The organism is Trichocoleus sp. Lan, assembly GCF_039961855.1.
GTDB lineage: Bacteria > Cyanobacteriota > Cyanobacteriia > Cyanobacteriales > FACHB-T130 > FACHB-T130.
Window position 1 is genome coordinate 1 of sequence record NZ_JAMPKA010000009.1, and the last position, 115,343, is coordinate 115,343.

The 115,343-nt window shown below is 46.4% G+C and carries 94 protein-coding genes, 6 tRNA genes, 1 other RNA gene, 2 pseudogenes and 1 riboswitch (1 of these 104 running past the window's edge); of the genes and pseudogenes, 63 read left to right on the forward strand and 40 right to left on the reverse strand.

The annotated features are described in order from the left end of the window. Positions 1-159: 159 nt before the first annotated feature. The 4 genes from NDA03_RS09805 to btpA all read right to left on the reverse strand — a co-directional run bounded on the left by NDA03_RS09805 (position 160) and on the right by btpA (position 4,967). Positions 160-333: a hypothetical protein gene (locus tag NDA03_RS09805; protein WP_348237931.1), complete on the reverse strand. Its 174-nt coding sequence runs from the start codon at positions 331-333 to the stop codon at positions 160-162. Between the two features lie 166 nt (positions 334-499). Further along, a complete protein-coding gene (locus tag NDA03_RS09810; RefSeq protein ID WP_348237932.1) occupies positions 500-2,656 on the reverse strand; it encodes a CHASE2 domain-containing protein in 2,157 nt (718 codons plus the stop codon). 359 nt (positions 2,657-3,015) lie between these two features. Next, a complete protein-coding gene (locus tag NDA03_RS09815; protein ID WP_190986729.1) occupies positions 3,016-3,960 on the reverse strand; it encodes a vitamin K epoxide reductase family protein in 945 nt (314 codons plus the stop codon). A 164-nt stretch (positions 3,961-4,124) separates the two neighbouring features. After that, positions 4,125-4,967 carry a photosystem I biogenesis protein BtpA gene (gene btpA, locus NDA03_RS09820; protein WP_190415113.1) on the reverse strand — a complete coding sequence of 281 codons (843 nt, stop codon included), beginning with the start codon at positions 4,965-4,967 and terminating at the stop codon, positions 4,125-4,127. 339 nt (positions 4,968-5,306) lie between these two features. Between btpA and rimO the strand changes: the two genes are divergently transcribed. The 3 genes from rimO to thrC all read left to right on the forward strand — a co-directional run bounded on the left by rimO (position 5,307) and on the right by thrC (position 9,494). After that, positions 5,307-6,632 carry a 30S ribosomal protein S12 methylthiotransferase RimO gene (gene rimO, locus NDA03_RS09825; RefSeq protein WP_190428665.1) on the forward strand — a complete coding sequence of 442 codons (1,326 nt, stop codon included), beginning with the start codon at positions 5,307-5,309 and terminating at the stop codon, positions 6,630-6,632. Between the two features lie 128 nt (positions 6,633-6,760). After that, positions 6,761-8,194, forward strand: a complete 1,434-nt coding sequence (locus NDA03_RS09830; protein ID WP_190428666.1) for a DEAD/DEAH box helicase — start codon at positions 6,761-6,763, stop codon at positions 8,192-8,194. 187 nt (positions 8,195-8,381) lie between these two features. Continuing rightward, positions 8,382-9,494 carry a threonine synthase gene (gene thrC / locus NDA03_RS09835; RefSeq protein ID WP_348237995.1) on the forward strand — a complete coding sequence of 371 codons (1,113 nt, stop codon included), beginning with the start codon at positions 8,382-8,384 and terminating at the stop codon, positions 9,492-9,494. Positions 9,495-9,587: 93 nt separating this feature from the next. On the opposite strand, the gene NDA03_RS09840 is transcribed toward thrC, so the two are convergent. Further along, positions 9,588-10,166 carry a hypothetical protein gene (locus tag NDA03_RS09840; RefSeq protein WP_348237933.1) on the reverse strand — a complete coding sequence of 193 codons (579 nt, stop codon included), beginning with the start codon at positions 10,164-10,166 and terminating at the stop codon, positions 9,588-9,590. 151 nt (positions 10,167-10,317) lie between these two features. On the opposite strand from NDA03_RS09840, the gene NDA03_RS09845 reads away from it, so the two are divergent. Continuing rightward, complete coding sequence (locus NDA03_RS09845; RefSeq protein WP_190415110.1) at positions 10,318-11,271, forward strand: YihY/virulence factor BrkB family protein; 954 nt, start codon at positions 10,318-10,320, stop codon at positions 11,269-11,271. 8 nt (positions 11,272-11,279) lie between these two features. Here NDA03_RS09845 and NDA03_RS09850 read toward each other — a convergent pair whose 3' ends face one another. The 4 genes from NDA03_RS09850 to NDA03_RS09865 all read right to left on the reverse strand — a co-directional run bounded on the left by NDA03_RS09850 (position 11,280) and on the right by NDA03_RS09865 (position 16,998). Next, positions 11,280-12,065 (reverse strand): hypothetical protein, encoded by a 786-nt coding sequence (locus tag NDA03_RS09850; RefSeq protein ID WP_348237934.1) that lies wholly within the window; start codon positions 12,063-12,065, stop codon positions 11,280-11,282. A gap of 428 nt (positions 12,066-12,493) precedes the next feature. Next, positions 12,494-12,885, reverse strand: a transfer-messenger RNA (tmRNA) gene (gene ssrA / locus NDA03_RS09855). Positions 12,886-13,068: 183 nt separating this feature from the next. Next, positions 13,069-14,787, reverse strand: a complete 1,719-nt coding sequence (locus tag NDA03_RS09860; RefSeq protein ID WP_348237935.1) for a protein kinase — start codon at positions 14,785-14,787, stop codon at positions 13,069-13,071. A gap of 63 nt (positions 14,788-14,850) precedes the next feature. Then, complete coding sequence (locus NDA03_RS09865) at positions 14,851-16,998, reverse strand: BamA/TamA family outer membrane protein (protein ID WP_348237936.1); 2,148 nt, start codon at positions 16,996-16,998, stop codon at positions 14,851-14,853. Between the two features lie 224 nt (positions 16,999-17,222). Between NDA03_RS09865 and NDA03_RS09870 the strand changes: the two genes are divergently transcribed. Then, on the forward strand, positions 17,223-18,548 hold the full coding sequence (locus NDA03_RS09870; protein ID WP_348237937.1) for a lipid-A-disaccharide synthase-related protein: 1,326 nt from the start codon (positions 17,223-17,225) through the stop codon (positions 18,546-18,548). A gap of 251 nt (positions 18,549-18,799) precedes the next feature. After that, positions 18,800-19,222, forward strand: coding sequence for a response regulator (locus NDA03_RS09875; protein ID WP_190430681.1), 423 nt, complete (start codon positions 18,800-18,802; stop codon positions 19,220-19,222). 90 nt (positions 19,223-19,312) lie between these two features. Here the strand turns inward: NDA03_RS09875 and NDA03_RS09880 are convergent, their stop codons facing one another. The 3 genes from NDA03_RS09880 to NDA03_RS09890 form a co-directional block, all read right to left on the reverse strand. Continuing rightward, the gene (locus NDA03_RS09880; RefSeq protein WP_190529401.1) at positions 19,313-20,038 is read right to left on the reverse strand and encodes a 2-phosphosulfolactate phosphatase family protein; all 726 of its coding nucleotides are present in this window, start codon (positions 20,036-20,038) and stop codon (positions 19,313-19,315) included. Between the two features lie 79 nt (positions 20,039-20,117). Continuing rightward, positions 20,118-20,612: a thioesterase family protein gene (locus tag NDA03_RS09885; protein WP_190667907.1), complete on the reverse strand. Its 495-nt coding sequence runs from the start codon at positions 20,610-20,612 to the stop codon at positions 20,118-20,120. A 98-nt stretch (positions 20,613-20,710) separates the two neighbouring features. Beyond that, entirely contained in the window at positions 20,711-20,845 is a 135-nt protein-coding gene (locus NDA03_RS09890; protein ID WP_277879693.1) for a hypothetical protein, read from the reverse strand. 83 nt (positions 20,846-20,928) lie between these two features. Between NDA03_RS09890 and NDA03_RS09895 the strand changes: the two genes are divergently transcribed. The 6 genes from NDA03_RS09895 to NDA03_RS09920 all read left to right on the forward strand — a co-directional run bounded on the left by NDA03_RS09895 (position 20,929) and on the right by NDA03_RS09920 (position 35,114). Beyond that, on the forward strand, positions 20,929-26,121 hold the full coding sequence (locus NDA03_RS09895; protein WP_348237938.1) for a tetratricopeptide repeat protein: 5,193 nt from the start codon (positions 20,929-20,931) through the stop codon (positions 26,119-26,121). Positions 26,122-26,309: 188 nt separating this feature from the next. Next, entirely contained in the window at positions 26,310-27,467 is a 1,158-nt protein-coding gene (locus NDA03_RS09900) for a DUF928 domain-containing protein (protein ID WP_348237939.1), read from the forward strand. A 108-nt stretch (positions 27,468-27,575) separates the two neighbouring features. Beyond that, complete coding sequence (locus NDA03_RS09905; protein WP_348237940.1) at positions 27,576-31,112, forward strand: tetratricopeptide repeat protein; 3,537 nt, start codon at positions 27,576-27,578, stop codon at positions 31,110-31,112. A gap of 53 nt (positions 31,113-31,165) precedes the next feature. Beyond that, complete coding sequence (locus NDA03_RS09910; protein ID WP_348237941.1) at positions 31,166-33,319, forward strand: caspase family protein; 2,154 nt, start codon at positions 31,166-31,168, stop codon at positions 33,317-33,319. 566 nt (positions 33,320-33,885) lie between these two features. Next, entirely contained in the window at positions 33,886-34,623 is a 738-nt protein-coding gene (locus tag NDA03_RS09915; protein ID WP_348237942.1) for a hypothetical protein, read from the forward strand. Continuing rightward, entirely contained in the window at positions 34,602-35,114 is a 513-nt protein-coding gene (locus NDA03_RS09920) for an RNA-binding protein (protein ID WP_190415098.1), read from the forward strand. Before NDA03_RS09915 ends, NDA03_RS09920 begins: the two co-directional genes overlap by 22 nt. A gap of 50 nt (positions 35,115-35,164) precedes the next feature. On the opposite strand, the gene NDA03_RS09925 is transcribed toward NDA03_RS09920, so the two are convergent. From NDA03_RS09925 to NDA03_RS09935, 3 genes are all read right to left on the reverse strand, one after another. Then, entirely contained in the window at positions 35,165-35,557 is a 393-nt protein-coding gene (locus NDA03_RS09925) for a hypothetical protein (RefSeq protein WP_348237943.1), read from the reverse strand. 59 nt (positions 35,558-35,616) lie between these two features. Next, a complete protein-coding gene (locus NDA03_RS09930; protein ID WP_348237944.1) occupies positions 35,617-36,723 on the reverse strand; it encodes an EAL domain-containing protein in 1,107 nt (368 codons plus the stop codon). Between the two features lie 826 nt (positions 36,724-37,549). After that, positions 37,550-39,490: a tetratricopeptide repeat protein gene (locus NDA03_RS09935; RefSeq protein ID WP_348237945.1), complete on the reverse strand. Its 1,941-nt coding sequence runs from the start codon at positions 39,488-39,490 to the stop codon at positions 37,550-37,552. Positions 39,491-39,761: 271 nt separating this feature from the next. Between NDA03_RS09935 and rpiA the strand changes: the two genes are divergently transcribed. Next, entirely contained in the window at positions 39,762-40,472 is a 711-nt protein-coding gene (rpiA, locus tag NDA03_RS09940) for a ribose-5-phosphate isomerase RpiA (protein ID WP_190415094.1), read from the forward strand. Positions 40,473-40,630: 158 nt separating this feature from the next. Here rpiA and NDA03_RS09945 read toward each other — a convergent pair whose 3' ends face one another. Beyond that, positions 40,631-41,161 carry a DUF3421 domain-containing protein gene (locus NDA03_RS09945; RefSeq protein WP_348237946.1) on the reverse strand — a complete coding sequence of 177 codons (531 nt, stop codon included), beginning with the start codon at positions 41,159-41,161 and terminating at the stop codon, positions 40,631-40,633. 72 nt (positions 41,162-41,233) lie between these two features. Between NDA03_RS09945 and NDA03_RS09950 the strand changes: the two genes are divergently transcribed. Together NDA03_RS09950 and mnmH are read left to right on the forward strand one after the other, a co-directional pair. After that, positions 41,234-42,415 (forward strand): aldo/keto reductase, encoded by a 1,182-nt coding sequence (locus NDA03_RS09950; RefSeq protein ID WP_348237947.1) that lies wholly within the window; start codon positions 41,234-41,236, stop codon positions 42,413-42,415. Positions 42,416-42,521: 106 nt separating this feature from the next. Continuing rightward, a complete protein-coding gene (mnmH, locus tag NDA03_RS09955) occupies positions 42,522-43,700 on the forward strand; it encodes a tRNA 2-selenouridine(34) synthase MnmH (protein ID WP_190672573.1) in 1,179 nt (392 codons plus the stop codon). Positions 43,701-43,899: 199 nt separating this feature from the next. On the opposite strand, the gene NDA03_RS09960 is transcribed toward mnmH, so the two are convergent. Continuing rightward, positions 43,900-44,997, reverse strand: coding sequence for a tetratricopeptide repeat protein (locus NDA03_RS09960; protein ID WP_348237948.1), 1,098 nt, complete (start codon positions 44,995-44,997; stop codon positions 43,900-43,902). Between the two features lie 146 nt (positions 44,998-45,143). Here NDA03_RS09960 and NDA03_RS09965 point away from each other — a divergent pair. Together NDA03_RS09965 and NDA03_RS09970 are read left to right on the forward strand one after the other, a co-directional pair. Continuing rightward, a pseudogene (locus NDA03_RS09965) lies at positions 45,144-45,394 on the forward strand (hypothetical protein). 181 nt (positions 45,395-45,575) lie between these two features. Further along, positions 45,576-46,196: a hypothetical protein gene (locus NDA03_RS09970; RefSeq protein WP_190415090.1), complete on the forward strand. Its 621-nt coding sequence runs from the start codon at positions 45,576-45,578 to the stop codon at positions 46,194-46,196. Positions 46,197-46,300: 104 nt separating this feature from the next. Here the strand turns inward: NDA03_RS09970 and NDA03_RS09975 are convergent, their stop codons facing one another. Next, the gene (locus NDA03_RS09975; protein WP_190415089.1) at positions 46,301-46,759 is read right to left on the reverse strand and encodes a YbhB/YbcL family Raf kinase inhibitor-like protein; all 459 of its coding nucleotides are present in this window, start codon (positions 46,757-46,759) and stop codon (positions 46,301-46,303) included. 395 nt (positions 46,760-47,154) lie between these two features. On the opposite strand from NDA03_RS09975, the gene NDA03_RS09980 reads away from it, so the two are divergent. Then, the gene (locus NDA03_RS09980; RefSeq protein WP_348237949.1) at positions 47,155-48,552 is read left to right on the forward strand and encodes a carotenoid oxygenase family protein; all 1,398 of its coding nucleotides are present in this window, start codon (positions 47,155-47,157) and stop codon (positions 48,550-48,552) included. A 237-nt stretch (positions 48,553-48,789) separates the two neighbouring features. Here NDA03_RS09980 and NDA03_RS09985 read toward each other — a convergent pair whose 3' ends face one another. From NDA03_RS09985 to metH, 3 genes are all read right to left on the reverse strand, one after another. After that, a complete protein-coding gene (locus NDA03_RS09985) occupies positions 48,790-54,603 on the reverse strand; it encodes an AAA family ATPase (RefSeq protein WP_348237996.1) in 5,814 nt (1,937 codons plus the stop codon). Between the two features lie 369 nt (positions 54,604-54,972). Continuing rightward, on the reverse strand, positions 54,973-57,087 hold the full coding sequence (locus NDA03_RS09990; RefSeq protein ID WP_348237950.1) for a carotenoid oxygenase family protein: 2,115 nt from the start codon (positions 57,085-57,087) through the stop codon (positions 54,973-54,975). 668 nt (positions 57,088-57,755) lie between these two features. Beyond that, on the reverse strand, positions 57,756-61,316 hold the full coding sequence (gene metH, locus NDA03_RS09995; protein ID WP_348237951.1) for a methionine synthase: 3,561 nt from the start codon (positions 61,314-61,316) through the stop codon (positions 57,756-57,758). Between the two features lie 715 nt (positions 61,317-62,031). Here metH and nblR point away from each other — a divergent pair. The 6 genes from nblR (at position 62,032) to thiC (ending at position 67,685) form a co-directional block, all read left to right on the forward strand. After that, positions 62,032-62,727, forward strand: a complete 696-nt coding sequence (nblR, locus tag NDA03_RS10000) for a response regulator transcription factor NblR (protein WP_190411932.1) — start codon at positions 62,032-62,034, stop codon at positions 62,725-62,727. A 141-nt stretch (positions 62,728-62,868) separates the two neighbouring features. Continuing rightward, positions 62,869-63,405 (forward strand): DUF192 domain-containing protein, encoded by a 537-nt coding sequence (locus tag NDA03_RS10005; RefSeq protein WP_190531620.1) that lies wholly within the window; start codon positions 62,869-62,871, stop codon positions 63,403-63,405. 634 nt (positions 63,406-64,039) lie between these two features. Then, complete coding sequence (locus NDA03_RS10010) at positions 64,040-64,231, forward strand: DUF2949 domain-containing protein (RefSeq protein ID WP_190411931.1); 192 nt, start codon at positions 64,040-64,042, stop codon at positions 64,229-64,231. Between the two features lie 670 nt (positions 64,232-64,901). Further along, positions 64,902-65,600, forward strand: coding sequence for a hypothetical protein (locus tag NDA03_RS10015; RefSeq protein ID WP_348237952.1), 699 nt, complete (start codon positions 64,902-64,904; stop codon positions 65,598-65,600). Between the two features lie 2 nt (positions 65,601-65,602). Next, the gene (locus NDA03_RS10020; RefSeq protein WP_348237953.1) at positions 65,603-66,076 is read left to right on the forward strand and encodes a DUF2726 domain-containing protein; all 474 of its coding nucleotides are present in this window, start codon (positions 65,603-65,605) and stop codon (positions 66,074-66,076) included. Between the two features lie 132 nt (positions 66,077-66,208). Continuing rightward, positions 66,209-66,305: riboswitch (TPP riboswitch) on the forward strand. 6 nt (positions 66,306-66,311) lie between these two features. Continuing rightward, positions 66,312-67,685 carry a phosphomethylpyrimidine synthase gene (thiC, locus tag NDA03_RS10025; RefSeq protein ID WP_190682926.1) on the forward strand — a complete coding sequence of 458 codons (1,374 nt, stop codon included), beginning with the start codon at positions 66,312-66,314 and terminating at the stop codon, positions 67,683-67,685. Positions 67,686-67,779: 94 nt separating this feature from the next. Here thiC and pyrE read toward each other — a convergent pair whose 3' ends face one another. Then, positions 67,780-68,397, reverse strand: coding sequence for an orotate phosphoribosyltransferase (pyrE, locus tag NDA03_RS10030; RefSeq protein WP_190411928.1), 618 nt, complete (start codon positions 68,395-68,397; stop codon positions 67,780-67,782). Between the two features lie 121 nt (positions 68,398-68,518). Here pyrE and NDA03_RS10035 point away from each other — a divergent pair, with 121 nt between their 5' ends. Then, positions 68,519-68,941, forward strand: coding sequence for a hypothetical protein (locus NDA03_RS10035; RefSeq protein WP_190667913.1), 423 nt, complete (start codon positions 68,519-68,521; stop codon positions 68,939-68,941). Positions 68,942-69,301: 360 nt separating this feature from the next. On the opposite strand, the gene NDA03_RS10040 is transcribed toward NDA03_RS10035, so the two are convergent. After that, positions 69,302-69,374, reverse strand: a tRNA-Met gene (locus tag NDA03_RS10040). 249 nt (positions 69,375-69,623) lie between these two features. Between NDA03_RS10040 and NDA03_RS10045 the strand changes: the two genes are divergently transcribed. Continuing rightward, entirely contained in the window at positions 69,624-70,316 is a 693-nt protein-coding gene (locus tag NDA03_RS10045) for a hypothetical protein (RefSeq protein WP_348237954.1), read from the forward strand. 147 nt (positions 70,317-70,463) lie between these two features. Then, a complete protein-coding gene (locus NDA03_RS10050) occupies positions 70,464-71,996 on the forward strand; it encodes a hemolysin family protein (RefSeq protein ID WP_348237955.1) in 1,533 nt (510 codons plus the stop codon). A gap of 52 nt (positions 71,997-72,048) precedes the next feature. On the opposite strand, the gene queC is transcribed toward NDA03_RS10050, so the two are convergent. Beyond that, the gene (gene queC / locus NDA03_RS10055; protein WP_190689960.1) at positions 72,049-72,735 is read right to left on the reverse strand and encodes a 7-cyano-7-deazaguanine synthase QueC; all 687 of its coding nucleotides are present in this window, start codon (positions 72,733-72,735) and stop codon (positions 72,049-72,051) included. Between the two features lie 363 nt (positions 72,736-73,098). On the opposite strand from queC, the gene NDA03_RS10060 reads away from it, so the two are divergent. Continuing rightward, on the forward strand, positions 73,099-74,172 hold the full coding sequence (locus NDA03_RS10060; protein WP_190411946.1) for a Gfo/Idh/MocA family oxidoreductase: 1,074 nt from the start codon (positions 73,099-73,101) through the stop codon (positions 74,170-74,172). A 147-nt stretch (positions 74,173-74,319) separates the two neighbouring features. Here the strand turns inward: NDA03_RS10060 and NDA03_RS10065 are convergent, their stop codons facing one another. After that, entirely contained in the window at positions 74,320-75,273 is a 954-nt protein-coding gene (locus NDA03_RS10065; protein WP_348237956.1) for an SGNH/GDSL hydrolase family protein, read from the reverse strand. Between the two features lie 216 nt (positions 75,274-75,489). Between NDA03_RS10065 and NDA03_RS10070 the strand changes: the two genes are divergently transcribed. The 5 genes from NDA03_RS10070 to NDA03_RS10090 all read left to right on the forward strand — a co-directional run bounded on the left by NDA03_RS10070 (position 75,490) and on the right by NDA03_RS10090 (position 79,408). Further along, positions 75,490-75,627 carry a hypothetical protein gene (locus NDA03_RS10070; RefSeq protein ID WP_190411922.1) on the forward strand — a complete coding sequence of 46 codons (138 nt, stop codon included), beginning with the start codon at positions 75,490-75,492 and terminating at the stop codon, positions 75,625-75,627. A 336-nt stretch (positions 75,628-75,963) separates the two neighbouring features. Beyond that, on the forward strand, positions 75,964-77,814 hold the full coding sequence (locus tag NDA03_RS10075; protein ID WP_348237957.1) for an ABC transporter ATP-binding protein: 1,851 nt from the start codon (positions 75,964-75,966) through the stop codon (positions 77,812-77,814). A gap of 78 nt (positions 77,815-77,892) precedes the next feature. Next, positions 77,893-79,002, forward strand: coding sequence for a hemolysin family protein (locus NDA03_RS10080; protein WP_348237958.1), 1,110 nt, complete (start codon positions 77,893-77,895; stop codon positions 79,000-79,002). A gap of 161 nt (positions 79,003-79,163) precedes the next feature. Then, positions 79,164-79,248 (forward strand) — tRNA-Tyr (locus NDA03_RS10085). Between the two features lie 88 nt (positions 79,249-79,336). Next, positions 79,337-79,408, forward strand: a tRNA-Thr gene (locus NDA03_RS10090). Between the two features lie 794 nt (positions 79,409-80,202). Here the strand turns inward: NDA03_RS10090 and NDA03_RS10095 are convergent. Then, positions 80,203-80,276, reverse strand: a tRNA-Arg gene (locus tag NDA03_RS10095). A gap of 321 nt (positions 80,277-80,597) precedes the next feature. On the opposite strand from NDA03_RS10095, the gene NDA03_RS10100 reads away from it, so the two are divergent. From NDA03_RS10100 to cutA, 6 genes are all read left to right on the forward strand, one after another. Next, positions 80,598-81,257 carry an Npun_F0813 family protein gene (locus NDA03_RS10100; RefSeq protein ID WP_190987201.1) on the forward strand — a complete coding sequence of 220 codons (660 nt, stop codon included), beginning with the start codon at positions 80,598-80,600 and terminating at the stop codon, positions 81,255-81,257. 139 nt (positions 81,258-81,396) lie between these two features. Then, complete coding sequence (locus NDA03_RS10105; protein ID WP_190411918.1) at positions 81,397-82,461, forward strand: hypothetical protein; 1,065 nt, start codon at positions 81,397-81,399, stop codon at positions 82,459-82,461. Between the two features lie 8 nt (positions 82,462-82,469). After that, a complete protein-coding gene (locus NDA03_RS10110; protein ID WP_348237959.1) occupies positions 82,470-83,483 on the forward strand; it encodes a transposase in 1,014 nt (337 codons plus the stop codon). Positions 83,484-83,492: 9 nt separating this feature from the next. After that, positions 83,493-84,548 carry a molybdopterin-dependent oxidoreductase gene (locus tag NDA03_RS10115; protein WP_348237960.1) on the forward strand — a complete coding sequence of 352 codons (1,056 nt, stop codon included), beginning with the start codon at positions 83,493-83,495 and terminating at the stop codon, positions 84,546-84,548. Between the two features lie 535 nt (positions 84,549-85,083). After that, complete coding sequence (locus NDA03_RS10120) at positions 85,084-85,989, forward strand: pentapeptide repeat-containing protein (protein ID WP_190411915.1); 906 nt, start codon at positions 85,084-85,086, stop codon at positions 85,987-85,989. Between the two features lie 64 nt (positions 85,990-86,053). Further along, positions 86,054-86,395: a divalent-cation tolerance protein CutA gene (gene cutA / locus NDA03_RS10125; protein ID WP_348237997.1), complete on the forward strand. Its 342-nt coding sequence runs from the start codon at positions 86,054-86,056 to the stop codon at positions 86,393-86,395. Here the strand turns inward: cutA and NDA03_RS10130 are convergent. Together NDA03_RS10130 and NDA03_RS10135 are read right to left on the reverse strand one after the other, a co-directional pair. Continuing rightward, positions 86,386-86,559 (reverse strand): annotated as a pseudogene (locus NDA03_RS10130) (ADP-ribosylglycohydrolase family protein); the annotation flags it as partial. The gene cutA and the pseudogene NDA03_RS10130 overlap by 10 nt on opposite strands. 617 nt (positions 86,560-87,176) lie before the next feature. Then, positions 87,177-87,881: a PD-(D/E)XK nuclease family protein gene (locus NDA03_RS10135; protein ID WP_348237961.1), complete on the reverse strand. Its 705-nt coding sequence runs from the start codon at positions 87,879-87,881 to the stop codon at positions 87,177-87,179. A gap of 843 nt (positions 87,882-88,724) precedes the next feature. On the opposite strand from NDA03_RS10135, the gene NDA03_RS10140 reads away from it, so the two are divergent. After that, on the forward strand, positions 88,725-88,970 hold the full coding sequence (locus NDA03_RS10140; RefSeq protein ID WP_348237962.1) for a hypothetical protein: 246 nt from the start codon (positions 88,725-88,727) through the stop codon (positions 88,968-88,970). Between the two features lie 271 nt (positions 88,971-89,241). On the opposite strand, the gene NDA03_RS10145 is transcribed toward NDA03_RS10140, so the two are convergent. After that, a tRNA-Thr gene (locus tag NDA03_RS10145) sits at positions 89,242-89,313 on the reverse strand. A 155-nt stretch (positions 89,314-89,468) separates the two neighbouring features. Here NDA03_RS10145 and NDA03_RS10150 point away from each other — a divergent pair. Both NDA03_RS10150 and NDA03_RS10155 read left to right on the forward strand, forming a co-directional pair. After that, the gene (locus NDA03_RS10150) at positions 89,469-89,765 is read left to right on the forward strand and encodes a DUF3493 domain-containing protein (RefSeq protein WP_190430332.1); all 297 of its coding nucleotides are present in this window, start codon (positions 89,469-89,471) and stop codon (positions 89,763-89,765) included. A 222-nt stretch (positions 89,766-89,987) separates the two neighbouring features. After that, complete coding sequence (locus tag NDA03_RS10155; protein WP_339380224.1) at positions 89,988-90,761, forward strand: FHA domain-containing protein; 774 nt, start codon at positions 89,988-89,990, stop codon at positions 90,759-90,761. 124 nt (positions 90,762-90,885) lie between these two features. Here NDA03_RS10155 and recA read toward each other — a convergent pair whose 3' ends face one another. After that, a complete protein-coding gene (gene recA, locus NDA03_RS10160) occupies positions 90,886-91,965 on the reverse strand; it encodes a recombinase RecA (protein ID WP_190411910.1) in 1,080 nt (359 codons plus the stop codon). A gap of 712 nt (positions 91,966-92,677) precedes the next feature. Here recA and xseA point away from each other — a divergent pair. Both xseA and xseB read left to right on the forward strand, forming a co-directional pair. After that, positions 92,678-93,919, forward strand: coding sequence for an exodeoxyribonuclease VII large subunit (gene xseA / locus NDA03_RS10165; protein ID WP_348237963.1), 1,242 nt, complete (start codon positions 92,678-92,680; stop codon positions 93,917-93,919). A gap of 27 nt (positions 93,920-93,946) precedes the next feature. Continuing rightward, positions 93,947-94,216 (forward strand): exodeoxyribonuclease VII small subunit, encoded by a 270-nt coding sequence (gene xseB, locus NDA03_RS10170; RefSeq protein WP_190986922.1) that lies wholly within the window; start codon positions 93,947-93,949, stop codon positions 94,214-94,216. Between the two features lie 9 nt (positions 94,217-94,225). Here the strand turns inward: xseB and NDA03_RS10175 are convergent, their stop codons facing one another. The 10 genes from NDA03_RS10175 to NDA03_RS10220 form a co-directional block, all read right to left on the reverse strand. Further along, on the reverse strand, positions 94,226-95,482 hold the full coding sequence (locus tag NDA03_RS10175; protein WP_348237964.1) for a DNA double-strand break repair nuclease NurA: 1,257 nt from the start codon (positions 95,480-95,482) through the stop codon (positions 94,226-94,228). A 127-nt stretch (positions 95,483-95,609) separates the two neighbouring features. Continuing rightward, a complete protein-coding gene (locus tag NDA03_RS10180) occupies positions 95,610-96,407 on the reverse strand; it encodes an HAD family hydrolase (RefSeq protein WP_348237965.1) in 798 nt (265 codons plus the stop codon). Between the two features lie 124 nt (positions 96,408-96,531). Next, positions 96,532-96,603: transfer RNA gene (locus tag NDA03_RS10185), tRNA-Gln, on the reverse strand. A gap of 379 nt (positions 96,604-96,982) precedes the next feature. Then, entirely contained in the window at positions 96,983-98,794 is a 1,812-nt protein-coding gene (locus NDA03_RS10190; protein ID WP_348237998.1) for a R3H domain-containing nucleic acid-binding protein, read from the reverse strand. 177 nt (positions 98,795-98,971) lie between these two features. Further along, positions 98,972-100,204 (reverse strand): LdpA C-terminal domain-containing domain, encoded by a 1,233-nt coding sequence (locus NDA03_RS10195; protein ID WP_348237966.1) that lies wholly within the window; start codon positions 100,202-100,204, stop codon positions 98,972-98,974. A 111-nt stretch (positions 100,205-100,315) separates the two neighbouring features. Next, positions 100,316-100,924, reverse strand: a complete 609-nt coding sequence (locus NDA03_RS10200) for a VWA domain-containing protein (protein ID WP_190428644.1) — start codon at positions 100,922-100,924, stop codon at positions 100,316-100,318. Between the two features lie 135 nt (positions 100,925-101,059). Beyond that, positions 101,060-101,665, reverse strand: coding sequence for a VWA domain-containing protein (locus tag NDA03_RS10205; RefSeq protein WP_190411903.1), 606 nt, complete (start codon positions 101,663-101,665; stop codon positions 101,060-101,062). Between the two features lie 162 nt (positions 101,666-101,827). Beyond that, positions 101,828-102,292: a hypothetical protein gene (locus NDA03_RS10210; RefSeq protein ID WP_348237967.1), complete on the reverse strand. Its 465-nt coding sequence runs from the start codon at positions 102,290-102,292 to the stop codon at positions 101,828-101,830. A gap of 76 nt (positions 102,293-102,368) precedes the next feature. After that, positions 102,369-102,974: a VWA domain-containing protein gene (locus NDA03_RS10215; protein ID WP_348237968.1), complete on the reverse strand. Its 606-nt coding sequence runs from the start codon at positions 102,972-102,974 to the stop codon at positions 102,369-102,371. 178 nt (positions 102,975-103,152) lie between these two features. Further along, complete coding sequence (locus NDA03_RS10220; protein WP_190411900.1) at positions 103,153-103,608, reverse strand: NAD(P)H-quinone oxidoreductase subunit N; 456 nt, start codon at positions 103,606-103,608, stop codon at positions 103,153-103,155. Positions 103,609-104,823: 1,215 nt separating this feature from the next. Here NDA03_RS10220 and rplC point away from each other — a divergent pair. The 19 genes from rplC to secY all read left to right on the forward strand — a co-directional run. After that, positions 104,824-105,462, forward strand: a complete 639-nt coding sequence (gene rplC, locus NDA03_RS10225; RefSeq protein ID WP_190411899.1) for a 50S ribosomal protein L3 — start codon at positions 104,824-104,826, stop codon at positions 105,460-105,462. Between the two features lie 100 nt (positions 105,463-105,562). Beyond that, complete coding sequence (gene rplD / locus NDA03_RS10230) at positions 105,563-106,201, forward strand: 50S ribosomal protein L4 (RefSeq protein WP_190411898.1); 639 nt, start codon at positions 105,563-105,565, stop codon at positions 106,199-106,201. After that, the gene (locus NDA03_RS10235) at positions 106,188-106,490 is read left to right on the forward strand and encodes a 50S ribosomal protein L23 (RefSeq protein WP_190411897.1); all 303 of its coding nucleotides are present in this window, start codon (positions 106,188-106,190) and stop codon (positions 106,488-106,490) included. The genes rplD and NDA03_RS10235 overlap by 14 nt, the downstream gene beginning before the upstream one ends. A 116-nt stretch (positions 106,491-106,606) precedes the next feature. Beyond that, positions 106,607-107,470: a 50S ribosomal protein L2 gene (gene rplB, locus NDA03_RS10240; protein ID WP_190411896.1), complete on the forward strand. Its 864-nt coding sequence runs from the start codon at positions 106,607-106,609 to the stop codon at positions 107,468-107,470. A 91-nt stretch (positions 107,471-107,561) separates the two neighbouring features. Further along, a complete protein-coding gene (rpsS, locus tag NDA03_RS10245) occupies positions 107,562-107,837 on the forward strand; it encodes a 30S ribosomal protein S19 (protein ID WP_190411895.1) in 276 nt (91 codons plus the stop codon). Positions 107,838-107,903: 66 nt separating this feature from the next. Next, positions 107,904-108,266, forward strand: a complete 363-nt coding sequence (gene rplV, locus NDA03_RS10250) for a 50S ribosomal protein L22 (RefSeq protein WP_190411894.1) — start codon at positions 107,904-107,906, stop codon at positions 108,264-108,266. An 86-nt stretch (positions 108,267-108,352) separates the two neighbouring features. Beyond that, complete coding sequence (gene rpsC / locus NDA03_RS10255) at positions 108,353-109,081, forward strand: 30S ribosomal protein S3 (protein ID WP_190411893.1); 729 nt, start codon at positions 108,353-108,355, stop codon at positions 109,079-109,081. Between the two features lie 104 nt (positions 109,082-109,185). Then, entirely contained in the window at positions 109,186-109,608 is a 423-nt protein-coding gene (rplP, locus tag NDA03_RS10260; RefSeq protein ID WP_190411892.1) for a 50S ribosomal protein L16, read from the forward strand. Positions 109,609-109,611: 3 nt separating this feature from the next. Beyond that, complete coding sequence (gene rpmC, locus NDA03_RS10265; RefSeq protein WP_190411891.1) at positions 109,612-109,854, forward strand: 50S ribosomal protein L29; 243 nt, start codon at positions 109,612-109,614, stop codon at positions 109,852-109,854. 6 nt (positions 109,855-109,860) lie between these two features. Beyond that, on the forward strand, positions 109,861-110,109 hold the full coding sequence (gene rpsQ / locus NDA03_RS10270) for a 30S ribosomal protein S17 (RefSeq protein ID WP_190411890.1): 249 nt from the start codon (positions 109,861-109,863) through the stop codon (positions 110,107-110,109). Between the two features lie 224 nt (positions 110,110-110,333). Next, the gene (rplN, locus tag NDA03_RS10275; protein WP_190411889.1) at positions 110,334-110,702 is read left to right on the forward strand and encodes a 50S ribosomal protein L14; all 369 of its coding nucleotides are present in this window, start codon (positions 110,334-110,336) and stop codon (positions 110,700-110,702) included. Next, positions 110,702-111,070, forward strand: a complete 369-nt coding sequence (gene rplX, locus NDA03_RS10280; RefSeq protein ID WP_242028859.1) for a 50S ribosomal protein L24 — start codon at positions 110,702-110,704, stop codon at positions 111,068-111,070. The genes rplN and rplX overlap by 1 nt, the downstream gene beginning before the upstream one ends. Positions 111,071-111,150: 80 nt before the next feature. Continuing rightward, entirely contained in the window at positions 111,151-111,696 is a 546-nt protein-coding gene (rplE, locus tag NDA03_RS10285) for a 50S ribosomal protein L5 (RefSeq protein WP_190411887.1), read from the forward strand. 24 nt (positions 111,697-111,720) lie between these two features. Then, on the forward strand, positions 111,721-112,122 hold the full coding sequence (gene rpsH / locus NDA03_RS10290; RefSeq protein WP_190411886.1) for a 30S ribosomal protein S8: 402 nt from the start codon (positions 111,721-111,723) through the stop codon (positions 112,120-112,122). A 154-nt stretch (positions 112,123-112,276) separates the two neighbouring features. Then, a complete protein-coding gene (gene rplF, locus NDA03_RS10295; RefSeq protein ID WP_190411885.1) occupies positions 112,277-112,816 on the forward strand; it encodes a 50S ribosomal protein L6 in 540 nt (179 codons plus the stop codon). Positions 112,817-112,818: 2 nt separating this feature from the next. Next, positions 112,819-113,181, forward strand: coding sequence for a 50S ribosomal protein L18 (gene rplR, locus NDA03_RS10300; RefSeq protein WP_190411884.1), 363 nt, complete (start codon positions 112,819-112,821; stop codon positions 113,179-113,181). A 132-nt stretch (positions 113,182-113,313) separates the two neighbouring features. Then, positions 113,314-113,838: a 30S ribosomal protein S5 gene (rpsE, locus tag NDA03_RS10305; RefSeq protein ID WP_190411883.1), complete on the forward strand. Its 525-nt coding sequence runs from the start codon at positions 113,314-113,316 to the stop codon at positions 113,836-113,838. 140 nt (positions 113,839-113,978) lie between these two features. After that, positions 113,979-114,443 carry a 50S ribosomal protein L15 gene (rplO, locus tag NDA03_RS10310; RefSeq protein ID WP_190529467.1) on the forward strand — a complete coding sequence of 155 codons (465 nt, stop codon included), beginning with the start codon at positions 113,979-113,981 and terminating at the stop codon, positions 114,441-114,443. 48 nt (positions 114,444-114,491) lie between these two features. Continuing rightward, positions 114,492-115,343 carry the 5' portion of a preprotein translocase subunit SecY gene (gene secY, locus NDA03_RS10315; protein WP_190411881.1) on the forward strand. 489 nt of this gene lie beyond the right edge of the window, so only the first 852 of its 1,341 coding nucleotides appear in the window; it begins with the start codon at positions 114,492-114,494; its stop codon lies beyond the right edge, outside the window.

Sequence of the window (115,343 nt, forward strand, 5' to 3'; positions counted from 1 at the left end):
CGTTCTTCGTTGCTGAGCGTGACTGTATATTTTTCTGGCATCGGAAGTTTTGGGTTTTAGCCAGTTTCCCCGATCCCTGTTTATCTGTCAAAACTATCGTGGTTAACTACTAGAGGCGATCGCTTCTGTTTCTCATATCAGCTGGGGAAGAACAGAGGCTTACATTTCTATCGTTACAACTAATTCTTTGCGTGCATTCACCCGACTGGGCGATTCTAAATATTCTCCAGTCAAAATCAAAACGGGCTGCGAACGTCCCTTCCATGAAGGCAAAAGCACTCCTGAACAGGATAGACCATAGACTGAACAGGGTTGCCCGGTTGTAGAGGTCATCTACAGTTTCTGAAGCAATATTTTTAGAAAGACTACAAGTAATTTTAAATTTCTTTATTGATTAATGAATTCGTTATTCTTTAATAGCAACTGTTTAATAACTAATGAGCAAGCGAATTTTTATTAATTAACAACAAGTAAACTGCAACTCCTCAAGAAAATAGGATCAGAAGAATTGAAATCGATTGCGACCCTGTTCTTTAGCACGGTACATAGCAGAGTCTGCATTTTTAATTAAGGTATCTACAGTGTTCCCATTAAAAGGATAGATGCTAATACCAATACTGACAGTTACGAAGATAGTTTGTCCGTTGAGAATGAAAGGCTGAGATAGGGTTGATAAAGTCTTTTCTGCAACTCTGGCAGCATCTTGAACTCTACTAATTGCAGGTAAAATTACTGTAAATTCGTCACCACCCAAACGCGAGACGGTATCACTGCCGCGCAAGCAACCCGTGAGTCGTTGAGCGACCATCCGTAACAGCAGGTCGCCCATGTCATGTCCGAGGGTGTCATTAACCTGCTTAAAGCCATCCAGATCAAGAAACAAAAGAGCAAACAACTGGTTATTACTACTACCCCATTCTAGAGCTTGAACCATGCGTTCATAGAATTGTTTACGGTTAGGTAGACCAGTCAGTGGATCGTGATAAGCTAGATGACGCATTTGGTCTTCTGAAAGCTTTAATTCGGCGTTAGAACGGATTAACTCCTCTGCCGTTCGTTTCAACTCTTCTTCTATCCGCTTGCGTTCAGTGATATCTCGGATGACACCAACTAAAAAAATATTACCGGCAGCATCTTTATGGAGCGATCGCTTGGTAGCGATTAGGTGAGTTGTACCAAAGATATCCGTAAATTCTTCTTCATTTTCTTGCTCCTCACCACCTTGTAACACTTGCTCATTGTTCTGCCAAAAAACTTCAGCCTCATGTTTAGGAAAAAACTCATAAGCAGACTTTTTAAGTAAAGTTTCTAGGGGATAACCAATAAATTTGCAATATGCCTGATTTAAAATAATCCAACGATGTTCTTTGTCTTTGACAAAAATTGGATCGGGGATGGTATTAATCACCTTCTGCAAAAACTCTTTAGAGCGTTTTAACTCCTCCTCCAAATAAGCCAGATGACTCACGATCGCGATCGCAGACCCTACAAGCCCCAGGAGTGGAGGAACCAGTGGTATCCACCAACCGAAGAGAAAGGCGAGGTAGGAAATACCGAGCAATCCAGCCCCAGCCGCTAAAATACTGAGCCCAGACTTTCTAGGGAGACGCAATCGCCAACTGATATAGGCACCTATCCACGACCAAACCAAAATCCACAAGGCTTCTACGAGATCGGGCCAGACGTTGATTAAGGAACGTCCGTCCAGAGCAGCGCTCAGGAGCGCACTGGTAAAATTGGCTTGGAGTTCGACACCTGAAATCCTTTGTGCGCCTTGGTTGAGACGGCTACTGTAAGGGGTGTAGAAAAAATCCTGGAGGCTGGGTGCGGTTGAACCAATCAAAACAATGCGATCGCGTAGAAGGCTGGGTTGTACCCGATTTGCCAGAACATCTACCATTGAAACAATCTGAAAGCTATTGGGTTGCTTAAAGTTGGCTAATACTTGATAACCCTGGGCATCAGCCGTCACATAAGCCCCATCATTTGATTTAAAAACTGGGAAAACACCCCTCCCTAGCTGTAGGTAATCGGGGTTCACTCGCGACGGACTAGGAGTAATTCCCTTTTCCTTCAAATAAATCAATGCCAACTGAAGCGCAAAACTTGTATGTAGTTTGTTATCTACGTGTGCATATAAAAAGCTACGGCGCACCTTACCATCAGCATCAACGACCACATTATTAAAACCAACTTGCTGGAGACGGTTTAGTTCTGGGGATGGTGGAACACCCAAGCTTTTTTCAGTCTTCAATAGTTCAATTCCGATCAAGTTAGGGATCGTTTGAACAGCTTTGATGAATTCTGCATGACCGGGTGGTACTGGGAGATCGCGATAAATATCCAGACCAATCGCTCGTGGCTCAAAGGCATTTAGTTTTTGTACTAAAGTTGCCATAACTGCATCAGGAATGGGCCATTGTCCCACCTGCTTTAAGTCTTTTTCATTAATTTCGACAATGACCACGCGCTCGTCTATTCGTTCTGAAGGACGCAAACGAAACAGCTGGTCTAAGGCTGCCAATTCCCAGGATTGAAACAGTCCAGCCATCCGCAGGATAATGATGCAGCTTGCAACAGCCGACGAAGCGATCGGCACTCGGCGCTCTTGTTGAAGCAACAGCTTCAATCTTGTCCATATACTTTTTTTTAGCATCGACCTGGTTGCAGGGTTATGCAAACAATTTTGTTGTATACACCATCGTGATACAACTTTCCTCAGTATGTGTAGATGGCTCGGTGAAAACTTTGAGTCTGGTCAATGAGAGACTTTTTAAAAATCAGAGTTGCTGATTATCCTTTCTTCAATACTAGGACAGCAGCGTTGTTGCTGTTTTGGCTATCCGTAAAGTGCTAAATAATGGGATGATGAAACGATGCCTCACCATGCCAAAGATTGTGCCGTAGAAGTATTCGGTTTTGATTTTAGCAACTGCTGAAAAGGCCAAATACTTCTACGGCAAATATCTTTTTTTCCGTTTAGGGTGACATCGCTATTTTCTAGGGCACCCAAATTTAAAGCCCTGGCAAGGAGTTCTGAAAGTTGCGAGGACCTGTATAACCCGATAAATCAGCCAGTTTCTCTAAAGATTTCACACCTGGCTCGACCAATTTACCGTTGACTTCCCAGCTGGGGTAGCTTTGAATCCCTGCTTTTTGGCAGATTTCTGCCTGCTGCTGTGGTGATTTGGGATCGGCACACTCAATATAATTGATTTGACTGAATGCCTCTTTCCCAAACAATTGCTTTTGATCGTGGCAGTGAGAACACCAGAAAGCGCCATACATCTTTGCTCCTGCCGCTTCAAGATGTTTCGCTAAAGCAACTTCTGCGGAGCTAGAGGCGGTGGTAATGGGAAAGGTTTGCGATCCGGTGGTAGCGGAGCCACCCCCTGAAGCAAGTGGTGATTTCACAGTGGCATAGACGCCCAGAGTGCTAACTAGGGCTACCATTGCCACGACGATCCCGGTAAAAAAGAGTTGTCCCCAGTCCTCCCAAGCGCGACCGATCAAGGTCAGCACTAACAAGCTAAGGGAGAAGAAAGCGGAGGCAAGACAGTAAAGGCAAACGGCTTTGATTTCAAATGCCAGTAGATACATCAAGTAGCCGCTGAAAACCGTCATAGCGGTGCCACCGGCAAATAGTAGCAACCAAGTCCAGTTTTCCAGTTGAGAATGGAGGTCTTTTTTTTCAACTGGGTTGGCTACCATCGGAGCGAGGGCGAAAGCGACCATGCTGACATAAGCCAGCAAGCCAAACAAAGTTAAGGGAACACCAAAGACGGTGGCGTAGGGGCTGGAGAGGACTTGATCGCAACCGCTGGTGGGACAGGCAGCAGAGCCTCCTGTTAGCTTGACTACGGTTAGATAGCCCGTCACTAAGGCACCTAAAATAGCGATCGCCGCAATCAGCAGACGCGACCAGCGATGAATCCAGGGAGTAGAACGTCGGCGGCTCATGTCAGAACTGAGGTAGGAGGGCTGAGAAATGAGAATCGAAAACTGAAGAGCAAAATTATCGCAGGCTAGAGAACTCAGTAAAAAGTTTTGAGATGTTAGTTTTTTGAAGTTAATTTTAGAAAACCAACAACTAAAAACTAACAACTAACAACTGCAACTAACAACTAATAAGTGACCGAAGAAACTGGCTTGGGTTCCGCTTTGGTCGCAAAGCTGCGTCGGGTTGCTTCCACAAATTGGCTGACCCGGATCGGGTCAATGGGCTGCTCGATCCGCCCGTGGCGCTTGAGAGAGCTGGAAACAATCACGCCATCTGCGGCTTGCATCAGCGTAGAAATATTTTCCCAGTTGGCACCACTGCCGATAAATACGGGCGTCCCGTTGGCAGCGGCGGTTGCTAGTTCCAAGTCTTCTAGACTCGGAGGGCTACCCGTCGCCCAGCCACTTAAAATGACGCCATCTGCTAAACCCCGCTCAATCGTCTCTTGCACTGCTGTGGTTAGATTTGGGGAACCTAAAGGGCGACCGTGCTTGACTAAGACATCTGCCAAAATTTTTACATTACTGCCCAATTCCCGACGGTAACGGAGCAATTGATGCGCCTCTCCCTCAATCAGCCCTTGGTCAGTTGCCATGACGCCGGTAAGGACGTTGACGCGGATAAACTGAGCGTGGACGCAGGATGCAATTGCGATCGCGCTATGGGCATCATTGCGTAATACATTAATGCCTACAGGTAACGTCACCAAGTTCATGAGCCGCTGGATAATCAGTGTCATTGCACTAACGACCGCTGGATCTACCTGGTTTTTACTAAAAGGGGCGTCAAAGAAATTTTCCACAATAATGCCGTTCACGCCTCCAGCAGATAGCGCGGTCGCTTCCTGCTCAGCTCGATCGATAACCGCTTTCAGGCTACCTCCCCAGCGGGGAGATGTCGGCAGCGGCAGAAGATGAACCACGCCAATGATGGGATTCGGTGTCTTGAAGATTTGATTTAAGTCCACTTGTCTACCTGAAAACACCGGCGAATTCTTGCTACACCTGTCGGTTATTCTCCTCCAAGCAGCAAAAATGGCAGTGAAATGAATCGCATCTTGGATGATGCCATTCTAGAATTTTATCTAGAATGGAGACAGGGGTAGATACCACTATCCAGTTCCCTACTCTGGTTGGTGGGTGGAAGATAGATTCTTCAACGACTCAACTCCTATCTTCATACCCAAACCCGATCCTCCCAGTTTGACACTCACGTCCCACTGGGTTGTACACTGCTGTGCCAAGAATAGGGTATAATATTTTGGCTTCAGCTTCTAACAGAATTTCTTTAGCCGTATTTAAACCGCATGGGCAATAAGCCAACAATTGCAATTTCTCACTTGGGCTGCGAAAAAAACCGTATTGATACCGAACATATGTTAGGTCTGTTGGTACAGGCAGGGTACCAAGTAGACAGTAATGAAGAATTAGCAGAATATGTTATAGTTAATACATGTAGTTTTATTGAGGCTGCAAGGACAGAGTCTGTCCGCACCTTAGTAGAACTGGCGGAAGCGAACAAAAAGATTGTAATCACAGGCTGCATGGCGCAGCACTTCCAAGAGCAGCTGCTGGATGAATTGCCAGAAGCAGTTGCTGTGGTGGGCACCGGCGATTATCACCAAATCGTCGATGTGGTTCAACGAGTGGAAGGCGGTGAACGGGTCAAGCAAGTTTCAGAGCTGCCGACCTACATAGCCGATGAAACAACGCCTCGCTACCGCACGACATCGGAAGGTGTCGCGTACCTGCGGGTAGCGGAAGGATGTGATTACCGCTGCGCGTTCTGCATTATTCCCCATCTCCGGGGAAATCAGCGATCGCGCTCCATTGAATCCATCGTCGCCGAAGCCCACCAGCTAGCCTCGGAAGGAGTCCAAGAGTTAATTCTCATCTCCCAGATCACTACCAACTACGGTCTGGATATTTACGGGAAGCCGAAACTGGCGGAACTTCTACGGGAGTTGGGAAAGGTTAACATTCCGTGGATTCGGATGCACTATGCCTATCCCACAGGCTTAACACCAGCCGTCATCGAAGCAATTCAGGAGACTCCTAACGTATTGCCTTATTTGGATTTGCCGTTACAGCACTCCCACCCGGAAATTCTCCGCGCCATGAACCGACCTTGGCAGGGACAGGTAAACGACCAAATTATTGAGCGGATTAAAACAGCTCTGCCTGATGCTGTACTGCGAACCACTTTCATTGTCGGGTTCCCTGGCGAAACGGAAGAGCATTTTGCACACTTGCTACAGTTCGTCCAGCGCCATGAATTTGACCATGTAGGTGTGTTTACTTTTTCTCCAGAAGAAGGCACCCCTGCCTTCACCTTGCCCAATCAACTGCCCCAAGAAGTCATGGATATCCGCAGGGATGCCTTGATGGAAGTTCAGCAGCCAATTTCCTTGAGAAAAAATCAAGCTTGTGTCGGCAAGATGGTTGATGTCTTGATTGAGCAAGAACATCCAGAAACTGGGGAATTAATCGGTCGATCTGCCCGATTTTCCCCGGAGGTAGACGGATTAGTCTACGTCCAAGGCGACGTCCCATTAGGTTCTATAGCATCGGTGGAAATTACAAGCACTGACATCTACGACCTGTATGGTCATGTCGCCAAGCCCGAAGCATGAAGAATGACAACTCAAGAATGAAGGCTGAAGAACTAAGGCAAATATTAATTCATACTTCAAACTTCATACTTAAAAACTTCATACTTCGCAATTCACAATTCTCGAACACTAACAACTAACAACAAATTATGACCCTTTCGTTCACAAGCCTAGGCCTTTCAGAAGCTCGCATTCAGCAACTAGAAAAACTAGGCTTCACTGCGCCCACACAAATTCAATCCCAAGCCATTCCTCATCTGTTGGCTGGTCGGGATGTGGTGGGACAATCCCAAACTGGAACCGGAAAAACAGCGGCTTTTTCGCTGCCGATTTTGGAACGGATCGACATTAAAAATCCCGCAGTCCAATCGCTGATTTTGACACCGACGCGGGAATTAGCTCAGCAAGTTGCTCTGGCAATTCGCAGCTTTAGCAACGAGCGGCGGTTGGGCGTGCTGACAGTATATGGCGGTCAAGCTATCGACCGGCAGATCCAGCGCCTCAGACAGGGCGTTCAGATCGTAGTTGGAACCCCAGGACGGGTGATTGATTTGCTCAACCGGGGAGAGCTTAAGCTCGATCAAGTCAACTGGCTGGTATTAGATGAAGCCGATGAAATGTTGAGCATGGGCTTTATTGACGATGTAGAAACCATCCTCAAGCAAGTCCCCACCGAGCGTCAGACGGCATTTTTCTCGGCGACAATGCCGCCGACCATTCAAAAATTGATTGCGAAGTTCTTGCGATCGCCAATGAACGTCTCTGTGGAGCAGCCCAAAGCCGCTCCCTCCCGGATTAACCAGGTGGTGTACATGGTGCCCCGCGGTTGGTCAAAATCTCGCGCCTTGCTGCCCATCTTAGAACTGGAAGATCCCGAATCTGCCCTAATCTTTGTGCGGACACGCAAGACAGCCGCGGAACTGACCAACCAACTGCAAGCTGCCGGTCACAGTGTAGACGAGTACCACGGCGACCTCAATCAACAAGCCCGGGAACGGCTGCTGATGAGGTTCCGCCAACACCAAGTGCGCTGGGTAGTCGCCACCGATATTGCGGCGCGGGGTTTAGACGTTGACCACCTAAGCCATGTGATTAACTACGATCTGCCAGATAGCGTGGAAAGCTACATCCACCGGATCGGGCGTACAGGTCGCGCTGGTAACGCAGGAACAGCCATTTCCCTGATTCAACCGATGGATCGTCGGAAATTGGTGCTAATTGAGCGCAAAGTCCGACAAACCCTGAAAATCGTCCAAATTCCCACACGGGCGGAGATCGAAGGACGACGTCTGGAAAAACTGCAAGCTCAAGTACGCGAAGTATTGAGCGGAGAGCGCATGGCTTCATTCTTGCCTGTCGTGGCGCAACTAAGTGAAGAATACGACGCCCACGCGATCGCGGCAGCAGCACTGCAAATGGTGTACGACCAAACTCGTCCCTCTTGGATGTCCAGCGAACAAGAAACACCAATGGACGATCGGGGAATCTCTACTAAGCCAAAGCTGATCAAGCGTCCCAAACCAGAAGTGAAAAGCGAGAACACAGAAGTCAGAAGGCAAAAGCCTGAAGAAATCCGCAATTAAAGTAGCGTAGAAAACGAAAATTTCTTCTAGCTTCTGTTGAAGGAGAGAGAATAAATGACAGGGGTGAACTTCTCCCCGTCTCCCCTCTCCATTTTGAGAAGAGTGGGTTTAGTTCAAGGGTCGGTTTTTTATAGACAAACTCTGGAGCGAACCCACTTTGGCAATCCCTTTCCCCTCTCTGACTCCTGTGGCTTTAACTGTATCTGCTGCGAATTCTCCTGCCCTAAGTAACCCTGTTGGACGGCAGTCCTGGCCTGGACTGATTGAGGCATATCGGCAATATCTGCCGGTGACGGACACAACGCCAGTCGTAACACTGCTGGAGGGCAATACTCCATTGATTCCGGTTCCCGCGATCTCTCAGATTGTGGGTAAACAGGTGCGCGTGTTGGTGAAGTATGACGGTCTCAATCCCACTGGTAGCTTTAAAGACCGGGGGATGACGATGGCAATTTCTAAGGCAAAGGAAGCTGGTGCCAAAGCCGTCATTTGCGCCAGTACCGGCAACACTTCAGCCGCTGCTGCTGCCTATGCCCGTCGGGGCGGAATGCGAGCGTTTGTATTGATTCCCGATGGTTACGTGGCGCTAGGCAAGTTAGCTCAGGCGTTGCTGTATGGGGCGGAAGTTTTGGCAATTAAAGGAAATTTTGACCGGGCGCTTGAAATTGTACGGGAGATGGCAGAAAATTACCCCGTCACGCTGGTGAACTCGGTAAATCCCTATCGCTTAGAAGGACAAAAAACTGCTGCTTTTGAAGTGGTAGAAGCGTTAGGAAATGCTCCCGATTGGCTGTGCATCCCCGTAGGGAATGCCGGAAATATAACTGCATACTGGATGGGATTTTGTCAATATCATCAGGAAGGGAAATGCGAGCGCTTGCCCCGAATGATGGGATTCCAAGCGTCTGGCGCATCTCCCCTGGTTACAGGTCAGGCAGTGCCGAATCCAGAAACCCTGGCAACCGCTATTCGCATCGGTAATCCTGCTAACTGGGAACGGGCGATCGCTACGCAACAAGCCAGTATGGGTCAGTTTAATGCGGTGACAGATGCCGAAATTCTAGAAGCCTATCGTCTCTTGGCATCCGAAGAAGGTATTTTCTGCGAACCGGCTAGTGCGGCTTCCGTCGCTGGGTTACTGAAAGTAAAAGATCAAGTACCCACAGGTGCTACAGTGGTGTGCGTCTTGACCGGGAATGGTTTAAAAGACCCGGATACGGCAATTAAACACAGCGAAAATTCCTTTAAACAGGGAATTGAGCCAGATTTAGCGACCGTGGCTCAGGTGATGGGATTTTGAGCAGTTAGGCTCAGTTTCATCGAATTATTTTGAAGTGTGGGTTCCCTCCAAACCTCCCTTATTCAGATGGTCAAGGAGGGAACTTGCTACCTTTTAAGCTTTTGGTCCGGGATTACGCCTCTCCTCTTCTTGTGAAGATGGAGGGGTTTGTTTGTTGTTTTTGCTAGCTTGAGTACTCACTCCTACCCACTGACCTCTCGGAGCTGATTGGCCTGATGCCGCTGGTTGGCGGGTTATGCGTTCTCGGCTAAGTCGATCGAGAGTATCCCCAATCGCAGTCGTTAAACTTCGGCGGGTTTGTGCATGATTAGTCTGCTCAGATTTTAAAGCCTGGGTAAGGCGATCGCGCTCAACTATCGCCTCGGTTAGTTTCGCTTTCAACTCCTCCAGATTTTCTAGTTGTTCTACTTCTGCACGAATCGCCTCCACAGCACCCGGATCGTCCTCTGTAGGTTGCGGTGAACTCTGGAGTTGCCGTAGTTGGCTTTTGAGTTTTTCAATCTGTTGTTGAGCTAGCTTTGCCTCAGTTCGGCGTTGCTGCGCTTCTGTGTTATACAGTTGACGCCAGTTTGCCGCACTTTCCAAAGCCGCATCGCGATCGCGCTCTAACTCTGCTAGCTGCTGTTTCAGGATCTTAATTTCAGCCAACCACTGCGCTACCTCGTGGGCCATCAAAAACCACTCCTCATCGGTTACAACAATCAATTGTTAACAAAATTTGCCGATTTGTCATAGACACTATCGATAGTTTGACAAAACCCCTGTAACCTTAGTAGTTGATTTGGCACATTATAGAAAACGTTGTATACGGAATCAAACAATAATGCGCTCGTTCTTAGCCTATGCCGCTCTTAGAGGCTCCTCAATCCGTTTTATCCGTTTCTTTCGACATCTCAGCTGGGCAACTTTAAAGAAAACCTTCCAGCGCGTAGGTCAACGGCGGTTAGCGGGGCTTTCGGCAGAAATGGCCTACAACGCCATGTTAGCTTTGTTTCCAGCTATTTTGGCAATCTTGACTGCCATTGGTCTGTTTCAATCCTCATCAGACACTTTTGAAGGGTTAGCTAAGCAATTGAGTGAAATTGCTCCTCAAGAAGCTCTTTTCCTTATTGAAGGTTTTGCCCGCGAAATCAGTCAATCGCAAAATCAAGGGCTGTTTTCCCTCAGTTTTGTTGCAGCTATTTGGGCGTCTTCTGGGGCGCTGAGTGCCGCCATGACCGCTCTCGATCAAATCCATCAGATTCCGCTAGAACAAACCCGACCCTTTTGGAAAGCCAAATTAATTTCTATCGCTCTAACAATTGGTACCATTGTCCTGCTGATTATTGCTTCCTTTTTAGTATTTATTAGCGACCTGATTGTGAAGCTATTAATCAGCCAAAGTGGATTATTGGAATTGTTAAGTATTTGGCGGCTTTTTAGCTGGCCTTTGGCATTAGGCATTGTCGCCTCAGCCTTTGCTTTTATCTATCGCTATGGTCCTAGCCGCTGGGTTGCTGGAACCCCGATTATGCCAGGAGCAATGGTAGCGGCTGTATCCTGGGCGATTATATCAGCTTTGTTTCGGCTTTACGTCTCTAACTTTGGTAATTACAACAAAGCCTATGGTGCAGTAGGTGCCGTTATTGTTTTAATGCTATGGCTGTATATGAGTTCTCTAGTACTGCTGATTGGCGATCAGTTAAACGTTACGGTGGGAGAATCTATGCGGCATCACAGCAAGGCGAAACTAGCCTCTTTAGAAGCTGAGTCGGCACCAGAATCAAAAGCTGGGTAAATTGAGATTTAAACTTTTTCTGGGTACTTCATTAAGGGAACCGTCGGTGTTTCCTCCTCAATGCGGATTTGCACTTCTTTGACATAGGAACTCATGTAAGACATCACTGCATAGATAAAGAGAACAACACCGACCATCTCCAAGCACTCTTCCAAGCTTGACATCAGCATATATCCAATCGACTGTATTGTCTGCTTGGTTGAAGTGGCTCCCCAAATTAAACGACCATAGTGATATACGTAAAATCCACTCACTAACTCCATGCCAATCGACCCTCCAACAAAGAAAGTTCCGGCAATCAGAAATAAACGCCGTATCTTTGCGGGAAGATGGACGAGAAATTTTAAGAAGAATATTAAGGTAAGAAATACAAAAGCAATACCGAAAATTACCCAAGTATAGTATAAAAATCCGGTAGCTTTGAATGTATCTCGAAGTGGCTCGATCGTCTTTTCATGGAAACTTAGCCATTCGTCTGCTGATAGAAAGAGAAAAAGAACCGACAGAGCGCCCCAGTGGAAGGTATAGCGATCGCTTTCAGTTTTCTTCGCGTAGGTAATAACCGCTAGTAAAATTGAACAAAGTAATAACAGCGATGCTGAAAACAACGCTGGAAAATTTTTCTCGCGATCGACGTTGAATAACTCTACTACTTTATTTAACCATAAGAGCTTATAACCTTGCTGGTATAAGAAGTGCCTTGTTAACTGACTGGCAAGGCTGGCAAAGATGAACCCTATGACTGCGAAAATCAGAAATTTCCTAGCTTTCTTTGGAGAGATGAAAAACTGCATTTTGAAACCTCTCTTAAAAAATTTAAGCTTGGTGAAACGAAGAATTGAAAAATTTCCCGAATTTTTAAAGTACTATTTGAGTGATAATGGGCGATTAAAAAGCAGGAAGCGTACAGGATTTCTCGGCTAGCGAGCGCGATATCCAGCACAAATGACACGAGGTTACGCTCGTGTTTTGGTAAAAGTCCCGCGTCAAAGTGATTAAGAATAAGTTAATGACAGATTAAGCAATATATAACAAAGTGTCAAGTCAAAGTCTATTGAGATTTCCGTCGAAGAATGGACACCGACACGCAAAAGTGTTATTAGGTCTGCTTTCCAGGAAAGTTGACTCTAAACGATTAACCTAAAATAATTAAAACTAAACTTATTAAAAGCAAAAACCACCTTGTACTTTTGGGTAGAAGGTGGTTTGAAAAAGTAATTAGAAGTGGAGCCTACGGGAATCGAACCCGTGTCCAAATTGGGTATTAACCTATCGCTCATTCACAGGTTTAGCCTATCTAACCCTCAAGGCGGGAACCATCCATTATCCCGGATGACAGGATTCTCTGATGAGGTCTTAGCTAGCAAATCTACCAGAGACGACTTGCTATCGCATCCGTTGGGGTTGTTCTGTAGCCCTTAACGGAGTCAGACTACAGACGCTCAGAAACCTAAGATGAGGTTTTTAGGCAACGACAGCTGCCTGACGAGCGAATGCTACGATGTTGTTTTTCGCAGTTACTTTTTTTTGAGTCCAGTATTAACGAGAGAAGACTCACTCTCGACCTGAATCACGGGGCAGCGTTCGCCAACCTGTCGAAACCATTAAGGCCCCCTGTCTCACATATCCTATTATAGTTATTTGTTGAAGGAATGACTGAATTTAACAAGGTTTCCAGAGACAGTTTTCGGGAGTAATAGCCGAACGATTCAGTTCGGTTTAATCGGCAGTTGGCATCCCAATTTTAGAGGGAAAGGCGATCGCTCCCAATTGTGCAAACGTCGATACAAGCAGTAGCTAATTATCCTTCTGTTTGTCCGATTTCTCCGGCTTGTCCGGTTTTTCCGGCTTGTCCGGCTTAGATTTTTTTTCCGATTCCGGTTGGGATTGAGTTTCTGGTTTAACAACTGGCACGACAACTGAACCTGGCGGTGCGGAAGTCTCTGGTGCAGATGAGGGAGCAGGATTAGTTGGCTTGCGATCGCTGCGAGGGAATGGCGGCGTCGCTTCCGAAGCGACGGGAGGCTGCGGATTGGCAACCGGGGATGGTGGCGGCTGTTCCGAAGCGGGAGAAGGTTGTGGATTGGTTGCAGCTGGTGGCGGAGTTTGTTCGGATGTAGGAACCGGCTGTTTTTGCTCGCGACGTTCTATTTCTGCCTGTCCGGCTTTCTTGTTCGCCTCACGATTAGATTGCGGCTTGTTTGAGTTCGGGGATTTCGATGAAGTGTTTGCAGGAACATCCGGAACATCGCGCTTAACCCGCTGCTGAGATTTTCTGCGGAAGGATTTTTGAACTTCAACGGGTTGCCGTTCAGACTCAGTAGGGGTGCTATTAACTTTCTCTACGGATTCGGGAGTGACAGTTTGTGCCTCTTGTGGCTGATTTTGCGGCTGGGATTCCGGTTGGGCAACAGGGGAAGCGCCAGGCGGTTGAGGCTGACGCCAGACAGAACTCAACGCGATCGCTAAACCGGATGCGATCGCGATTCCTGTAGCAATGAAAAGACTGCGGGGATTTCGGAAGAAGGAAGAACTGGATTGATGGTTTCTCTCTTCTGGTACGGGCGAAGCGATCGCGCCCCCATTTCTTGAACCCGAATTTTTTTCAGCTAATGCTTCGCCTCTAGGCGGTGATGGGGAGATAACTGGGATAGTTGCCACCGTATGAGTTGGCGGCATTGTTTCAGCAGTGGAACCTGCAAACTGAAGATCGGGCAACAGAGACAGCCACTCATCTACACTGCCAGGTCGATATTGAGCATCCACAGCCATCCCACGCATCACCGCCTGATTTACCGCCGGACTCAGGTAGTGTTTTAAGTCGCGGGGTGCTGGCATCGGTTGCCTGTCTCTCAGTACCGCAGGTGTTGGTACTGTTGCGGTTAACAGCGCGTAAAGTGTGGAGGCTAACCCATAAACATCCGTCGCTGGGGTACGCTTTGCTTGGGGTAGGTACTGCTCAATGGGAGCATACCCTTCAGAAACAATACTTGTATGAGTTTGGGTTGAGTCTGGCGTAAACTCCCGCGAAATCCCAAAGTCAATCAGCACCACCTCTTGAGTTCCTTGGCGCAGAATGATGTTCTGGGGCTTGATATCCCGATGCAGCAGATTATTTTGATGCACCACTTTGACTGCTGCCCCAATCTGCTGCATGAAGTGAATAGCAGCGGACTCTGGCAGAGGCTTGTCCGGAAACACGACCTCTTGCAAAGTTTGACCCGCAATATAGTCCATTACCAGGTAGGGCAACCCAGCTTCCAAAAAGAAATCGTTAACCCGAACGATATTGGGATGGACGCACAACGCCAAACGTCTTGCTTCATCCTGAAACTGACGCCCAAATCGGGCAAAGTCAGGATGCCGACAGAGGGAATCGTTGAGCGTTTTAATGACTACAGGTTGACCCAAGTAGTGGTGGGTGGCTTGAAAGGTAACGCCAAAGCCACCCCGTCCCAGTTCTCGATCGAGAGTGTATTTGCCACCCTGCAAAGTTTTACCAACTAGCGTGTCCATGCAATCACCAAGAATGAAGGATGAGTTAATTTGAACTCATTTAAATTTCTCTTCCTTCCGATGTTAGAACCTTTGACCGATCCCGAATTGGAGTCGGCTTTCACCGTGGTCGTTGATGCCAAAGTCAGCCCTGAGCAAGCCAATCGGGGACTGGACGCGCACACCAGCTCCGTAGCCAAAGCCAGTTCCTTGTTTGCCACGGACAGTTCCAGGTTCTCCCGGCACCGTATCGCCAGAGCCTAAGTCGGAGCCGAAGTCAGCGAATAAAACGCCACCTACCGGCTTAAAAACTGGGAAGCGATACTCGGCAGAGGCTAACACATAGCTGCGACCACTGGCAACATCACCACTTCCGTAGCCCCGTACAGAATTGATGCCGCCCAAATTAAAGGCTTCATAGGGAGGAAGATTGCCGATGGTTGTGCCTCCCTGCACGTTGAAGGCTAATACATCTGGAGTTGCACCGTTGGTTAAATTAAAGGGTATGTACTGGCTGTAGTTTGCCTTAACCCGGTTCATCAAGATACTGCCGTTCCCAACCGGGATCGATTGTTCTGTACTGAGGCTGACGACCGAGCCTTTGGTTGGGTTAATTGGATTGTCTCGTTTGTCTTGTGCGATCCCAGCAGACACGGAAACTTTGTCGTCGATACCGTTTTGGCTATAGGAAAGGCGATTTCCTAATTCATCTACGGGTGAGAGATTGCCTTTGCTATCGCGGATGCTAGTGCGGGTGTAGTTCACGCCTACCGATGCCTGCACATCGCCTACAGGTTTCGTGAAGGTGACGCCGCCGCCAAACTGCCCTTCCCGAACTTTGTCCCCATTCGGCAGCTTGACATCTTCATTGAAGGTTTCGGAAAGTTGCCGCTGTCGAGATGCCTCGATACTATATCCAGGGCGGTCTGGATTGCTGGCGCGATAGGGACTGGTAATATTCCCATTAAACTGTAAGTCGCTGCGGCTTGCTTGGACATTCAAACCCACCTGCTGGTTAATGCCCCCAAAATTCTGGTCTTTATAATTAATGCTGCCGAAGATGCCACTGTTCTCGCTGTAACCACCCCCAACGTTGACGGCGCGGGAAGTGCGTTCGGTCAGGTCGTAGCTCACGTCAACTTTTCGAGAATCACCACTGAGGGAAACATCCGCGTTGTCAAACAGCCCTAACTGATACAGCCGTTGCAAGTCTGTCCGTGCCGCATCGACCCGGAAGGGTTGACCCGGCTTCAGTTTTAACTCCTGACGGACGAAATTTTCTTGGGTGCGTCCTTTGGTTGGCTTTCCTTCGGCGTCTAAAAAGCGGATTTTCACATCTCCAACGGTGCCCTCAGCGACTTCAATGGTGACTACCCCATCCCGGCTGGGTTGCACGGCTAGCACTTGTGCTGCCACATAACCATTTTGCTTGTACCACTGGTTGATTTGTTCGGCACTTTGGTTGAGGGCATTGGGGCTAATTTTTGCCCCCAGTTGGGATTTAAAAATGTCGTTGGCAACCGCTGGGGTCAGGGCTTGGGCACCGGAAAGTTTGAGCGCTCGCACCACCAGGGGTTTCACCTCGAAGACTGTTCTCAGTCCATTTGGCTCGGTATAACTGTTTACGTTGGCATCAGTAAATAGTCCGGTCGCTAAAATCGCCGTTACATCCTTTTGCAGCTGGCTTTGACTGGTATCTCCACCCGGACGAGTTTTAATCGTTTGACGGACAATTTGCTGCAACTCTGGTGTCGCTCCCGCTACCTCAATACCTGTCGCGGTCACGACCAAATCTGGTGAATTGAGAGAGCTAGCAGGCGCTTTTTGGGGAACGCGAGTCGTCTGAGTAAATTGAGGCAGTGTCCGGGTTTCCGGTGCCGCAATGGCTCTCGCGGGGCGGGTGGTGGCAGAATTAACTGGAACAACCACTTGGCTATTGACGGGTTGTTGAGCTGGCGCGGATGGCTGGCGCGTACCCGAATTAACCGGGACAACGACCTGAGCATCTGCTATTTTTTGAGTTGCGGCTGTCGAGGAGGGCACATCGGAAGTGACTGGGACAACGACAACTTCTTCAGCGTTTGGTGTCTGGGTTGGAGATGAAGAAGTTGTACTGGCGCTAGCCAGAGAACTGAGATCGCTTGCAGCCAAAACCGCTAAAGTGCAAATAGCCAAAGAAGGAACGCGCATTATAGAAAACCAGGGAGAGAGAGGAGGAGAAGGAGATTGCATACAGATATCCAGCGAAATGGTATAAGACGGTAGCTAGTGTAAAATCGCTAATTGCTTATCGCTTACGAGGTTTTGTTAAATTTGACACTCGCTATTGCCGTCTGGTTCCATTCGTCGATTTTGAATTTGGAAATTTTTCCCTGGCTTCTCTGGAGTCAGGAAGGTTGGATTTTGGATTGGCAATGGAGAAACAATCGAAAATCTAAAATCTGTGGAGGTCTGGGATGAGGGTACTGTGCCTCAGCAATGGTCATGGGGAAGACATTATTGCCGTCCGGATTTTGCAAGAACTTCAACAACAGTCTCATTCTTTGGAATTAGCAGCCTTGCCATTGGTGGGTGATGGGCGAGCTTACGCTGAGTTAGATATCCCCATCATTGGTCACGTGCAAACAATGCCCTCCGGTGGCTTTATTTATATGGATGGGCGTCAACTGGTGCGAGATGTACAGGGCGGGTTACTACAGCTCACCCTCGCCCAGCACCGCGCGATCCGGAAGTGGGCGTCCCCAGGCAGAACTAAAGAGCGAAGCAGAGGCGTAATCCTGGCGGTGGGAGATATTGTCCCGCTATTATTTGGCTGGTTAAGCGGCGTTCCCTATGCTTTTGTGGGTACGGCTAAATCGGAATATTATTTGCGAGATGAAGCGGGGCCATTGCCACGGCGCGACCAAAAAGGGCGCTGGGAAGGTTGGTCTGGGTCTGTTTACTTGCCTTGGGAACGTTGGCTGATGAGTCAGCGGCGTTGTAAGGCAGTGTTTCCCAGAGATGGGCTGACAACTCAGACGTTAAAGAAATGGTCTATCCCTGCGTTTGATTTAGGGAACCCGATGATGGACGGTTTGGAACCACCCAGACCAAAAGCAATATTTTATTCGTCAAATGCTGAACAGGAAGAGATGCGGCGATCGCTAATGGTGGCACTTCTCCCTGGTTCTAGACCGCCAGAAGCTTACGCCAATTGGCAGAAAATTATGCAAGCTTGTGTGGGGTTAATGCAGGCGTTTGCACCTCGACCCGTCCTATTTCTGGGCGCGATCGCACTTGGGTTAAATTTAGACCCTTTGTGCCAAACCCTTGAAGCTCACGGTTGGCGACAATCTAATGCATTGGGGGAAACTGAGAAATTTTCCCCCTCACCGATTTCTGACCCAGAAGCACTAACTTTTACGAAAGAAAATGGCACTCTGATTCTGACTCAGCATGCTTATAACGATTGCTTAAATCAAGCAGATTTAGCGATCGCAATGGCTGGTACGGCAACGGAGCAGTTTGTCGGATTGGGGAAACCCGCGATCGCGATCCCCGGAGAAGGCCCTCAGTTTACGAGCGCCTTTGCCGAAGCTCAATCTCGCCTGCTAGGACCCTCCCTGATTTTGGTAGAACAACCCGCAAAAGTCGCCGGGGTTGTGCAATATTTATTACGCGACCCCGATCGGCTGCAACTGATTGCTGAAAATGGACGCCGCCGCATGGGAGAAGCAGGAGCCGCTGAGCGGATTGCGGCTTGTGTGATGGAACGCTTGTTGGGTTTTTACTTTTCAATTTAGGCTCAACCCATTGCTAATTGCCACTGACAGTAGGGGAGCAAAGTTGTTCTTCCCCTACTCTGATGGCGTAGCCTTGTTGAAAGAAATGATTGCCCAACTCATGCCCACCCCGTTTATTTAATTGAGTTGATGTCCCAACTATAATAGAGAATAAAGAATGAGTTTCGTTGAGAGTAGATTGCTTTGAGCTGAGCAAATAAATTTTAGGTTTGGGCTTCGCCCAGCTATTGATTAGAGAGGGATCAAAATCCATGTACAAGATAGGTGTATTGGATGATGATGAAAATTGGTGTTTGATTATCGAGCGATTTTTACGAAAAGATTTTGAAGTTCATATTTATAAAACAGTCTTTACGTTTTTACAAGAAATAGAAAATTACGATTTACTGATTATAGATTTTTCTATTCCCCCAGCTCCGTATGAGAGAGGCATGGATGGTTGCGAGATCATCAATCATATAAAAAATGATCTTATAAATCCTCCCTTATTAGTTTTAGCAACCGGCTTTATTAGTGCCAATGAATTAGAGTTTGGCAGAGAAATCTGCCCGGAAGCCGATGCTTTTTTAGCGAAAGATGCAGGGTTAGACATCATTTTAAATGAAATCAAACGACTGCTGAATTCTAAAGATAGTGATGCATCTAATCGAGCGATCGCAAATCCACCCAGTTAGATGCCTCATGACTCTACAAACAATACAATTTCCGTTCGTATTCGCTTTGTAAACTGCATTTTACAGACGGAGAAAAGTAATAAGGCGTGCTTAGATATTCTTAACTAATACTCCAATTTCTCGTTGAATCGGCAGCACATCTAAAATATCGGTTTGGGAGCAATATTTCAGGTCTTCTTGACAATCGAGGCGTAACAGCCGTTGACCATGACTGGCGTGGTGGAACAACTCTAGTAAATTATTTTGCCACTGCTGGTAAAGAGCGATCGCGGCACATCCTTCATCGTTACCTATTTCTAGCGAACCTTTCTCTTGCAAAGAATGAGCGATCGCACCTGCACACACCGTATCCTCCAGAGAAAAACTACCTTCCCAACCCGATCCCAGCAGCCAAACCGTCTCTGGCTGCTTGCTGAGAACGTATTCTACCACCGCTTGACGATTCACTAACGCTGCTGCCAGAACCACTGGAGCCTTCTGTACTCGCGTTAGGGCGCGAGTGCCATTCGTAGTACTGATAAATAATCGTCGTCCCTGTACGCGCTCTGGCGTACAATCCAGGGGAGAATTGCCCAAATCGCAGCCAGACACTTTAGCACCGCCTCGTTCACCAGCGCGCAACCGGAGATCGGCTTGCCACTGTTCGCTGACTTGCATCAAGGTTCCCATATCGCTAAAGACTTGGACAGCCTCAGCACCCGCATTCAGCGCGGTGGCGATAGTAGTCGTAGCGCGGAGTACATCGATGGCGATCGCGCACTCTGGTACGCTGTCGGAGGGCGTCAGTTCGGGCGTGTGGTATACAAATAACTTCACAATTAAGGTTTTACCTGCAATCAAAACTATTGACTTAACATTTTAGGGAGCATTAGGTACAAAAGCTTACCCATTTAGATTAAACCGCCGAAAGTCGTGCTAACGCATCTTTCATGGTCGGTGGTAACTGGCGCATAATCTTACCCTTCTCTCGATCCACTACCACTAATGTGACTTTGGCAGTGACGTACAACTCTTGTCCATCGAGAGATTGAATCTGATAATCCCAATTGATGCGGACGCCCTCGGTATCTGCCATGCGCGTCTTTAGCACCGCACTCATTCCCATCCGCAGGGGGCGGTGGTAGCGCACCGAAAGATCCACAACCGGCATATCGCATCCCAAAGCGACTAAATCTGCAAATTCGATGCCTATTGAGCGCAGGCATTCCACCCGCGCCTCTTCCATCCAGGTAATATAGGAGCCATGCCAGACAATCCCTGCATAGTCAGTATGGTGAGGATGCGCCTTGACTGGGTATTCAAACCAGTTCTCTGTCGTAGCTGTTAGAGAGACGCTTTCAATCGCGCCTGTAGGTGGCAGTGATGGCGAGGTTTGTGGTTCTTCTGACACGTTGCCTATCGTCCTCAGTACACCTAGAGGATTGTACCTCTAGACTGAGCGCGATCGCCTCCTGAGATCGTTAGATAACTCTTCTCCCTGATAACCCATCAACAGGGACATAAAGCCTGTACGCGAGTGCTGTTCTCAATGCGATTCTTCCGTAACAAGCGATCGCAAGCGTGGATCTCTTCCAGTAGCATAGAAATTTTCTGCTTGCCAACCGTGATTTCCTCAGAAAGCATCGGGTTTTTGCCGATTCCCTACTGATGAAATGACCAATTTCTAAGCCAGCCATCTGCTAAACCGCTTGTGGAGGAGTTGCTCAATGCATCGTCGCGTCTATCACCTCAGTCTTCTCACGATTACCCTGCTTCTCACCCTTCACCCTTCATCCTTGATCCTCGATCGTTCTGAAAGCGCTTTAGCACAGGCACCAACCTCTACAGACCGGAAAACTGAAGCAGACCGACTTTTCCAACAAGGCATACAGCAGTATCGTCAAGGGCAATACCCAAAGGCACTCGCCACCTATCAACGGGTGCTAGAAATACAGCAACAACTGAATGACAAAGCCGGAATTGGGCAAACCCTGAACAACATCGGCGAGGTTTACTACTGGTTGCGGCAACCTGACAAAGCTTTAGATGTTTTGCAGCAAGCTTTGGCTATTCGCAGAGAATTAAAAGATCGTACAGGGGAAGGAGAAACCCTAGATAATATTGGCTTGAGTTATTTCTGGAATGACCAAAATGACAAAGCTTTAGAAACCTTGCAACAAGCTTTGGCGATTCGTCGGGAAGTACAAGACAAAGCAGGAGAAAGTAAAACCCTCAGTAGTCTTGGCACGCTTTACGCGGGTGGTCTTCAGCAATATCCCAAAGCCTTAGAAAGCTTACAGCAAGCGCTGGCAATCCAACAAGAATTAGGGGATAAATTTATACTGGGAATTACTATGCGCCGAATGGGGACAGTCTATCGAGGCATGAAAGAGTATCCTCGTACTTTGGAGTGGTTGGAGAAATCGTTAGCCCTCAGCCGCGAAGTGCAAAACCGTGTAGGTGAAGGGGAAACTCTCTATCAGCTCGGCTTAACTTACTTTAATCAAGACAAGTATGACCAGGCTTTGCAATTTTATCAGCAAGCATTGCCTCTTATTCAAGCCGTAGGAATTCACCTAGTAGAAGCTGGCATTCTCGAAGGAATGGGAGATTCTTACTTTAATCAAAAACAATATGAGCAAGCGATCGCTTTTTACCAACAATCCCTCCCTGTTGTTAGAGAAGTAAAGAATAAGTCCCAAGAAGTTGGCATTCTTCTATTCATAGGGAAGGCTTACAGCAGTCTCAAGCAATACGAGCAAGCGATCGCCTTTAAGCAACAAGCTCTGGCAATCGCGCAAGCCATTCCCAATAAAGCGCAAGAAGCCAATGTTCTCTCTGGAATAGCCTATATTTACTTTAGTCAAAATCAATATGAGCAAGCGATCGTATTCTATCAACAAGGACTGGCGATTACACGAGAAACCCAAGATAAGCCCCAAGAGTCTAACTTTCTATCTCTAATCGGAAGTTCTTACTATTTGCAAGGTAAAGACGAGCAAGCCATTGAATTCCTTCAAAAATCATTAGCTATTCGCCGAGAAATCAAGGATAAACCCGCTCAACTAGAAACCCTAATCTTGTTAAGTGGAATATATAGCTCAACAGCCATATCATTTGTCAACAGAGGGGTGTATCCTCAAGCAAAAGCAGAGTATTCTCGCGTGATAGAGTTGGCACAGGAAGCTTTAAACCTTGCCAGAGAATTGAAAAAAACAAAATCAGAAGCAAGTGCTTTAATTCATCTGGGAGCAGCTTACAGCTTCTTTCAAGACGAGCGAAAAGCGATTGAAGTGTTACAACAAGCGATGAGCATTGCGCGAGAAACCAAGGATTTAGGTATTGAAGACTCAGCTCTGACTCAGCTTGCTAGCATTTACAATACTCAGGACGACTCTCGCAAATATATTGAAATCAGGTTGCGACAAGTCGAAATTGCACGACAGCAAAATAATAAACGGGGTGAGGCAGATGTTTTACTCACTTTAGCCAGCACCTATAACGTACTTGGAGAAAATCAAAAGGCAGTCGAAACCTACCAGCAAGCATTAGCCGCAGCGCGACAAATCGAAATCGCTAAACTATTGCCAAATTTACAAGATAGTGCTTTAAGCACAGAATCGAGTGCGCTATCTGGCTTAAGTCTGAGTTACAGCAATCTTGGGGAATATGACAAAGCTATTGATTGGGCGCAACAGCTATTAAAGCGTGCACAAACCCTCGGTAAACCTGAATTAGAAGTAGACGCGCTGCTGCGGTTGGCTTTCTTATACAATGTACCTCTCAAAAATGTTCCGAAAGCCATTGAAGTCAGTCAGCAAGCCTTAACCATTGCGCGGAAAATCAAAGAATCCTCCCTTGAAGCAAAGGCACTGGCAAGCTTGAGCAGCGCTTACAACAAACAGGGAAACTATCCCTTAGCGTTGCAGTCGGCTGAGCAATGTTTAGCAATTGCCAAGCAGCTAGAAAACCCCCAACTAGAGCAGAATGCTTTGGATATTCTTGAAGAAATTTACTCCAACCAAGGTAACTATCAAAAAGCGGTGGAGTTTGCTCAAGCTAGGTTGGCAGTAGTGCAAAAGGCAAAACTGAACAACTATGAAATCAGTGCTTTAACGTCCCTAAGCCAGAGTTATGGCTTGTTAGGTGATACTACCAAAGCCGTGGAAACAGCCAAGCAAGCCTTAACTTTAGCACGACAAAGGCAAAATACTTCTCGTGAAGCCCTAGCTTTAAATTCTCTCAGCGACGCCTACAGAGTTCAAGGAGAATACGAACAGGGGATAGCAGTAGGACAAACGTCTTTGGAGATATCGCGCAAAAACAAAGATTTCATTGGAGAAGTAGCGGCGGCGACTATTCTTAGTGGAATGTATGAGGCTTTGGGAGAATATCAAAAAGTAATTGCAGTTGCAGAACCAGGTTTAGCACAGGCAAGGAAAATAAATAATCGCGAACAAGAAGCAGAGTTACTAATCAAGTTAGGAAACTCTTACGGAATTATCGGAAAATACACAGAAGGCAAACAGCTAGGAGAGCAAGGATTAGCAATTGCGCGAGAATTAAAAAATCGTAGGCTAGAATCTTATGCTTTAGCTCGATTGAGTAACCGCTACAAAGATTTAGGTGAATATCAGAAAACATGGGATTCACTTCAGCAAAGTTTAAAAATTGCCCGTGAAACTAATATTCCAGCAGCACAGACCTTACCTCTAACTTCTCTGGGGATTGTTTATGCTGAGCTTGGGGATTACCAAAAAAGTAACGAATTCTATCAACAAGCACTGCCCATACTACGTCAACTCAAGAATCGCTTTGACGAAAGCCTTGTGCTGCTTTTTATCGCCCAAAACTATTTTGCCCAAGGTAATCCACAAAAAACTATTGAATCCGCTCAAGAAGGATTAGCAATTGCTGGAGAAATTAAAGAGCCGCGAATCCAGGCATTTGCTAATATCTTGCTGAGTCTTGGCTACGGGCAATTGGGTAATGACAAACAAGCAATGGAAGCCGCTCAAACTTGGTTAAATTTCACTAGAAAAGTCCAAAATAAAGTTTGGGAAAAACAAGCCCTTACTCTGGTTGGACATATCCATCGCAAATTTAGACGCCAAGAAGAAGCCATTGAGGTATATCAACAAGCACTTGCGATCGCAACCGATAATCAAGCTCCTGGCGCTGATGCTTTCATTTATTCAGGATTAGCGCGTATCTACCAAGATTTAAATCAGTCAAGTGTTGCCATTACTTACTACAAGCAATCGATTAACAAAATTGAGGAAGTCAGACGCAGTATCGAAGGGTTACCACAAGAGTTACAAAACTCTTTCTTAGATGCAACAGTTGATTTCGATAAAGTGAAGGTGTCTGATATCTATCGCCAGCTAGCAGCCTTGTTGCTCTCTCAACAACGGGACAAAGAGGCATTACAAGTACAGCAACTTTTGAGAGAGCAGGAAATTCGCGAAGCTGTCAGCCCTAGAGATGCTGCGGGGGATAAACCTAACATTCCCCTTACTCCGACAGAGAGACAGATTCCTGCTCAAAGCGAGTCTATCATTGCCTTAGCAAACCAAATTAATGAATGCGATCGCACTAACTGTAGCCAGCTTAAAGAACTTACGACTCGCCGTACTTCTCTGATTGTTGAATTTGACCAACAATTGCAGAAGATTGACCAAGAAATTCGTGCTAACCGCGCCAAAGATGACGCTTTCTTTGACCCAAACAAACTGGCAAAAGCTCAAGAGATTGTCGAAGCGCAACCAGGCACAGTGATGATTTATCCCTTGGTGCTAGAAAACGAACTGTGGTTACAACTATATGCCCCAGGGGGTGCGGTCAAAACCGTTAAGGTTAACGTTGGAAGAGATGAATTAGGAAAGGTAGTCAAAGAGTTTCGCGATTTAATGAAGGAGTGCGAGAAGGTTGCTCATTGCGGTTCTGATGAAGCTACTAAAATACAAGCAGTTAGTCTAAAACTTTATAACTGGCTAATCAAAGACTTAGAGGCGGAACTTCAGAATAAGAATAACCAGGTGAAAAACTTGGTCTTTGCTCTTGATAGAGTGACGCGCTATGTTCCGATGAGCGCCCTTTATGACGGGAAACAATACCTAATCGAAAAATACACCATCTACAATGTATTGACAGAAGATACTGACACCCGCGATAAACTACCTGTCGGTACTCAAAATAGCCCGGTTTTGGCAATGGGATTATCTGATGCTGTCCCTGGTTTTGGTTCTCTACCAAATGTGCCTGCTGAAATCGATGCGATTGTGCGTCAAGAAACTAAAAATAATCAGGGAATTTATCCCGGTCAAAAGTTTTTAAACCGTTCTTTTGACTTTGCTACTCTGCAAGACAATTTGAAAAGTTATCGAATTTTACACCTAGCGACTCATGGGGTATTTGTTCCTGATAGCGCAGATAAATCTTACATCCTCTTAGGAACTGGCGAACAACTCACGATTCCTCAGATAAAAACCTTAACCGGGTTAAATAACATTCACTTGGTTGTGCTGTCAGCTTGCCAAACCGCTTTGGCTGGCCCCCGTCAAGACGGCATAGAAATTGCTAGTATGGCTTACCACTTCTTAAACCGGGGAGCGAAGGCGGTGATGGCTTCCCTGTGGCTCGTGGACGATAGCAGCACCAGTCTTTTGATGCAGCAATTTTATAAAAATTTAGCTAACGGCACCTCTGAAAAGGCGATGACTAAAGCGGAAGCGTTGCGCCAAGCTCAACTCAATCTGTTACAAGGCAATGTCTCAACAGCAGCCAATACCAATCCTCGCGGTGGCATTATTGTCGAACAAATACCTGGTTCTAGACCGCCGATAACCCCCAGCAACGGCTCAAAATTTTCTCATCCGTATTATTGGGCACCGTTTATTTTGATAGGAAATGGACTTTAAAAACTATCAAAATTCAGGTACTTGGTAAAGGTAAAAGAGATGGAAAATATTTCTCACCTTCTAACTTACGATTTTGCACCTCTGATGCTGATTAGAAATGGATAATAACACGCCCAACTCAGATAGTTGATGCTTTGGCAATTGGCTATACTAGAGGCGCTTAACGCTTAGGAGAGGCAACAAATGCAATGAAACAAAGAATTCTAGCCGCCGCTGGGCTGTTATCTGTCCTCTGGTTCGCTACGCCAGTGAGAGCGGAAAATCCCGAACACCTTAAACGGTTGCTGGAAACCAATAAATGCTTGAATTGCGATCTTAGTGGTGCCAACTTGATTGGTGCCAGATTGGTTGCAGCCGACTTGAGAGGAGCTAACCTGAGTGGTGCTAACTTAAGCGGCGCTGACTTGTCTGGTGCTAACTTGACCAATGCCAACTTAACCAGTGTGAATTTGAATAATGCCAAATTAATGGGTGTTATTGGACTTTCTAACAATCTTGTCTCTTTGGAGCCAAGAACACAGAATAGGCAGGAAAGTGGAGGATTACGTTTGAGGGGTATCGTTTACAATCCTCCAGAGCAAGAAGTTCCAAATATTCGGGAACCAGGAGCCTCGCGTGGTAGTAGGGCCTGTGCTGTTGATGCAAAGCGTCTAACTGCATTGGTACCAGGCAAGAATCCTGGTAAGAATTTTGGGGTGACGGTTACAGGATATCCAACCTTCTTCTTTTATATTCCTAAAAATGCCCCGCAGGCAGCAGAGTTGATGGTATGGGATGTAGAGGGAAAACAGGTTGTTTACGAGACCACTTTCAAGATTTCTCAAAATCCTGGTGTTGTTAGCGTTAGCCTCCCTGAAAAAGCAAATGCGCGATCGCTGCAAGTTGGAAAAACATACCGTTTTTCCTTAGCACTGCTTTGCGACCCTGAAGACCGGGGGAGTAATATTTCGGTTGAAGGCTGGATTCGACGCAACGAATTAAGCGCCTCTCTTGCCAGTCAATTACAGCAAGCATCTCCCCAAGAGCGTCCAGTTATCTATGCAAAAGCTGGCATCTGGTATGAGACTCTGACGACTCTGGCTGAGCTACGTCGCGATCGCCCTAACGATACTACGCTAGCAGCCGCCTGGGAAGATTTGTTGAAGTCAGTGGGACTGGAGGCGATCGCTACCGCACCCTTACTTCCGCAGCAAACACAGGAAAGCACTCCACCAATCTCTCAACCTGCTGGTGCTTTAAATACACCTAAAGGGCAGGCAGGGGGCGGAACCCAGCTTAGAGGTGGCGCTTACAATCCTGCGGAAATTGCAGTTCCTGGCGGGACGCAAGGAGGAGGATCGCGCTGACGATTGGATAAACCTTTTACTGGTAAGACTGACAGATATCAATTACTTACTACAAAAGAAACGCGATGAAGGATATTAAAGCTAATCCGCTTGTGTAGCAGTATTTTTATGCGTCCCCCTGTTCAGAAACTTAGCTTTACTACAGCCTTACTTTTATCTTTCGGTTGCTTCTTCCCAGTGGCAACGAACTCCTTAGCCTTACCAGAATTTTTGGCGGAACCGGCACAAAAAATGCGGTTTATCGCCTCTCGACAAGAGCAAAAAACTGAGGCAGATCGGCTGTTTCAACTAGGCATTCAGCAATTTCGTAACAGCCAGTTTAAAGAAGCTCTGCAAACCCTAGAAAGAGTTCTGGAAATTCGCAAAAGAATTGGCGATAAACCAGGGGTTGGGGAAGCACTTACTAGCCTGGGGGAAGTTTACAACGGATTGAGTCAATACGCCAAAGCTTTAGAAACCTTACAGCAAGCACTGCCTCTCCGCAAAGAAGCGCGCGACAAGGTGGGCGAAGGACGGACGTTGACAGAAATTGGTGCTACTTACCGCGAGTTAGGACAGTTTCCTAAAGCAATGGAGATTCTACAACAAGCGTTGGGAATTCTAAAAACAACAGACGACAAGGTAGGCGAAGGCAACACTCTCTATAACATTGGCATTGTTTATAGCGGACAGGGACAATATCCGCAAGCACTAGAGTTCCTCCAGCAAGCTTTGGAAACGGCGAAAGCAGCAGATGACAAGCTAGGCGAAGGTAGAACTCTGAACACGATTGGTGGAGTCTATGACAGTCAGGGACAGTATCAAAAGGCGATAGAGTTTCAACAACAAGCTTTAAAAATTCTTAGGGATATTGGCGATCGCTTGGGTGAAGTCCGCACTCTAAATAACTTGGGCATCACTTATCGCAAGCTAGGCAGGTATCCTCAAGCTCTAGAAGTCCATCAACAAGCTTTAGCAATCAGCCGGGATATCGGCAATCCCGCCAACGAAGGGCGTAACCTTTACAACATTGGTGTCGTTTATCGCAGCTTAGGCAACTATCCTCAAGCTCTGGAATATTATCAGCAAGCTTTAGCAATTAGCCAAGAGATCGGTGACAAGACAGGTGAAGGGCGCACCCTCATTGGTATCGGGGCAGTTTATGACAGCCTAGGGCAGTATCCAAAAGCGCTGGAGTCTTACCAGCAAGCGTCGAGAATTCTTAAAACCATCGGTGACAAGGCAGGTGTGGGGGCGACTCTCAATAACATTGGGGGAGTGTACTACAGCATGGGCGAGTATTCCCAAGCACTGGAATTTTATCAGCAGGCATTAGAGATTGCTAGAACCATCGGTGACAAAGCTGGTGAGGGGCGCACGCTCAGCAACATGGGGGGAGTTTACGATAGTTTAGGTCAATATCCTCAAGCACTGGAATTCTATCAACAAGCTTTAGCTAACCGCAGAACTATCGGCAACCGCGCGGGTGAAGGAAATACCCTCAACAGCATTGGAGGAGTATACGAAAATTTAGGACAGTATTCTCAGGCACTCGCATTCTTCAAGCAAGCTTTGGAGATTCGTCGGGAGATTGGCGATAAGGCAGGCGAGGGAACGACTCTCAACAATCTTGGAGAAACCTACCGCAATTTAGGTCAATATCCCGAAGCGTTGAAACTTTATCAGCAGGCGGTGGAGATTCTCAAAGAAATTGGCGACAAGGCGGGTGAGGGAGTCACCCTCAACAATATCGGAGTTGTTTCTAATCAGTTGGGACAGTATCCCCAGGCGCTGGAGTTCTTTCAGCAAGCTTTAGCAATTCGTCAAACCGTCGGCGATAAGGCTGGCGTTGGAGCTACTCTGAATAACATTGGGGGAGTTTACAACCAGTTAGAACAGTATCCCCAAGCGTTAGAGTTTTTTCAGCAAGCATTGGGAATTGCTAGAGAAATTGGCGATAAGACGGGCGAAAGAATTGCGCTTGGCAATATGGGTTTTCTGTTAGAGCAACAGAATCAGCCAGAATTAGCGATCGCTTTCTACAAGCAAGCCGTGAATGTTACCGAAGTAATTCGGCAAGATTTACGAGTGCTGCCACGAGAGCAACAGGAATCATATACTCAAACCATTGCCGACACCTATCGCGCCTTCACTAACTTGTTGCTGTCGCAAGGACGAATTTTAGAAGCTCAACAGGTGTTAGAACTGTTGAAAATTCAGGAATTACCCAACTATACAAAAAATGCGAGAGCTGGGGATAAAACTTCAGGAATTGCCTTGAATTCCATTGAAGAAAAGATTCTCAAGGAAAATGGAACGTTAATCGCTTTTGGGCAACAAGTTGAACAGTGCAAGCAGAATCGGTGCAGCCAATTGAGCCAATTCAACGATCGGCTTCAGGCTTTGACCGAACAATATAATCAGACAATTGAAACTATTCAAAAAGAAATCCGCAGCCGTCGCGCTCAAGATGATGCCTTTTTTGACCCCAATAAACTTAGTAAAGCTAAAGAGATCGTCGAATCTCAACCAGGTACCGTGCTGATTTATCCCTTCGTACTAAAGGACAAAATTTGGTTGCTATGGGCATCGAAAGGAGGCATTGTTAAAAGCCTGGAAGTTCCCGTAACGCAGCGGCAATTAGGCGAATCTGTATTAAAATTCCGTCAGTTAGTAGAAGATTCCCGGTCTGACATTGCCGAAGTCAAGACAACGGGGAAACAACTCTACGACTGGCTAATTAAACCGATTGAACCCGAACTCAAAGCGAATAAAATTCAAAATTTAGTTTTTTCGATGGATCGGGTTACTCGTTACATTCCCATCAGTGCATTGTTTGATGGCGAAAAATATTTAATTGAGAACTACTCCGTTTCTACGGTGCTATCTGCTGACTTAACAGATGTGCGCGATCGCCTTCCTCCTGGCATTCAAAATACCTCCGTTCTAGCGTTAGGACTATCTCATGCAGTTGCTGGCTTTAATCCACTGCCCAATGTCCCAGCAGAATTAGATGCGATCGTGCAAAAGAAACCGAACGACACAACAGGAATTTATCCGGGAAACGAATTTCTCAACAATGCTTTTGATTTTCCTACTTTGCGAGATAATCTGACAGGTCATCAGATTTTGCATATTGCTACCCACGGTCAATTTGTGCCAGGACGCCCAGACGATTCATTTCTGCTATTAGGTACGGGTGAGAAATTAACAATTTCTCAGATTCAAACTTTACAAGATTTGGGCAATGTTCATTTGGTTGTGCTATCAGCTTGCGAAACGGCACTGGGCGGGCCTGACCAAGACGGTGTAGAGATTGCTGGCATCAGCTACTATTTCCTCAATGCTGGAACCAAGGCAGTAATCGCTTCCTTGTGGCTGGTGGACGATCGCAGCACCAGTCATCTGATGCAAAAATTCTACAGCTATTTAGCTCAAAGTACGCAACAGACACCCATAACAAAAGCTACAGCCCTTCGCCAATCTCAACTGGGCTTGCTGCACGGTGATTTCTCAACCCCAGCGCTTAATAATGTTGATAGTCGCGGCAGTATTAATGTTGAAGCAATACCCAATTCTAGAAGCGAAAATACTCTCGGTGCTGGGTCAAAATTTGACCATCCTTACTATTGGGCACCGTTCATTTTGATAGGAAATGGACTTTAAAAAATTTTGAGTTTTGAGTTAAGACAGTAACACCAATCTAGTTAGAAGTAATTATGCCTTACATTAAGCGTCGTCAGTTTTTGCAGTTTGCTGGATCGACTTTGGCAACGCTGGGTTTGAGCCAGCTGGAGATTATGCAGCAAGGAGATCGCTTTAGTCGTGCGATCGCTCAAGGAACGCCTCGCAAACTTGCCTTGCTGGTGGGGATTAATGCCTATCCAACAGCACCGTTGCGAGGATGCGTCACTGATGTCGAGTTGCAGCAGCAATTGCTGATTCACCGATTTGGCTTTAATCCAAAAGACATTCTGCTCCTGACTGATGGGCAAGCTACCCGTAAGGGCATCTTAAATGCCTTTGAAGAACACCTGATTAAACAAGCTAAAGCCGGGGATGTCGTGGTCTTTCACTTCTCAGGGCATGGTTCCCAAGTAACCGATCCCGACTGCGACTTCAAAGACCCGACAGGGAAGTGTCTTAATAGTACCTTTGTGCCCATCGATAGTGCGCTGCCTACCGGATTTCCCAATGAAAGAGGCGTTGTCGAGGACATCATGGGGCACACCTTATTTTTATTGATGGATGCCCTGAAGACAGAGAACGTTACCGCAGTGCTGGATAGCTGTCACTCAGGTGGCGGCAAACGGGGGAATTTAGTCGTGCGATCGCGTGATGGGGGTTCCCAACTTCAACCAGTTCCCGCCGAAATAGAATATCAGGAACAATGGCTCTCTCGCCTGAATCTTTCACCTGCTGAATTTGTGCGCCGCCGTCGCGAGGGTGTCGCCAAAGGTGTCGTCATCGCCTCCGCCAAGCGGGAACAGTATGCCGCAGATGCCCCCTTCAGCGACTTTTATGCCGGTGCTTTTACTTATTTAATGACTCAATATCTGTGGCAACAAACTGGCAGCGAATCTTTTGCCAGCGCCCTCCCCAATATTGGTCGTAACACTACACGGATGTCATCTCGTCAAAACCCTGAATTTGAGGCAAAACCAGGCAGCAATAATCTCAAGCAACCGATGTACTTTATTGGTCAACAAACGCCTCCAGCGGAAGCTGTGATCACTAAAGTAGAAGGCAACCAAGCTCAATTATGGCTGGGCGGACTCAACCCCCAAAGTTTAGCGGCTTTTGAGCAAGATGCCCTTCTCACCGTAGTAGACTCCCAAGGGCGCGAACAAGGAGTCGTGCAGTTAGAATCTCGTCAAGGCTTAATCGGACGCGGCAAATTGTTAAAAACTGCCAAACCCGGATCGCTGTTGCAGGAACGCACTCGCGGGATTCCCAGTGATGTAACTTTAAAAATTGGTCTTGATCCCTCTTTAGGCAACGACACCGCGCAGGCGAAGCAAGCTTTGCAAGCGATCAAGCGCCTTGAAGCTGTACCTTTACAACAGCAAGAGGTGCAATACATCTTTGGAAGGATGAAGAGTGAGGGCAGTTTAGGTTTATTTTCGCCAGCGATGGAGCCGATTCCTGACTCCTTTGGCAGTGCTGGTGAAACCGTAGCCGATGCTGTCAGTCGCCTGCAAGCCAAACTGAAATCTTTACTAGCAGCCAGGATTGTCAAACTCACTCTGAATACCAATTCATCGCGCCTAAACGTCAATGCTTCGATGAATCGAGCCGGTCAAAATGAAATTTTGGCTAGCGCTTTCACCGTTCGCGGTAGCGATCGCAGTATCGGTCAAAAAACTTCTTCCAATAATTCTTCAGGAAATCTTCCCTCAGATGCCCGCAAGTTACCAATCGGAACGTCGGTGCAGTTCCAGATTACAAATAACGAGCCGCGCGACCTCTATTTCAGCGTCCTAGTCATTGACCCAACGGGAGAAATATCGGCAATCTTCCCGAATCAGTGGACGGCGACCGATGATGTTACGCAGGTGAAGGCTGGGCAAACACTACAAATTCCTGGGACTGACGATCAATTTAACCTTGTCACCCAAGAACCCACAGGAGTCGCAGAAGTCTTGATTGTTGCCAGTAGCACGCCCCTGCGGAAAGCCCTGCAAGCGTTGCGGAACCTAGCACCACGGGATACAAGAGGCCCCGTAGCTCTTTCGGAGCCAACTCAAGTGGTCGGCGATTTGCTGGATGACCTCGCGGAAGGCACGCGCGGCACTGGAAACTCTCCCCAAGGCGTGAGTAACGTAGATACAACTCAGATGGCGGCGATGTCGATTACCTTTGAAGTTATTTGACCGTTCCGGCGAGAACATAAAGCAGTATCTTGAGAACCGATCCACTTGGGGGTGGAGTTTGAGTGTTTCACGCCTGAAGATACTGCTAAAGACGGAAATCTGCTGTTTAAACTAGCCCCATAGCAGAGACCGTGATACCTTTAAAAATAATGTTAATATCTTGCAATAATTAGGAGCGATCGCAAACGTCTCGCCTCGATACTGCTGTAAACCACTCGATATCCATAAAGGTCGAGTGCAAAGATTACAGTAATTTAGGATACAATTCTCTAATGAGAATCGCCCATGAGTATCGATTGCGCCCAAGTCAGCAGCAGTTAGTTACAATGGAGGAATGGATAGAAGCGCTCAGATGGCAGTACAATTATCGGTTGGCTGAACGCTTTAACTGGTGGAAACAAAAAGGTTGTAATACTAACTGCTATTGCCAAAGCAGTTGTTCAATCGCATCAATTAGAGATAAGCTAGATTCTTGCAGCCAAAAGCGCAATTTTAAAAAAATAAACTCTTTATTTCCAGCCGATAAAAGACTTTTTTTTCAACTATTACGAAACTGCGTTGAGCAGGTGGCAATCCCTCGATACAATAGGAAAGCCCAGAAGCGGATTGAGCGGTTACAGCGTCAGTTGTCTCGCCAGAAACAGGGCAGTAAGCATCGAGTTAAAGCTGTCCAGCAGATTGAATTGTCACCGTTAAATGTTGCAAACCAGCGTCAAAATTTTTACCAACAAGTTGCCAACTGGCTATTGAAGCAATTAATGGTGGTTGCCGATCGAGACTTGATCAACAAAAAACTCGCCGGGAGCAAATTGGCAAAGTTTGTTACGGGTGCTGGATGGGAAAAATTCGTGTCTATCTTGGCGCTCATCGGTGCCGGGAAGAAGCGCTATTCGGCGTTTAAGGGGTTGATTGCAGGAAGGCGTTTCTATGGGCTAGTACATCCATCTGGCACGATTCAAGAAGATTCTAGCTGTGAGGCGGAATTTTTCAAGACGCAGGCTGATAGATGGTTTTTCTATTCTGATGACGGATTGGCTCTTAATCGAGATGAAAACGTTTTCAGGAAAATGAAGAAAAAGGCGGCGGTCATCCCATCAGGCTGTGGAGTTGGGGTAGACCAAAAGGCTCTCGCTGAAACGAGAAATCTCCAAATAAGCCGTAAGGTTGATTGGGAGAAGCTGTCACCGAAGATCGGGTTTAGTGCGAGCAGCCCAATCGAGTATACGCTTTGTGCGCGATCGCAATTTTTGTCTAAAGATATTGAGTCTGGAGGTATTTTTCCATGTCTATTCGTTTGTATGTAGGCAATCTGCCCAAAGAAGAAGTAGACCGTCAGGAGTTACAAGCCCTTTTTGGGGACATGAGCGATTCTGTTTCCACCAAGGTGATTAAAGACCGGAAAACCGGCAAATGTCGGGGTTTTGCTTTTGTAACCGTGAAGACGGATGAACTGGCTGATGAAATTATTGAAAAGTTCAACGGTCAGATGTTCCAAGAAAGCCCGCTGAAAATAGAAAAGGCATTGCCACGAGCTAAGGGTGAAGGGGAAGAAGAACCTCGTCCAGCAGCTCCAGCTCCGATTAAGGACCCCAACAAAGCTGCTAGCGGCGGCGGTGGCGCTCCCGCTCCCGCTCCCACTGGCGGCGGTGGTGGTCGTCGCGGTGGCAGTAACAAGAAGTCACGGCGCTCTGAAGGGGCAACATCTAATAATGAATCAGATACCTTTCAACCCGACCCCCGTTGGGCTGGCGAATTGGCGAAGCTGAAGGAACTGTTGGCTGCTCAAAGCAATTAGTCATTAGTCATTAGTCAAAGGCTAATGACTAATGACTAAGCAACTAAAAGCTAATTACTCAGAGGGAGTTGCAACCAGTCTTGCAGGTAGCTGCGTAGCTGCTTAGCAAATTCTGGTCGTTGGTTAAATCGTTCGGTGCGAACGGGCTTGCGATCTTCATCGAGAGTCCAGCCATAATCACTGCTTAGACGCAATTTGCCTTGCCAGTCTGCTACTGAGACAATCAGCTGACTTGCAGGGCTGTTGTCTAGCTCTAAAACCCGAAATACATAATTAAACGTATTCTGGGTGGCTGCGGCAACGGTCGAAGGCTGACCGTATTTGAGGTTGAGGCGCGATCGCACTTGTTCTATTAAACCCGGTTGCTCCACTTCCTCCAAAGTTTTGACGGCTAAGGTTAGTGCGAAATAAAATTCTTCGACTGGAATAAATTCAAGCTGCATAGATAAGAGTCAGTTGTACCAGGAAAGCATCTTACAGCATCTGGTTACAGCATCTAGTTTTAACAGGTGCAGGGATCTGTGTAAGACAAAATCCTGAGCGACGACTTCACAAAATCGAGCCGTTGCTGCTGCAAAGTTACCTGGGGCATTGCTAAGCCAAATCCCTGCCCGTAATCTGCCCCTAAATCGCGGCAAAATTCAACATCTTCCCTGTCTTCAAGTCCCTCAGCGACAACTCGAATTCCCAAGTTATGAGCAGAATTCACTAAACTTTTGAGCATCACCTGCTTGAGAGAATGCTGGCTGCAACCATGTACCAATCGCCGATCTATCTTGATCAAATCGGGGCAAAACTCCATGAAGTAGTTGTCAGGCGAAACACAGGCGCACAAATCATCTACAGCAACTCCAAACCCCCGTTCTCGCAGGCGATTAATGGTTTTCAAGAGTTTTGGACAGCTGACCAACGCTTCTACTTCGGTTAATTCAAATACAATTTGTTCGGGTTGTAATCCCAGGTCGAGAATTAACTTGATGTTCTGCTCTAAGGATGCAGGATCTTTGCTGATTACATTGGGTAAGATATTAATAAAAAATGTTTGATGGCTCTTGGTGTTAGCAATTGATTGTAAACAAATTGTCCGAGCCAGTTCATCAAACTCGTAAGCCAAGTTTGTCGAAAGGGCTGCTTCAATTAATTGATAACCGCTGAAGTGTGCTTCGTGTTCGTCTTTGGCGCGTGCCAAACATTCATAAGCAATTATTTCGCCGGTTGATAAATTGAAAATAGGCTGATAGTGAAAAAATATTTGCTGCTTCGCTAAAATCTGAAAAAACCAAGCATATTTAACCGCCTGGGTAATCGTACTAATCGGTTGCGCTTTTAAAAAATCTCCTAGTAAATTTTGATAATCGCGTGACGATGTCTCTATAGAAGAATCCTTTTGCTCGGTTCGCGTCAGAAAAAAGCGTGAGGAAGCTTGACTGGTTTCTGAAAGGACTTGGCTGATCTTGACGAAAATACTAACCAGTTCACGATTATTTACAGTTTGATAGAGAAGCTGAGGCATGGCAGGAAGCTCCTGAAACCCAATGCTGGAAAGACAGCAGCTAGTTTCCTTGTCATCAGGTTGGATAACCAGATTAAGCGGATGAATCTGTGACATTACAGCAGAGACTACCAATATTTTTTTCTAAGGAATAAAGATATATCAAACCAGGAAATACCCTGTATCCATTGAAACTGTCTTCTGCCTGAGGGCGTAAGAGGTATTCCCAACGGTACTATAGGTTAGTTTTCAAAAAATGGGAAGCTCGTAGTAAACATTATGTGCTTATAGGCTGCGCTCAAATTGCCATGAGCCGTTTTAGGCAAAACTTTGCCATCCTCTGCGAACCCACAGGAGATGTTCCTACAAAATCATATAGGCACTCAAAAGTTTCATTTAGTACAGGGAGGTTTCTTGTAAATCGGCACACTAGGAGAGAGAACCGCCATAAGTTCGCTTCATGCTGCGCGTGAAGCGAAGCTATCACGACAGGGAATCGCTAACGTGTCGCTCTTTCCCAGATGCTTCGCTCATGCTAACAGACTCAAGCTTAGAGCTATACAAACTAAGCCTGCTTCAGTGAATCTTTATATATAGGGATTCTTGTTTGGATGCAGTAAAGTTTGATCCTGCTGCCTTTCACCGAAAAGCGGAAACAGGCATGGGGTAAGGTTCCGAGTGGATTGCACTCTTAATGAGAACTGCTATATCGTCTGCCTGCGCGGACTTTGTTTGAAGGACAGGCAAAGGTTGCTTTGATACGCTTACAGTCGTCGGGTATGCTTTGTAACTCAAGAAGTCTGTTGTGGACAGACGAATGCCACCTTCGTCCCTGCTGCTGGAAATGCTAGCTTAATGGATCGCTTCCATGAAGGGAATAGTGCTGGCGCGGCATTAGGTGAGTGACAGGAGAAGAGAGGATGCGATCGCATCCTTATCTGAATTATGCAGTTAACATTACAAAAACCAAAAAAGTGATCAGGATTGCATTGTAGATTGCATGATCGGCTGTACTTGCCTGAACTCCTGCTTCCTGAGCTATTTCTTCATTATTATTTTTTTTGAAAGACTGGTCATGTACAAATTTATAGCGGCAAGCAAATAAGAAACCTGGAATAATCAGCAGAAAACCTGCATAAATAGGAATTCCTACGGTGATATGGACTAAACCAAAAGCTGTAGAATTCCCGATTATCTGCTTCCAGGTGTTAGCACCTTGACGAAAAATCTTTTCCTCCAATCCAGCCCAAAAGGGAACCATTAAAATTAAACAGAGCCAAAAAACAACCATCAAAACTTTTGTGTAATCAAAAGGGGGTTTTTGATTTGTACTGTTTGTCGGTACTGCTTTATAGGTCTTATTTGCAGCCTTTTCATTAGGTATCGGGCGAGGTTGAGTTGCAACATTTGCATTGGGTGATTGCTTGGGTTGAATTACAACTTTTTCATCGGTTCCAACTTTTTCATCGGGTGATTGCTTGGGTTGAATTACAACTTTTTCATCGGGTGGTAAGCTTTCACTGGGGCTGGAAAGTTGAGAAGTAATATTATCTGGTGGTGGAGGTTGAATGCTTTTAATCGTATCAAACGGTTGAAATATAATATTTCCAGAATTCCCGAAAACCGCACTAGCCCATCCCCATTGCATAAATTGGGGGACGTATGGGTTTACTACTGCAAATGTCGTTAAGGTAACAAAAAGAATAAAAGCTGCCCGGACATAACTTAAAATCCCACTTTTAAAATAAATTGCTAATACCCAACTTAATTGGGACTTATTTTTCCAAAGATCTCCTAAGATAAACCAAATAATTGCAACCGAAAATAACGTAGAAAATATTTGCTTAAAATTTGTTGCCCAAGGTGATTGAGCAGAACTGATGACAAAAATAAATGTTGCAATAAATAAAAACTGATACTTAAACGCATTGACAATAATTTTTAGATCGTTAAATAGGTGATTCCTTTTTTCAGAATTTAATAAATGCGGAAAAATCTTACCTGTTATGAGCAAGCAGATGAGTTTATAGAATGCAGCCGCCGCATATTCCGGCTTAAGTTGTAAGGCTTTTTCAAAGCTGGCGATCGCTTCCTGATAGCAATGTAACTTTGCCAGGATAAAGCCTCGACCGTACCAGGCTTGAGGAAACCAAAATTCTTGACAATCTGGTTGAATTGTAGTGGCTTTTTCAAAGCTAGCCAGTGCTTCTTCATCCCGCCCTAAATTTACCAGTAACGAACCCCGATTGTACCAAGCTCGCTGATAGGCTGGATTGATTTCCAAAGATTTATCAAAATTGCAAAGTGCTTCTTGGCGGCGTTTTGGTAACGGTAGCACAGCCCCACGGGTACACCAAGCTTCATAGCCGTTTGCATTAATCTCCAAAGCTTTATCGCAGCTAGCGATCGCTTCTTTGCGGCGATTTAACTTACTCAGCACCCAGCCTCGCTTGTACCAGGCTTGATAAGATTCTGGTTGAATTTGCAAAGCCTGTTCGCAACTTGCTAGTGCTTCTTTCCCACGATTTAACATGATCAGTGCATGGGCGCGATCGCTCCAAGCTTCGGAATAATCTGGATTTAACTTTATCGCTTTGTCGTAGCAACTAACAGCTTCGTTGTAGCGGCTTAAATAAAATAAGGAAAGTCCATAGTTGTATAAAATTTTATCAGAATCCGGTTGAAGACCTAAAGCCTCTTGATAATGAGCAACAGCCTCTTTATACTTTCCTATTTCGGCTAATTTTAATCCTTCTTCAAACAGCAATAAGGCTTTGCGTGTAGTGCTTGTTTGCTCACCCTGATTTTTTTGATGGTGTGCTTCTGGAGTCAGATTTGAGTCGTGTTGATAATCTTCCTGAGAAAAATTTTCACCCTGAGTCATAGGAAGGGAACTCCAGATAGTAGACTGACTGTTGCAGCTGAGTTGGTTTAGGTTTACGCGATCGCATACTTTTCGGAGCGGAGCAAACCCCTCACACCCCCTTCCCGCGGAGAGAAGGGGGGTTGGACTCTCCTCATCGCTAAAAACACTCGTCTTTTAGAAGTGGTTTAGGCAGAGGTAGAGAGGCAATGGAGAGAAGTGAACCGAGTAGTATTGCTAAGCGATCCTAGCCTACAGAGCTAAGTTGTCAATATCGCCAGGAGTTTTAAGAATGAGTGCAGAACAAGATCCCGTTAAGGTGATGAAGCAGGAAGTTGGGAAAGCCGCCGCCGCCCGCGTCCAGTCGGGGATGATAGTGGGACTGGGCACCGGATCGACGACTGCTTATGCAATTGAATCTTTGGGCGATCGCTTGAAGTCTGGCGACCTCAAAGACATCAAAGGTATCCCCACCTCATTTCAAGCATCCGTGCTGGCTAAACAGTACGGAATTCCCTTAACCACCCTGGATGAAGCCGATCGGATTGATATTGCCATTGATGGAGCCGATGAAGTCGATCCGCAGCACAATTTGATTAAGGGGGGCGGTGCTGCCCACACCCAGGAAAAGATAGTAGATTGTTTGGCAGAGCAGTTTATCGTCGTGGTCGATAGTTCCAAGCTGGTTGACAAGCTGGGTTCCACCTTCCGCGTGCCAGTCGAGGTAATTCCGATGGCGATAACACCCGTGATGCGGGCGATCGAAAAGCTAGGCGGGAAGCCAGAACTGCGGATGGGCGTCAAAAAAGCGGGTCCCGTTGTCACGGATCAAGGCAATCTGGTCATTGATGTAAAGTTTGACACCCTCGATAATCCTGGAGAACTGGAAAAGACGCTTAATAATATTCCTGGCGTTTTGGAAAATGGTTTATTTGTGGGCGTCACAGATTTAGTTTTAGTGGGCGAAGTGGTAGATGGGAAGCCCATTGTGCGAGAAGCTTAATCTTCTTTTGCGAGCCTCCGAGCAAAATTACTAATCTGCTCTCTACCTGGATTTTGTCTCTTTTCCCGTGCGAGACAAAATCCGACCCTATCCTGAGTTTCAGGCGTTTTTGGGTTTACGTTCAACTGTAGCGATCGCACCAGCTTAAACTCAGATTTTTAACGATTTCTCAGCACGGCTACCTGATAGTTGCGCTTGAGAATTTCCTGTCCTCCCCAACTGATATTGCAATTGCTAGCGACAATTTTTCCGGGATGAACGCCTTTATTGTGAGAAGCCCGACAGATAAATAGATCTCGATCTGCTTCTATCCCACCCGCGATCGCACCTGCTGGCACCCGTCCGTTCGATGCTGCTATCCAAACAATCCGAACGTTTCGGGGCGCGGTTAAAACTTCATAGAAAGGGGCGAGAATTTCCTCTCCGCCCCAACCAAAATTACAATTGTTGGCAACAACTTTTCCCGGATGCACGCCACCGTTATATTCGGCGCGACAGATGTACAAACGACGCCCCGATTCAGATCCACCAACCACAGCATTGGGGGGGATGTCTCCATTCGATGCACCTACCCAATTTAAAGCTTCAGAACCAGAGTTATTCTGAGCCAGAATCGCAGAACTCGATGCCAGAAGCAAGGTAGCTGGTAAAAAAGATAGCAAGGTAGCACGAACAACGTTTGCAAGCATCGTCAATTACCCTAAAAATAGTTGTGCTTAACTACAAGCACAATTCAGCAGTTTTCTTATGTATTTATAAAGATGCAGTATCGGCGATTTGGGCGTACAGAATTACAAATGCCCGTGTTTTCTTGCGGGGGAATGCGCTATCAGTTTAAGTGGCAGGATGTACCTGGATGGAGAATTCCTCGCGATAATCAACGGAATGTAGAAGCAACGATTCGTCGAGCCTTTGAAGCTGGAATCAATCACATTGAAACTGCCCGTGGTTACGGCACTTCCGAAATGCAGTTGGGGCGGATTTTGCCGACTTTTCCCCGCGAAAAACTGATTGTCCAGACGAAAATCAGCCCTAAAACAGAGAGTAAAGAATTTCGCCAGGAATTTGAGAAGTCCCTAGCTTACTTAAAGCTAGATTACGTTGATTTGCTGTCGCTACACGGCATCAATACCGCCGATTTGCTACACGATAGCATCAAACCGGGCGGCTGTCTGGAAGTGGCGCGACAGCTACAAGATCGAGGCAAAGTTCGGTTTATTGGCTTCTCGACGCACGGGCCAAGTGATGTAATTGTGAAGGCGATTGAGACGAACCAGTTTGACTACGTTAACCTGCACTGGTACTACATCAATCAATTCAACTGGTCTGCCATTGAGGCAGCTTCTCAGCACGATATGGGCGTTTTTATTATCAGTCCTTCAGAGAAAGGAGGAATGCTGTTTAAACCGCCACAAAAATTGGTGGATTTGTGCTATCCCCTCAGCCCAATCGTGTTTAACGATTTGTTCTGCCTGAGTCATCCGCAGGTGCATACTCTTAGTGTGGGGGCGTCACGACCAGAGGACTTTGACGAACACTTGAAAACCTTGCCGCTGTTAGAGAATTCAGAGGCGGTTTTGTTGCCAATTCTTGATCGCTTGGAGAAAGAAGCGATCGCTACCTTAGGAGAAGACTGGGTAAAAACCTGGCACGTTGGTTTACCAAAGCCAGAAGCAACGCCGGGGGGACTAAATATCCAAGTGATTCTGTGGCTGAGAAATCTAGCGATCGCCTACGATATGATCGAGTACGCTAAAATGCGCTACAACCTGCTGGGCAACGCCAGCCACTGGTTTCCTGGAGCCAAAGCGGATCGGGTTCGAGAACTAGACCTCCGCCAATGTCTTACCCATAGTCCCCACGCCGACAAAATTCCCGCATTGCTGGAAGAAACTGACCGAATGCTAGGCGGTCAAACCCTCAAACGCTTATCCCAAACCTAAAATGGTATGAGTTGAGGTAATGGCTAATCAAAGAGTGGCTAATCGAAAAGTGGCTCTTGAACAATCCTTCAATTAGCCATCAGCAATTAGCCATTCATATTTAACAATGCCGCGATCGCCCAATTATACTCAGCTATCTGAGACAGAAACTTACAGCGAAATTATTGATGTCCGCTCACCCAGCGAATTTGCTGAAGATCGGATACCCGGTGCCATTAACCTGCCCGTTCTGGATGACGAGGAACGCGCTAAAGTCGGAACGCTCTACAAACAAGTTTGTCCTTTCACTGCCCGTAAACTAGGAGCGACCTTAGTCGCTCAAAATATTTCCCGTCACCTCACCCATCACTTTGCCGAAAAAGACAAAGACTATCATCCCCTCGTGTACTGCTGGCGGGGAGGACAGCGTTCTAACAGTTTGGCAACCGTCTTGAGTCAAATTGGTTGGCAAGTCACTGTCCTCGAAGGGGGCTACAAAACCTATCGTTCCTTGGTACGCGAGCAACTGCAAGCCCTCCCGGAACGCTTTACCTTCCGGATATTATCTGGAATGACTGGCAGCGGTAAAACCCACATTTTGCACCGTCTGGCTGAGTTTGGCATTCAGGTGCTGGATCTGGAAGGTTTGGCAAACCATCGCGGTTCTCTCCTGGGTGAAGAGTGGGAGAGTGGGAGTGGCGCTGAGGAGCAGCTTGTAGAAACAAGGGCGATCGCATCTGGAGCTGAGGGGAAATTACCGATAACCCATCCCCAGCCTCAGCCATCCCAAAAACACTTTGAATCCCTGCTACTGCAACAGTTGCAAAGCCTCGATCCCAACTTTCCCGTATGGGTGGAAGCGGAGAGTAATAAAATTGGGCGGATTTATGTGCCCCCATCTCTTTGGCAGCAAATGAAACAAGCAAGCTGTGTAGAAATTGAGATGCCTGTAGAAGCTAGAATTCAGTGGCTTTTGCAAGAATATCCTCACTTAATGACCCACCCGGAAGTTTTAAAAGCGAAGTTGCACAGACTAAAATCCCGCTATGGCTGGGAAAAACTCCAAGAATGGTACCAGCTCATTGATACCCAACAGTGGGAAAGATTGGTGAGAGACTTGCTAGAGTGCCACTACGATCCGAGCTACAACCATGCTATCCGTCGCTGCTTTCCCAATTTAGAGCGGGTGGTTTCCCTGGCGGATTTATCGGATGCGAGTGTTGATGCTTTGGTCAAAATTTTAGATTTAAGCGCAAGTTCTACGAGCGAACAACCAAAATCTATCCGTTGCTCAACCCCAGCCTAATCATCCAAAATCTAAAGTCGAAAATCAAAATTGAAAATACGGAAGCCCCATTAGATGTTCTAAATTGTTCTAACATCAATGGGGCTGAGGACGCAGTTAGGAGGTATCTTGCAGTCCAACTTATCCGCAGAAATTTCCACAAGCCGAGACTCTTAATAAGTTTTTAAGAAACTATCCATCAGTTATTCGCCATTTGCCCTTAGCCTTTGTCTTTTTGAAGCTCTCTAAGGGCGGAAGTCGCTCTCTGAGAGCCTTCCTTCTGACCTTGACGCTGGTAAAGGTCGCGGGCTTGCTCAAAAGCTGCGATCGCTTCGGGTACTCTTTCTCGCTTTCTCAACGCCACTCCCAGATTGTAGTAAGCTTGTGCATTTTCCGGCGACAGTTCTACCAACCGCCGATAGGCAACAATTGCCATTAGGTAGTCCTGCTGCTTTAACAAAATATCAGCGATCGCTGTCTGAGCTTCCACGAGATCGGGTTTGATCTTCACTGCCTGTTGATAAGCCTTTAAGGCATCATCCAGATTATTCCCGGTTTGCAAAATTTTGCCAATTTGGAGGCTTATCTGAGCATTGCGAGGTTCAATCTTGGCTGCCCGTTCTAAAGCCGCCATCCCAGCCGTGACGTTGCCTTGCTTCATGTAGGCGTCTCCCAAGTTCAACTGCACGCCGCTGTCATTTGGGGCGAGAGCAACAGCCTGTTGGAGCGCTTGAATCGCTTCTGCGGGACGCCCCTGCTTCAGGAAGGCGGAGCCGATAAATTCATAAGCTTGTAGATTTTTCGGATCGAGCTGGAGGGCAGTTTCATAGGCTTGCATTGCGCCTTGATAATCTTTTAGACGCTGTAATACCACCCCTAATCCTAGATAGGCATTCAGGTTCTTGTTGTCGATCTGGGCAGCACGCTGGTAGGCGGCTGCGGCACTGGCATTGTCTCCAAGATTCGCGAGAGCGTACCCCAATGCATACTGAAAATCAGCATTCTTCGGTTCGAGGGTGACAGCCTGTTGATAAGCTTTAGCGGCTTCTCGGTAGTTGCCCTGAACTGCTTGTAAATAGCCGATGGCGGAGAAGATACGGGCATTTTCGCGATCGAGAGCCGCAGCTTGTTGATAAATTGTCAAGGCTCTGGCAATATCTCCCGTATCCACCAACTTACGCCCCTGCCGCAGCAGTTCGCTCACCTGCTGTTGACTGCCTTGGGCTACCAGTGGAGCCGCTTGGACAACTGGCATTTTGATGGTAGCGATCGCTGGCACCAACAAGAGACTAGCTACTAATAAAGTCTGTTTTTGCACGGTCGATTTATCTTGAGTTTCTACAATGGCTCAGTGTTTCTATTCCGGAAGCATGAATCCAGAATGGCTAAACACAGCAGAGGGATGAGCTTTACCTCGTCTACACCCCAAATTTGCCTAAAAAGAAATTTTGACGAGGACAGTTAATGATTGTAACAACAACTGATGTCGTTCACAAAGCTGTGTTAAGAGCGTATTTAGCAATTATCACCGCTGAAGGCGTCTCGGCTAGTCGTGACCTGTGGTTTTTTTGGCTGGGGTTGGGGATATTATCGGCTGACGGAATGGCAGTTATATATCTGTAGTTTTTGAGCAGAACGGGGTGTGATAGCAGAGTGACCAGCCTGGCTTTTTATTGCTCATTACTGTCACGGAAACAGCCGTAAAGCTCTACTAATTTATTAATAATTGCGATCGCGCTTTTCACTTATATAGAACACATATTTCTATCGATAGATATCCTGATTATTCCTACTGATAGATATACCCAGAAAAATACCAGTATAAAGTATAACTCAAGGGTGAAAGTTAGAAGAAAGTAGCTCTATAAAAAATAGAAACAGGAAGAGCGGTGAGCAATGTCATACACAAATCGAGAAGACAGGGTTGTTATTGAGCCAACTGCTGGCAATCAAATTGTTGAGTACCACGATCGTGTAAGGTGGGGTCCCATTTTTGCCGGTATTGTTACTGCTTTAGCTACTCAGTTAATTCTGAGTGCTTTAGGAGCCGCAATTGGTGCTACTAATATTTCCGGTTCCGGCGCACCTAGAACCTATGCCGATGATGTTGGCAGAGCGGTCGGAATTTGGTCTATTATCTCTTTGTTTATTTCCCTTTTGGTGGGTAGTTGGGTAGCAGCCCGTGCCAGTGGTCCGATGAACCGGAATACAGCAATGTTAAATGGAGCCATTCTTTGGGCGACAACTTTGGCATTGAGTTCCTGGTTGTTGGCAAGTGGAATCTCAGGCGCATTCGGTATTGTAGGTGCGAATGCTGGGGAAATCGTCAATCAAGCGCAACAAGGTGCAGTGAACGTACCCAACGACGCGCCGAATGTAACGGCTCAGCAAACTCGTGATATTGCGGGTGCAACAGCGAAGGCAGGTTGGTCGTTTACAATTGGTTCTCTGCTAGGTTTAGCAGCATCGCTGATTGGCTCATCTATGGGTGCCCGGACTCCTCGGCATCACACATAAGAATTGATGACTCAAAATCAAATTTGCAGGCTTATTTTAGCCACCAGTAAAAACACCTTTTCAAAGGTGTTTTTTTTGTAGATTAATTGTGAACTGCCGCAAGATTATCTCTGGCGACTGTAGCGTCCAATGAGTTCTGCTGCTGCCAGAATATGACCATTCATTGCCGCTTCTACCTTGTTTTTAGTGGCACCCGCTGCTAAATCTAACAGTCGATCGAGTGCGTAGAGTTTGAAAAAGTACCGATGCGTACCACTAGGCGGGCAAGGGCCACCATAACCTAAATTGCCAAAATCATTTTTACCTTGGACGCCCCCCTCAGCGAGGTTTGCTTCGCTGGGAATGCCGCCAGGTAGATGGCGAATTTCAGGTGGGAGATCGTAGAGAACCCAATGGACAAAAATGTCTCCAGGCGCATCCGGATCGTCAACGATTAAAGCAAGGCTCTGAGTACCTTCTGGCGGGGAATTCCAGCTAAGAGAGGGAGAAATATTTGCGCCGTCGCAGGTGTATTTAGACGGAATTACACTGTTTTCAGTAAAAGCCGTACTCTCAAGTTTCATCGTCTTTAGTGTCAGAGATTGACGATTGATCGGGGTGATTGGCGAATCGTTCTTACTTGCAGAACTCTAAGCGCTAAGCGATAGTCCTGCTAATGCCAGTAGATTAGCGTTTTGGCACAGAAAAATTCTTCAACCAATAGGCTTAGCCACAGAAATATTTTGCGATTTACTGGTAGTCAATCACGATTGCTTTAGACTTTTTAGGGTAAAAGTTGTTCGTATTCATCCATATAGAGATAGAGCTGGAGAAAGATGCGATCGCATTCTTCCTCTAAACTTTGCTTGCACCACCCCAACCACTTCATCAGGCTTGTTTCCACAACCATAGTGTGAGACGCGATCGCGATCGCTCAATCAAAATAAATATAGATAAGACAATCGATTCAGCACAACGCATGACCACAACCGCAGTCAATCCCTATCTAGATGGCAACTTTGCGCCAGTATGGGAAGAAATCACACCCACCAATCTGAAAGTAATCGGCGAACTACCTCCCGATTTATCCGGGATGTTTGTGCGGAATGGACCCAATCCTCAATTCCCACCTATCGGCAACTATCACTGGTTTGATGGGGACGGAATGTTGCATGGAGTGCGAATAAATAACGGCAAAGCTCAATATCGCAACCGTTATATCCGGACGCGGGGATTTAATATTGAGCGGGAAGCAGGTAAGACGATTTGGACGGGTTTGATGGAACCGTCACGAGGTAACAATCCCTACAATTTTCCTAAAAATACCGCTAACACGGCTCTAGTGTGGCACGATGGACGACTGCTGGCGCTTTGGGAAGGAGGCGAACCTCACGCGATCGAGGTTCCCAGCTTAGAGACATCAGGCGCTTACACTTACGATGGCAAACTGGTTTCTGCCTTTACCGCACATCCGAAGGTAGACGCTGAAACGGGCGAGATGATGTTCTTTGGCTACTCGTTTGCTCCTCCGTACCTAAAATACAGCGTTGTTTCAGCGAAGGGTGAGCTGTTGCGAACCGTTCCCATCGACTTGCCAATGGGAGTGATGATGCACGATTTTGCCATCACCGAACACTACACGATCTTTATGGATCTGCCGCTAACTTTCAGCATGGCACGAATGCAGCAGGGTAAACCACCGTTGATGTTTGAACGCGATCGCCCTAGTCGTTTCGGGATTGTCCCCCGTCATGGCGATAATAGCAACATTCGGTGGTTTGAAAGTCCCCCCTGCTACGTCTTCCATACTCTCAATGCCTATGAGGAGGGAGATGAAGTGGTGCTTGTCGCCTGTCGCATGAGTTCCACCAGTGTTTTAACGACTGATATGACACCCGGCGAAAATGAGGGAGACGCGGGTCGTTTGTACCAATGGCGCTTTAACCTCAGCACGGGTACGGTAAAAGAGGAAATGCTGGACGATGCGCCATCAGATTTCCCCCGTCTGAACGAACAGCGAATGGGACGACCGATGCGCTATGGTTATACCGCAAAGATGGCAAATAATCCCATGCCTCTGTTTGAAGGGGTCATCAAGTATGACTTTAATCATGGTAAGTCCGAAACTCACAAATTCGGACGCGGACGCTATGGTGGCGAGGCGGTATTTGTTCCTCGTCCCGATGCGACTGCTGAGGATAACGGTTGGCTGATGACTTTTGTCCACGATGATGAGGCAGACACTTCGGAACTGGTGGTCGTGAATGCCCAAGACATGACATCTGAACCAGTAGCGCGTGTCCTCATCCCCCAGCGGGTGCCTTACGGGTTCCACGGTGCATGGGTTTCTGAGGAACAGTTAAGCGCTTCTGTCTAATTTGTGGTGAGATGCGATCGCATTCTTGAAATCGTCAAAGATGCGATCGCTACAATTCAAACAACCCTAGGCTCTAGGCATCGCAATATGCTACAAAAACTATCTAGCAATACCACGCCAGCTATCAAATGAGGAACGCTGCTGCGAGAATGAGGGATTAACCCCTAACGATTGTAAAGTGCGATCGCTCTGTTGATATTGCATCCTGGATATTCCGACAAACTGCATTGGCAATGGTTACTGACTTATCGGCATCTCAATAATAAATTCAGTACCAAGACCTGAAGAAGAAACACAACTGAGCTTTCCATTGTGTTTGTCTACCACGATCTGGTAGCTAATCGATAATCCCAAACCAGTACCAGAACCTACAGGTTTGGTTGTAAAAAATGGGTCAAATATTTTCTTTTTTACATCCTCAGTCATTCCCGATCCATTGTCAGCAATTCTAATTCTGACTGAATTAGAAGAAGCCATTTCTGTGTAAATACTAATAGTAGGCTTTTTATCAGATACTTCTCCAGAGTTTCTTATTTCCTCTAAAGCATCGATTGCATTACTTAGAAGATTCATAAATACCTGATTTAGCTCAGAAGCGTAACAAAAAATTCGTGGCAGTTGACCGTAATTTTTGATTACTTCAATACCAGAATGCAAACTATCTTTCTTGAGCCGATGCTGCAAAATCAGCAAAGTAGATTCGATGCCCTCATGGATATCAACTGGTTTCATTTCAGCTTGATCCAGCCGTGAAAAATTCCGCAAGCTAAGGACAATATCTCTGATACGCTCTGCCCCTACTTTCATGGAATCAAAAAGTTTTTGCAAGTCTTCTACCACAAAATCCAACTCGATTTCTGACATCGCCTTCTGAATCGCAGGTGTAGGATTTTGATACTCCTGCTGATAGACGCCAATCAAAGCAAGCAGGTCTTGGATATAGTTATTGGCATAGTCAATATTGCCATAGATAAAGTTGACAGGGTTATTAATTTCGTGAGCAATTCCAGCAATCATCTGTCCCAAACTAGACATCTTTTCAGTTTGAATGAGTTGGGATTGAGTTTGTTGTAGTTCGCGTAAAGTCAATTCTAACTTTTTCGCTTGTTCTCTCAATTGTGCTTCTGATTGTTGTTGTGCCAACTCGGCTAGCTTGCGGTCGGTAATATCCAGTGCTGTCCCTAATAACTTAGTCACCTTACCAGAAACATTGCAAGTAGGTTCCCCCTTGACAAAAATATATCTAATAGAACTATCAGGGCGAAAGATTCTCAACTCCAACTCATAAGCCTTCCCTCTTTCAATCGCTAGGTCTACTGATTTTAACCATAAGTCAACGTCATCTGGATGAATCAGGTTTTCATGTTCCCTGAAAGTGGGTTCAGGTTGTTCGGGGTGGAGACCAAAAATCCGGAATAGTTCATCGCTCCAATTAACTTCTTGCGTTTCTATATCAAATTGCCAGCTACCTAGATGTGCCAGTCTTTGAGCTTCTGCAAGCCTAGCTTCTTTTAGTTTTAATTCTCGCGTACGCTCCTGTACTCGGTGTTCTAAAGTACGCGAATAATCTTCTAGTTGCTCGTTAGCTGTAGCTAAATTAGTGTAAAGTAGAGCATTTTCTAGAGAAATAGCTGCTTGAGAAGATAGCAGCTTTAGGACTTCCATTCGATTAGGAGTAAATGCCCCAACCGTTAAATTATTTTCCAAGTAAAGAATAGCAATAAGCCTACCGCTATTAATGATAGGAATACATAGGACTGATTTCAATTCCTGATTTTGAATATAGGTATCATTCGTAAATCTTCCCTCCCAAGCTGCATTTTCTAAAACCACATCAGAACGAGTTCTCGCTACATAATTGATTACCGTTATGGGTAAATCTTGGCTAGTTTCCATTGGAACAGATTGCTGCACAACTACTTCTAATGAATCTATTGAGGCAGCAGCTTCAATCAACAATTTTCCATTTTTCGGTAAGACGAGAAAACCTTTTATCGCTCCAGCATTTTCAATAGATACTTTCATTAAGGAAGCGAGCAACTTATCCAGCACAATTTCTCCAGAAATCGCCAGAGATGCTTTCATCACTGTGGCTAAATCCAGCACTGAAACTTCACCACTAGTAGTCATTTTTGAGGTTGTGGCAGTATCTTCACTCGAATTCGGCTCTGTTGATTGCATCTGGGAAATTAAGTATGGATACTCTATTTCCAACTCTTTAACTTTGGCGGTTGCTCCCCAACGAACATAGCCATAATATGCTTCACTCATATGATCTCTAGCGATTTTCTCTCTTCCCAGAGCTAGATAAAATTCAGCCGCCCGCTCATAAGCTAAGGCTTCTTCTTGGATATATCCCTGAATTCTTGCTCCATTTATCGCTCGGTCATAATACTCCATTGCTTTGAGCGTTTGACCTGAAACTCGGTAAATCTCTGCCTGTACTAACTCATACTTATGTTGAGAATTTGTAGGGGCATGAGTTGCCCATTGCTGCATTTTTTCCTGATTCTTCGCCACAATAGCCATGTATTCCTGTTGCTCTGTGGCTGTAAGGTTAGGGTACTGGGCAACGAGGGCTAAAGAATAGTAGAGATTATATTCAACAAATACTATTAGGGCTGTGATAGGTTGAGTATGCTGCGATGCTGCTCTAGCATTTTCAATTGCTTTATCGTAATCTTTAAACAAATAAGCCAGCATCAATTTATAAAAATATACAGCAAATACAGATTGTAAATTATTAGTTTCAAATAAATGGGGTAGCATTTCTGCTTCATTGAAATATTTACCAGATAGACAAGATTTTTTAGATGAGTCGTCAGTTAAATTAGAAACAACTTGCCCACCTATGCTGGCATAGTAAAGCTGAAATTCTTTTTTAAACTTGCCGATCATTTCAATATAGTTAGCTTGTTTTTGCGTAACATTTTCTAGATATTCGCCAGCTAGAAATGAATGTTCGCAGTAGAATAGAGCCGAATGACAAGCAAATTCTATATCACCGACTTCTAGCCCACTTTGAATTGATTGTCGCAATAATTCTATTGTTTCTTTAATATGTTCCTTCCAATGTAGAATACAAGCACAATAGCTACTGTAGATTTTTGATTTAATTTCTTTGGCATAAAGCTTATCTAATAGATGAAAAGCTAGTTTGCCAAATTTATATCCGGAATCAATATCTGCCATTGGCCCGCACAAAAGCAAGCCATAAGTGCTATAGCCATAGATAGCTAGGGAAGAATTCCCATATTGGCTACACAGCTTGACCATTGTGTAGACAATTGGTAACGCGATCGCGCTACTTGAAATAAAGGCAGGGGGAGAAATTGTTATCAAAATCTTCATAGCTGCCATTTTATAAGGGTCGGTCATTTCTGGAAGGTTATAACAGTCCTCAATATTTAGGTGTGGCGAAGGTTCTTGTTCTAAGGGCACTTCCAACATTTCCAAAACTTGCTGACCGAGTTCTATGGCTTCTGGCAACTGATTTTGGGCAATATGATACTGAATTTTTATTTCATTAATCTTTACTCTATCTAATAGAGTTTTTGCATTTTTAAGAGCTACTCCAGCTAGTATTTTTGATTGTTCAAAATTCGTGTTGAGGTATTCTGCTTCGGCTGCTGATACATAGAGTTTATTTGTCAGCTCGTAGTTGCAAACCCAACTGTCTGCTGCCAAGAGTCCCAAACCGATGTTGAGATAATTGACGGCTGCTTGATAAGCGGTCGCTGTACTAGCTTTCTGACCAGCAATGAGATTAAAATGAGCCAGTTCATCTCTTTGGGATTGACAGTTTAGTAATTCAGTACCCAAATTTAATTGGTTAACCAGAGCAAAAATATTTTCTTCTCTTTCTTCAGGAGAAGTATTTTCTAGCAGCAGTTGACCAATTTTTAGGTGAGTGGCTTTTTTCTCAAGGTCGGGTATAAGAGAATAGGCTGCTTGCTGTACCCGGTCATGTAAAAACTTATAGCTAATCTTTATATCATCAAGAACCAAAGTTCCCTGTTGTAACTGGTCAAAAGATAATGGAATTTTGTAAGCATCGCTTAGAGGCAAAATCAAACCTGTTTGAAGTGCATCCCACAAGTCTGTTGCTGTAGCTGATTGAGTTTTCTCATTCACGATTGCCAAAACCTCTAAATTAAACTGGTTGCCAATACAAGCAGCCAGTTTTAAGACTTGCTGTGTTGCATCGGGTAACTTTTGAATATTTCTGGCAATCAATTCAACAATGTTACAATCCGTAATTCCAACTGCTTGAATTTCTTCTATATCCCACTGCCATCTACCTTGGCTGAAGTTATAAATTAGCAGTTTTTCGGCGTATAAAGTTTTTATTAATTGGGTCAAGAAGAAAGGATTTCCTTGAGTTTTATTAAAAAGGAGAGACGCGAGATTTTGTGCCTCTCCTCGCTCTGTACATACATTTTCATGAAGAGTATCTGCAACTAACAAGCTGACGCAATCGCTATCTAAAGGTCGAAGAGTGATATTATTCACTACAGCGCCTAGAACCTGTATTTTCTCAATCGCTTGGATTAACGGATGCGTTGGACTAACTTCGTTATCGCGGAATGCTCCAATTGTTAATAGATGCTGGCTATCTGGGTCAGTTACTAACAGTTCAATTAACTTAAGCGATGCAGAATCAGCCCACTGTAAGTCATCTAAGAATAAGACTAGCGGGTGTTCTTTTTGGCAAAAAACCCGGATAAATTGTTGAAACACTCGATTAAATCGGTTTTGTGCTTCAGATGGTCCTAATTGTGTTAGTTCTGGTTGTTCGCCAACAATCAGTTCTACTTCGGGAATGACATCGATAATTACCTGACCATTTTCTCCCAAAGCCGCTTTAAGCTTTTCTTTCCAAATGTCTATCTGTTCCGAACTTTCAGTTAACAGTTGTCGCATCAATTCAGAAAAAGCTTGAATTAAAGCAGCATAAGGAATGTTTCGCTTGAACTGGTCAAACTTGCCATTAATAAAATATCCTCGTACTCCCACAATTGGTTTATGGACTTCATTCACTACACTTGTCTTACCAATTCCTGAGTAACCACTTACCAGCATCATCTCAGCTGCTCCAAGGCTAACTCGCCCGAAAGCATCCATTAAGGTGGCTACTTCGGTTTCGCGTCCGTAGAGTTTTTGCGGGATTAGCAGAAGGCTGGCGCGATCGCGCTGACCGCAGATAAAATCTTCAATTTCTCCTGTTGTTTCAAGCTGAATTAAACAATTTTCGAGGTCAAATTTTAGACCAGCAGCGCTTTGGTATCTGTCTTCAGCTGTCTTGGTAAGTAACTTCATCACGATCTCAGAAACAGGGAGAGGAATTTCTGGCACCAACACATGAGGAGGGATTGGTTGTTTGGCAATATGACAGTGAACTAATTCCATCGCGTCGGTTGTTTCAAATGGCAGTTTCCCCACGAGCATTTCATAAAGAGTTACACCCAAAGAATAAAAGTCGGTGCGGTAGTCAATAGAACGATTCATCCGACCCGTTTGCTCTGGTGACATATAGGCAAGCGTGCCTTCGATCAAATTGGGACTGCTGATTGTTTGGTTCTCTAGGGATAGACGGGATGCAATGCTAAAATCAATAATTTTAACTTCCCCTGTTTCTTGATTAAAAATGATGTTATGTGGCTTAATATCTTTATGAATAATATTGTGAGAATGGAGTTCTCCAATAATTTCTGAAACCTGAACTGCTATCTTAAGAACAATTTTAAAATTTATAGGTTTTTCGGCAATAACTTTATCAAGCGATTCTCCCCCAGAATCTTCTAAAACTAGCGCAAATCCATTCTTATGATTCTCAAGTCCTAGGGTTTTCACAACTCCCTTAGCATTTAAAGCTTTAATAATTTCATATTCATTTTTTATCCTGGCAATATCTTTCGGACTTGGATAATTATTTTTAATTAATTTGAATACGAGCGATTTTTTATCCTGATGCCTTTTTCCTTGATAAACAACAGTTCTTGTACCTTCGTAGATTTTATTTGTAATTTCGTATCCTGATATTAAGACCATCACTTTTACCCTTCTTGTTTAAAAAGTCAAAGAAATCTAAAATTTCTACTAATTCATTCTTTTAATGCTACATCTACTATTGCGATCGCCTAGCGGCGCGGATGCGCGCTTCGGATGCTGCGATGATTCGGCTGTTCCCGAATCGCCGCCCTTACGAGCCGCTGTAGAGGCACTAGAGAGCGCTATTGCAGACATACAGTGAAATGGTATTTGCAAAACTGCTTTTAAACAAAAAAATACCTCACTGTTAATCTTATATATCAAAAATCTATCCCAAGATAGATACAGACGCGACGTATCGCGTCTGTATGAGAAGTTACTACCTTAAAAGATTTTCCGATACACAGTGATGCGTATCCTGGGCTTCACTCAACAGGCAGATCGCGGAGTTGGCTTAAAATGGGGATATACCTCAGTTTCAAATAGGTCCTGGATTTCTTGAGACTTTTGCTTCACTAAGTTCTTGTAATCCTGACGCACAGGGATGTTGTACGTGGCTGTGCGGGGGGCGATTTTTTCCAACCACGCTGTGTGAATCGTCAAGCTAAACTTCAGTGAAGGATGGCTCAATCTACACCGGGGACCATCCTCCAGATTTTGAGCATCGAAAATCCAAATTTCGTTGCCGTCTGGCGTGAAAACAGTGCAAACAATGTAACCATCGGTTGAACTGTCTTCTGAACTCTCTTCGCCGTTGCGGCGTGGCATAAACTGCGGCGAACTGACAATATAGCCAGCAGGGAACTGATAGCGATCGCCAATCTTCAGCGACTCCTTCGACGATGTGTTTAACCGGAACAAAGAAGCGGGTATACCAGCCTCTGCAAGGCGAAGCATCTCCGTCCGCGGTACTACCCGGTACTTGTAGTCTTTGTACAGGTCGAAGACAAACTGCGTCAGCAACTGCTTCCATAGCCCAAAAGAGATCCAGTAAAGATTATCCAGATGTTTCGGAGGCTTGCCATCAGGCAAGAGACTGCGATAAGCATAGAGTCCTACGCCCCAGGTACACTCAGCATCGGAAATTACCTTCGACTCCAAAATTTGACCGCTTTCTCCATCAATTACATAGCGTCCCATCCGGCTGATGTCCATCTCATCGTGTTGCATCCCACACAGGCGAGACGGGACAGAAATCTTAGGATTGTAGGCAGAGACATCATACTCGCGGAGCCATTCAGATACATCCCAAGCACAAATATGAGATGCGTGGAGGGTAATGTTTCCATCTGGATTCGCATAATCCAACAGAAAATGAGCCGCTTCCAGGGGAATCACAACCCGTCGTGCGACAACTTCAACTTCTTGCTGACTGCACGCTGGGCGCTGTCCCGCTTTCAAGTCAGCGCGGCGCACGATGTACACGACAGAATCAGCTAACTCTCGAAGTGTAAGTAAGTCTCTGATGAGTCTTTTGGTCGCCTTACTTTTGGGGATAGGGTTACTGAGCAACTGCTCTACCCCAGTCGTGAAGGCTGTGTCCATCAGCACCAGATAATCTTCTGTCAACCCAATCTGATGCATAGTTTGCTTAATCTTGACGGGGGTTCTATCTGGTAATACCAGCTTCCAGCGCTCTAAGTTATTTACACCATCCCAACGGATCAAATAGACGAAATCTTTAAATTCTATGTTGGTAGTTCTCTCAAGCAACCTCATATAAAATTCCAAGAGATTTTGAGAGATGGTAGAGAATGTCTTGAGAAAATCTTGCACAAAGTCTTGCGCTTCGATAAACCGGGCAAGTTCTTTGAGGAGTTCCTCGATTTGTTCTGGAAGTTCATCCAGATCGTAAATTAAGGGAATGGTTTGGAGAATATTCGCTACTGATTTACCGTAATTGACCGTAAACATTTCGCTTTTTTTAGGGTCAAAAACCGGATGTGCTGTACTCAAAACGGGTGGAAAGGGAAACTTCAAGGAAGTTTCGGATTGCCACTCTGTATTGGCTCCGATCGGAGTTACAACCTCCAGCGTTTCGGTATCAATTTCGTAGGGACGACCAGCATCATAGGTTACTAGCAGACGCTCGTTGGCATCGTCTCGAAATTTAATGGGCAGAAAAGCTGTATTCAACTCGTTGCGGAAGCCAAGAGAAAGAGAAAATCGCGAAATGCCATGATTGCGAAATTGATACTTGACATACTCGCTGCCAGGTCGGGTTGCCTTATCGGCGTAGTAACATGGCGGTTTAACCAGCCGCGTTTTCAACCCCACTTCACCTTGGCGATCGAAGTCAAGCCGATAAATCATCCCATCGCCACCTAAAAGGGATGTTCCGTCAGCATCTGGAGCATCTCCGGAGTTGACAGAGCCTACTGGCGCAACGATAAAGACGTGACCCTGCAAATCATCTGGTAGCTCTCCATGAATCTGCATTTTGATGTCGCTGAGTTCGTAGCGATTTGCCGTCATTATTGACTCTGGAACTGGCGGACAGCAGCCTGGTACAGATGAGATTGAGTCAAGAATTGGTTCTTTCATGTTATGGCTGTCTAGGTCTCTATTGAAGGAAGTAAAATACTCAAGAAATTGCTGAAAGTAATCCATTAACAAACTTACGCAATGTGAAACTTCTTCTTAGCCCTCCTAAAAAGTAGGGTTAGGGGAGTGCAAACGTAATACCATTAGGGCTTATCGATGCAAAATTTGAATTGTTGTAACTGCCTAGATGCAAGGCTTTCACAATTCAAATTTAAAATCTCAAATGGTATAAACTGTACCAATTTAGATTCTCCTTAAAAAAGAAGAGTTCTAATCTCTAAAGCTGTACATTGCGTAAACTTGACTCCTTTGAAACTGTCTGGCTTTTTGCATAGCCGTTTCAGCATCGGAGATTATCCAATTTGCTCATGAAACTGTATATCTAGGCTGTGTTGAATCCGAGCGTTTTCAAAGCGATACAGAAACTCCTCTGTAGATAACTGATATTTACCTACAAATTCCTAGAGTCATTTTCCGTTCGCTGGATATTATTTTTAAGCGATGCTCATACCCAGTCGCCGCGCGATCGCAATCTAGCGCAGCACGATCCTCGATTATCTGTTTTAACAAGTCTGGGTAATTGCAGATAATCTTGACAGCCCTATTAATTTGTTTTGGAACAATTAATGATATGTAAGGTGAGCGTTGCCCACCCTACAGCTTACTGTTTAAGCGCTAAAGTATTTAGCTGCGGGGTGATAGGCGATAATCGCAGTCGTAGATTGTTCGGGGTACAGTTGTTCGCTTTCATCCATGTGAAGGTTGATGCGATCGCTCCCCAGTAACTCCAACAACTTATACTGATCCTGAATATTCGGACAAGCCGGATATCCAAAACTGTACCGAGAACCTTGATAACGCTGCGCCAGAACATCCCGAATCTTATCCGGTTCTGATGCACCCAAGCCTAACTCCCGGCGGATGCGGGCGTGAAGCCACTCTGCCACAGCCTCCGCCGTTTGTACCGCCAAGCCGTGGAAGTACAGATAATCGCTGTATTGATTATTTGCAAACAACTTCTGCGCGAATTCCGTCGCAATATCCCCCACCGTCACCGCCTGCATCGCAAACACATCAACGTGTCCCGACTCAATAGGTGCAAAGAAATCAGAAATACACAGACGACGCATGGACTTCTGACGAGGGAAATTGAACGTCGCAACAACATTCTTCTCCCTCTCTTCTTTCGCATCTTTACGATTCATAAATTCCGGATCGTACAAATGCAAAGAATTTCCCTTAGCCTGACACGGAAAATACCCGTAAACAACTTGCGGATGTAGCAAATTCTCCTCTACAACCCGCTGTTTCCACTCCTTCAAAATTGGGTAAACTTTTTCCTCTAAAAACTGATTGTACTCCTCGCGAGACTGTTCCTGCGGTTTGCGGAATTGCCACTGTCCAGCAATCAAGGCCTGCAAATCCAGATACTCAAATACCTCCTCTAATGGAATATCTTCAAACTGTAATAGTTTCGTACCCCAGAAAGGCGGAACCGGACGCTCAATTTCAATCGCCACAGCCTCAGAACGCCGCGTATCTACTTCTACGGGTTGAGCTTCTTGAGTGCTATTTTCTAATGGCACACGAGACGCCTCCTGTACAATAGGCGCATGACCATTTTCCTCAACTTCATCCAAAAATCCCTGCAAATCATCCCAATTTCCAGAAGATTTTGCAGGCATTAATTTATCCATAAAATGCAGATCTGAAAAAGCATCTTTTCCGTAAATCACCTTACCCTTGTAAGTATTTTGGCAATCTTCATGGACAAATTTAGGAGTTAGCGCTGCACCCCCTAAAATGACTGGAACCGTAATTCCTTTTTGATTGAAAACCTCCAAGTTTTCTTTCATAAAAGCGGTTGACTTCACCAGCAAGCCGCTCATCGCAATACAATCAGCTTTGTGTTGCTCAAAAGCATCAACGATATTATCAACGGGCTGTTTGATGCCAATATTAACTACCTTGTAACCGTTATTTGACAAGATGATATCCACCAAGTTTTTACCGATGTCGTGAACATCTCCTTTGACGGTAGCAATTACTACAGTTCCTTTGGCATTATTTCCAGCATCTTTCTTTTCCATGAATGGCTCTAGATATGCCACGGCTGCTTTCATGGTTTCCGCCGATTGCAATACGAAAGGCAACTGCATTTGTCCGGAACCAAACAACTCCCCTACTACCTTCATGCCATCTAGTAGGAAGGTGTTAATGATATGCAGAGGCGCATATTTCTCTAAAGCTTTGGTGAGTTGATCCTCTAAACCGATGCGTTCGCCGTCGATAATGTGACGCTTTAGACGTTCTTCTACAGGGAGATTTTCATCACCAGAGCGATCGCGCTTCGTCGTTTTCCCTTCAAACAGCGTTGTCAATTCTCCCAGCGGATCGTAGGTGCAGATGTCCCCATCAAATTGCCGCTCATCGTAGATTAACTTGCGGCAGACTTCTTGATGCTCTGGCTCAATTTTCGCGAGGGGCAGAATTTTATTAGCACTGACAATTGCCGCATCCATGCCCACCGCCATCGCTTCGTGCAGAAACATGGAATTCAGGACGACTCGCGCCGCTGGGTTTAAACCAAAGGAAACGTTAGAAACCCCCAAGATAACGTGGCAACCGGGAAGTTCCTCTCGAATGCGGCGGATGGATTCAATGGTCGCTCTTCCATTCGCTCGGTCTTCTTCGATACCCGTAGAAATCGGCAGGGCAAGGGTGTCAAAAAATATTTCGTGGGCGGGAATGCCATATTCGACAGCAGCACGATAGGCACGTTGTGCGATCGCAAACTTTTTCTCAGCCGTCCGTGCCATCCCCTCCTCATCAATCGTCCCAATTACAACACCCGCACCGTACTTCTTCGCCAACTCTAACACCTTGAAGAAGCGCTCCTCTCCATCTTCATAGTTAGTCGAATTCAGCAGGCACTTGCCTCCGGAAACCTTTAAACCCGCCTCCATCTTTTCCCATTCTGTGGAGTCGAGCATCAAGGGTATTGTGACATTTGTTACTAGCCGTGACACCAATTCATGCATATCCCGAACGCCATCGCGCCCGACATAATCCACATTGACATCGAGGATGTGCGCGCCTTCCCGCACCTGCGACTTTGCTAAAGACACTAACCCATCCCAATCTTCTCCATTCAGCAAGTCGCGGCACTTCTTAGAACCACTCGCATTCAACCGCTCGCCCACAATCAGGAATGAATTATCCTGCTCATAAGGCTGGGCGCTGTAAATTGACGCCGCCGCAGGCTCATAACTAAAGTGGCGCTCTTTTGGCTTCAGAGTTTTGCCAATTTCTGCTAATTGTTGAATATGCTCAGGGCGCGTGCCGCAACAGCCGCCAATGATCTGCACGCCCCAATCTTCTACAAAGTGCATCAACGCCATCCGCAATTCCATCGGCGTCAGTTTGTAGTGAGCATGACCGCCAATGTTTTCGGGTAACCCAGCGTTAGGAACGCAGGAAACCACAAACGGCGAGTGCTGGCAAAGATACTTGATATGCTCAGCCATCCGATCGGGTCCTGTGGCACAGTTCAGTCCGAGAATATCAATCGGGTAACGTTCCAAAATCGTCACTACGGCGCTAATCTCAGAACCGACCAGCATCGTACCCATGACTTCCATCGTCACCGACACCATCAACGGGCGTCGTTCCCCCTTGCGCTGAAAGACTTCCTCAACCGCATTCAATGCTGCCTTGATTTGCAGCACATCCTGACAAGTCTCGACCAGAAATAAATCGACGCCGCCGTCGTAAAGCGCCTCAGCTTGCTCTTCAAAGGAAGCTTGCAGTGTGTCAAAGTCAATATGTCCCAGCGTTGGCAGCTTGGTCGTTGGCCCTATCGAACCAGCCACAAACCGGGGTTTCTCCGGTGTCGAAAATTCCGCCGCCACGCGCTTCGCCAGTTCCGCCGCCTTCTTATTTAAATAGTAGGCTTGATCCGCCAGGTCGTACTCTGCAAGCACAATCGAGGCACCGCCAAAAGTATCTGTTTCAATCACATCGGCACCGACTGCCAAAAAGTCCCGATGCACCTTCTCTACCGCTTCTGGTTTGGTGTGTACCAGATACTCGTTACAACCTTCGTATTCTGGCCCTCCAAAATCAGCGGCGGTGAGGTTTTGGGTTTGGAGGTTAGTTCCCATTGCGCCATCGAAGACGATGACAGGACGTTCAGGACTGTGGAGGCGAGTCAAGAAGGGGCTGGTCATAGATGGCGGCGTCTTTAGAATAGGTAGTTGCGTTAGGCTTTGAACGATCAGCTTAATCTATTTTGCAGACTTTCTCGTTTTCGGAAGTAACTAAAACTATGAAAGTGCAAGACTGTAACGACGTCTTTTGTTCCATAGCAGTCATTTCCTCAAGAAGTCAGAATCTATTTTAACCGAGATTAGTAGTTTAATTGAGCAAAGCTAAGCCATCAGCCTGAAACCTGCTTTGCATTTATTTAAGGCAAGACTTAGACAAAATTTGCAAAATCCCGGCTCCGAGGAAGGGGAGAGATCGCGTCTTCCAGTCAGGTTGAAGAAAGCCTGAGTAGACTTTTATAAAGAATTGATGAAGAAAGCGATCGCTCCTGATTAAACTGCTTTTTTTATTAGTAAAAACAAGAGTTTTTGTGAAAATTAAATTATGCTAACTTTGCATCTAGAAGGGGGTTTCCTGTCGTTATGTACCCTGACCATCGTTTTCCCCTTAAATCCCTGTTTTCAAGGAAGATTTTTCCGATTCTCCTCAAGTTATCGGGGAATTAGGGGAATTTTAGGTCTGGCAACTTATTTAGGCGATCGCTACTTGCCCCTCGCTCTCCCTATCCTGTGTTTTATACTAAGCATGAATACTTACCTACATTGAAGGAAGCAGCTAACGCTTGCCAGTGTAGTTAAACTGAGATAACAACGCAGCAACAGCGCCCCAATGTAGCCTATGTCTCCTGTTACTTTTGACCGCACTCCCTGTGTTTTACTTGTCGAAACCGACGAAATTCTTGTCCAACGTGTCAGCATGGATTTGCGAGAGGCTGGATATACAACTGTGGTTGCACCAGACACCACCAGTGGTTTTCATCAAGCTTGCGAACTTCAGCCAGCTTTAGTCGTCGTAGATCGAGTGCTAACAGGAGATTCTGGACTGAAATTGTGCAACCAACTGAGGAATGCCGGTTCTCGCGTGCCAGTGCTGCTGTTGATGGCTCGCGATACTGTAGAAGATCGAGTTGCTTGTCTAAATTCGGGTGCCGATGACTACTTCCTCAAACCCTATCGCACAGACGCTTTTTTGCAACTGGTGCGCCTCTACTTACAGCCGGAAGCGGGTGCTAGCGAACAGTTACGGTTTGGCGAACTGGTTTTAGACTTGTCTACTCGCAGAGCGATGCGGAATGGGCGAGTAATTGACCTGACAATGAAGGAATTTGAACTTCTAAAATATATGATGTCGCATCCCCGTGAGGTTTTAACCCGCGAACAGATTCTAGAAAATGTTTGGGGATACGACTTTATGGGAGAGTCGAATGTGATTGAGGTGTATATCCGTTATTTGCGTCTCAAAATCGAAGAAGAGGGCGAGAAGCGCCTGATTCAGACAGTGCGAGGTGTCGGATACGTTTTGCGGGAAGCTTAGGTTTTGAGTTTTGGGCGTAAATATCAAGGATTAAGGATGAATTTGGACTGGAGAGAGCAGCGCTTAGGCACATCTGCCAAAAGCGATCGCAATGTGAAAAAGCAGGCAAGTTTAGTCGTCATGATGCTGGCAGTTTTGCTGATGGGATGTTCGGCATCGGTGCCATCAACCTCCTCTCAGAGTGGGGAACCCGCGCAACCATTGCAGCAGGCGTCGCCAGTATCAGCACCGACATCAGCACCGACGACCCCTGCACAACAAGCGCACTCATCACCGGAAGCATCACCCGCACAGAATAAGAGGGGTCAAACTTTGCCAATTTCAGCCAAGGCAACGATGGCAGGTCAGGTGATTCAGCTAGAAGTAGCGCGGACTCCCCAACAACAGCAAATGGGGTTAATGTACAGAACATCTTTGGCGGACGATCGCGGGATGCTCTTTCTTTTCAATCCACCGCAACCGATCAATTTCTGGATGAAGAATACCCTCATCCCGCTGGATATGGTTTTTATGCTGGATGGAGTGGTGAAAGAGATCGTTGCCGATGTCCCTCCCTGTAAAACCAGTCTTTGCCCCACCTATGGTCCCAATACGCCCGTTAACCAGGTGATTGAACTCCGGGGAGGACGCGCTGCGGAACTCGGTTTGAAGGCAGGCGATCGCGTGACCATTCAGTAACTCAATACTAAGACAGACCGACTTTCTGGCTGTCTTTTATAGTCCTTATCGAAACGATTTAAAAATTTACTCGTTCTTTTAACCTATTTGTCGCAAAAATAAGCTACTCTTTCCCAAGAGAGAGTTTAAGACTGCAAATTTCAATTATTGTTACGCTTAAACCTAGATTCTCGCTTCCAGAGACATGGTTCTTCCAAGAATGAGAGTGCTTTGCCTGGAATTTGGTGTGAGGTGAGAGGCATAGACGCTCTAGGCAAGCAAATCTCTCCTAATACAGAGGGATTTCAGTGAATTGCTAAAGAAAATATTAAGCAAAGTTCACTAGCAACAGTCGGCTAAGATTTCAGAAAAAAGGGGAGTGAGCCTAAGTTTTTAGTCTTATTCTCTAGGTCAGCCCGGAAGGGATGCCTAAAGTCCTGAATCTAGTATGAGCATTCTTCTGTTAATACCCATACCGGCTGCCGTAATTGTCACACCAGGCTGGTGATCTGAAACACTAGCGTTACAGTGAGTAGCGGCAAAATAGTATAAAAGGAGTCGAGTAAAGGTGGACAGATAAAATACTGACTACCGTTACTCAACAAACCAAGGTTTAAATTACAAAATAGATTCAACAAAGGGGGTAAAAGCCATCATGGCACCTACGAATTTTTCTCGATTTCTCCGTTTTCTTCAAGAAGATTTAGCAATATCTAAGGCATCGATTGCGATCGCTTTGCGGCGTCGGGAACAAGATCCTGGCCCATTGCCAATGATTCTATGGCAATACGGTTTAGTAACGTTGGAACAGTTAGATCAAATCTATGACTGGTTGGAAACTGCATAAGGCTTGATGATTCGGCGAGGAGCAAGAAAGTCATGTCAGAGCAATTGGGCGTCGGTACTTTCCCGACCCATCCGCGAAGACTTAAGAAATGTTCTCAATTACAATTTACTTCACCAAAAAGAGCGGGTCAAATATTTGACCCGCTCTTTTTATTTGTTAGTTTTTAAAAGTTAGTTTTCCTTATAATCTGCCTTTATAAATGCTCCTTGGCAATGAGCGATCGCTTTTATTATCATCCCTGTTAAACGAAGAACAACAACGTGCTGAAAGATTAGCGGAACGCTTACGCCAGATGGGGGTTAATCCTGATGAAGTGTAGTTGGTGAAGAAGGGGACGCGATCTCAGTTCCCAAAATCTCTAACTTGTGGATAGGGGAAGAGATAGAGAAGGGCGATCGCTGTGCATACTCCAAATTTGACTTGACTCAAACGCGATCGCGTTTGAGTTGCCGCAGGCAGTAAGCCAGTGGATACACGACGAACAAAGTCGTATGCAGACTCTCCAAGCCTGCATACGCAGGCTTTGTTTGTGTAGCCGCGACTTCAGTCCTTGGGCAATTAGAGCCTCTTGCCCAAAATCTAAAATTCTTATCCAAGACTATTGGCAAATCTCGAAAACGGGGTTAAGCTAATTCCATGAACCTTACATAAGGTTTTTGGAAAATAGCCAATGTCAAAAATTGTTTATGATGTCATCCAGCGGTTTGAGGTAGAAAACGGCATCCCTCGACTGGTTTCAACAAATATCCAGGTGATTCAAGGCGGAGAAGATTTGATGTCCTTAGCCATCAATCTGCTAAATCAACTTGGTTTCGACGAAAAGTTTAAGGTAAGTCAGGCATCTCAATACCTAGGGTATAGACTCAAAAATCCAGCAAAAGGAGCTAAACGCTATCAACTTGTGTTAGCCCAACGCAAAGAGGGTTTATGTATATCTATTCCTAAAGATATTTTAGAGGGACATATTCTAGAAATAGGTTATTGGGTAGACATTGAAGACGATCCGGGTGTTACTCTTTCACCAGTAGGAATAATCTGGGTTTTACCTAGTAAGAAAGATATCTTCTTAAACTCACTTCCTGTTGAATACTGGGATGTAATCCAAGTTCAAGAAAAGACAATGGGCACGGTTAGTCTTAATAAATGTAAATTGGTTGGCGAGGGTATTTATGATTTTTGCTCTGTCATTCCCGACAGCGAAATTATTTCTAGAGATGAAGTTCGGATTGAAGCCGTGAGTGACAATAGCAGTTACCTGATGCTCAATGAAGATAAACTTTTTCCATATACTTGGCAGGCATCTATAACGTCCAGTGAAGTCCTCAAAGAATTTATTGGTTACTTTGCAAAAATATTAATGGAGCAATAGTAATGTCTGTAAAACCAAAGAGACTTATTAATCCTTATGAGGAAAGGATGCTGGAGTTTCTACAAACCTGTGTAGAAGTAAATTATAAAATCCATACACAGGTAAGCTTATGCCAATTTTGTGAACTAGATAGTACCCTGGACTGGCAATTAAGAAAATTTCTCTTTAGCTCCAGCGTTGATGCTTTAATAACAGACTATGATTACAAACCTTGTTTAGTCGTAGAGTTTCAATCCCAATATCACGACTCTGCTGAAGCAAAAGAGCGTGATAGAAAGAAGGCGACTTTACTAGCTATTGCAGGTGTTCCCTTACTTTATTCACGGGTAAAGAGTTTTGGATTATTGCATCTTTATTCTAAAGATGAAGAAATCATTTTCAATTTATTCACAGGAGAAAGGCGCGAGCTTGCCAAAGCTCTAATTAGAAAGTATTGCGAACAATCTGCTTATTGTGATGTTCTTGCAGCTTGGTAATCAGTAGGCGATCGCTCTCACGTCCCAAACCTCACCGAAACGCGATCGCTCTGTAGCCACTTCACAGCGTGATGCAAAACATCAAGTTTTTGAAACCTTCCAGCCCTAACCAGAGCTTGGTGGTAATATTGTCAATCAAGCTAGGGGTGCCTGGATTCACAGGCTGAGATTACACCCTTAGAACCTGAGTCCGGCTAATACCGGCGGAGGGAAGCTGTTAATTGAGGAATTCAATATGCGGACTGAATGGATCGCTAAGCGGCGTGGACAGAGCAATGTCTCTCAAATGCACTACGCCCGTCAGGGTGTGATTACTGAAGAAATGCAGTATGTAGCACAGCGGGAAAATCTCCCAGTTGAGCTGATTCGGGATGAAGTGGCGCGGGGACGAATGATTATCCCCGCCAACATTAATCACACCAATCTAGAACCGATGGCGATTGGTATCGCCTCGAAGTGTAAGGTAAACGCCAATATCGGCGCTTCCCCCAACTCTTCCAATCTGGATGAAGAAGTCGATAAGCTGAAGCTGGCAGTCAAGTATGGCGCTGATACCGTCATGGACTTGTCCACCGGCGGCGGCAACCTGGATCAGATTCGCACAGCAATTATCAACGCCTCGCCCGTTCCCATCGGCACGGTGCCAGTTTATCAAGCCTTAGAAAGCGTCCACGGAACGATTGAAAACCTCACCGCTGATGACTTTCTCCACATCATTGAGAAGCACGCCCAGCAGGGGGTAGATTATCAAACCATCCACGCTGGGATATTAATTGAGCATTTGCCATTAGTGCGCGATCGCATCACCGGGATTGTTTCGCGTGGTGGCGGCATTCTGGCACGCTGGATGTTGCATCATCACAAGCAAAATCCGCTTTATACCCACTTCCAAGACATCATCGAAATTTTCAAAAAATACGATGTTTCCTTCAGTCTGGGAGATTCCCTGCGTCCGGGTTGTCAGCATGACGCCTCAGATGCCGCTCAATTAGCCGAACTCAAAACATTAGGACAATTGACCCGCAAAGCCTGGGAACATGACGTGCAGGTGATGGTGGAAGGGCCAGGACACGTCCCAATGGATCAAATCGAGTTTAATGTCAAAAAGCAGATGGAGGAGTGTTCGGAAGCGCCCTTCTACGTGCTGGGGCCATTGGTAACAGACATTGCCCCCGGTTACGACCACATCACCTCCGCGATTGGCGCAGCAATGGCTGGGTGGTACGGTACGGCGATGCTGTGTTATGTGACACCCAAGGAACACTTGGGACTGCCGGATGCTGAAGACGTGCGGAATGGATTAATCGCCTACAAGATTGCGGCTCATGCTGCTGATATTGCACGGCATCGTCCGGGGGCACGCGATCGCGATGACGAACTTTCTAAAGCCCGTTACAACTTCGACTGGAACCGCCAGTTTGAATTGTCCCTCGACCCCGAACGCGCCAAAGAATATCACGACGAAACTCTGCCAGCAGATATTTACAAAACTGCTGAATTCTGCTCAATGTGCGGGCCTAAATTCTGCCCGATGCAGACTAAAGTGGATGCCGATGCTTTGACAGAACTAGAGAAGTTTTTGGCTAAGGAACCAGTAACCCAAAGCTAGTTATTTTCAACGCAAAGGAGCGCGCAAAGTAACACAGAGGATAATTACTTTGCGTTCTTTGCGAAAACCTTTGCGTTCTTTGCGTTTAAAAACCTTATCTGAGTTGGCGCGATCGCTCTTGAATTTCTGGAATCGAGAATACTGCCTGAAATTTTAGCCCAACTGACTGATAAAACTCCGCTCCCCCCTGCTGCCTGTCTACCAGCGAAATCACTTCATCAACGCTGTATCCGGCATCTCGCAGCCGCTCAACAGCTTTCATGGCAGATTGCCCTGTCGTGACAACATCTTCCAAAACGACCACTTTCGCACCTGTAGGGAGAATCGGGCCTTCTATATAAGCTTGTGTGCCGTGTCCCTTTGCTTCTTTGCGAATAATTAGCGCCGGTAACGGTCGATTTTCATAAGCAGAAACTACACTCACCGCCGTCACAATCGGATCGGCACCCAGCGTCAATCCAGCCACTGCCTGGGTATTCATCGGCAGCAACGATAACAAAATTCGACCTGTTGCCAAAGCTCCTTGGGGATGCAGTGTGACTGGCTTGCCATTAATGTAGTAAGAACTGCGCTGTCCCGAAGACAGCACAAAATCTCCCTCCTTATAAGCCACATGGCAAAATAAATCTAGCAGTTGCTGGCGTAGCGTTGTGAGATCGGCAGTAGCATAAGAGCCAGTTAAATCAGTCTGGGATTGGATTTCGTGGGTCATCACTAGGAGAGAAAAAGAGTAGAGCGATTACAATTTGACCAACAATCATCCTAAACTTAAACTGAAGAATAGTATTCAGCCAAAGTTGAGGGACGAGATGGGAATGCGCTTGACTAATTTCATGAGTGTATTGGTTCTCAGTGCCGCTACGACTGTCATTGCCTCTAGCGCGATCGCTCAGCCTACACTCTCTAACTCCCAGTCAGGAACTTTTAACTCGATTCCAGACTTGTTTAATCGAGCTATCAGTGAAACCTCTGGAGACTTTTTCGGCAACCAATCTTACCGACGGGATCTGAATTTCATCATTGGCCCTAGCTTTCCGGAAAACGAAATCGAGCGAGACACTAAGACAGTAGATAACCTTTACCGGGAGCTACTCTGGCAGCAAACTTCCAGTGACTTTATTATTCGCACTCCCGATCTCCCGAATCCTTTCAACTCATCAATTCTGCAAAGCCCAGCTATCAATGTAAACGTTACTGGTACTGGTAGACCCGTAACAGGCAGCGAGTTCGTGTTTGAGAATCCCCCACAGCCCTAAATCTGAAAAAGAAGAAAAGACAAACAATTTTTGCTTGTCTTTCTTCCTTCTACTTTTTTTAAAGTTCGCAGAGCGAGATTTAAACAAGGTACTAGGGCTTGCTTTTTATAGACTCTATTTTTTGAACTGAAATAGAGGTTACAACTTACTTTGTTCAGTTGCTTTCCAGCATTTGATAACCTTTGGGTTCTCAGAGGTTTTGCTGAAATTTCTGAGCAAATTAAATTACCGAGATACTTAAATTAATTAGGTTCTTGATGAGCGCGAGCCGCTAGTAAACTGCATTTATCCTGAGCGGATTGCACTTCCCCATAGAGCAATTCTAGGGAATTTACTCAAAAAATACCGAATTTATAGGAATGCGCCCTACCGGAATCGAACCAGTCTGAAGGCGAATTATGAGTTCGCTGCCTCCCCAATCGGCCAAGGGCGCGTGATTGATTTCGTTGCCAAGATTGCTGGCTGGATTGTTATTTTATACAATTATGCACACTAAGTCCACTCGAAAGCGGATGCGTAGTATGATTCCTGATAATAAATTATAAGCGCTGTTTTCTAAAATAGAGATAAATTAGCAGCGTGACATTAACCAATTCGCTATCATAGGTTCCACTGCTGTCAGTCGTAAGCTATGTATAGCAGTTGATCGGTGTCGCGGCAATTTTTGTAGCTTGAGCAACCAATGAAACTAAATTCAACTGTCGCACTTACGTTAATTTTGCTTGCTATGATGTTAGGCGCTGGCTTTGTAAGTGCGATGTGGGGGTTTACTGTAGGTCATGAAGCCCTTAAAGGAGTAACGCAGCCGGATGTGCGCCCTACCAATAAATTAGCTGGGACTAAGCGGGCAACTCCTGGTAAAGAAGGAGTAGCAATTTTGCGCGAGGTTGATATCCTGGCAAGTGTCAAAGCACAAATGAGCGGCAAGGCTAAACCTGTTATTAAGCCTGAACAGAAGGAAGCGGAAACCACAAGCGACAGCAAGCCTAACACTCCTGAGGAAACCTCTGAGCAGGACAGTAAACAGCAAAATTTCCCGATTACCAGTCAGGACAAGGGCGTGAAGCTGGAGATAGGCTCAGCGCGTCAGCAAGGAGGTTCTTTGTTGCTGAATGTGAGCCTGAAGAATGAAGGAGGGAATGCTGTACGGTTTCTGTATAGCTTCTTAAATGTAACGGACGACCAAGGTCGAGCTTTAAGTGCTGTGACTGAAGGTCTGCCAGGAGAATTGCCACCGAATGGGCAAAGCTTTTCGGGGACGGTGAGTATTCCCACGGCTTTACTGGAAGACGCTAAGCAGCTTTCATTGACTCTGACAGATTATCCAGATCAAAAACTCCATCTGAAAATGTCTGGAATTCCAGTGGTGAAGTAGGCGTTAGGTGTTAAGTGGTCGGTAATAGGAGCTGTCTCTGTATTATGACCGTACAGGGGGTAGAGGATTCTACCCACTACTTATTACCGACGACCGATTACCGACAATTCGTTGCCCAATACCCAATACCCAATACCCTGGTTACGGATGGATACCCCCGTGTTGGCGATCTTGACGGTGAATGCTTTTCCTAGGCTTACCGCGCAAGACGTTTTGCTGCGATTATTATCGGTGCTACTACTGATTGCGATTAATGGTTTTTTTGTCATCGCTGAATTTTCGATAGTTTCGGTGCGGCGATCGCGCATCAATCAACTAGTCGAAGCAGGCGATATTCAAGCAAAAACGGTTCAAAACTTGCAAGGCAGCATCGATCGGCTGCTTTCTACTACTCAACTGGGGATTACTCTGTCTAGTTTGGCTCTCGGCTGGATTGGTGAGAGTACAATGGCAATCCTCGTGTCTGCTTCAATCGCGCACTTGCCCCTATCTTGGGAGATCAAAGCAGCGATCGCTCATTCCCTTTCGGTGCCGGTTGCTTTCTTCCTGATTGCCTATCTACAAATTGTTTTGGGTGAACTATCCCCGAAATCAGTGGCACTGCTTTACTCAGAACAGATGGCGAGGTTTTTGGGACTGCCGATCAGAGCGATCGCCCGCTTTTTCAACCCATTCATCTGGATTCTCAACCAATCGACACGCTTACTCTTGCGGCTGGTAGGCATTCAGTACACTGGACAAGGCTGGTATACGCGCGTTACCCCCGAAGAATTGCAAATGATTATCACCACAGAGCGCGAATCTACGGGACTGGAAGCTGAAGAACGAGAGTTGCTCAACAACGTGTTTGAGTTTGGTGAGGTGTTGGCGGAAGAAGTCATGGTTCCCCGCACCAGCATTGCCTCTATTCCCTGTGAAGCCACTTTTCAAATCTTTCTAGATGAAATTACTACCACGGGTCACTCCCGCTATCCCGTCACAGGAGAATCCCTTGACGATATTCGCGGCATTATTTACTTCAAAGAGTTAGCTGAACCTCTAGCCAAAGGCGAACTAACTTTAGATACACCAATTCAGCCTTGGATTCGACCCGCTCGATTTGTGCCGGAAGGACAGCCTTTAAGCGAACTTTTGCCGATGATGCAGCGAAGTCACCTGGCAATGGCGATCGTTGTGGATGAATTTGGCGGCACCGCGGGGTTAGTAACAATTGAGGATTTGATTGCTGAAATTATCGGCTACGAGCCAAAAGCTGAGGATAAAGAAGAGTTAGCTGTGCAAATTTTGGATGAGCAAACTTTTCTGGTACAAGCACAGATGAATTTGGAAGAAGTCAACGAATTTCTCGATCTCAACTTGCCCTTGATTGATAAATACCAAACCTTGGGCGGCTTCGTGCTTTACCACTATCAGAGAATTCCTACCCAAGGTGAAACCTTGCGCTTTGACAACCTTGAGCTGACTATCGTTTCCGCCGAGGGTCCTCGCCTGCACCAAATTCGCATTCACCGACGAGAGGCGACAGTTGCTAGCAATGAAACTAACGGGTCTGATGTCTCAAATATGTCAGATTCAGATGGCTCAGATTCAAATGTCTCAGATGCCAAGGTTGCAGCGGATGACACCAAGAAATCAGAAATAACGAATCAGGAATCAGGATTCAGCAGAAATTTTGAATGATCGCGTTTAGATTTTCACTTGCCTCTCGTTAACGGCAGGAATATCCCCAACTTTAGTGACTCTTGGCTGCATAAGGAAGGGGATCTTGTAATCCTAGCTCAGCAAAAGCAGCTAGACGCAACTGGCAGGAATCACAGACGCCACAAGCCACTTCGCTCCCGGTATAGCAAGACCAAGTTTGCTCCCAAGGAACGCCTAGCCGATTCCCCATCTGAATGATTTCCGTTTTTTTCAGGTCTATCAGGGGCGTCATGATGCTAATTGGCTGTCCCTCTCGTCCCTGTTTTGTTCCAAGTCGAAAGACTTCCTGCATTGCCTGGATATAATCAGGACGACAATCGGGATAGCCGGAATAATCTAAAGCATTAACGCCAATATAAACCCGCTGGGCATTGATGGTTTCTGCATAAGCGAGGGCAAAGCTCAAAAAGATGGTATTTCGGGCGGGGACATAGGTCACGGGGATACTTTGATCCATTTCATCAAGCGATCGCCCTTCTGGTACGTTAATGGCACTGTCCGTGAGCGCAGAACCGCCCCAGCGACGCAAATCAAACGCCACTACCTGATGTTCTCGTATACCAGCGAGGCGAGCGATCGCTGTCGCAGACTCTAACTCGCGCTGGTGCCGCTGCTGGTAATCGAATGAGATGGCATAACACTCACAGCCATCAACCTTTGCTTGATACAGTACCGTCGAAGAATCTAGCCCCCCAGACAACAAAACAACCGCTTTCACTTCCCAGCCCCCTCATCCCCAGATTTTTACTTCTGCCAACTTTCAGATGTTCCCCACCATCACGTCTTGATAATTGACCGCTCACGGGCTACTAAATTCCTCAGTCCTCAGTCCTCAGTCCTCAGCCCTCAGCCCTCACCAAATGGACGGGAGAGAAAGTGACACATTTACCAGTTACTAATTTACAAACCTCAACAAAATGGAAGATGAGATAAATCTCACGAATTTGAGAAAGTTAGACACAGCTTTGAAATTCTTCACAAAAGAAGGCACTATGATACCATCTGGATCGTCTCAGGCGACTAAACGTTGCCGATTGATTTAATCCTAGTGGTGGAGGAGCATACAGGAGTGCAAGATAGCATGCCAGCAAGACAGCCAGACGCTCATCAGCAGCGTAACCAGCCGCAACCGATCCGCGTTGGCGTGATTGGGGTCGGTAATATGGGACAGCATCACACCCGCGTTCTGAGTCTGCTTAAAGATGTGGAACTGGTTGGTGTATCAGATATTAATGTTGAGCGGGGTTTGGATACTGCGAGTAAGTATCGCGCTCGCTTTTTTGAAAACTATCATGACTTAATCCCCTATGTAGACGCTGTCTGCATTGCCGTTCCGACAAGGCTGCATCATGAGGTTGGCATGACTTGCCTGCAAGCAGGGATTCATGTCTTGATTGAAAAGCCAATTGCTGCCAGTATTGCCGAGGCTGAATCCCTCGTCAATGCCGCAGCCGAATCGCACTCGATTCTCCAAGTAGGACATATTGAGCGGTTTAACCCGGCTTTTCAAGAACTCAGCAAAGTTCTGAAAACAGAAGAATTGCTTGCCCTAGAGGCTCATCGCATGAGTCCTTACTCGCAACGGGCTAACGATGTCTCTGTCGTCTTGGATCTGATGATCCATGATATTGACCTATTGCTAGAACTATCTGCTGCGCCGGTAGTCAAATTGACCGCCAGTGGTAGTCGTGCCTCAGATTCCGGCTATTTAGATTACGTGACTGCTACCCTAGGCTTTGCCAACGGAATTGTCGCCACGCTAACAGCCAGTAAGGTGACACACCGCAAAATTCGTCGCATTGCTGCCCATTGTAAAAATTCTCTAACTGAGGCAGATTTTCTCAACAATGAAATTCTGATTCACCGGCAAACGACTGCCAATTATATGACAGATTATGGTCAGGTGCTTTACCGACAGGATGGGTTAATTGAGAAAGTCTACACCAGTAATATTGAGCCGCTTCACGCGGAATTAGAGCATTTTGTTAACTGCGTGCGTGGTGGGAATCAACCCTCTGTAGGCGGCGAACAGGCGCTTAAAGCTTTGCGTCTGGCGAGTTTGATCGATCAGATGGCTCTCGATGGTCAGGTTTGGCAGCAACCAGACTGGGATTGTCGGTGTCTGAGTTCTCCGGCTGTAGCTGTTTCCTTCTAAAGAATTAAAAATTAAAAATTAAAAATGGAAGGTGTGTTGTAGAAGTAGCGATAATTAGCTTGAAAACCTTTTTTTTCCAAGGGTTCTACTACTAATTAACACTATGTTTTACCACTACCAAAGTAAGAATTCCACAATTTTTAATTTTTAATTTTGCATTTTTAATTGACTGAGCGATCGCCCAATTTCTTCATTAACCAGCTGATTCCCTTGAGGGCTGAGATGAATATGATCTCGGTAGAGGTTCTCTGGCTGCTCTTTTGAGTTGAAAATGGGTAGAAAATCTATGTAGGCAATGTGCTGGTTTTGGGTTAAGTCGATGAGGCGCACTCGCGCTTTTAGTTCATAATCCCGGGAACCCGGTTCGCCCAATTCCCTCTTTAGGGGCGTCATTGCGAGCAAGAAGCGGGCACCTTTTTGCTCTGCGATTGTCTGGATTTCTTGAATGGCTTTTAAATTAAAGCCAACGCGATCGCCTGATTCCGCGTTCACTACTTTCATCTCTGGTACTGGCGGTGCCTTTAACAGATAGCGGCTGAATGCCTCTACAAGCGCTAGAGGCGGTTTTTGGTCGGGGTAATTGCGATCGCGCCCCACCGGGATTGAAGTTGGCGCAGTCCCGAACAGATCGTCAGTATTAATCAGCAACACGACTACCTGAGCATCGAACGTACCAAACTGCTTTAAGTACGCTAATTCATTGCGCGGACACCAAGAGTTCGCTGAAGCGTTGAGAACTTCTATTTGCTTAAAAGTTTTACCATCAATAGAGGATTGCAACTGTTGAGTCATCATGGCTGAAAGCGTCTCAGCCTGATCTGTCCACCAGCCACCATTCGCAATGGAATCTCCCAACAGCAGCACCCGCAGCGTAGATTCAGGGCGAGTTTCCGTGATTTTTGGGCTTCGCATTGAATACTGATTAATTTCTATCAGATTGCCAAACCTGCGAGTCCGCTGATTTGGCGCTAATAAATATCCAATCTGTTCATCGGCAATATAAATCAAGGGATTTCCAAAGCCAAATAGCAGCCGCAATCCCACCTCTACCGCCAGTACCAACCCTACAACAACTGCCAAAACAATCAGCACAATTTTCACAGATAATCCCCTATGTACATAGATCGTGACCCGATCTAGCTTAAATCTTGCAGCACTTCAGTTTTGCAGTCTTAAAAGTCGCTCCCATCTTAACCCAACCCATTTATGACCCATTCGGGTGATAGACGAATCCTCCCTCAGCCGCTAACCTAGTCATGGGTTAAGATATGTTTACAAATTGTTGTCTAGCTCCGAATCAAGGAGGATCGCAGCCTTATGTCAGACTTGAACCGTGGAATTATGAAGTTCGAGGGAGCTGATAGCCCAAAAGCGATCGCTATCTCATCTGTGTTGGTTTTGGGTGGTATTGCTTTTCTTGTTTGGTGGGCACTTCACTCAGCCTACGCTATGTAACTCGCTACTAAACCGAGGCCACTACCGATGCTGATGAAGCCATAAGTTCAATCGATAGGTTATCTCAAAGCTCCTGTAAAACTTCCTTGTTCGGGAGTCACTTTGTTATTCAACCCAAAATGTCTTTCGCGTATCTTTTGCCTCAGGCTGCATAGGACTACACCAACCTTTTGCTTGACTAAAGACAAGTGAAATGTTTTCAAACCCACGGAGATGGGTTTGGTTTGTGTAGCTGCGATATGAAGTTACTGGATGCAAGATACAAGTTTTTCTAGAGTCGCTTTTTGAGCCTGACTCTGGAATTTTTTATTGGCTATTTTTCATCAAGAAAGAATTATGGCAAGCATTCGGGATATCCTCGGTTATTACCGAAAATATCGAATCGTCGCGCTTTTAAGTATTGCGGCATCTAGTCTCTTTGAAATCATCGATCTGGTAGTTCCTTACACAATTGGGCAGATTCTCAACGTACTGTCCGGTCAACCGCTGGATCGGGGATTGCAAAATGCGATCGCTCTCATCGCTGAAGTTAGCAACTTACCGGCAAATCGATTCCTTTCCCTCTCAGTGCTAATGGGATTAATCTTGTTAGTCACCGTCGTTAGAGCGCCCATTCAGCCTTGGCTCGGCATCTGGTTTCACTGGGATACAGCCTTGCGATCGCGTCGAGACCACAGCATAAAAGTCCTCGAAAAAATCGTCACTCTACCGCTAGAATTTTACGAAGAAAACAACCCTGGACGAATCGCCGGACGAGTTGCTAGAGGACTCGCTAATCACACCTGGACTTATCCTGAAGTCGCCGGACAGTTGATTCCCAAACTCGTTCGGGTGCTGGGTATCTTTGCGATGATCTGGCTAATTGAGTGGCGAATTGCCGTAATTTTCCTAATTTCCTTCATCTTCATCCTCAGCTTCACCCTCAAAGACCTCAAGCAACTGAGCGATCGCGAACAGAAACTGGATCGATATCAGGAAAATACCGAAAGTCGTACTTCGGAAATTATTACCAACATTAAAACCGTCAAAGCCTTTGCCACCGAACAGAGAGAACTGGAGCGTCAACGACAGCGCCTAGAGCGGGAGTTCAAAGTTGTTGACTACCGCATTCATAGAGGTTATGTCATCCTAGCTACTTCCCAAAGGACAATCATCCAGTTTTGTGTCTTTCTAGTACTTGGTTTGACCCTCAACGCCACCTTACAGGGAAAGATTTCACTAGGACACTTCGTTACTACGTTGACCATCTCCAGCATGGCCTACTCGGAGCTAGAACCTATTAGCAATCTCGCTGAGATATTTGCTCGTCGCTATGCCTCCATGCTCCGTTTCCACGAGTTCATGCACGTACCTGTAGGCGTAGATGCGGTCATTCTGTCTCAAACCAGAACGCAGACGGCAGAAGGAGGAACTCAGGATTCTCGTGGTTCTGAATTGTCCTATCAATTTACCGGCAAAGTCGAATTTTCCCATCTGAGCTTTGGCTATGACAGCGATCGCCCAGTTTTAGAAAACATTAACCTACTCATCGAACCTTATCAAACTGTAGCGCTGGTGGGGCGTTCGGGGTCGGGTAAGTCTACCTTAGTCAAGCTTCTGTTCCGGTATTTTGAACCCCATCAAGGTCAGATTTTAATGGATGGTCAAGACATTCGCAGTTTGGATGTCACTGGCTATCGGCGGCGTCTGGCAATTGTTCACCAGGAAGTAGATATTTTCAACGGGACGTTGCTTGAAAACCTTACCTATGGCAACCCCAAAGCTACGGTTGAACAGGTTCAGGAAGCTTGCCGCATTGCCAGAGTAGACGAAGTCATTGAGCATCTGCCGCAAGGGTACTACACCGTTGTTGGAGAGCGGGGAATGCGGCTGTCTGGGGGACAACGACAGCGCTTGGGAATTGCTAGGGCACTCTTGGTCGATCCAGATATCCTCATCTTTGATGAAGCAACTTCTAGCCTCGACTACGAATCTGAGCGCTCAATTCAGTTAGCAATGCGTAGCATCCTCGGCACCCGCACCACCATTATCATTGCTCACAGACTTAGTACCATCCGGGAAGCAGACAAAATTGTAGTTCTCGATCAAGGTCAAATTGTAGAAGTCGGCAGCCATGCTGAACTACTGCACCGCAAAGGAATTTACCGACGTTTGCACTCCCTACAAGAAACAGGTGAGCTACTCTAAAGTTAAAAGGAAAAAGGCAAAAGTGAAAAATCTTTCTTTTTCCTTTTGCTTTATAACTTTTGCCTTTTACAGCATCCCGTGATTGTTTTACCCGTTCAGTCATATATTCTAGTTACTTCCGATCTGGGTCCCCTTTTAGGAAGTGTTTGGCTCGATATCGCGGTGCTGGGATTGATGCTTTTGCTTTCTGCTTTTTTCTCCGGCTCGGAAACGGCGATTACAGCCCTCGACAACCTTAAACTCAGGGCGCTGATTCAAGAGCAAGGAGACCCGCGCCGGATGTTTGCGCTGGTCTTAGAAAATCGGGGTCGGTTTATCACTACCCTCCTAGTGGGTAACAACCTGGTTAATAATTTTTCAGCAATTCTGACCAGTAACTTATTTGCCCTCTGGTTAGGGAATGCAGGATTAGGAATTGCTACTGCTGTTGTTACTTTTCTAGTGCTGATTTTTGGAGAAGTTACCCCTAAATCTCTGGCAATCAACAATGTGATGCCAGTTTTTAAGTTTGCCGTTCGCCCGATTTACTTGCTATCTATCGTTCTCGGCCCGCTCATTTATTTATTTGAGCAAATTACTCAGCGGGTAATTCGCCTGTTTCAGGGGGGTGTTGTTCAAGAGGGAGAGTCTTTAAGAGACCTCCATCTGATGATTGAAATTTTGGGAGGCAAGGGGCATCTGGATTTACACAAACACCAGCTGCTGAACAAAGCCTTGATGCTAGACAGTCTCAGCACCCGCGATCTGGTTAAGCCACGGATTGACATGAGGACAATCTCTCATGAAGCGACGTTGCAGGAGTTTGTGAATCTGTGTCTGGAGACAGGATATTCCCGTATTCCCGTGCAGGAGGAGTCTAAGGATCAAATTGTCGGCGTTGTTCACCTGAAGCGAGCGCTCCAGCATCTGAGGTTTTTGAAAAAAGAAGGGATTGATAATGGCTTGGTGACAGAGGCGATGGACCCGCCAGTATACGTGCCGGACACTAAACGAGCCGCCAATCTACTGAAGGATATGTTGCAACAACGCCTTCACATTGCCATCGTCGTCGATGAGTATGGGGGCACGGTGGGGTTGATCACGCTGGAAGACATTCTGGAGGAGCTGGTTGGCGAAATTTACGATGAAAGTGACTTTCCCAGTCGAGCGATCGCTACGAGAAATGCCACGCGCTCTGGTGGCGGCTGATTCAGAGGACAGGGATCAATGTAGGAGTAAGCAATGTAGATTCCCGCTCTCATCGTCTGACTTGCACTGCCCGTCACTTTTTCCACAGCTATAAAATCAATTTTCAAAAAACTTTTGCATTTTCTAAACCTTGTGCTACGATTATTAATCGTGGAACAAATGGGTCGATGCCCGAGTGGTTAATGGGGGCGGACTGTAAATCCGCTGGCTATGCCTACGCTGGTTCAAATCCAGCTCGGCCCACCACGCAACAAAAGTTCTAAGTCATAAGTTTTGAGTTATTCTTTAATTAAGATAACCGACTCAAAATTTAACGTTTATAACTTATAAAACTGCCCGTGTGGCTCAGTGGTAGAGCACACCCTTGGTAAGGGTGAGGTCACGAGTTCAATCCTCGTCACGGGCTTTTTCAGCAAATGACTTAATCAAAGTTTTATTCAAATGAGCTTACTTCAGAAGTCATGTTTCTGGAGATTCTACCCAATCTTTTAGATATCCAGGAAGTATCTTCTTCATGAGAGTACACGCATCGCTCTCTAACTAGAGATATGCAACTGATAACTTATTTTCTGACCGCTTTTAAAGAGTCTAGAGGTGCTATAGATGAAAAACTTTAGCAGCTACAGATAGGATGATTAAATCGCATATAAGCCATGAGCGGCTTGATTTGTCACTAGCTAAATACACGTCATACATTGCAGAATCCTGTGGCAGTATTGATGAATTCAGATTCCTACAAGCAAGAATGACAATTTACCACCTATTTACATAATTCTTAGGTTCCAAAAATATAAGGGGCTCCTAAAGCAATAGATGACTCGCAATTTCTCTAATCGAGCTTTGACAAAAATACTAAAAAAACTCGTGTAGAGTGTCGCTAACCCTAAAAGAGTTGGCTGATTCTAATCGATCGTGCTTTATAGCCAAAAATTAACTTGGTTGTGGCGGTATTAAGAACAGGTCACGAGCTATAAACCTTATGATGATAACTACGCTGGTGTTGTTGCCTTGCGCCCCAAGACAAACGCATCTTATCTGTGAAATACCTACTCGACAAGGGGTTCAAGCATTTAGGCTTAAGGCTGAGCAACTGATAAAATTCCTACGGGGAGAGACATCCAGCATTTTAGATGCGTTTTCCCTGCCTTATGCACCTTTATTACCCAATTTTTGAAAATAAGGATTTTTATTGAGTTAAAACGGGTGCGGAGGGACTCGAACCCCCGACAAACTGCTTAGAAGGCAGCTACTCTATCCACCTGAGTTACGCACCCACATGAAAATGGATCGCCAAACTTGGCTCTGTCGTAGATTGTATCTGTGCCGAGTGCTGCAAAGCAACCCAGAAAGCCAAAGCTTTCCAAATATATCGCTCAAGCAGCTTTAAGCTCAATGTAAACTAGAAACCAACATACCCAGACCTTTGGATACGATAGTGTATTAGTCAAGGCGATAGGCGCTACGCGGACGCACTCGCGGCGTTGTCCGATTTTATCCCAGCACCAGGGCTGGATCGCGCCCTTATATAGTTTCGTGGCGATCGCTTTTTAGCCGCACCACGCCCCCGGCCAAGTCAGGAGTCATTTGCCAGTGTCATGTTTATTCTGAAACGGCAGGATGTTGAAATTTCTAGCATTCAGCACCCCAAGCGGGAGCAACAGATCCCGATTCTCACTTATCAGGGGCAAACCTTTCGCTTGATCAGTGTATTTGCAGCTAATCAAGCAGAAGAAGCCAGAGCCTTTTGGCGAGACCTTACCGATAACCGTGGCAAAGCCTGCGTTTTGCTGGAAGAGCCAGATCGGTATAGCGTCTGGGGCAAAATTCGTCTAGATCAGCTGGCTGCGGAGGCTAGTAGTGACGTCAAAATTGTCCTTCTCGCCCAAGCTTGCCTTTTGTTGCTCCAGGCGGTTTACATAGACGTTGAAGACCTATTAGGAAACAGACAAGCCGGATTATTTCAAAAAGACCTTAGCGATGTCTTCCGTCAGTGGCACTTTCCCAGTGCGGATGGGCCGGAAGCTGTGAAAAACTTGCTAACAATGGACCCTTTGAGTAGCCTCCAAATTCCCCCTTGGGAGGAACATCATCTGATCACCTTGTTACAAGAACTGCATCGCTTGGGTAAGGAATATTTCGGCAATACCCACTTTGCCCAAGGAGTAAAGGATACATTACAAGATATGCAACCAGGAGAGCGGTCTCAGTTCCTGGAGTGGCTAAATCAATCTCCCCTAGGTAAGCTGTGGCGCTAATCTAAAAAATGTTTGGGAAATATGCCAAAGCTTGCATTAAGATGAGACACTTGCGCTTCTTAAAGGAGATTTGTTAGCAGATTATTAATTGAATTGCATTTGCGATTAAACCTTGCGTGCATCCTTGTTTTGAAAAACTATGAGCAGTTCTTTAGAAAAGTCATCGGAAAAAGTATCCGGTTTACAATCCCTTCTGAGCGTACAGACAGTAATCGTTGCGGGAATAATCTGGGGTGTGCTAGCGCTACTGTATTTTCTGCTGTTTAGCATTTCTGCGCCCGGAGAGGAGCGTCCGCTTTGGTACTCGATTGGAACTTACATTTTTGAAGAGGTAGCTTACCTAGGCGCAGCAGTGCTGTGTTTTAGAAACTGGCGCAGTCCCCAGATTGTTAGCGGACGTAACGTCTGGCTGGGATTTGGACTGGGGATGTTGTGCTATTTTCTCGGGAACCTGTTGTTTTGCTACTGGGAACTGGTTTTACACCAAGAACCCATTGTGTCACCTGGGGATTTGTTTTTTGTCCCTGCCTATTTATTTCTTGCCTGGGGAATGATTTTAGCTGTCATCTCACGGCGACTGAATCTAGAAGTTTGGCAGTGGGCAACCGTTGCAGCGATCGCAGTTGCCGGAATTGCCTTAGCAGTCTGGTTACAGGTTGCCTCCCCGAATAATGCATCCGCTGCAACCCCACCTTTACCCGTAGGAACAACACAGGGAACAACACAGATAGCGAAGGCGACTTCACCCAAGAAAGCGATCGCTGCCACCAAAGCACCAGCCGTCAATAAAACCGCTACTGTGGTGAAAACAGCACAAGCAAAACCCTCTGCTCCTACTGGAGAAAATCAGGCTCCAGCCTGGGTTCTATCAGTAGAAAAATTTCTAGAGCCATTAGGGACCTTTTTGAACATTTTTTACGTTGTTAGCGATATCTTTCTGTTGATCGTTGCCTCGACCGTATTGCTAGCCTTTTGGGGGGGTCGTTTTTCTCAGTCTTGGCGGATGATTGCTGGGGCAGCTTTTTCATACTACGTTGCTGATATGTGGCTGAAATACGCCGATAAGTTCATTGGTGATGATTATCAAAGCGGAGGACTATTGGAAGTATTTTGGGTCTTCAGCGGCGTCCTGTTTGCCATTGGCGCTGTCCTGGAATTTGATACATCCAGTCGTTCCCGTCGTAGCGGACGCAAACGTGCTTAGGAAGTAGCATGAGTGTGAGAAAACTCTCCGAATTAGATAAGCGCGACATCCTCAACCTGTATCGACAGCCAGGAGAGACAACCTCAACCCTGGCTAGTCGTTATGATGTCAGTAATTCAACGATTAGCCGTCTTTTAAAAAGTCGTCTATCAGAGCCAGAATATGAAGCCCTAATCCAGCAAAAGCGAACCAATCGCTCCCATTCAATTTCCGAACCTGCCACTGAAGCTGACGACGAGCCAGTAGAAACATCGCTGACCGCATCGGTAAAGAGCGAAGAATCCTTTCCCCACACTCAAGAATCGTTTGCAGATATTGATAGTGAGGAATCAGTAGAGGCAAGCCCTACCGCCCCACGGAGGCGTCGCAGGCGCTCCTCAGTCTCTACAGAGGAAGAGAGGGCACAAGAGCAAGAAAACATTCCTTCCGAAATTTTCCCTGGGATCGATTCTTCTCTGCCACTTTTTCAGCTGGCTGTGGATGCCGCACCAAGTAACAACCCCGATCTACTTGATAACAATTACAGTGCAGAAGCCAGTGTCATAGAAGAGATGCTGGGGGAAGACCTGACGGATTTAGAAGACGACGAGGACGAGGACGACGAGGATGACGACGACGATTTAGAAGATCTCCAAGACGAAGACGACTGGGATGATACGCCAACTCTAGAAAGTCCGATTCCAGCAGGAACCTTTAAGCGACAAAACCGTGCTAGCGTTCAAGTTTTACCGCTGTCTAACGCGGTGCTTCCTAAAACCTGCTACTTAGTTGTAGACCGAGCAGCAGAATTAATCGCTAGACCCCTGCGAGAGTTCAGCGATCTCGGACAAATTCCTGCCCAAGAAGTTCAACAGAGAACACTGCCAGTTTTCGATAACCATCGGGTAGCTCGTAGGTTCTCGAACCGCACCCAACGAGTGATTAAAGTTCCAGATGGCAGGATGCTTCAGAAAACTTGTTCGCAACTGCAAGCTAAGGGAATTACTCGCTTGCTGATTGATGGTCAAGTTTATTCGTTATAAGAGGCAGTGGTGAAACGCCGTCAAGTTCTCAAACAGCTGCTACAAACATCCGGCGGGCTGATTGCGGCTAGCTTGCTCCCAGGCTGCCAGTTAACAGGGTCCGTAGAGCCGCTGTTTTTGCTTGACCTGCTCAAGCCAGACTCAAAACTGCCAGAACACCTGCTCACGCCATTGAGCGAATTTTATGTGCAATCTTATGCGTTGCCGCCTAGGATTAACCTTGACAACTGGCGGTTAAAGGTTACGGGTGCTGTTGTCCGGCCGCTGACGCTGACCTTTCAGGACATCATGGCAGCGCCGCAGGAAAATTTCTATTTGACAATGGAATGCATCGGCAATCCCACTGGCGGCAACCTGATTGGAAACGCTCAGTGGACGGGTACCCCTTTGCTACCTTTTCTAGAGCAAGCTGGTGTTAAATCAGAGGCGATAGAATTTAGGCTGCACGGAGCTGATTCCTACGAAACAACATTGCCAGTTGCAGAAGTCATGAGACAAGAAGTGCGACTGGTTCACCAGATGAATGGCGAAGCTCTCAATCAGTCGCATGGCTATCCTTTACGCATCATTATTCCCGGTCACTTTGGTCAGAAGCAACCCAAATGGCTAGTCGAGATTGAAGCTGTCAGCAGCCAGAAGCGAGGTTTTTGGGAACGTCAGGGCTGGTCTAATACCGCAGAAATTCCTACTCATGCGCTGATGCGCCAAGTACAAAACACTCGCGTTTGGAACAGGCAGCATCGGGTGCATTTGGGGCGCACGGGTGAAATAGGTTGGGAAAGCGGCATTTTGATTGCTGGTGTTGCCTTGGACAAATCTAGTCCGATTACAGCCATTGAGGTAAGTACCAACGATGGTAAGATTTGGCAGAATGCCGAGCAGAATCAACCGCCATCTGCCCATGAGTGGACGCTCTGGCGTTATTTGTGGATGCCCCAGCAGCCGGGAAATTATACTTTACTTGTTCGCGCAACGTCTTTACTCCAACAGCAGCGACTGAAAGATGATAATCGGATGGATGGTAGTAGTGGCGTTCTGCGAATTCAAGTAAATTTGCAAGCCTAAACGCTAGCCTTTCAGCGATTTAAGACAATTGAGAAATCAGTAACAAACGCGAAGTCTTGTGTCTTTGTTTAAAATAGGTTTTGAGAAACGGATGCTTGTGTAGGATGTATGGCAGTCTTCCCATACACCCAAGCAGAGTAATCTCTGTCATGGATGAATCTTCGCTAGAAAACTATGTTGATTGTTGAATGACACTTCACCTGTCTATAAAAATTAGAGGAATTTATAGATAAACTGACCACCGTATTTTTACGGAAAATAGGTTTTGTAAAAGATTGTTATTAGAAAAATTACTTAATTATTGAGTTTTAAGAAAATATAAAAAAATATTTGTTACATCATCTACTTGAACCTTATAAGGAGGGTAATCTAGAGAAGTAAAATATTGATTAAGGCGTCGGCAAATAACAGATAAAAACTGGAATGAAGAAAGATTATGTTATAAAAAAAACCGCAGAAAATGTGGCTATTTAGCCTGGTAAGATTCGTTTCAAGTCTCTTCAACAGTTTATATAAACTAGGGAGCGATCGCGCTATGGAAGTAAGCCATTTACTTAAGCTTTATGAAGACGGACAAAGAGACTTTGCCGGGATCGATCTCAACGGAAGTGACTTGAGGGGAGTGACGCTCATTGGGGTCAATCTCACGGGCGCTAACCTGAGAGGAGCTAATCTGAGTCGAGCTTTCCTAACAAAGTCAGACTTAACGGGTGCTTGCCTAAACTGGGCCGATCTAAGTTTTATCAAACTGAGCGAAGGCAAACTGGTAGAAGCAGACTTGACGAAAGCGAACCTCAGTGGAGCGTTTCTAGTGAAGTCAAAATTGCCTGGAGCCAAACTGAGCGGTGCAAATCTCAGCAGTGCTAATCTTCGAGTAGCTAACCTTTGGGGTGCTAATCTCTGTGGAGCAAATATGCAAAGGATTAATCTGCGGGAAGCAAATCTCAGTGGCGTTAACCTTAGTTGGGCTAATTTGTGCGAAGCGAGACTCACAGGCGCGAAATTGTATGGCGCTTCCTTAAATGGTGTTAACTTCAGAAGAGCTTTTTTAAAAGGATTAGACCTGGGCGGAGTCGATTTAGAGGGAGCCAACCTTAATGATGCCAGATTGAGTGGCGCTAACCTGGAAGGCGCTAACCTGAGCGCAGTAGATCTCAGCCAAGCGACACTGCGTAGGGCCAATCTGAAAGGAGCAGATCTGCGGGGAGCAAACCTGGCAAAGGCGTCTTTGGAAGGGGCAGACTTAAGCTGGACGATTCTGAGTAGAGCAAACTTGAGTGAAGCAGATTTGAGTGAGGCAAAACTGGTAGGAACTAACTTGGAAGATGCTCAAATGAATGGCGCTGTGCTGCCATCAGAACACCAAAACTCATACTCAGAAGCAACTGTTAGTGGTAGTGTGACACCTTTTGAACAACCAGTTAGAGCAATGGTTGGGTAGTTGAGAGAACGCTAACTGATAATTGCTGATAGATTTGGGATTTTTTGTGGACTGGCTACAGGTTATGGGTCGGGATTCTGGTACAACTCGTTACGCTGTAGTGTTGGTAACGGCGTCTTCGCGACAAGAGGCAGAAGCGATCGCGCAAAATTTAGTTGCATCCCAGCTAGCGGCTTGCGTTAACTTAATGCCAGTGCATTCTGTCTATACTTGGCAAGGTAAGGTTAACTCAGAAGAGGAATGGCAGCTAATCATTAAAACAGATTTAGCGCACTTCCCCGCCCTCGAAGCCAAGATTCGGGAGTTGCACTCTTATGAAGTACCAGAAATTATTGCTTTGCCAATCTTAGCTGGCTCTCCACCCTACCTTCAGTGGATTTCAGATAATGTGAGAAATTACCTGTAGATAGCTGCTTCCAGACGTGTTGCTAAGTCAAGGATGTCTTCAATCCTAGCAATTTGCTCGATCCATTCTTCTAAAATATTTTCAATACTGTAATAAATTCCCGCTAAGCCACCAGTAACGGCAGCAGTAGTATCCGTATCGTCACTTAAATTCACCGCTTTTAGTGGGACTTAGGCATTTTCTAGCCCCTTTAGGGGCTGAAAACCTCTCTGAGCCAGAAAAAAAGGTCGATAATCAAAAAATGCCTGAAACCCTTGTGAATACTGGATTTATGCTCTTTTGAGCTGAAAATTTTTCTCTGTCTAAGTTTGAAGCCATTTTTTTATCAGTTTTTGTCTAAGTCCCGTTAGTACCGCTTCGGTATGAGAAGAGCTGCCAATGTCAAAAACTTCGCTGTGGGGAGTCCAGAAATCTCAGTTCAACCAACGATAGAAATAGTTAGCTGTTACATTCGGCGAAAATCCATCATGATTTTGCGAAGCAGAAGATAAGGGAGCTATCATCTGACCAAGTGCCAGCAGGTTGATTATAAGTTCCAGAACCTATCATCTCTGTTACAGGTGACTTCACCGATCTATTTGGTAATAAATTTGACTGGAAAACCCAACGCATCACCGGCATAGGCACCGATCAGCCCTGCTAAAACTTTAGAGCTTCTTTTCATTTCAAGTGTTTTATCCGGACTGCTGATGATTCCAGGGTAGTTGGCGATCGCGACTGTGCGTGCATTCAGTCCGTAGTGATTTAAGAGCTAGCAGGGATGGCATTATCTTAAGGAGAATTAGATGCTTGAAGGCGTCATTGTTCCTCTACGCTGCCAAAATTCCCCAACTCTGCGCTCCCACTGCTGCCAGTAAATCATCATATTATCTGGTTCAAACCAGAACACCTCAGCAGGCATTTCCGGAACCGCTACAACCAGCAAGGCATGACGCAGATGGATACCATACTCTTGGTAAAATTGATTAACCGCGCCCATATAAGCCGCTAACTGAAGCGGGCTATCACGGAGGCGTTCAACTGACCCTTTCGGCTTATCAGCGGTTTTCCAGTCACAGACGCAGGGAATGCCCTTATAACTCGCAACGCAATCCACTCGACCCGCATAACTCAAATCGTAGTGGAAGACAGAACCTTCCACGAGCCTTACCTCGTGAATGTCTTGCAACACCGGCTCTATGCTATCCCAGTAAGGTTTAGCCGCGTCTGGACAGGCGACATTTTCCCCCAGTAGATAGCGCTGAATGTGCTTGTGAGTGGACGTACCGCGACGGCTAGCAGCACCAGAAATTCGGTTGGCTTCCTCTGCTCCAACTCGGTTGCGCCAGTTGAAGAGTGCTTCTCGATCTTCTTGCGGTTTGGTGGCGTTGAGGATAGTGGAGACGCTAGGAAAGCGATCGCCCTTAGCATCCACATAATATTGTTTCCCAGATTCCCGCAGCGTTTTAGCACGGTGATGAGGCAGCAGATTGATATTTAACGTCATTATTGTCTAGTTATTAAATCAACCAGTTAGGATGATAGCTGCCGATATGGAACGTTCAACCAGAGGCTGAGACGTCCTCTTTAAACACCTTGCTCAGGCTGATTCCGTTCCTGCTCTCTCCCCACTAAACGCAAATCCATTCGCATGATGGGACGACCTTTACAAGTCCTTGCCTGTTGTTGCTGTCATTTGTACACCATCCCAACTAGGGGTGGGTTGAAAGCAACGTCTATCCGGATAGACTCTACCACCCCTAGTTTCAACGACCATCCCAACTAGGGGTGGGTTGAAAGCCATCGAAAAAAGGTACGCCGCCCAGCGCGACTTTGGTTTCAACGACCATCCCAACTAGGGGTGGGTTGAAAGGGTGGAGGATTTGAATGCCCGGTACGAGAAGCAGGTTTCAACGACCATCCCACCTAGGGGTCGGTTGAAAGAACCGAGATATGTGCTGGGAAGGGTTAATTGAATCAGGTTTCAACGACCATCCCAACTAGGGGTGGGTTGAAAGATGATAGCGAACGGATGACCATCAATCAATTGCAGTTTCAACGACCATCCCAACTAGGGGTGGGTTGAAAGCTGTTGGGATGTTTAGCCGGCGAATATCCCTAAAAGTTTCAACGACCATCCCAACTAGGGGTGGGTTGAAAGGCTCTTTGATTTCATTTTTAAGGGCTGTTCGTTCTTTGTTTCAACGACCATCCCAACTAGGGGTCGGTTGAAAGGTCAGCGACCTGAAGAATTCCTACCAGGCTAGCCAAGTTTCAACGACCATCCCAACTAGGGGTGGGTTGAAAGTTAACAGCTTTCTCACGGGCATAGAGCAGCAATCATGTTTCAATGACCATCCTAACTAGGGGTGAGTTGAAAGAAAATCCGATGACCGTGTTGGATCGAATTTTCAACGTTTCAATGACCATCCCAACTAGGGGTGGGTTGAAAGAGCAAGGGAGAAGAACAGGCGATCGCCTCCTATACCGTTTCAACGACCATCCCAACAGGGGGTGGGTTGATAGCGATCGCTATCAAATGCAAGATGCTGACAGTAGAGGGTTTCAACGACCATCCCAACTAGGGGTGGGTTGAAAGCGGGCAATCTTCTGGGCTTGATCTTTAAATACCCCAAGTTTCAATGACCATCCCACCTAGGAGTGGGTTGAACTGTAGGTGTTAGAGTGGATTGAAAGGAGCATTCGATTCGTGATCGTTGTGCACTTTGAGTGATAGATATTAAATGACATCAATTTGTCACTGCTGCTTCAGCGACATTAATTTGTCTCAACGACACACAATTCGTCACGACGACAACAATCTGTCACCAATGACAATTAATTAGTCACTGTACATATTTGATTCAAGCCGATGGGCGGATTTGAACCGCCGACCGTTCGATTACGAATCGAATGCTCTACCACTGAGCTACACCGGCACTGCCGATTTACTATCGTAGCAGGTTTAGATAGAAACTGTTGCACCCAATTTCTGGAAGAAATGCGATCGCGTTCAAATTTATAGCACCAGCCGCCGCCACTGCCGACCACCATCATGCCAAGATGGATCTAAAGTCGGTGGGGATCGAGACGGATGGTAGACCCAAAATTAAAAAATCGCACCCGCAACATCAAAGGCACTCGGAAAGTCAGTGCTGAACAGTATGCACAACTAAAAGCTGAACTTGCTACTCCCTACAAAGGTCTTAGGCAATTTGTTTATGTGGCGTGCGGCGCTTCTGGCTTTATCGGAGGGATGGTCTTTCTTGCCAAGTTAGCCTCCGGTCGGGAAATTGCCTCAGCCGTGCCTAACTTAGCACTACAAATTGGCGTAGTTGCTTTGATGGTTTGGCTGTTTCGCCTAGAACAAAAATCCCAACGTAAGCCATAAAGCTGATCGTTTCCAGTAATCTTGCGGATTCCTCTAAGGGGTAAGACAATCTAAGCTTGAAAGAAGGGATCTGGTGAGTATTTCGCACCCTGAGAACTTGCGAGTAAAATAGGCTAGATTCAGTTATTTGGCTTAACGACATTCTTGCAGTCTTTGGCTTCCCTTGTTGAAAGCCGATAAGGTTCTGCGTTACTTCATCGGCTGAGCCTCACCTAAGATTAAGTGTCATCCCAACACATGGAACTAGAACAACGCTTGGGTCTATATCAGGTATTCCTTAAGCTCTATGAGCATCATCGTGGTTTACTAGATGAGATTCTGAAGCTAGAAGATAGCGGCAATAAATTTCTTAGTGGCATTGCACCTCGATATATCCAAGGCGTAGCGCAGGAGCAGCAAGTCTATCTAGTCACAAATTTAATAGATGCTAAAACGCAAATGTTGTTTCAGCCGCAGCGAATTTGGACACTGGGGCGGGCGCGTCAAGCTGCCCTACCGATTCCGGATAGACGGTTGTCTCGCAATCATGCAGCGATTCGATATATCGACGATCAGGGGTTTTATCTGGTTGACCTGAATAGTACAAATGGGACTTTCGTTAATGGCGAACCCGTATACAAACGTGTTCTTCTCAAGGACGGCGATCGCATTCGTCTAGGTGGTCTGGCTTTCTCCTTTTTCCTGGGCAATACTATCTGCATGGTGGATAATGTCTCTTCAACCCTAATGGCAGAAATTAATGCCCTGACAAATGCAGAGCAATCGCTTCCGGTTACAGAAGTAGAAACACCTACCTCTCCTACAACAGTTCAGCCTCCCAACACCGAGTGCCAAAAAGAGACTCTACATTTCCTCTCTGGCCCCTCTGCCATTAGAGATCCATTAGTCCCAGTTTTGGAATCTCCTGTAGACCCTCAGCTAACTCCGACTCAGCAATCAGAAATTTTAGACCGTTTTTTCAGTAGACGAATTTCCGATCCAGGCACACAAAACTAAACTTTATAAGAATTTATACGAAAAACCCGTTTCCAATAAGAAAACGGGTTTTTTATGTGTAACAGTAGCCCTAAGCTTCCCAAAAAACTATTTATAGGGTAGACTCGCCCACCCTACAGCGCTTTTAGTCGTCTAAAAGTTCTTCCTCTAACTCTTCGTCTTCGGCGTCAACTCGCGTGACAGAGTTGGCAGGAACAACTGCCCCCATCTCTAGCTTTTGACGTACCTTTTGCTCAATTTCTTGAATTAATTCAGAGTTTTCTTCCAGGTACTTAATGCTGTTATCCCGGCCTTGGGCAATATTATCACCGTTGTAGCTATACCAAGCTCCTTTACGGGTAATGACCCCAGTTTGTTCTGCCAGGTCAACCATACACCCTAATGTCGAGATTCCCTTGCCAAAGATAATGTCAAACTCTGCGACGCGGAAGGGCGGGGCGACTTTATTTTTGGCAACTTTAACTTTAGCTCGGTTACCAAACTCTTCGTTGCCTTTTTTCAGCGTTTGAATCCGACGAATATCCAAGCGCACTGAAGCGTAAAACTTTAAGGCATTACCACCAGTGGTTGTTTCTGGGTTGCCGTAGGTGACGCCAATCTTTTGTCGCAGCTGGTTGAGGAAAACGACCGTACAACCAGATTTACCGATGTTTCCGGTAATTTTGCGAAGAGCTTGACTCATCAAACGGGCTTGCAAACCCATGTGGGAATCGCCCATTTCGCCTTCAATTTCAGCGCGAGGCACCAAAGCAGCTACCGAGTCAATGACCACGATATCCACTGCCGCAGAGCGAACTAGCTGATCGACAATTTCTAAGGCGGCTTCTCCGGTGTCGGGTTGAGAAACCAAAAGATTGTCAATATCAACGCCCAGTACGGCTGCGTAAGCGGGATCTAGGGCGTGTTCAGCATCAACAAAAGCAGCAACTCCTCCTAATTTTTGCACTTCAGCGATCGCGTGCAAAGCGAGGGTTGTCTTACCAGAACTTTCCGGGCCATATATTTCAATCACCCGTCCCTTCGGCAAGCCACCGCCCAAAGCTAAATCCAGGGTCAGCGCTCCAGTGGAAATTGTTTCCACCTTCATGCGGGTGGCATCTCCTAGGCGCATAATTGCTCCTTTGCCAAAGCTGCGCTCAATTTGGTTTAGCACCAGGCTCAGGGCTTTGTCCTTGTCGGGATTGTTCGTGATTTGGATAGCCATTAATGCCTCAAGAACAGAATCAGGTGTGGTGAGATTTTTTTCACACTTAGCAAAAATTGCTTTTGTGTGGGCTTCTCCGCCTTGCGGACTGGAGTTTCCTGCTTCGATGGCTGGTTGTGATAGTAGAAATGTCTAACAAGACATCCTTACAGCCTCCACAGGCAGAAACGATGGAATCCACCGCCTTTTGATACAAAATGAATGCTGGTTTTAGCCACTTGCCCACTCAGGTTTACCAAGTTTTTGGCTTTGTAAGTGAGTAGGAAATTTCCACTAACTAGGGTTACTTCAACGATTGGCACCGAAACTTAAAATTGTCCCAAATAGCGACAAATTTTAGTTTTAGATATTTTATTATATCACTTTTAGCGACAAATGAGAGCCGCAAGTGCCCTTACATCAAGCTTTACACGGATGGGGGAACCCCCTAGCTAGGCTCGTGACAGGAATCTCTATTGTAGTTCAAATGTTCTACTTTTACCCAACACTGAGAGAGAAAATCGGTCAATAAATAAACGTCTAGCCTGTTTTAAGCAACAGGTGGGATTTGCGGTCGCCACTTTGGTCACGTCAGTTTTGTCAAAAGTCAACGAATGCAGCCGAGTCTCGCTAATCTAGAGACAGAAACTGTAAATGGCTTGATCTAGGCTTATTTGAGCATCCTCCGCGTTTCCTGATGCCTCAATTCCTATATTTTCCTTATCTTTCGGCGATGAACTATTATCTTTCCAATCAGCTGGTTCCAGATACAGCTGTATCGGTGGCTGGGTTAACGTCTTATTTGCAACTGCTGTTAGAGCAGGATGAACAACTACAGCAAGTCTGGGTGACAGGTGAAGTCTCCAGCGCCTCTCAGTATCGCAGTGGACTATTCTTCACCCTGCAAGATCCGGATGCTAAGGCGGCAATGAGTTGTGTGATATGGAACAGTCAGCTAAATAAGCTGATGCAGCTGCCGCTGCAAGGAGAGCAGTTGATTGTTTTGGGCAGTATCCGAGTTTATCCCCAGCGAGGACAGTACCAGCTGATTGTCTGGCAGGCGCTACCAGCGGGAGAGGGGTTACAGGCATTGCGCTATCGCCAGCTGCGAAATCGGTTGGAGGCAGAAGGATTGTTCGATCCAGAACGCAAGCGATCGCTCCCCACTCATCCCCAAACCATCGCTGTTGTCACGTCGCCACAAGCTGCTGCCTGGGGAGATATTCAACGCACGCTCAAGCAACGTTATCCGGGTTTGCAAGTTTTGTTTTCACCGGCGTTAGTTCAGGGCGAACAAGCCCCAGCATTGATTGTCTCGGCGATTGAGCGAGTGGAACGGGATGGTCGCGCTGAAGTTTTAATTTTGTCGCGCGGGGGTGGTGCGGTTGAGGAGCTAGCTTGCTTCAATGATGAACGGGTAGTGCGAGCGATCGCAAATTGTTCGATTCCCGTGATTACTGGCATTGGTCATCAGCGAGATGAATCTTTGGCTGACTTAGTTGCCGATGCTTATGCTCACACTCCCACCGCCGCCGCCGAACAAGTGGTTCCAGAACTGGCAAGTCTTTACGCAGAACACCAGGAACGTGTCCTCGCCTTGACTGAAGCCGTAAATCAACACATGGAAAACGCTCAAACACAATTGCAAAGAGTGCGAAGCCGCTTGGGGCGGATTCCGTTAGACCGACAAATTCACCAAGAAAAACAAGCGATCGCTTGGAAACGTCAACAACTGTTACAAGGAACAGCGCGACATTTAGCGCAGGCAAACCAACACTGTCAGATGCTCCGACAAAAGCTAGCCACGCTTGACCCCGAAAGCGTTTTGCAACGAGGTTATGCAGTAGTCCGACAACAAGATGGTGCGATCGCGCGTTCCACAGAAGGACTGGCACTCGGACAGGAACTACAAGTTCAGCTGGGCACAGGACAAATTAAAGTCAAAATTAGTGAAATTATAAATAGCAAGGAGTAGCTATTTCACGCAATACGGGTATTTTTTATGAGCAAACGCACCAACACCACCGACGGTTCAAGCGATCGCCGCATCAATACCCAATTTCCGAAAGATTGGAACTACGAAGCGACGGTTGCCAAAGTTGAAGGGATCATTCGGCAAATTGAAGCCGGAAAACTAGAACTTGCCGATGTTTTTGAAGAATTTACCGCTGCGGTAGAATACTTGCGCCAATGTGAAATCTTTCTGCAAGAGCGGCAACAGCAGATGAATTTATTAATTGAGACCCTGGCAGACGAGCCAACGTCCTTTTGAGAGATGCCATCAGGCGATACTACCGCGCTTCCTGGCTTCTTTATAGGAAGTCCCGACATTTCTCAAACCAGCCTTAATCATTTGTTGTTCGAGTAAGGCAAAGAAACGAGCGCGATCGCCCCCTCGTACGACTGCCTGATTGTGTGCCTCTGCAAGCGCCACCGGATAGCCATAACCCTTCTGCACCTGAGCCAATATCAAGCTGAGCGAAACATCCAGCTTCTCTGGATTCTCTGCCACCCAAGCGGGAACTTCCACACGAGCAATTTCAGTCCCGACATGGACGTAGCAGAAGTAGATTTGATGGGCACCGTACAACTCCAGAATCCGTGCAGAACTGCGCCATAGAGGACTGCGTTGACCAGGCTGCAATTGAGACGCCCAGAGGGCAGTATCCCGCAAGGGATCGAAAACCTGGCAGGGTGCCCGATCAAACTGACCAGGACAATGAGTCATGCAGTCTGGAACTGGATGCGGACAGGCTGGCAAACGCAGGAAGTTCAGTGCTTCGCTGCTGCGAGAAGCGCTCAGGTAGCCCATAATTGGAATCCCCATATCGCGTAGAACATCCCAAGCTTCCAGAATCGGAGGCAAAATATGGTCGCGGGCTTCTCCTGGTAACTGCTCCAGAAACCAATAAATTAGCGATCCATCTACCATTGCTAGGGCAGGGATTGGGGATTTGGGATCGGGAATTGAAGATGGAATTTCCGATTTTCTGTTTCCGTTTCCCTGTCTTGACGTGACTTGTGAGGGTCGGTTAATCCAGCTAGCAGCCAATTCTGCCAATACAGACGCCTCCGAAGCCGTGCGTCGATAGCCCATCCATTCCTCAGGGCGAATTCCCCACTGGCGGGAAATATATAGGTCTTCCGAGCGATAAAAGACTTCTGGCAGGCTATCTAAGAGCGGATACAAGCTTTGTCCGTAATGCAGCACCACCCGACCCACATTAATCAGATAGCAGTAGGCAATTTCGTGGTGACTCGGAGCAATCTGAGACCCGTCTGTAGCAATAATCGTATGGACAGCCGGAGGGGTAGGAAGGTCAATGGCAGTGCTTAGAGATTCAATGGGTGCGGCTGCTGCAAACCCCAAGCGATCGCGCCACTTTTCTTGCAGATTCACTAAATCTGCCTGAGACTTTTGAGCCAGCGTCAGTAAGTGCTGGGCGCGTTCCAAGCGTTGGCGACTGGCAGCAGCCTCTACCGTCAGGTGTTGACTAATCCCCTGCATTTGCCGCGCGAGTTTGGTTAGGTCAAGCATAGTCAGCTATCCGCTTTTCGCCTATCAGCTCTCAGCTTAAAGCATGAAACATCAAGGCGATCGGGATGAATTTATAATTTACACTTGATACTTCTTCATCCCTTAACCTTGGGTTCCCTTTTCTCATCTAAGCCCAAGCCGAGAAATCTTGAGCAAACTGAGACAGAGATAAAAGCTTAATTCGCTCCTGATACGCGACCGACTCTCGTTGAGCAGCAGTATTGTAGCCCCAATCGGCAAGAAACAGCTTGATATCATTGAGGTCTGGTTGCTGTTGCACAGTTTGCAGAGTTTTCAAGCGATCTTCCACAAACCAAAGGTGAACCGACGAATCGCTGCTGAGTTCGCGCAAAATTTCGTACTTAGGACGCCGATTTTCTTTCCCAATAATGCATCGATCGGGTAGTTGGATACCCTGTTGCTGCAACAACTGGCGGACAAAGCGTCCCTCTTTGGTAGTGACAATGTACATTTGGATAGGTGTATCTGGAAGTGATGCCTTCTCCGATTCCATTCGATGCATTTTTTCAACAACACCTGGATAGAAACGATGCAAGGCTAGCCAACCCTCTAAATCCCTATCAATCCACTCATCCCGGATGCGATCGAGCTTCGTGCCGATATCAGCCGCATTCAAATTATCTTCTCGCAAGATTTGCTGAGCCACCCCTGACCAATCTTGCAACATCTTTTCGTCGGGAATGCCCAATATTAGCGCCCGGATTGCCACCGGCATTTCCCAACCGACTTCTATAATCGGTCGTCGCTGGTAGAAACTTTCAGCCAAACCATCTGGAGGTGTGAGATTAGGCGGTGCCCAAATTTGACAGTAGGTGCGCCAAGCTGTCTGAAAATACTCGATTAGCCCGTCACAGATAACACCGTCAAAGTCAAGGGCGAGAATATTTGGATAACTTGCACGCATGGTTCTAAAGCCGCAATCTTTCGGTTTATCTTGGCACAATTTGCCCAACAAGCCCAATAACCAGTAGAGACGCGATGCCTCGCGTCTCTACTAGGTTTCTCAAAATTTAGGTTTCAAAATTTAACTGGGGTGCAAGGATTCGAACCTCGGAATGGCTGGACCAAAACCAGCTGCCTTACCACTTGGCGACACCCCATCGCGTCAACCTTCGTTATAGTAGCAGTTCCTACTAGGGAATTGTCAACCACTTTTAGAAAATTTCTCTTAAATCCTTCTTCATCAGTGGATAAATGGTGAAGACTCAGTATGGATTTTTGGAACTTGACTCATAGAAAAGGCTTCTTGAACGCTTACCGGCTAAACAGTGTAGCTCTCATAGCCAGCTTCTCCTCCTATGGAAAGCCTACCGGGAAAGTGTTGTTAGCTTTTTTGACATCTTTACCTCCTGGAAACCCATATAGGGTGTTGCACAATCATGCGATGATTTTCTTTTAAACTCCGCGCTACCTCGTCTTTGCGCGAGATTATCATCTTTCTACTGTGCAACGCCCCATATAGATCCACAGCTTTTTCGATTAGGCGGGATAAATTCGCAGCCGTCGATTCGGTTCTTCCCCAAAACTGTCAGAGTTGAGGCGATAGTGTTCGACGAGTTCGTGTTGCATTTTACGAACTTTAGAAGAACGCGGCAGGAGTTCCACCGGCTGTCCTTTGGGAATCACGATTTGCTCCACGGCAAGGCGGGCTTCTTCGAGAGCCTCAATCTCGTCTTCACTACCGCTACTAGTAAATAAGCTGAGTTCGGGGACATCTAGAACCTGAGAGTCATCCATATCCAGCAGACGCCTTAGGGCGCGGGTAATCTGGGGAATGGTACTTGCTTTGATTGCATGGATGGGAACCTGACGGGCTTTGGCAATATGTCGTAGCTTGGAATGGTTTTTTACGTGCGACCGAATCGCCAAAACTGCATCCGCGCTATCCATATCCTTCGTCAGCAAGATGGGCAAATTCAGCACCCGAATGACTTGCTCTAATTGTTGGCTGCTCACCCCATAAGGATAAACGTGCAATGGCAACTCTTCGCCATTTGGCCCCACAAAGGTTTCATTTCCGATCGCCTGAGGTTGATGCCAAGATTGATCCAGCATCTGCTCAAAAGAAGGTGCAAGGTTAGAAGATACAGGCAATGAAGTAGAGGCAGATTCTTCTCCTCTAGCTAATAGGTTTTGCGGTTCTGCCCTCATGCCTCGCGTTGATTCTGACTGCATTGGTAATGGAGTCATTTGCCCAGAAGCCCGCCAGCCCATTGGTCGCGGTGGGGCGTCGTGGGTGGAGGATATACGGCTACCTCCGCTCATCGCTGGTCGCATGAGTGACGGTGCTTGGGGGGTCTCATGGGTAATCGTAACTTCCCCAGTCTCGCTGGTTGTCCTAACTTGATAACCCGGCTGACGCCCCCGCAGCAGGGTGTCAACGGTATCGGCAACACTTTCATGTACCACCCAGCGCTGCCGTTCTAGCATTTCAACAGCAATTTCAAAGGTTGGCGGGGCTTTGCGTTCCAATACCGTCTTTTGGCTACCCCGACGTCTGGCTTCGTCATCTCCCAAAGTTACGGCCTGAATGCCACCTACTAAGTCAGATAACGTTGGATTTTTAATCAGATTTTCAATCCGATTTCCGTGAGCTGTACCCACCAGTTGAACACCTCGTTCAGCAATCGTTCGAGCTGCCAAGGCTTCTAGTTCTGTGCCAATCTCATCAATGACGATGACTTCTGGCATATGGTTTTCCACTGCCTCAATCATGACTTGATGCTGGAGTTCGGGGCGGGCGACTTGCATCCGTCTAGCTCTACCAATTGCTGGATGAGGAACGTCACCATCCCCAGCGATTTCGTTGGAAGTGTCGATAATGACAACTCGTTTCTGTAAATCGTCGGCTAAAACTCTGGCGATTTCCCGCAGTGCTGTTGTTTTGCCAACACCGGGACGCCCCAGCATCAGAATCGATTGACCTGTTTCTACCAGGTCGCGAATCATGCCGATGGTGCCAAACACGGCTCGACCTACCCTCAAGGTAAGACCAATGATCTCGCCGCTTCGGTTGCGGATAGCGCTAATCCGGTGCAGAGTTCGCTCTAGCCCTGCTCGGTTATCCCCACCAAAATTTCCTACCCGGTCTACACAATAATTCAGTTGTTCTTTCGATACTGGCGTTTCGGAGAGATACTCTGCCTGTTTAGCAAACCGAGCCTCTGGAAGACGCCCCAAGTCTAGGACAACCTCAACTAACTTATCCCGTCCCGGATGCTGCTCTAAAGGTTGCCGAATTTCATTCGGTAACACGTCCAGTAATTTCTGGAGATCGTCTGTAATCTGCATTCTTTGTACAGTGACGTTTTTATCCACAATCGGTGATTTAAATAACTGATGTTTGTTCTTTACCTGGGAAGCGTTGCAGGTTGGCGATCGCGTTGAAAAGTCGATTTTTGCAAATGGTCAATCTTTTAACCTCCAACCTTTTAATCGATGGCATATCTAAAAGCGCGCTTCTACTGGCTATTGGGAAAAGGTTTTGAGTTGAGAAACTAGCGAGTGAGCAAGATCAACAGCTTGCCAGAGTAAATCCGGCTTTTCTTCCAAGCGTCCAGGTAAAGGTGTTTGACTTGACGCGGAGGTATTCCCACCTACTTCGTTTATATTCATTTTTTCTAATTCATCCAAAATGGGTGATAACAAAACACGAGCGTAGCTGCCATAAGCAATCCCGGCGATATTAGGGGATTGAGCGGGAAAAGTTTGAGTTGGTTGGAGCGGGTTTTTCGTTGATCCCTGGTTCCCTACAGGGATGCTTGATAGAGATGCCCTTCCGACTTTTGACTCTTGGACTTCTGGCTTTTGGTGGTTGTTGAGCAGTCCCATTGTCCTAAGTTTGCCAACAGTGTGGCGATTAGTGCCTCCTGCTAACTGCACATATCCGGGCAATCTCGCAGTTAGAACTTTTTGACCTAACTTTACAGCAGCTATCGTTGTGCCATCGCCAATATCGCCACTCATAGGACGCCCATCTGTTTGCCAGATGAGAGGACAAGGTAGGGGTGCCATCAATTCGTATAGCGCTCGGAGGTAATCAAGCATGACTTCACCATCTGGACAACTAATGGCTAAAAGCTTGAGCTGATTTACCCAAGGCGCGATCGCACTCCAGAGTCGTGTAAAGTCCTCTACTCTGCCAACTTGCGTGTGAATTTCTAGGGCATCTACGCCGCTTTGAAATACCAAAGGTGCGATCGCTTCCGGTGCGGATACATAAGAACGAGTATAAATTAAATTATTTGGGCATACGGGAATACACCGTCCGCAACCATAACAACGTTGATCGATCACCCCTGAAAAACCGTTCTGGTCAAAGTCAAAAGCGATCGCATCAGCCGGACAAATACTTTCACAAGGTCGCCAGCAATCTGCTGGACACTCAGTTGAGTTAAATTCAGCTTTTCGGAAATGAGGATCTTCCCCATCATTTAGGCTGACCATCAGCCACGGCAAACCTTCTACGCAATAGCCGCGATCGCGGGCGGCATCGGCAAGGGTAGTCGCAGCCTTTATACCTTCTTTCGCCGCAGCAATGACTGCTGGGTCAGCGGCAACATCGATACAGTCAGCCCCAGCGAGGGTATATGCCAACGTAAGATTTCGGACGGCAGGGAGGTGTTGGAAACTAGCTCCGCAAATGAGCTTAAACCAGTGACCCTCTCTTAAGGAACGCAAAGGATAGTAAGTATCAGTCACCCTTATATGCTAGTGCGTTCCCGGATAAATGGGGAGATCCAAGTAGCAAAAATTAGGGGAGTTTTCACCACTCCCCTTTTCATGGAAACCGTAAGCATCAGGGGTTTGCCTTTAGTCAGCGATCGCATTGAGCAGCACTTCCGCCAAGGTCATATCTGCCATGTCATCCAGCGTTATCGTGTCGCAGATATCAAACTTTGCCCCTGCACCTTGTAAGTCATCATCCAACGCCTTTAAAAACCGAGCTGCTGTAGCGTCTGACCCTACTTGAATCATCGAAATCGCCAGTTCTTCATCGCGTTCCATCTGTCGGGACGCCTCAATAATCGCCCGCATCACGCCTTTTCGGTCATCGGGTTCACCATCTGTGACCACCAAAATGGTTTCGCCACCCACCTTAGTCTGACCGGCTGCTTTCCGCTGAAAGTAGGCAGCGATCGCATCTTGTAATACACCTGCTAAATTAGTTGTGCCAGCCGGGTCGTTTTCTTGAAAAATTTGTGCGACTTTACTGGAATTCACATTCTCATAGCGTTTAAATCGGCTGGAAAATAAGTAAACTGTGATCCCATCCGGGTCAAACTGTTCGCATTTTCGCGCCAACGCCAAGGTAGACTCTTGTGCCGCATCCCAGCGGCTTCTGCCTCCCGGCTGGTCTGGCGTAGACATACTGCCGCTTTTGTCAATAATTAACGTATAATCCCGATCTTCTGCGCTCATTAGCTAATCTCCCCATTATTTTTTTAGATTGAATGACTTGCTGCTGATTCCGCAACAAAATTGCGATTAAATACTGGCAAGCAAAATTTTGGATTTCAGATATGGAATCCAAAATCCAAAATAAACAGACAGCACCTAGTCGTTAATGGCGTTGAGCAACACTTCCTGTAAAGTCATGCCCTCCATGTCATCCAGCGTTACAGTGTCGCAAATATCAAACTTTGCCCCGGCACCTTGCAAATCATCATCCAAGGCTTTCAGAAACCGACTCGCCGTTTGATCCGAACCCACTTGAATGAAGGAGATGGCTAATTCTTCATCTCTATCCATTCGGCGAGAGGCTTCAATAATCACCCGCATCACGGCTTTGCGGTCATCGGGTTCACCATCTGTAATCACTAGAATTGTCTCGCCATTTGGCTTAGTCTGACCAGCCGCCTTCCGCTCAAAGTAGTTGTCGGTGGCGTTTTTCAAGACATCGGCAAGATTCGTAGTGCCAGAGGGATCGTTTTCTTGGAATATCTGCGCTACCTTGCTAGAAGTCACATTATCAAATCGCTTAAACCGACCGGAAAATAGGTAAAGCGTAATCCCATCGGGATCGAACTTTTCACATTTTCTCGCCAACGCCAGAGTAGATTCCTCTGCGGTTTCCCAACGGCTTCTACCGCTCGGTGGCTCTGGGGTAGACATACTCCCGCTTTTATCGATGATTAATGTATAGTCACGGTCTTCTGCCACAGATCCTCCTTCCACCAAAGATAACCTCCAGTGTTTGTCAAGATTTCCCAATCTAGCCTAGCCCACCTGCTGTGACTATCTAGTTGGATTAGATAAAAGAAATATAAAAATTTCTACAGCAGAGAGGGAATTAATTATCATTCTGGTGATCGCTGCTGGCTTCTACGGCTTAGTCTCCCGCAAGGCTTGCAAATAATCAATCGCCGCCTCAAGTTTAGAGGGATATGCATCGGCAAACTCTTCAAACCAAAGACCTTCTTCTGAAAGTGGCTTTAAATTTTTCAGCCATTCTCGCGCTTGGTTTTTGAATACTTCCCGTTGTTTCTGCCTTAGTTGCTCCTGTTTGAGTTGTTCTTCTCTGAGTTGTTGCTGTTTTTTTAGCTGTTCTGTACGTTCTTGTTCTTCAAACTCAGCCCTAATTTGAGCCAGAACAATGTCTTCAGATGAGCTAATCGGCTCGTTTTGCCATTTTTGCCGGGGCAATTCCGGAATTGCGTTTGCAAGCGGGAGGTTTGCAGAATGATTTTGTAAGAAGTTCGCTGGTGGCGGTTTTTGCAGTTCTTTTGGTTTATCTTTTGTCTCATACTCAGCCTTGACTGCCGCGAGTATGTCATCGATTGATTCCATAATTTTGGACGCCTCTAGAGAGATTTTAGATTTCTCTTCACGATCAAAATCCCAAATCCCAAATTAGAATTTGAACTTAGTCAATAATGGCATTGATCAAGACTTCCGTTAGGGTCATGTCCTCCATGTCATCCATCGTGACTGTGTCGCAGATATCAAACTTTGCCCCAGCACTTTGCAGTTCATCATCCAGCACTTTCAGAAATTTTGTTGCCTGCGCGTCTGTGCCAACTTGGATAAAGGAAATCGCGAGTTCTTCATCTCGATCCATACGGCGCGACGCTTCAATAATTACCTTCATTACCGCTTTCCGGTCATCCGGTTCCCCATCTGTGACGACTAAAAGGGTATCTCCATTGGGCTTGGTTTGTCCTGCTGCTTTACGCTGGAAGTAGTTATTCGTCGCATCTAGAAGGACTGCCGCTAAGTCAGTGCGTCCAGACGGTTCGTTTTCGCGGAAAATTTGTGCGACTTTACTGGCGTTTACATTGTCATAGCGTTTGAATCGACCGGAAAATAGATAGATAGTGATGCCATCCGGATCAAATTCTTCACATTTACTGGCTAAAGCGAGAGTAGACTCCTGCATCATGACCCAGCGGCTTTTCCCGCCTGACTGGTCTGTCATCGACATACTGCCGCTTTTGTCAATAATTAATGTATAGTCGCGGTTTTCTACCATAAGAGTTTTCCTTATTTGCTTACTTCTTTAAAGGTATCAAAATCCTCTAGCCGAGCTAAAACGTCTGTAGGTCATAAAGCTTGACTATTCAGACGTTCCAGCTCGTTTTAGCTCGACATGACTTAGAGCTACACCCAAGCATTGGTGCGACCCTAAGATTGGATTGACTGACGCGGGTTTAAGCAGCAGCGATCGCGTTTTTAAGCGGTGTCCAGCGGAAAGCGCGATCGCCCCCCATTTCTACAGCAATCTTTAGGCGTGGCTCTATACTTGGCAAGGTGGTTAAATATTCCACTTCCTCACGGGACAATACGTGTCCTTCAATTATCCACAGCACCAGTCCCTTCGATTTGGGAGGTAGTTGTTCCAACTGATAGGTCACGATAGGTGGCACGTAGTAAACACGAATGTCTTTCTTGCCCAAATGCGCGGGACGAACGCCGTGTACGCCAGTTAAATACGTTGCTACGTCGCCGAGTCCCCGTGCTGATAGGCTTAAAGTGGTATAGCCAGCTGCACGCAACCGCCGCTGGTAACGCCCTTCAAACCCTCCTTCTAAGGGTACATACGTTCCTAAAGCACCTGACTTTTCCAAGTCTTTGACGAATTGATTGCCGATGGTGATCAGTGCCATATTTTTATGTTCTACCCAGCTTTAAGTTTTGTTAATTGCTGCTGGCAATTTATTATAGTTGGGCGCTGAGGAACCTATCAACTTTAAGCAAAAAGCAATGTGCAACAAAAGCTTTGAAAATTTTAGTAAGGTTGCACTTTTTCCAGACAGTGTTGAGTTTTGAGCCTCGTTTGAACATAGGTTTACAGACAATCGAGGTTAAACTGTTTGGGCGATCGCGCTTTTTGTGGAGATGCGATCGCTACGTAGAGCTGTAAAGATTTGACTTATTTTGACTCAACATCTACTGAAAATAAGTGAATAGGCTTCTCGTGAAGATGGAATCGCAATCGACCTAATCCCAAAACTCATGTACTGGTAATCCCTTATTGCGCTTTAATACCGCAGGTCGGAAAAAAAGCTCAAACAGGTAACGTTAAACGGCTGAATCTATGCTTGAAAGCCAGCTTGCTTCTATCTGCAATCTCTTGTAGTCCATTTAACTGTAGGGAAGATGTTGCTGGAGTTGTAATACTGTGTTTACAAAGACTGTGCAAACACATTGTGAAATGCTATAACCGACCTAAGTGCGGATCGTTGGTATGCGATCGCCTTCTTCCTTATCTATCCGTAAGCCGTTAACTGGACAGTTGTCTTCTGGATCTGGAGTTGCACGACACGCGAGGCAGACGAGCCAGCAGACCGCTAAATTTTTTTGGCACAATTGCTAGACAAGTTGTAACAAATCGTTTATAGTTAACGATTGTGATCAAAATTAGAGCAGCTATTGCCGCTGAAGTTGAAATCGAGTCCAGGGACAGCACGCCTTCCGAGTGAAAAACTATTGAGTCTTTCTCATAAGAGGTTAGTGCCCCCAGCGAGCGTAAAGCAACAGAGACATCGATTTCAGGATTAGCGACGATCTAGAAGGTTTCTTGAGAAGAACCCTTTTCAGCCGGAAAAAGCCCTTTCGCTTTCTCGGATACTGGATGGCTTGCCACCTAAGTCCCCGCGAATATAGGCAAAGCGCTTCTAGCGCTTACCCGACCGTCGAATAGCTTCATCCCAGCTAAAGAAAAAGCCTAAATTAGGCTGACTTGAAAGCTTGCCTCTCTCAATCCGAGGATGCGCCCCAGCTGGCTGGTTTGATAACAACGTTTGTTGGAGCAAGCGGATTTACGAAATACTCGTAATCCCGCCTCTTTGTACTGTGTAAAAAGGAGAGACCAGAAAGCCGTGTCTGTTGGTATCCTCGGCACCAAACTCGGCATGACCCAAATATTTGACGAAACAGGAAAAGCAATTCCTGTGACGGTCATTCAAGCAGGGCCATGCACCGTTACGCAAATTAAAACCAAAGCAACAGATGGCTATACTGCCGTCCAGCTTGGTTATAAAGAAGTCAAACCCAAGAGTTTGAACAAGCCTGAATTGGGTCACTTGGCAAAATCAAGCGCTCCTCCCTTGAAAAAACTGCGAGAGTATCGCTTTGAGAATGTGGGAGAGTTTGAACTAGGGCAAGAACTCAAACCAGATATTTTTACTGCGGGTCAAATTGTGGATGTAATCGGCACAAGCATCGGAAAAGGCTTCGCCGGTTATCAAAAACGCCACAACTTTAAGCGAGGGCCTATGTCCCACGGTTCCAAAAACCACCGTCTACCTGGTTCGATCGGCCCTGGAACCACACCGGGGCGTGTTTATCCCGGTAAGCGGATGGCAGGTCGTCTAGGTGGTACGCGCGTTACCGTTCGCAAATTGACAGTAGTGCGGGTAGACGCAGAACGCAATTTACTACTGATCAAGGGAGCGGTTCCTGGTAAGCCAGGGGCGCTGGTTAATATTGTTCCTGCCAAGAAAGTAGGTCGAAAGTAGTCATTTTCTAAGGTCAGGCTGGCTAATCGCTAAGAGCTTTTGATACTTAGCAATCTTCAATTAGCAATTAGCAATTAGCAACGAACAAAGGACAACGGATATGGTTAACTGTGTAGTACGAAACTGGAACGGGGAAGAGGTCGGACAGGCAACTCTAGAATTAAAAGTTGCTAAAGAAGAGAATGCGGCTCATATTGTCCACCGAGCCTTAGTAAGGCAACAGGCGAATGCTCGTCAAGGCACAGCCAGCACCAAAACCCGCGCGGAAGTTAGGGGGGGAGGTCGTAAGCCTTGGCGTCAAAAAGGGACGGGTCGCGCTCGTGCTGGGTCGATTCGTTCACCACTGTGGCGAGGCGGCGGTGTCATCTTTGGTCCCAAGCCAAGAGACTATGATACAAAGATGAACCGGAAGGAACGGCGTTTAGCACTGAGAACCGCCTTCTTTAGCCGAGCTGAAGACATGATTGTGGTGGAGGAATTTGCTGACAAGTTGCCTCGGCCTAAGACTAAAGAATTGGTAGAAGCGATCGCACGTTGGGGCGTCCAACCAGATTCTAAAGTCCTGCTGATCCTAGCTGAACGGGAAGAAAACGTTTATTTGTCAGCCCGGAACGTTGCCAAAATGAAGATCATCCCTGCCACCCAATTGAATATCTTTGACCTGTTGGCAGCTGACAAAATCGTGACAACGCCATCCGCCCTTGCCAAAATTCAGGAGGTTTACAGTGAGTCAGTATAACCCCCGCGAACTTGCGGATCTGGTGTATCGACCGATCGTAACTGAAAAGGCAACTCTGCTGATGGAGCAGAACAAGTATGTCTTTGAAGTTGTTCCCAAAGCGACTAAGCCAGAAATTAAAGCAGCAATTGAAGACCTGTTTAAAGTAAAGGTTGTGAGTGTGAACACCCTTCGCCTACCGCGCAAAAAGCGTCGCGTCGGCAAATTTGCAGGGTTTAAGCCTCAGTACAAGCGAGCAATTGTAACTCTGGCAAGCGGAGAGACCATTACCCTCTTCCCAGAAGTTTAATAAGTTGGAAAGTTGGAAAGTTGAAATTTTAAATTTTAACTAATTTCAACCATCTCAACGGAAAGCCGCCCTACAAGCGTCTTCAAACTTCAACCTTCAAACCTCTTTTTTAAGTTATGGGCATCCGTTCTTATCGGCCTTATACTCCCAGTACTCGTCAAGTTACCATTTCGGACTTTGCCGAAGTTACGCGGAGTGAGCCGGAAAAGTCACTAACCTACACAAAGCATCGCCCCAAAGGTCGAAACAATCGTGGGGTGATTACTAGCCGCCGTCGGGGTGGTGGTCATAAACAACTCTATCGGGAAATCGATTTTCGCCGCGATAAGCGCAATATCCCGGCAAAAGTGGCAACCATTGAGTACGATCCAAATCGTAATGCCCGGATTGCCCTGGTTTATTACCAGGATGGCGAAAAGCGGTATATTCTTCACCCAGTCGGCTTAACCGTCGGTACAGTTATCACTGCTGGCCCAGACGCCCCAATTGAAATTGGCAACGCATTACCATTAAGCAAAATTCCGTTAGGAACTGCCGTTCACAACGTAGAACTGACTGCTGGACGGGGCGGGCAAATTGTTCGCGCTGCTGGTGCCACTGCACAAGTAGTCGCTAAAGAAGGTGACTATGTCACCATCAAGCTACCCTCCGGTGAAGTCCGCATGATCCGCCGCGAGTGCTACGCTACCATCGGACAAGTCGGCAATGTTGAGCATCGCAACTTGAGTGCTGGTAAAGCTGGTCGTAATCGCTGGAAAGGACGCCGTCCGAAGGTAAGAGGCAGTGTCATGAACCCAGTCGATCACCCACATGGTGGTGGTGAGGGACGGGCACCAATTGGTAGAAGTGGACCAGTCACACCTTGGGGTAAGCCAACTTTAGGTGCTAAGACCCGGAAGCGGAACAAGCCAAGCAATAAATTAATTGTCCGGCGTCGTCGCAAATCTTCTAAGCGAGGTCGGGGCGGTCGGGAGTCCTAGGATTTTAGATTTTGGATTTTAGATTAGCAATACGTCCAAAATCCAAAATCCAAGATCCAAAAATCCAGAAGTAATTGGGGTTATTTGAACTATGGGTCGTTCTCTTAAAAAAGGTCCTTTTGTTGCGGACCATTTGTTGAAAAAGATTGAAAATTTGAATGCTAGGGGCGATAAGCAGGTTATTAAAACTTGGTCTCGTGCTTCAACTGTATTACCGCAGATGGTAGGTCACACCATTGCGGTTCATAACGGGCGGACTCACGTGCCAGTTTACGTCACCGAGCAAATGGTAGGGCATAAGTTGGGAGAATTCGCTCCAACTCGCACCTTCCGGGGACACTCGAAAGATTCCAAGGCAAAGAGGTAATTTTGAAGTTTGGGTTTTGAGATTATTCAGAATTCCAAATTCAAAATTATTAAAAGGGAGAAATCTATGGCAGTTGATACTACAGAAGAAGTGAAAGCGATCGCGCGATACATCCGGATGTCTCCCCACAAGGTGCGCCGGGTTCTCGACCAAATTCGGGGACGCTCCTATCGGGAAGCACTGATCGTTCTGGAATTTATGCCCTATCGGGCTTGCGATCCCGTCCGCAAGGTACTGCGCTCAGCAGCCGCCAATGCCGAACATAATGCCGGTTTAGACCCTGCAAGATTAGTGGTTTCTAAGGCTTATGCCGACCAAGGCTCAACCTTGAAGCGCTTCCGACCCCGCGCTCAAGGTCGTGCATATCAAATTCGTAAACCAACGTGTCATATCACCGTAGCTGTTGCACAAGCAGCAGCAGATGAATAACACTACTTTGGCTAAGCGCTAATTGTCAGAAACAAGCTTTTGAACAATTAGCAATTAGCAATTAGCTGATTTAAGAGGACGCATTCGTGGGACAGAAAATTCATCCAATTGGTTTTCGGCTGGGGATTACCCAAGAACATCGCTCCCGTTGGTTTGCGGATGCTAAGCGCTACCCAGAACTCCTGCAAGAAGACCACACTATTCGGCAGGTCGTAGAGAAAAAACTCAGTAACGCTGGTATCTCCCAAGTACGGATTGAGCGCAAAGCCGATCAAATTGACTTAGAAATCCACACAGCTCGACCGGGTGTTGTGGTAGGTCGCGGTGGTACTGGCATTGAAGTATTACGCGGCGATCTTCAAGAAGCTTTAGGCGGTGGCAATCGTCAAATTCGGATCAACGTGATCGAAGTAGCACGGGTAGATGCCGACGCCGGACTGATTGCTGAGTATATTGCTCAACAGTTAGAGCGAAGAGTTTCCTTCCGGCGCGTCGTGCGTCAGGCGATTCAACGTGCCCAACGCGCTGAAGTCCAGGGAATTAAAGTACAAGTCAGCGGACGGTTAAACGGGGCGGAAATTGCCCGAACCGAGTGGACAAGGGAAGGCAGAGTTCCTCTGCATACTCTTCGAGCCAACATTGACTACGCTTACCGCACTGCCAAAACTATTTACGGCATTCTTGGCGTTAAAGTTTGGATCTTCAAAGGTGAAGTGATTCCTGGTCAGGAAGAAATTCCGGCTCCTAACAACGCTCAGCCTAGACGTCGTCAACAGCGTCGTCGCCAGCAATTTGAAGACCGCTCTAATGAATAGGTTGATAGGTAATCGGTAATCGGTAATGGGTAATCAAAAAGAAAACGCCCAATTACCAGTTACCAATTACTAATTACCAATTATCAATTACCCATTACCAAGTCATGTTAAGTCCCAGAAGAACAAAATTTCGCAAACAGCAGCGCGGGCGGATGAACGGTTTGGCAACTCGCGGCAGTAGCCTAAACTTCGGTGACTTTGGCCTCCAATCCACAGAACCTTCTTGGATTACCTCCCGTCAAATTGAAGCCAGCCGCCGAGCCATGACCCGCTACATCCGTCGGGGTGGAAAAATCTGGATTCGGATCTTCCCCGATAAACCAGTTACAATGCGCCCTGCTGAAACCCGTATGGGTTCTGGTAAAGGTTCGCCGGAATTTTGGGTAGCTGTCGTGAAGCCAGGCCGGATCTTGTTTGAGATTGCCGGGGTTCCTGAAGAAACCGCCAGGGAGGCGATGCGTCTAGCTTCCCACAAGTTGCCAATTAAGACGAAGTTCATCACTCGTGAAGAAGAAGGGACTGTGTGAGTTATGGCTCTGCCCAAGATAGAAGAAGCCAGAAATTTAGGCGATCGAGAACTGGCTGAAGAAATTTTAGCTGTCAAGCGTCAGCTGTTTGATTTACGGCTGCAACAGGCAACCCGACGCTTGGAAAAGTTACATCAGTTCAAGCATACGAAGCATCGTTTAGGTCAGCTCCTAACTGTAGAAGGGGAGCGGCAACGGGCTGCAAAGGCTCAAAAGCCACAACCAGATGCAACATCCGAGGAGTAGACCCCAATGGCAGTTAAAGAACGAGTTGGCTTGGTCGTCAGCGACAAGATGCAAAAGACCGTAGTGGTTGCTGTCGAGAACCGCTCACCGCACCCTAAGTACGGAAAAATTGTAGTGCGGACAAAGCGTTACAAAGCTCACGACGAAGAAAATCAGTGCAAGGTAGGCGATCGCGTCCGGATTTCCGAAACACGTCCTCTAAGCCGCACCAAACGATGGGCAGTCGCTGAAATTCTCAACCGTGAGGTTCAATAAGTAAAGTTATGAGTTTTGAGTTTGTAAAGGCGGGTTCATCGAAAATTTCGATTTGACACCGATATTTAATGAGGTAAACCCGTCAGTAACAAGTTTTAAGCGGAAATCTAACGAAAGAATGTCGGGAATAAAAATCAAACTTCTTACGTTCTTTCTTTTGCTAAAACTTAAAACTTACAGCTCAAAACTATTATTCAAAACTTACGCATCCGAAGCTAAGAACTATGATTCAGCCCCAATCTTACCTTAATGTCGCCGACAACAGCGGCGCTCGTAAATTGATGTGCATCCGCGTCTTAGGTGCCAGTGGCCGACGCTATGCCGGTGTTGGCGACGTAATCATTGCGGTCGTCAAAGATGCCATTCCCAATATGGCGGTTAAAAAGTCGGATGTTGTGCGAGCCGTGATTGTCCGTACCCGAAAAAATATGCGCCGGGACAGCGGTATGAGTATTCGCTTCGATGATAACGCCGCCGTCATCATCAACGCAGATGGCAACCCTAGAGGGACGCGCGTTTTTGGGCCAGTTGCACGCGAGCTGCGCGACAAAAACTTCACCAAAATTGTTTCTCTAGCTCCGGAGGTGCTCTAATGGCCGCAAAAAAACAGTCTAAAAGAAACGGGACGAAGCTTCCCCAGCGCTATAAAATGCATGTCAAAAAAGGCGACACAGTACAAGTGATTGCCGGTCGTGATAAAGGCAAGGTTGGTGAAATTTTGCGGACGCTTCCCCAAGAAAGTCGAGTAATTGTCAAAGGCATCAACATTAAAACCAAGCACGTTAAACCTCAGCAAGAAGGTGAATCCGGTCAAATCGTGACAGTAGAGGCACCAATCCATAGCTCTAACGTGATGCTTTACTCGGCTCAACAAAAGATTGCCAGCCGCATTTGCTACACATTGAATGAAGAAGGACGCAAAGTGCGGATGCTCAAAAAAACGGGTGAAATTATTGACTAAATAGTTGTTAGTTACAGCATATTGCTAATTACTAACTGCTATTTCCCCTGACCAAGCCCAGGGATATTAAGGAAAAAACAATGACACAAAAACTGAAAACGCTGTACCAAGATACGATCGTTCCTAAACTGATGACTCAGTTTAATTACACGAATACCCATCAGGTACCCAAAGTCATAAAGGTTACGGTTAATCGAGGTCTAGGTGAGGCTTCTACCAACGCTAAAGCGTTGGAATCTTCCCTTGCTGAAATTGCCAAAATTACGGGTCAAAAACCAGTAGTGACGCGGGCGAAAAAGGCGATCGCTGGATTTAAACTTCGCCAAGGGATGCCAGTCGGCGTGATGGTGACTCTGCGGGCGGATCGGATGTATGCCTTTCTCGACCGATTAATTAACCTGTCCTTGCCACGGATTCGGGACTTTCGCGGCATTAGTCCCAAGAGCTTTGATGGTCGGGGAAATTACAGCCTAGGCATTAGAGAACAGCTGATATTTCCAGAAATCGAATACGACAGCATCGACCAAATTCGGGGCATGGACATTTCCATTATTACTACAGCAAATACCGACGAAGAAGGCCGCGCCTTGCTAAAAGAAATGGGAATGCCTTTCCGGGATCAATGAGGCAGTCAAAATAAGGAGGGAATAATGGCGGCAAACGACACAATTTCAGATATGCTGACTCGCATTCGGAATGCGAATCTGGCGCGGCACCAAACAACAGAAATACCAGCGACAAAGATGACTCGCAGTATTGCCAAAGTCCTCAGAGAGGAAGGCTTTATTGCTGAATTTGAAGAAGTTGGCGAAGGGATTAAGCAACACTTGCTAATTTCTCTAAAGTACAAAGGCAAAAACCGTCAACCGATTATTAATACCTTGAAGCGGGTCAGCAAACCTGGTCTGCGGGTCTACTCTAACCGCAAAGAACTACCCCGCGTGCTGGGTGGTATCGGAATTGCGATCATTTCTACCTCCAGCGGCATTATGACTGACCGGGAAGCACGGCGTCAGGGTGTAGGTGGAGAAGTGCTTTGCTACATCTGGTAGATAAGCTAATAGCTATTAGTTATTAGCTATTAGCTCGATTGGCTGGTAGGTTTCAAAAACCTAGAAAAGCACAGACTTTCGGACTCACCGATAGACCAAAAGCTAACAGCTAACAGCTAACGGCTAACGGCTAATTGATTAGGAGGATTAAGTCATGTCTCGTATTGGCAAACGCCCTATTAATATTCCTGCTAAGGTACAAGTCTCGATCGAAGGGCAACATGTTGCAGTGAAAGGGCCTAAAGGAGAACTATCCAGGGTTCTACCATCTGAGGTGAGTATAGAGCAGGAGGGAGAAACGATCTTGGTCAAGCGGCGGGATGAATCTCGCGCAGCTCGTCAACGCCACGGTCTTTCTCGTACTCTGATTGCCAACATGGTCGATGGAGTTTCCCAAGGATTTCAGCGTCGTCTAGAAATCCAGGGAGTCGGTTATCGTGCGGCAGTTCAAGGTCGCAATCTGATTCTGAGCGTGGGTTACAGTCATCCAGTTCAGATTGAACCTCCCGACGGTGTTCAAATGGCCGTAGAAAACAACACAAATGTGGTTGTAAGCGGCATTGATAAAGAAATCGTAGGAAATATCGCTGCTCGAATCCGTGCTGTCCGTCCACCGGAAGTTTACAAGGGTAAAGGCATCCGCTATGCAGGTGAAGTCGTAAGACGTAAAGCTGGAAAGGCAGGTAAGAAGTAAAGATGAAGCTAACTCGTAAAGAACTAATTCAACGTCGGCATCACCGGGTGCGGCGTAAGGTAAATGGCAGTAGTGAGCGTCCTCGGTTAGCTGTCTTTCGATCCAATCAGCACATTTATGTCCAGGTAATTGACGACACTCAACAACGTACTCTTGCCTGTGCCTCAACTTTGGAACCGGATCTAAAATCACAGTTAACAACAGGAGCTTCCTGTGCTGCCTCTGTTGAGGTAGGCAAGTTAATTGCTCAGCGAGCGATCGCTCAAGGCATTTCAAGGGTTGTCTTTGACCGAGGCGGCAACCTTTATCACGGTCGAATCAAAGCCCTGGCAGACGCTGCTCGCGAAGCTGGGTTAGATTTCTAAAGACAAGCATGCAAAAGGCAAAAGTAAAAAGAAAGAAGTTTTTATCTCTATATTTCTACCTTTGATTTCTCTTTCTTTTGCCTTTTTACATTTTTAGTTTTTACTTTCACTCTCAAGGTTCAGGATAAAACTATGGCAAAAGAGCGTCGGAAAAGTTCTGCGCGTCGGGAAAAAGAAATCACCTTTCAAGAACGGGTGATCCAGATCCGTCGTGTTAGTAAGGTCGTCAAAGGCGGTAAAAAACTCAGCTTCCGCGCGATCGTTGTCATTGGCAATGAGCGCGGTCAAGTTGGCGTCGGCGTTGGCAAAGCAAGTGATGTAATTGGAGCTGTTCGTAAAGGCGTTGCCGATGGCAAAAAACACTTAATTGACATCCCCTTGACCAAGGCAAATTCTATCCCCCATCCTATTAACGGAGCCGGAGGTGGTGCCCAAGTGATGATGCGACCCGCAGCCCCAGGAACGGGTGTTATTGCCGGTGGTGCTGTACGTACTGTACTGGAGTTAGCAGGTGTGCGTAACATCTTGGCAAAACAGCTGGGTTCTAATAACCCTTTGAACAATGCTAGAGCTGCCGTGAATGCTCTTTCCACCTTGCGTACATTTTCTGAAGTGGCTGAAGAACGCGGGATTCCTATCGAAAATCTCTACGCCTAAATTTAGCCATCAGCGATTAGCTATTAGTGATTCTCAGTTTAAAGGCAACTTTAATATCTTGGACAAACAACAAAAGACTAACAGCTAATAGCTAAAAGCTTCCCAAAAAAATTAAGTCGTCAATTCTCTAGGTCAAGCGAATGAGATTAGAAGATGCAGTTCCTAAAAAAGGCTCAAAGAAGCGCCGCCGACGCATTGGACGAGGCATAGCGGCTGGTCAAGGTGCCAGCGGTGGCTTTGGGATGCGCGGTCAAAAATCGAGATCGGGGCGGGGCACACGACCCGGATTTGAAGGCGGACAAATGCCACTGTACCGTCGTCTGCCTAAGTTAAAGCACTTTACGGTCATTAATCGTAAGCAATACACTACGATCAACGTAAGTAAGCTGGCATCACTCCCTGCTAACACGGAAGTGACTCTAGACTCATTGATGGAGTCTGGCATTCTCACCGCAAATCATGGTTCTCTGAAAATCCTCGGTGACGGTGAACTGAATGTGGCTCTGAACGTAAAAGCAGCAGCTTTCACTGGCTCGGCTCGTAGCAAGATTGAAGCCGCTGGTGGCAGTTGTGAAGTTGTTGCTGCCCGTGCCCATAAGGGTTAAGCATATTGCATGCCAGCGTCTCTTGCTCATCGTTGAGGTATTCCTTACATGGTCGTTAGTCGAGACAAAAGCCCAACTGCTCAGGAAACCTTTGCACAGATGGCTCAAGCAGCCGGTCTTAGAGGTCGGCTGCTTCTCACCATCGGCTTGCTGATTTTAGTTCGCATTGGCATCTTTTTGCCAGTACCGGGAATTGACCGGGCTAGGTTTGCTCAAGATATTCAAAATAACCAATTAATTGGATTTCTGGACATCTTCTCTGGGGGCGGAATTACCGCCTTGGGGATTTTTGCTCTAGGGATTTTGCCCTATATCAATGCCTCCATCATTATCCAATTACTAACAGCTGCCATTCCTTCTTTGGAAAAATTGCAGAAGGATGAAGGAGAAGCTGGAAGGCGAAAAATCTCTCAGATTACTCGCTATGTAGCGCTGGGAGGGGCTTTGATTCAAACTAGCTTCATTGCGGTATGGCTTGAACGCTATGCAACAAACGTTCGGGGACCCCTGTTTATCGCGGAGACTGCACTTGCTCTAACCGCTGGTTCAATGTTTGTTATGTGGGTGTCAGAGCTGATTACGGAGCGAGGGGTTGGTAACGGTGCTTCTTTGTTGATTTTCATCAATATTGTTGCAGTTCTACCTAAATCGCTTGGGCAAACTATTAATTATGCCCAGGTTGACAATCGCAATGTGGGACCCGTGATCATTCTGCTGCTAGTTTTCCTAGTCATGATCTTGGGAATTGTGTTTGTCCAGGAGGGAACCAGGCGGATTCCGATTATTTCGGCACGCCGACAGGTAGGTAAACGACTCTACCGGGAAAGGACGAGCTACCTGCCTTTGCGGCTGAACCAGGGTGGAGTTATGCCGATCATTTTTGCCTCTTCCGTTCTAATT

What these genes read in the sequence shown, in the direction of transcription:
- NDA03_RS09805 (WP_348237931.1), bottom strand. Translation starts at nt 333, where the DNA reads ATGACCTCTACAACCGGGCAACCCTGTTCAGTCTATGGTCTATCCTGT.
- NDA03_RS09810 (WP_348237932.1), bottom strand. Translation starts at nt 2,656, where the DNA reads ATGCTAAAAAAAAGTATATGGACAAGATTGAAGCTGTTGCTTCAACAA.
- NDA03_RS09815 (WP_190986729.1), bottom strand. Translation starts at nt 3,960, where the DNA reads ATGAGCCGCCGACGTTCTACTCCCTGGATTCATCGCTGGTCGCGTCTG.
- rimO (WP_190428665.1), top strand. Translation starts at nt 5,307, where the DNA reads ATGGGCAATAAGCCAACAATTGCAATTTCTCACTTGGGCTGCGAAAAA.
- NDA03_RS09830 (WP_190428666.1), top strand. Translation starts at nt 6,761, where the DNA reads ATGACCCTTTCGTTCACAAGCCTAGGCCTTTCAGAAGCTCGCATTCAG.
- NDA03_RS09840 (WP_348237933.1), bottom strand. Translation starts at nt 10,166, where the DNA reads ATGGCCCACGAGGTAGCGCAGTGGTTGGCTGAAATTAAGATCCTGAAA.
- NDA03_RS09845 (WP_190415110.1), top strand. Translation starts at nt 10,318, where the DNA reads ATGCGCTCGTTCTTAGCCTATGCCGCTCTTAGAGGCTCCTCAATCCGT.
- NDA03_RS09850 (WP_348237934.1), bottom strand. Translation starts at nt 12,065, where the DNA reads ATGCAGTTTTTCATCTCTCCAAAGAAAGCTAGGAAATTTCTGATTTTC.
- NDA03_RS09860 (WP_348237935.1), bottom strand. Translation starts at nt 14,787, where the DNA reads ATGGACACGCTAGTTGGTAAAACTTTGCAGGGTGGCAAATACACTCTC.
- NDA03_RS09865 (WP_348237936.1), bottom strand. Translation starts at nt 16,998, where the DNA reads ATGCAATCTCCTTCTCCTCCTCTCTCTCCCTGGTTTTCTATAATGCGC.
- NDA03_RS09870 (WP_348237937.1), top strand. Translation starts at nt 17,223, where the DNA reads ATGAGGGTACTGTGCCTCAGCAATGGTCATGGGGAAGACATTATTGCC.
- NDA03_RS09875 (WP_190430681.1), top strand. Translation starts at nt 18,800, where the DNA reads ATGTACAAGATAGGTGTATTGGATGATGATGAAAATTGGTGTTTGATT.
- NDA03_RS09890 (WP_277879693.1), bottom strand. Translation starts at nt 20,845, where the DNA reads ATGCTTTCTGAGGAAATCACGGTTGGCAAGCAGAAAATTTCTATGCTA.
- NDA03_RS09895 (WP_348237938.1), top strand. Translation starts at nt 20,929, where the DNA reads ATGCATCGTCGCGTCTATCACCTCAGTCTTCTCACGATTACCCTGCTT.
- NDA03_RS09900 (WP_348237939.1), top strand. Translation starts at nt 26,310, where the DNA reads ATGAAACAAAGAATTCTAGCCGCCGCTGGGCTGTTATCTGTCCTCTGG.
- NDA03_RS09905 (WP_348237940.1), top strand. Translation starts at nt 27,576, where the DNA reads ATGCGTCCCCCTGTTCAGAAACTTAGCTTTACTACAGCCTTACTTTTA.
- NDA03_RS09910 (WP_348237941.1), top strand. Translation starts at nt 31,166, where the DNA reads ATGCCTTACATTAAGCGTCGTCAGTTTTTGCAGTTTGCTGGATCGACT.
- NDA03_RS09920 (WP_190415098.1), top strand. Translation starts at nt 34,602, where the DNA reads ATGTCTATTCGTTTGTATGTAGGCAATCTGCCCAAAGAAGAAGTAGAC.
- NDA03_RS09925 (WP_348237943.1), bottom strand. Translation starts at nt 35,557, where the DNA reads ATGCAGCTTGAATTTATTCCAGTCGAAGAATTTTATTTCGCACTAACC.
- NDA03_RS09930 (WP_348237944.1), bottom strand. Translation starts at nt 36,723, where the DNA reads ATGTCACAGATTCATCCGCTTAATCTGGTTATCCAACCTGATGACAAG.
- NDA03_RS09935 (WP_348237945.1), bottom strand. Translation starts at nt 39,490, where the DNA reads ATGACTCAGGGTGAAAATTTTTCTCAGGAAGATTATCAACACGACTCA.
- rpiA (WP_190415094.1), top strand. Translation starts at nt 39,762, where the DNA reads ATGAGTGCAGAACAAGATCCCGTTAAGGTGATGAAGCAGGAAGTTGGG.
- NDA03_RS09945 (WP_348237946.1), bottom strand. Translation starts at nt 41,161, where the DNA reads ATGCTTGCAAACGTTGTTCGTGCTACCTTGCTATCTTTTTTACCAGCT.
- NDA03_RS09950 (WP_348237947.1), top strand. Translation starts at nt 41,234, where the DNA reads ATGCAGTATCGGCGATTTGGGCGTACAGAATTACAAATGCCCGTGTTT.
- mnmH (WP_190672573.1), top strand. Translation starts at nt 42,522, where the DNA reads ATGCCGCGATCGCCCAATTATACTCAGCTATCTGAGACAGAAACTTAC.
- NDA03_RS09970 (WP_190415090.1), top strand. Translation starts at nt 45,576, where the DNA reads ATGTCATACACAAATCGAGAAGACAGGGTTGTTATTGAGCCAACTGCT.
- NDA03_RS09975 (WP_190415089.1), bottom strand. Translation starts at nt 46,759, where the DNA reads ATGAAACTTGAGAGTACGGCTTTTACTGAAAACAGTGTAATTCCGTCT.
- NDA03_RS09980 (WP_348237949.1), top strand. Translation starts at nt 47,155, where the DNA reads ATGACCACAACCGCAGTCAATCCCTATCTAGATGGCAACTTTGCGCCA.
- NDA03_RS09985 (WP_348237996.1), bottom strand. Translation starts at nt 54,603, where the DNA reads ATGGTCTTAATATCAGGATACGAAATTACAAATAAAATCTACGAAGGT.
- NDA03_RS09990 (WP_348237950.1), bottom strand. Translation starts at nt 57,087, where the DNA reads ATGAAAGAACCAATTCTTGACTCAATCTCATCTGTACCAGGCTGCTGT.
- metH (WP_348237951.1), bottom strand. Translation starts at nt 61,316, where the DNA reads ATGACCAGCCCCTTCTTGACTCGCCTCCACAGTCCTGAACGTCCTGTC.
- nblR (WP_190411932.1), top strand. Translation starts at nt 62,032, where the DNA reads ATGTCTCCTGTTACTTTTGACCGCACTCCCTGTGTTTTACTTGTCGAA.
- NDA03_RS10005 (WP_190531620.1), top strand. Translation starts at nt 62,869, where the DNA reads ATGGGATGTTCGGCATCGGTGCCATCAACCTCCTCTCAGAGTGGGGAA.
- NDA03_RS10010 (WP_190411931.1), top strand. Translation starts at nt 64,040, where the DNA reads ATGGCACCTACGAATTTTTCTCGATTTCTCCGTTTTCTTCAAGAAGAT.
- NDA03_RS10015 (WP_348237952.1), top strand. Translation starts at nt 64,902, where the DNA reads ATGTCAAAAATTGTTTATGATGTCATCCAGCGGTTTGAGGTAGAAAAC.
- NDA03_RS10020 (WP_348237953.1), top strand. Translation starts at nt 65,603, where the DNA reads ATGTCTGTAAAACCAAAGAGACTTATTAATCCTTATGAGGAAAGGATG.
- thiC (WP_190682926.1), top strand. Translation starts at nt 66,312, where the DNA reads ATGCGGACTGAATGGATCGCTAAGCGGCGTGGACAGAGCAATGTCTCT.
- pyrE (WP_190411928.1), bottom strand. Translation starts at nt 68,397, where the DNA reads ATGACCCACGAAATCCAATCCCAGACTGATTTAACTGGCTCTTATGCT.
- NDA03_RS10035 (WP_190667913.1), top strand. Translation starts at nt 68,519, where the DNA reads ATGAGTGTATTGGTTCTCAGTGCCGCTACGACTGTCATTGCCTCTAGC.
- NDA03_RS10045 (WP_348237954.1), top strand. Translation starts at nt 69,624, where the DNA reads ATGAAACTAAATTCAACTGTCGCACTTACGTTAATTTTGCTTGCTATG.
- NDA03_RS10050 (WP_348237955.1), top strand. Translation starts at nt 70,464, where the DNA reads ATGGATACCCCCGTGTTGGCGATCTTGACGGTGAATGCTTTTCCTAGG.
- NDA03_RS10060 (WP_190411946.1), top strand. Translation starts at nt 73,099, where the DNA reads ATGCCAGCAAGACAGCCAGACGCTCATCAGCAGCGTAACCAGCCGCAA.
- NDA03_RS10070 (WP_190411922.1), top strand. Translation starts at nt 75,490, where the DNA reads ATGTCAGACTTGAACCGTGGAATTATGAAGTTCGAGGGAGCTGATAGC.
- NDA03_RS10075 (WP_348237957.1), top strand. Translation starts at nt 75,964, where the DNA reads ATGGCAAGCATTCGGGATATCCTCGGTTATTACCGAAAATATCGAATC.
- NDA03_RS10100 (WP_190987201.1), top strand. Translation starts at nt 80,598, where the DNA reads ATGTTTATTCTGAAACGGCAGGATGTTGAAATTTCTAGCATTCAGCAC.
- NDA03_RS10105 (WP_190411918.1), top strand. Translation starts at nt 81,397, where the DNA reads ATGAGCAGTTCTTTAGAAAAGTCATCGGAAAAAGTATCCGGTTTACAA.
- NDA03_RS10110 (WP_348237959.1), top strand. Translation starts at nt 82,470, where the DNA reads ATGAGTGTGAGAAAACTCTCCGAATTAGATAAGCGCGACATCCTCAAC.
- NDA03_RS10120 (WP_190411915.1), top strand. Translation starts at nt 85,084, where the DNA reads ATGGAAGTAAGCCATTTACTTAAGCTTTATGAAGACGGACAAAGAGAC.
- cutA (WP_348237997.1), top strand. Translation starts at nt 86,054, where the DNA reads ATGGGTCGGGATTCTGGTACAACTCGTTACGCTGTAGTGTTGGTAACG.
- NDA03_RS10135 (WP_348237961.1), bottom strand. Translation starts at nt 87,881, where the DNA reads ATGACGTTAAATATCAATCTGCTGCCTCATCACCGTGCTAAAACGCTG.
- NDA03_RS10140 (WP_348237962.1), top strand. Translation starts at nt 88,725, where the DNA reads ATGACCATCCTAACTAGGGGTGAGTTGAAAGAAAATCCGATGACCGTG.
- NDA03_RS10150 (WP_190430332.1), top strand. Translation starts at nt 89,469, where the DNA reads ATGGTAGACCCAAAATTAAAAAATCGCACCCGCAACATCAAAGGCACT.
- recA (WP_190411910.1), bottom strand. Translation starts at nt 91,965, where the DNA reads ATGGCTATCCAAATCACGAACAATCCCGACAAGGACAAAGCCCTGAGC.
- xseA (WP_348237963.1), top strand. Translation starts at nt 92,678, where the DNA reads ATGAACTATTATCTTTCCAATCAGCTGGTTCCAGATACAGCTGTATCG.
- xseB (WP_190986922.1), top strand. Translation starts at nt 93,947, where the DNA reads ATGAGCAAACGCACCAACACCACCGACGGTTCAAGCGATCGCCGCATC.
- NDA03_RS10175 (WP_348237964.1), bottom strand. Translation starts at nt 95,482, where the DNA reads ATGCTTGACCTAACCAAACTCGCGCGGCAAATGCAGGGGATTAGTCAA.
- NDA03_RS10180 (WP_348237965.1), bottom strand. Translation starts at nt 96,407, where the DNA reads ATGCGTGCAAGTTATCCAAATATTCTCGCCCTTGACTTTGACGGTGTT.
- NDA03_RS10190 (WP_348237998.1), bottom strand. Translation starts at nt 98,794, where the DNA reads ATGCAGATTACAGACGATCTCCAGAAATTACTGGACGTGTTACCGAAT.
- NDA03_RS10200 (WP_190428644.1), bottom strand. Translation starts at nt 100,924, where the DNA reads ATGAGCGCAGAAGATCGGGATTATACGTTAATTATTGACAAAAGCGGC.
- NDA03_RS10210 (WP_348237967.1), bottom strand. Translation starts at nt 102,292, where the DNA reads ATGGAATCAATCGATGACATACTCGCGGCAGTCAAGGCTGAGTATGAG.
- NDA03_RS10215 (WP_348237968.1), bottom strand. Translation starts at nt 102,974, where the DNA reads ATGGTAGAAAACCGCGACTATACATTAATTATTGACAAAAGCGGCAGT.
- NDA03_RS10220 (WP_190411900.1), bottom strand. Translation starts at nt 103,608, where the DNA reads ATGGCACTGATCACCATCGGCAATCAATTCGTCAAAGACTTGGAAAAG.
- rplD (WP_190411898.1), top strand. Translation starts at nt 105,563, where the DNA reads ATGGTTAACTGTGTAGTACGAAACTGGAACGGGGAAGAGGTCGGACAG.
- rplB (WP_190411896.1), top strand. Translation starts at nt 106,607, where the DNA reads ATGGGCATCCGTTCTTATCGGCCTTATACTCCCAGTACTCGTCAAGTT.
- rpsS (WP_190411895.1), top strand. Translation starts at nt 107,562, where the DNA reads ATGGGTCGTTCTCTTAAAAAAGGTCCTTTTGTTGCGGACCATTTGTTG.
- rplV (WP_190411894.1), top strand. Translation starts at nt 107,904, where the DNA reads ATGGCAGTTGATACTACAGAAGAAGTGAAAGCGATCGCGCGATACATC.
- rplP (WP_190411892.1), top strand. Translation starts at nt 109,186, where the DNA reads ATGTTAAGTCCCAGAAGAACAAAATTTCGCAAACAGCAGCGCGGGCGG.
- rpmC (WP_190411891.1), top strand. Translation starts at nt 109,612, where the DNA reads ATGGCTCTGCCCAAGATAGAAGAAGCCAGAAATTTAGGCGATCGAGAA.
- rpsQ (WP_190411890.1), top strand. Translation starts at nt 109,861, where the DNA reads ATGGCAGTTAAAGAACGAGTTGGCTTGGTCGTCAGCGACAAGATGCAA.
- rplN (WP_190411889.1), top strand. Translation starts at nt 110,334, where the DNA reads ATGATTCAGCCCCAATCTTACCTTAATGTCGCCGACAACAGCGGCGCT.
- rplX (WP_242028859.1), top strand. Translation starts at nt 110,702, where the DNA reads ATGGCCGCAAAAAAACAGTCTAAAAGAAACGGGACGAAGCTTCCCCAG.
- rplE (WP_190411887.1), top strand. Translation starts at nt 111,151, where the DNA reads ATGACACAAAAACTGAAAACGCTGTACCAAGATACGATCGTTCCTAAA.
- rpsH (WP_190411886.1), top strand. Translation starts at nt 111,721, where the DNA reads ATGGCGGCAAACGACACAATTTCAGATATGCTGACTCGCATTCGGAAT.
- rplF (WP_190411885.1), top strand. Translation starts at nt 112,277, where the DNA reads ATGTCTCGTATTGGCAAACGCCCTATTAATATTCCTGCTAAGGTACAA.
- rplR (WP_190411884.1), top strand. Translation starts at nt 112,819, where the DNA reads ATGAAGCTAACTCGTAAAGAACTAATTCAACGTCGGCATCACCGGGTG.
- rpsE (WP_190411883.1), top strand. Translation starts at nt 113,314, where the DNA reads ATGGCAAAAGAGCGTCGGAAAAGTTCTGCGCGTCGGGAAAAAGAAATC.
- rplO (WP_190529467.1), top strand. Translation starts at nt 113,979, where the DNA reads ATGAGATTAGAAGATGCAGTTCCTAAAAAAGGCTCAAAGAAGCGCCGC.